The 115343-nt window shown below is 33.1% G+C and carries 74 protein-coding genes, 2 tRNA genes, 3 rRNA genes, 1 other RNA gene and 8 pseudogenes (1 of these 88 only partly in view); 53 read left to right on the top strand and 35 right to left on the bottom strand.

Annotated elements, in window-relative coordinates; genetic code table 11:
* The first annotated feature begins 139 nt into the window (after window positions 1-139).
* The 9 genes and pseudogenes from EAG11_RS10260 to EAG11_RS10230 all read left to right on the top strand — a co-directional run bounded on the left by EAG11_RS10260 (window position 140) and on the right by EAG11_RS10230 (window position 17371).
* Window positions 140-3172, top strand: a complete 3033-nt coding sequence (locus tag EAG11_RS10260; RefSeq protein ID WP_129539093.1) for a SusC/RagA family TonB-linked outer membrane protein — start codon at window positions 140-142, stop codon at window positions 3170-3172.
* Window positions 3173-3182: 10 nt separating this feature from the next.
* Window positions 3183-4750 (top strand): annotated as a pseudogene (locus tag EAG11_RS10255) (RagB/SusD family nutrient uptake outer membrane protein).
* Between the two features lie 110 nt (window positions 4751-4860).
* Window positions 4861-6798 (top strand): glucosamine-6-phosphate deaminase, encoded by a 1938-nt coding sequence (nagB, locus tag EAG11_RS10250; RefSeq protein ID WP_129539092.1) that lies wholly within the window; start codon window positions 4861-4863, stop codon window positions 6796-6798.
* A gap of 159 nt (window positions 6799-6957) precedes the next feature.
* Window positions 6958-9023 (top strand): annotated as a pseudogene (locus EAG11_RS10245) (beta-N-acetylhexosaminidase).
* A gap of 382 nt (window positions 9024-9405) precedes the next feature.
* A complete protein-coding gene (locus EAG11_RS10240) occupies window positions 9406-13230 on the top strand; it encodes a glycosyl hydrolase family 18 protein (RefSeq protein ID WP_305775266.1) in 3825 nt (1274 codons plus the stop codon).
* Window positions 13212-14222, top strand: coding sequence for a T9SS sorting signal type C domain-containing protein (locus tag EAG11_RS22685; protein ID WP_371414640.1), 1011 nt, complete (start codon window positions 13212-13214; stop codon window positions 14220-14222). Before EAG11_RS10240 ends, EAG11_RS22685 begins: the two co-directional genes overlap by 19 nt.
* A 264-nt stretch (window positions 14223-14486) precedes the next feature.
* A complete protein-coding gene (locus EAG11_RS10235) occupies window positions 14487-15083 on the top strand; it encodes a redoxin family protein (RefSeq protein ID WP_242499338.1) in 597 nt (198 codons plus the stop codon).
* A gap of 11 nt (window positions 15084-15094) precedes the next feature.
* Entirely contained in the window at window positions 15095-15259 is a 165-nt protein-coding gene (locus EAG11_RS22300) for a hypothetical protein (RefSeq protein WP_242499337.1), read from the top strand.
* A 495-nt stretch (window positions 15260-15754) separates the two neighbouring features.
* Entirely contained in the window at window positions 15755-17371 is a 1617-nt protein-coding gene (locus EAG11_RS10230) for an ABC-F family ATP-binding cassette domain-containing protein (RefSeq protein WP_129539091.1), read from the top strand.
* A gap of 60 nt (window positions 17372-17431) precedes the next feature.
* On the opposite strand, the gene EAG11_RS21710 is transcribed toward EAG11_RS10230, so the two are convergent.
* A complete protein-coding gene (locus tag EAG11_RS21710; protein ID WP_164998693.1) occupies window positions 17432-17605 on the bottom strand; it encodes a hypothetical protein in 174 nt (57 codons plus the stop codon).
* A gap of 257 nt (window positions 17606-17862) precedes the next feature.
* Between EAG11_RS21710 and EAG11_RS10225 the strand changes: the two genes are divergently transcribed.
* Together EAG11_RS10225 and EAG11_RS10220 are read left to right on the top strand one after the other, a co-directional pair.
* Window positions 17863-19068, top strand: coding sequence for a DUF418 domain-containing protein (locus EAG11_RS10225; RefSeq protein WP_129539090.1), 1206 nt, complete (start codon window positions 17863-17865; stop codon window positions 19066-19068).
* Window positions 19069-19358: 290 nt separating this feature from the next.
* Window positions 19359-22103 carry a fibronectin type III domain-containing protein gene (locus EAG11_RS10220; RefSeq protein ID WP_129539089.1) on the top strand — a complete coding sequence of 915 codons (2745 nt, stop codon included), beginning with the start codon at window positions 19359-19361 and terminating at the stop codon, window positions 22101-22103.
* A 251-nt stretch (window positions 22104-22354) separates the two neighbouring features.
* Here EAG11_RS10220 and EAG11_RS10215 read toward each other — a convergent pair whose 3' ends face one another.
* Together EAG11_RS10215 and EAG11_RS10210 are read right to left on the bottom strand one after the other, a co-directional pair.
* On the bottom strand, window positions 22355-22969 hold the full coding sequence (locus EAG11_RS10215; RefSeq protein WP_129539088.1) for a hypothetical protein: 615 nt from the start codon (window positions 22967-22969) through the stop codon (window positions 22355-22357).
* A 9-nt stretch (window positions 22970-22978) separates the two neighbouring features.
* Window positions 22979-23737, bottom strand: coding sequence for a hypothetical protein (locus EAG11_RS10210; protein ID WP_129539087.1), 759 nt, complete (start codon window positions 23735-23737; stop codon window positions 22979-22981).
* Between the two features lie 251 nt (window positions 23738-23988).
* Between EAG11_RS10210 and pyrR the strand changes: the two genes are divergently transcribed.
* From pyrR to EAG11_RS10180, 6 genes and pseudogenes are all read left to right on the top strand, one after another.
* Complete coding sequence (pyrR, locus tag EAG11_RS10205) at window positions 23989-24528, top strand: bifunctional pyr operon transcriptional regulator/uracil phosphoribosyltransferase PyrR (RefSeq protein WP_129539086.1); 540 nt, start codon at window positions 23989-23991, stop codon at window positions 24526-24528.
* A gap of 76 nt (window positions 24529-24604) precedes the next feature.
* Complete coding sequence (locus tag EAG11_RS10200) at window positions 24605-25531, top strand: aspartate carbamoyltransferase catalytic subunit (RefSeq protein WP_129539085.1); 927 nt, start codon at window positions 24605-24607, stop codon at window positions 25529-25531.
* Between the two features lie 73 nt (window positions 25532-25604).
* Window positions 25605-25936: pseudogene (locus EAG11_RS10195) on the top strand (ribonuclease Z).
* Window positions 25937-26032: 96 nt separating this feature from the next.
* On the top strand, window positions 26033-26938 hold the full coding sequence (locus tag EAG11_RS10190; protein ID WP_129539084.1) for a ribonuclease Z: 906 nt from the start codon (window positions 26033-26035) through the stop codon (window positions 26936-26938).
* A gap of 288 nt (window positions 26939-27226) precedes the next feature.
* The gene (gene pdxH / locus EAG11_RS10185) at window positions 27227-27871 is read left to right on the top strand and encodes a pyridoxamine 5'-phosphate oxidase (protein WP_129539083.1); all 645 of its coding nucleotides are present in this window, start codon (window positions 27227-27229) and stop codon (window positions 27869-27871) included.
* 173 nt (window positions 27872-28044) lie between these two features.
* Window positions 28045-28554, top strand: coding sequence for a CAP domain-containing protein (locus tag EAG11_RS10180; RefSeq protein ID WP_242499335.1), 510 nt, complete (start codon window positions 28045-28047; stop codon window positions 28552-28554).
* Between the two features lie 543 nt (window positions 28555-29097).
* Here EAG11_RS10180 and EAG11_RS10175 read toward each other — a convergent pair.
* The 4 genes from EAG11_RS10175 to EAG11_RS10160 form a co-directional block, all read right to left on the bottom strand.
* A complete protein-coding gene (locus EAG11_RS10175) occupies window positions 29098-31032 on the bottom strand; it encodes an OmpA family protein (protein WP_129539082.1) in 1935 nt (644 codons plus the stop codon).
* Between the two features lie 11 nt (window positions 31033-31043).
* Window positions 31044-31961, bottom strand: coding sequence for a type IX secretion system membrane protein PorP/SprF (locus EAG11_RS10170; RefSeq protein WP_129539081.1), 918 nt, complete (start codon window positions 31959-31961; stop codon window positions 31044-31046).
* Window positions 31962-32118: 157 nt separating this feature from the next.
* Window positions 32119-42330 (bottom strand): Ig-like domain-containing protein, encoded by a 10212-nt coding sequence (locus EAG11_RS10165; protein WP_129539080.1) that lies wholly within the window; start codon window positions 42328-42330, stop codon window positions 32119-32121.
* Window positions 42331-42367: 37 nt separating this feature from the next.
* Window positions 42368-42946, bottom strand: coding sequence for a hypothetical protein (locus EAG11_RS10160; protein WP_129539079.1), 579 nt, complete (start codon window positions 42944-42946; stop codon window positions 42368-42370).
* A 658-nt stretch (window positions 42947-43604) separates the two neighbouring features.
* Between EAG11_RS10160 and EAG11_RS10155 the strand changes: the two genes are divergently transcribed.
* The 7 genes from EAG11_RS10155 (at window position 43605) to EAG11_RS10125 (ending at window position 50138) form a co-directional block, all read left to right on the top strand.
* Window positions 43605-44090 (top strand): histidine phosphatase family protein, encoded by a 486-nt coding sequence (locus EAG11_RS10155; RefSeq protein ID WP_129539078.1) that lies wholly within the window; start codon window positions 43605-43607, stop codon window positions 44088-44090.
* Window positions 44087-46174 carry a polyphosphate kinase 1 gene (gene ppk1, locus EAG11_RS10150; protein ID WP_129539077.1) on the top strand — a complete coding sequence of 696 codons (2088 nt, stop codon included), beginning with the start codon at window positions 44087-44089 and terminating at the stop codon, window positions 46172-46174. Before EAG11_RS10155 ends, ppk1 begins: the two co-directional genes overlap by 4 nt.
* Window positions 46175-46217: 43 nt before the next feature.
* Complete coding sequence (locus EAG11_RS10145) at window positions 46218-47108, top strand: Ppx/GppA phosphatase family protein (protein WP_129539076.1); 891 nt, start codon at window positions 46218-46220, stop codon at window positions 47106-47108.
* A 162-nt stretch (window positions 47109-47270) separates the two neighbouring features.
* Entirely contained in the window at window positions 47271-47867 is a 597-nt protein-coding gene (locus EAG11_RS10140; RefSeq protein WP_129539075.1) for a TMEM175 family protein, read from the top strand.
* A gap of 34 nt (window positions 47868-47901) precedes the next feature.
* The gene (locus EAG11_RS10135) at window positions 47902-48462 is read left to right on the top strand and encodes a Crp/Fnr family transcriptional regulator (RefSeq protein WP_129539074.1); all 561 of its coding nucleotides are present in this window, start codon (window positions 47902-47904) and stop codon (window positions 48460-48462) included.
* 59 nt (window positions 48463-48521) lie between these two features.
* Window positions 48522-49553, top strand: a complete 1032-nt coding sequence (locus EAG11_RS10130) for a saccharopine dehydrogenase (protein WP_242499334.1) — start codon at window positions 48522-48524, stop codon at window positions 49551-49553.
* 6 nt (window positions 49554-49559) lie between these two features.
* Window positions 49560-50138: an NAD(P)H-dependent oxidoreductase gene (locus EAG11_RS10125; protein ID WP_129539073.1), complete on the top strand. Its 579-nt coding sequence runs from the start codon at window positions 49560-49562 to the stop codon at window positions 50136-50138.
* A gap of 88 nt (window positions 50139-50226) precedes the next feature.
* On the opposite strand, the gene EAG11_RS22295 is transcribed toward EAG11_RS10125, so the two are convergent.
* Window positions 50227-50898, bottom strand: coding sequence for a DNA polymerase III subunit gamma/tau (locus EAG11_RS22295; protein WP_242499333.1), 672 nt, complete (start codon window positions 50896-50898; stop codon window positions 50227-50229).
* The gene (dnaX, locus tag EAG11_RS10115) at window positions 50879-51952 is read right to left on the bottom strand and encodes a DNA polymerase III subunit gamma/tau (RefSeq protein WP_129539072.1); all 1074 of its coding nucleotides are present in this window, start codon (window positions 51950-51952) and stop codon (window positions 50879-50881) included. The genes EAG11_RS22295 and dnaX overlap by 20 nt, the downstream gene beginning before the upstream one ends.
* A 308-nt stretch (window positions 51953-52260) precedes the next feature.
* On the opposite strand from dnaX, the gene EAG11_RS10110 reads away from it, so the two are divergent.
* The gene (locus EAG11_RS10110; protein ID WP_129539071.1) at window positions 52261-52815 is read left to right on the top strand and encodes a DUF4256 domain-containing protein; all 555 of its coding nucleotides are present in this window, start codon (window positions 52261-52263) and stop codon (window positions 52813-52815) included.
* 271 nt (window positions 52816-53086) lie between these two features.
* Here the strand turns inward: EAG11_RS10110 and EAG11_RS10105 are convergent, their stop codons facing one another.
* Complete coding sequence (locus EAG11_RS10105) at window positions 53087-53746, bottom strand: hypothetical protein (protein WP_129539070.1); 660 nt, start codon at window positions 53744-53746, stop codon at window positions 53087-53089.
* Between the two features lie 408 nt (window positions 53747-54154).
* Here EAG11_RS10105 and EAG11_RS10100 point away from each other — a divergent pair, with 408 nt between their 5' ends.
* Window positions 54155-54775, top strand: coding sequence for a hypothetical protein (locus EAG11_RS10100; RefSeq protein WP_129539069.1), 621 nt, complete (start codon window positions 54155-54157; stop codon window positions 54773-54775).
* Between the two features lie 31 nt (window positions 54776-54806).
* Here the strand turns inward: EAG11_RS10100 and EAG11_RS10095 are convergent.
* Both EAG11_RS10095 and EAG11_RS10090 read right to left on the bottom strand, forming a co-directional pair.
* Window positions 54807-55646, bottom strand: a pseudogene (locus tag EAG11_RS10095) (IS3 family transposase); the annotation flags it as partial.
* Complete coding sequence (locus EAG11_RS10090) at window positions 55640-56170, bottom strand: helix-turn-helix domain-containing protein (protein ID WP_129538344.1); 531 nt, start codon at window positions 56168-56170, stop codon at window positions 55640-55642. The pseudogene EAG11_RS10095 and the gene EAG11_RS10090, both read right to left, overlap by 7 nt.
* Window positions 56171-56709: 539 nt before the next feature.
* On the opposite strand from EAG11_RS10090, the gene EAG11_RS22290 reads away from it, so the two are divergent.
* The 3 genes from EAG11_RS22290 (at window position 56710) to EAG11_RS10075 (ending at window position 58787) form a co-directional block, all read left to right on the top strand.
* Window positions 56710-57096 (top strand): hypothetical protein, encoded by a 387-nt coding sequence (locus EAG11_RS22290; RefSeq protein WP_242499332.1) that lies wholly within the window; start codon window positions 56710-56712, stop codon window positions 57094-57096.
* A 49-nt stretch (window positions 57097-57145) separates the two neighbouring features.
* Complete coding sequence (locus EAG11_RS10080) at window positions 57146-57616, top strand: hypothetical protein (RefSeq protein WP_129539067.1); 471 nt, start codon at window positions 57146-57148, stop codon at window positions 57614-57616.
* A 286-nt stretch (window positions 57617-57902) separates the two neighbouring features.
* Window positions 57903-58787, top strand: a complete 885-nt coding sequence (locus EAG11_RS10075) for a HEPN domain-containing protein (RefSeq protein ID WP_129539066.1) — start codon at window positions 57903-57905, stop codon at window positions 58785-58787.
* Window positions 58788-58993: 206 nt separating this feature from the next.
* Here EAG11_RS10075 and EAG11_RS10070 read toward each other — a convergent pair whose 3' ends face one another.
* Window positions 58994-59287 carry a hypothetical protein gene (locus EAG11_RS10070; protein ID WP_129539065.1) on the bottom strand — a complete coding sequence of 98 codons (294 nt, stop codon included), beginning with the start codon at window positions 59285-59287 and terminating at the stop codon, window positions 58994-58996.
* Window positions 59288-59409: 122 nt separating this feature from the next.
* Between EAG11_RS10070 and rnpB the strand changes: the two genes are divergently transcribed.
* Together rnpB and EAG11_RS10060 are read left to right on the top strand one after the other, a co-directional pair.
* An RNA gene (gene rnpB, locus EAG11_RS10065) (RNase P RNA component class A) lies at window positions 59410-59731 on the top strand.
* Window positions 59732-59962: 231 nt separating this feature from the next.
* Window positions 59963-60895 carry a ketopantoate reductase family protein gene (locus EAG11_RS10060; RefSeq protein ID WP_129539064.1) on the top strand — a complete coding sequence of 311 codons (933 nt, stop codon included), beginning with the start codon at window positions 59963-59965 and terminating at the stop codon, window positions 60893-60895.
* Here EAG11_RS10060 and EAG11_RS10055 read toward each other — a convergent pair.
* On the bottom strand, window positions 60892-61581 hold the full coding sequence (locus tag EAG11_RS10055; RefSeq protein WP_129539063.1) for a response regulator transcription factor: 690 nt from the start codon (window positions 61579-61581) through the stop codon (window positions 60892-60894). The two genes, EAG11_RS10060 and EAG11_RS10055, sit on opposite strands and share 4 nt — an antisense overlap.
* A gap of 65 nt (window positions 61582-61646) precedes the next feature.
* A complete protein-coding gene (locus EAG11_RS10050; protein ID WP_129539062.1) occupies window positions 61647-63008 on the bottom strand; it encodes a sensor histidine kinase KdpD in 1362 nt (453 codons plus the stop codon).
* 138 nt (window positions 63009-63146) lie between these two features.
* Here EAG11_RS10050 and EAG11_RS10045 point away from each other — a divergent pair, with 138 nt between their 5' ends.
* The 6 genes from EAG11_RS10045 to EAG11_RS10025 all read left to right on the top strand — a co-directional run bounded on the left by EAG11_RS10045 (window position 63147) and on the right by EAG11_RS10025 (window position 69650).
* Window positions 63147-64103 (top strand): hypothetical protein, encoded by a 957-nt coding sequence (locus tag EAG11_RS10045; protein WP_129539061.1) that lies wholly within the window; start codon window positions 63147-63149, stop codon window positions 64101-64103.
* The gene (locus tag EAG11_RS22285) at window positions 64100-64900 is read left to right on the top strand and encodes a hypothetical protein (protein ID WP_242499331.1); all 801 of its coding nucleotides are present in this window, start codon (window positions 64100-64102) and stop codon (window positions 64898-64900) included. The genes EAG11_RS10045 and EAG11_RS22285 overlap by 4 nt, the downstream gene beginning before the upstream one ends.
* Before the next feature lie 44 nt (window positions 64901-64944).
* On the top strand, window positions 64945-66195 hold the full coding sequence (locus EAG11_RS22280; protein ID WP_242499330.1) for an outer membrane beta-barrel family protein: 1251 nt from the start codon (window positions 64945-64947) through the stop codon (window positions 66193-66195).
* A 476-nt stretch (window positions 66196-66671) separates the two neighbouring features.
* Entirely contained in the window at window positions 66672-68312 is a 1641-nt protein-coding gene (locus EAG11_RS10035; protein WP_129539060.1) for a hypothetical protein, read from the top strand.
* A gap of 132 nt (window positions 68313-68444) precedes the next feature.
* Window positions 68445-68981 carry a DUF3575 domain-containing protein gene (locus tag EAG11_RS10030; protein WP_129539059.1) on the top strand — a complete coding sequence of 179 codons (537 nt, stop codon included), beginning with the start codon at window positions 68445-68447 and terminating at the stop codon, window positions 68979-68981.
* Window positions 68982-68987: 6 nt separating this feature from the next.
* On the top strand, window positions 68988-69650 hold the full coding sequence (locus EAG11_RS10025; RefSeq protein WP_129539058.1) for a hypothetical protein: 663 nt from the start codon (window positions 68988-68990) through the stop codon (window positions 69648-69650).
* A 66-nt stretch (window positions 69651-69716) separates the two neighbouring features.
* Here the strand turns inward: EAG11_RS10025 and EAG11_RS10020 are convergent, their stop codons facing one another.
* Window positions 69717-70319, bottom strand: coding sequence for an RsmD family RNA methyltransferase (locus EAG11_RS10020; RefSeq protein WP_129539057.1), 603 nt, complete (start codon window positions 70317-70319; stop codon window positions 69717-69719).
* Window positions 70316-71137 carry a DUF3822 family protein gene (locus tag EAG11_RS10015; RefSeq protein WP_129539056.1) on the bottom strand — a complete coding sequence of 274 codons (822 nt, stop codon included), beginning with the start codon at window positions 71135-71137 and terminating at the stop codon, window positions 70316-70318. The genes EAG11_RS10020 and EAG11_RS10015 overlap by 4 nt, the downstream gene beginning before the upstream one ends.
* Window positions 71138-71290: 153 nt before the next feature.
* Here EAG11_RS10015 and EAG11_RS10010 point away from each other — a divergent pair, with 153 nt between their 5' ends.
* Together EAG11_RS10010 and ygiD are read left to right on the top strand one after the other, a co-directional pair.
* Window positions 71291-72715 carry an ATP-dependent RecD-like DNA helicase gene (locus EAG11_RS10010; protein WP_129539055.1) on the top strand — a complete coding sequence of 475 codons (1425 nt, stop codon included), beginning with the start codon at window positions 71291-71293 and terminating at the stop codon, window positions 72713-72715.
* 192 nt (window positions 72716-72907) lie between these two features.
* Window positions 72908-73738: a 4,5-DOPA dioxygenase extradiol gene (gene ygiD / locus EAG11_RS10005; protein ID WP_129539054.1), complete on the top strand. Its 831-nt coding sequence runs from the start codon at window positions 72908-72910 to the stop codon at window positions 73736-73738.
* 149 nt (window positions 73739-73887) lie between these two features.
* On the opposite strand, the gene EAG11_RS10000 is transcribed toward ygiD, so the two are convergent.
* On the bottom strand, window positions 73888-75207 hold the full coding sequence (locus EAG11_RS10000; protein WP_129539053.1) for a PQQ-binding-like beta-propeller repeat protein: 1320 nt from the start codon (window positions 75205-75207) through the stop codon (window positions 73888-73890).
* 145 nt (window positions 75208-75352) lie between these two features.
* Here EAG11_RS10000 and kdsB point away from each other — a divergent pair.
* Window positions 75353-76086 (top strand): annotated as a pseudogene (gene kdsB, locus EAG11_RS09995) (3-deoxy-manno-octulosonate cytidylyltransferase).
* A gap of 413 nt (window positions 76087-76499) precedes the next feature.
* Here the strand turns inward: kdsB and EAG11_RS09990 are convergent.
* The 9 genes and pseudogenes from EAG11_RS09990 to EAG11_RS09955 form a co-directional block, all read right to left on the bottom strand.
* A pseudogene (locus tag EAG11_RS09990) lies at window positions 76500-78903 on the bottom strand (thiamine pyrophosphate-dependent enzyme).
* Between the two features lie 187 nt (window positions 78904-79090).
* A complete protein-coding gene (locus EAG11_RS22835) occupies window positions 79091-80314 on the bottom strand; it encodes a hypothetical protein (protein WP_371414637.1) in 1224 nt (407 codons plus the stop codon).
* Entirely contained in the window at window positions 80314-81804 is a 1491-nt protein-coding gene (locus tag EAG11_RS22830) for a hypothetical protein (RefSeq protein WP_371414636.1), read from the bottom strand. Before EAG11_RS22830 ends, EAG11_RS22835 begins: the two co-directional genes overlap by 1 nt.
* A 230-nt stretch (window positions 81805-82034) precedes the next feature.
* Window positions 82035-82763, bottom strand: coding sequence for a TIGR00730 family Rossman fold protein (locus tag EAG11_RS09980; protein WP_129539052.1), 729 nt, complete (start codon window positions 82761-82763; stop codon window positions 82035-82037).
* Window positions 82764-82915: 152 nt separating this feature from the next.
* Window positions 82916-85747, bottom strand: a complete 2832-nt coding sequence (gene uvrA / locus EAG11_RS09975; protein WP_129539051.1) for an excinuclease ABC subunit UvrA — start codon at window positions 85745-85747, stop codon at window positions 82916-82918.
* Window positions 85748-85932: 185 nt separating this feature from the next.
* On the bottom strand, window positions 85933-86886 hold the full coding sequence (locus tag EAG11_RS09970; protein ID WP_129539050.1) for a Fic family protein: 954 nt from the start codon (window positions 86884-86886) through the stop codon (window positions 85933-85935).
* A 60-nt stretch (window positions 86887-86946) separates the two neighbouring features.
* A complete protein-coding gene (locus EAG11_RS09965; RefSeq protein ID WP_129539049.1) occupies window positions 86947-88731 on the bottom strand; it encodes a chloride channel protein in 1785 nt (594 codons plus the stop codon).
* Between the two features lie 128 nt (window positions 88732-88859).
* Complete coding sequence (gene ggt / locus EAG11_RS09960) at window positions 88860-90545, bottom strand: gamma-glutamyltransferase (protein ID WP_129539048.1); 1686 nt, start codon at window positions 90543-90545, stop codon at window positions 88860-88862.
* Window positions 90542-91126 carry an ACP phosphodiesterase gene (locus EAG11_RS09955; RefSeq protein WP_129539047.1) on the bottom strand — a complete coding sequence of 195 codons (585 nt, stop codon included), beginning with the start codon at window positions 91124-91126 and terminating at the stop codon, window positions 90542-90544. The genes ggt and EAG11_RS09955 overlap by 4 nt, the downstream gene beginning before the upstream one ends.
* Before the next feature lie 191 nt (window positions 91127-91317).
* On the opposite strand from EAG11_RS09955, the gene glmM reads away from it, so the two are divergent.
* Window positions 91318-92706, top strand: coding sequence for a phosphoglucosamine mutase (gene glmM, locus EAG11_RS09950; protein ID WP_129539046.1), 1389 nt, complete (start codon window positions 91318-91320; stop codon window positions 92704-92706).
* Window positions 92707-92924: 218 nt separating this feature from the next.
* Window positions 92925-93683, top strand: coding sequence for a hypothetical protein (locus EAG11_RS09945; protein WP_129539045.1), 759 nt, complete (start codon window positions 92925-92927; stop codon window positions 93681-93683).
* A 60-nt stretch (window positions 93684-93743) separates the two neighbouring features.
* On the opposite strand, the pseudogene EAG11_RS09940 reads toward EAG11_RS09945, so the two are convergent.
* Window positions 93744-94612, bottom strand: a pseudogene (locus EAG11_RS09940) (lysophospholipid acyltransferase family protein).
* A gap of 113 nt (window positions 94613-94725) precedes the next feature.
* Here EAG11_RS09940 and EAG11_RS09935 point away from each other — a divergent pair.
* From EAG11_RS09935 to rrf, 8 genes and pseudogenes are all read left to right on the top strand, one after another.
* Window positions 94726-95364 carry a rhomboid family intramembrane serine protease gene (locus EAG11_RS09935; protein WP_129539044.1) on the top strand — a complete coding sequence of 213 codons (639 nt, stop codon included), beginning with the start codon at window positions 94726-94728 and terminating at the stop codon, window positions 95362-95364.
* A 48-nt stretch (window positions 95365-95412) separates the two neighbouring features.
* Window positions 95413-95750 (top strand): annotated as a pseudogene (locus EAG11_RS22825) (SIMPL domain-containing protein).
* On the top strand, window positions 95747-96103 hold the full coding sequence (locus EAG11_RS22820) for an SIMPL domain-containing protein (protein ID WP_371414635.1): 357 nt from the start codon (window positions 95747-95749) through the stop codon (window positions 96101-96103). Before EAG11_RS22825 ends, EAG11_RS22820 begins: the two are co-directional and overlap by 4 nt.
* Window positions 96104-97311: 1208 nt before the next feature.
* Window positions 97312-98825 (top strand): 16S ribosomal RNA (locus EAG11_RS09925).
* 123 nt (window positions 98826-98948) lie between these two features.
* Window positions 98949-99022: transfer RNA gene (locus EAG11_RS09920), tRNA-Ile, on the top strand.
* A gap of 87 nt (window positions 99023-99109) precedes the next feature.
* Window positions 99110-99183: transfer RNA gene (locus EAG11_RS09915), tRNA-Ala, on the top strand.
* Window positions 99184-99316: 133 nt separating this feature from the next.
* Window positions 99317-102200 (top strand): 23S ribosomal RNA (locus EAG11_RS09910).
* Window positions 102201-102359: 159 nt separating this feature from the next.
* Window positions 102360-102469 (top strand): 5S ribosomal RNA (gene rrf / locus EAG11_RS09905).
* Together the 16S, 23S and 5S rRNA genes with 2 tRNA genes alongside form the textbook arrangement of a ribosomal RNA operon.
* A 721-nt stretch (window positions 102470-103190) precedes the next feature.
* On the opposite strand, the gene EAG11_RS21705 is transcribed toward rrf, so the two are convergent.
* Together EAG11_RS21705 and mnmE are read right to left on the bottom strand one after the other, a co-directional pair.
* The gene (locus EAG11_RS21705; RefSeq protein ID WP_164998692.1) at window positions 103191-103340 is read right to left on the bottom strand and encodes a hypothetical protein; all 150 of its coding nucleotides are present in this window, start codon (window positions 103338-103340) and stop codon (window positions 103191-103193) included.
* A gap of 716 nt (window positions 103341-104056) precedes the next feature.
* A complete protein-coding gene (gene mnmE, locus EAG11_RS09885) occupies window positions 104057-105457 on the bottom strand; it encodes a tRNA uridine-5-carboxymethylaminomethyl(34) synthesis GTPase MnmE (RefSeq protein WP_129539043.1) in 1401 nt (466 codons plus the stop codon).
* A gap of 504 nt (window positions 105458-105961) precedes the next feature.
* On the opposite strand from mnmE, the gene EAG11_RS09880 reads away from it, so the two are divergent.
* Both EAG11_RS09880 and EAG11_RS09875 read left to right on the top strand, forming a co-directional pair.
* Window positions 105962-106795 (top strand): universal stress protein, encoded by an 834-nt coding sequence (locus tag EAG11_RS09880; protein ID WP_129539042.1) that lies wholly within the window; start codon window positions 105962-105964, stop codon window positions 106793-106795.
* A gap of 234 nt (window positions 106796-107029) precedes the next feature.
* Window positions 107030-108802: a DNA mismatch repair protein gene (locus tag EAG11_RS09875; RefSeq protein WP_129539041.1), complete on the top strand. Its 1773-nt coding sequence runs from the start codon at window positions 107030-107032 to the stop codon at window positions 108800-108802.
* A 644-nt stretch (window positions 108803-109446) separates the two neighbouring features.
* On the opposite strand, the gene dnaN is transcribed toward EAG11_RS09875, so the two are convergent.
* The 5 genes from dnaN to EAG11_RS09845 form a co-directional block, all read right to left on the bottom strand.
* Window positions 109447-110565: a DNA polymerase III subunit beta gene (dnaN, locus tag EAG11_RS09865; protein WP_129539040.1), complete on the bottom strand. Its 1119-nt coding sequence runs from the start codon at window positions 110563-110565 to the stop codon at window positions 109447-109449.
* Between the two features lie 108 nt (window positions 110566-110673).
* On the bottom strand, window positions 110674-112359 hold the full coding sequence (gldG, locus tag EAG11_RS09860; protein ID WP_129539039.1) for a gliding motility-associated ABC transporter substrate-binding protein GldG: 1686 nt from the start codon (window positions 112357-112359) through the stop codon (window positions 110674-110676).
* The gene (gene gldF, locus EAG11_RS09855) at window positions 112359-113084 is read right to left on the bottom strand and encodes a gliding motility-associated ABC transporter permease subunit GldF (protein ID WP_129539038.1); all 726 of its coding nucleotides are present in this window, start codon (window positions 113082-113084) and stop codon (window positions 112359-112361) included. Before gldF ends, gldG begins: the two co-directional genes overlap by 1 nt.
* A gap of 166 nt (window positions 113085-113250) precedes the next feature.
* Window positions 113251-113547 (bottom strand): putative quinol monooxygenase, encoded by a 297-nt coding sequence (locus EAG11_RS09850; protein WP_129539037.1) that lies wholly within the window; start codon window positions 113545-113547, stop codon window positions 113251-113253.
* Between the two features lie 197 nt (window positions 113548-113744).
* Window positions 113745-114572 carry an S-adenosyl-l-methionine hydroxide adenosyltransferase family protein gene (locus EAG11_RS09845; RefSeq protein WP_129541074.1) on the bottom strand — a complete coding sequence of 276 codons (828 nt, stop codon included), beginning with the start codon at window positions 114570-114572 and terminating at the stop codon, window positions 113745-113747.
* Window positions 114573-114945: 373 nt separating this feature from the next.
* Between EAG11_RS09845 and EAG11_RS09840 the strand changes: the two genes are divergently transcribed.
* Window positions 114946-115343 carry the start of a PhoH family protein gene (locus EAG11_RS09840; RefSeq protein ID WP_129539036.1) on the top strand. It continues 553 nt past the right edge of the window, so the window shows 398 of its 951 coding nt (coding positions 1-398); the start codon lies at window positions 114946-114948; its stop codon lies beyond the right edge, outside the window.

Raw genomic sequence — 115343 nt, 5'->3', positions numbered from 1 at the left:
GTATGAAAACGTTTTCGTATAGCGTATTATTGATTATTTTGTGTCGTTCGTTTAAAGTTTGTTGCTGTTGGTATAATTTATTTTTTTTAACAATCCCTTAAGAATAAATTTACACCATAACTAACAAAAATAAATAAACATGAAAAAAATTTTCTTAATCTTTATGATTGTTTTTACGGCGCAAGTTTCACTTGCTCAGGTAAAAAATATCAAAGGTGTGATTACAGATTCTGATGGAATGCCGTTGCCAGGGGCTTCTGTTGCAGTTCAAGGAGGGCAAAGAGGAGCTGTTACCGATTTTGACGGTGTGTTCTCTATTGAAGCTCAAAAAGGACAAACATTGGTTTTTACCTATGTAGGTTTAGAAACACAAAATATTGTAGTTGGAGATGCGACTACAATTAATGTTAAATTAAAATCAGCAGCTTCGAATATATTAAATGAAGTTGTTGTAACTTCACTAGGTATCAAAAAAGCAAAAAAAGCTTTATCATATTCAGCTCAAGAGCTTAAAGGAGAAGAGTTAACTCGAGTAAAAGATGCGAATCTTATTAATACGGTTGCTGGTAAAATTGCTGGTGTTGCTGTTACTAAAAGTTCTTCTGGTACTGGAGGTACTACTAAGGTAGTAATTAGAGGAAATTCTTCTTTTGTAAATAATCAACCTTTATATGTTATTGATGGTATTCCATTATTTAACTCAAGTGGGGTGCAACCAAATGGTACTTTTGGAGATTTAGCAGGAGGTAACAGAGATGGTGGAGATGTTGTGTCTTTGATAAATCCTGATGATTATGAAGGAATGACAGTTTTAAAAGGTGCCGCAGCTTCTGTATTATATGGTAGTCAAGGTGCAAATGGAGTAATATTGTTATCTTCAAAAAAAGTAAAAGAAGGTTCAGAAACTTTTAATGTTAACTCAGTAAGTACTTTTGAAAGTGTTGCTTATTTGCCTAAATTTCAATCTGATTACACTTCTAATGTAGGAGATCCAAGAACTTGGGGAGCAAAGCAAAAAGTAGAAGGAGATATAAAAGATTTTTTTGAAACAGGAAATACACAAATTACTTCAATGTCTTTTTCAAAAGCAACCGAAGGTAATTCTACTTCTTTAACTTATGCTAATACTACTGGTTCAGGAATAATGCCAGGTAATGGTTTGAAGAAAAACAACTTTGGAATTCGTCAAACAAGTAAATTTTTTAATGATAGATTGAATGTTGCTGTTACAGCAAATTATGTGTCTCAAAAAATTGATAACAGACCAGTAAATGGGATATATTTTAATCCAATTACAGGAGTTTATGGTCATCCAAGAGCTTTTTCTTTAAATGATTTAAAGAATTATGAAGTTTTTAATCCAGTTACAAATATGATGACGCAAAATTACCCAGGTTTTGCTGTAATTAATGAAAATAACGAAAATCCGTATTGGCAAATTAATAAGCAAAAGTCTGTAGATACTAACAATTTTTTTAATGGATCGATTGCTTTAGATTATAAGGTTTATGATTGGTTTCGTTTAACTTCAAGATATAGCTACAACAGAAACGAAAGTAATTTTGTAAAAGGAATGCATGCTGGTTCAGCTGTTTCTTTAGTTCATCCTACAGGAAGATATATTGATGTTACTACAGTTGGTATGCAAAATTATGCTGATTTTATTGCTTTAATTAATACAAAAATCAACGACGATTTTAGTTTTAATGGAACATTTGGAGCAAGTATTAATAATTCTAAATCTCGTGGTATTACTCTTGATTCAGGAATTGGTGGAGGACTTGCAAATGATAATATCTTTACTCTTGGAAACTTTATTAATAACAACGGAAATTTTCAATCAGGAGCTGAAAGAGAAGTTCAATCAGTATTTGCTGCTACAACTTTTAGTTACAAAGATTATTTGTTTTTAGATCTTGCAGGAAGAAACGACTGGTCTTCTACTTTGGTAAATACTGATAATCCTGATTATTTTTATCCTTCAGTTGGTTTAACAGGTATTATTAGTGAAATGTCAACAATGCCTGACTTCGTTAATTTTGCTAAAGTTCGTGCTACTTATGCAAAAGTTGGTAATGATATTGCCTCTACTATGACTAGTCCTACATCTAATGTTATCGCAGGTATTCCTTTAAACCCTACTGTAGGGCCTAAACGAGGAACATCTCTAAGAAATGAATTGAAATCCGAGCTTGAGCTTGGTACAGAGTGGAGAATGTTTAATAACAGATTAGGATTTGAACTTTCTTACTACAATTCGGATACTAAAAATCAATTTCTTCAAGTTCCAGCAGATCCTACTAATCCTGATGGTTTTGCAAACTATGCAATTAATGCTGGTAGTATTTCAAACAAAGGTTTTGAGGTTGTTTTATATGCTGATATTATTAGAGGTGCTAAATTTGGTTGGGATACTAGAATTAATTATTCACAAAATAAGAGTAAAGTGAATGATATTCCTTCTGAAACGAATAATGGAAGAATTGTACTTACTGATCCAGGATCAAATTCTTATAGATACTCATTAATTCAAGGAAGACCTTTTGGAGTAATTGAAGGAGTTAATTTCAAAAAAGATGCTCAAGGTAGAATATTGATTAATAATGATGGAACAATTCAAAGAACAAGTTGGGAAGAAGTAGGTAATGCAAATCCTGACTTTATGTTAAGTTGGTCAAATACATTTAAGTTTGGTTCATTTACAGCTAATATCTTACTTGATGGACGTTTTGGAGGTGATGTTCTAAGTTTAACCGAAGCAATGAATGATTTTAATGGTGTTTCAAAAGCTTCAGGAGATGCTAGAAATGCTGGAGGAAAGCAAATTAATGGTGTAAGAGCTAGTGATGGAACTCCTGTAACTTCAATGGATGCTTTTGCTTATTATACAAATACTGCAGGTAGAAATGGAGTAAGTGGAGAATATGTTTATAACGCTACAAATGTAAGTGTAAGAGAAATATCTGTTGGATATACTTTTAACAAAAAAACATTACCATTTGTTCAATCGGCTAGTATATCATTAATAGCAAGAAACTTGTTCTTTATTTACAAAGATGCCCCTTTTGATCCAAATGTAGCTTTAAGTACAGGAGAAGGTTTACAAGGTGTTGATGTTCTTGGAATGCCATCAACAAGAAGTATTGGTCTTAATTTAAACTTAACTTTCTAATCTTACAATCATGACATTAAATTTAATAAAAAAGTCAGCAATATGTTTCTCTTTACTTGCAGCTGTTAGTTGTACAGATAATTTTGAGGAATTAAATCAAAATCCAGTAGGTGCAACTACAGTGGATTTAGAACAAAACTTTAATAATATAAAAGGGTTAATTAAACCTGCATTTACTAGGCTATATATTTCTGATATTACATGGCAATATCAGTTACAACAAAGTTTAGAAGCAGATGGATGGTCTGGATATATGACTACTCCAAATGATTTTGATGGCAATAATAATCATAGTTATTCTTTGAGAGATTCATGGAATTCATATGCATGGGATGATGCTTATGTAAGCATTATTGCAAATCTTTATAAAGTAGAACAAAGAGCAAAAGGAAAATACGATCAGTTTTATGCTTGGTCACTTATTGTGAAAGTTGCTACTATGCAAAGAATAACAGACATGTATGGTCCTGCTGTTTATTCTAAATTTGGAGGTGATGGTGCAGCAATTTATGATTCTCAGCAAGATATCTATAAACAAATGTTTAAGGATTTAGATTTTGCAGTAAAAGAGTTGACAACAAGAGCTAATGCTAATGAGGTTTCAAAGTTTACTCAGACAGATTTGTCTTCATGTGGAGGGAGTTATTCTCAATGGGTTAAATATGCTAATTCATTGCGTTTAAGATTAGCGATGCGTATTTCTAAGGTAGATCCAATCTTAGGTAAGGCAGAAGCAGAAAAAGCAATTAATCATGCCACTGGTGTTTTTACGACGAATAAGGATGTAATGAAAATTAAATCTCCATTAGATCTTAATGTGATAGAACAAATGAGTCATGCTTGGGGAGGTTTGTTTATGGGTGCAGATATGGAGTCTATCTTAGGAGGATACGGAGATCCACGTATAGCTAAATATTGGGAAACATCTAAGGTTTCTCCTGGAGAATATAAAGGAGTTAGAACGGGGATTCTTTATCCAACTCCATCTACATATGCTAAATTTTCACAAACTGGTCCAAGAACCAGAACAGGTGAAGTTACTTGGATGTCAACTGCTGAAGTATATTTCTTAAGAGCCGAGGGTGCCTTGAGAGGATGGAATATGAATGGTAATGCAAAAGATTTATATGAGTCTGGTATAAAAGCTTCTTTGAGCAAAATGGAGCTGAAGGTGCTGCAACTTACATTACAGACAATGTTAAAGTTGCTAAAGATTATGTAGATCCACTTAATCCTGCAAATAATGCAGTTGCAGTAAGTAAAGTTACAGTTGCTTGGGGAGCTTCTAAAGAAATTAATCTTGAAAAAATTATCACTCAAAAATGGATTGCTACTTATCCTGATGGGCAAGAAGCTTGGTCTGAATTTAGAAGAACTGGATATCCTAAATTATTCAGAATTACAAATAACAGAAGTGGTGGTTTAATTAGCACTGAGTTAGGAGTTCGAAGATTACCTTTTTCTCAAGCAGAAGCTGCAACCAATCCTAAAGGTGTTGCATCTGGAGTTGCGGCACTTGGTGGTCCAGATAACGGAGCAACTAGACTTTGGTGGGATACTACAGGTCCTAATTTCTAATAAAAAAAACAAATTTTTAAGAAAGAATGTAAGTGGCATAAGTAATGTAAATTACTTATGCCTCTTTTAAACGCGCATGTCTTTATAATAAATATTATAATAAATAAAAAATGAGAAGTGCTATAGAAATTAAACCAGACATTAGCTATAAAAGTGCTGGTAAATTTGAAGAGACACGATTTGAAAAAATCCACAACGAAATCTTCAAGAATTCTACCGAAGCATCGATAATTGTTGCGCAGGAAATTGCTCAATTAATTAGATCAAAGCAAGAAAAGAACAAATCTTGTGTACTAGGTTTAGCCACAGGTTCTTCACCTATAAAGGTATATGAAGAATTAGTTAGAATGCACAATGAAGAAGGATTGAGTTTTAGCAATGTTATCACTTTTAATTTGGATGAATATTATCCGATGACTAAAGAAAATAATCAGAGCTACCACCATTTCATGCATCAACATTTGTTTAATCATATCGATATCAAACCAGAGAATGTAAATATTCCAGATGGTACTGTTTCGATTGATGAATTGAATCAATATTGTATTGATTATGAAATGAACATTAAGAATGCTGGAGGACTAGATTTTCAATTATTAGGAATTGGCCGTACAGGGCACGTAGGATTTAACGAGCCGGGATCGCATATAAATTCAGGAACACGTATTATTACTTTGGATCATATCACGAGAGTAGATGCTTCTTCCGATTTTAACGGGATTGATAATGTGCCAAAAAGGGCCATTACAATGGGAGTATCTACAATTCTCAGATCCAAAAGAATAGTACTTATGGCTTGGGGACAAAACAAAGCCGATATTATCAAGAGAACCATTCAAGGTGATATTAGCTCTGAAGTTCCAGCAACATTTTTGCAAAATCATGGTAATGCAACTTTTGTTTTAGACCAATCAGCTGCATCTGAACTAACTCGTTTTAAAACGCCATGGTTAGTTGGTGAGTGTATTTGGAATCAGGAATTAAAAAGTAAAGCGATTGTTTGGTTGTGTCAAAAAACAAAACAATCTATTTTAAAATTAACCGACAGAGATTACAATAATAACGGAATGTCCGATTTATTGGCTCAAGAAGGTTCTGCTTACGATTTGAACATTAATATGTTCAACGTATTACAACATACGATTACAGGATGGCCAGGAGGTAAGCCCAATACTGATGATTCACATCGTCCAGAGAGAGCTAATCCAGCTAAGAAAAGAATTATCCTTTTTAGTCCCCATCCAGATGATGATGTTATCTCAATGGGAGGAACATTCTCAAAATTAATAAAACAAGGGCATGATGTGCATGTTGTATATCAAACCTCTGGAAATATTGCCGTTACTGATGATGAGGCGTTAAAGTTTGCTGAGGTAAGTAATGATTTTTTTGCTGATTCAGACACAAAAATAAATTTCAAATCGGTGATTGATTTTCTAAATAACAAGTCAGAAAATCAAATTGATTCCTTGGAAGTAAGAAAGTTAAAAGGACTTATCCGCCGAAGAGAATCGTATGCCGCTACGAGATATATTGGGTTAAAAGATGAAAATACTCATTTCCTGGATCTACCGTTTTATGAGACAGGACAAATTAAGAAAAATCCGTTAGGTCTTGAAGATATTGCTATTGTAAAAGACATTATCGACCAAATAAAACCACATCAGGTATTTGCAGCAGGAGATTTAGCAGATCCGCATGGAACGCATGAGGTATGTTTGAATGCCATTTTTGCTGCAATGAAGGAACTAAAACCACAACCTTATATGGATGATTGCTGGCTATGGTTATACCGAGGTGCTTGGCACGAATGGGATATTCATGAAATAGACATGGCTGTACCGTTAAGTCCATCTGAAGTATTATTAAAACGTCATGCTATTTTATATCACCAATCTCAAAAAGACAGAGTGATGTTTCAAGGTAATGACTCAAGAGAATTTTGGGTTAGAGCTGAAGATCGTAACAAAAACACAGCGATTTTATACGATGATTTAGGTCTTGCAGAATACGAAGCAATCGAAGCTTTTAAACGTTTTGATTATTAATAAGCTTTAAAGAGTATTTAGAATAATTTAAGTTACAAAATTCAGATGATAATCTCAGCGATAAAGAGGTTCAAATTGGTTTTCTTCTGAGTTTTGTTTTTACCCGAGTTTTTAGGTCAATATTTATTGATTGCAAAAGGCTCTTTTACAACAAAAAGTATGAAATATATATTGATTTTATTATTTTCTGGGATAGTTGCAAATGCTCAAATAAAGAAAGAGCAATTAAACCTTATGCCATGGCCACAAACAATAAATTTAAACCAAGGTACATTTGCCGTTACTAAAGGGTTTAGAGTAAATATCACAGGAAATCCAAACCCAAGAATTTTTAGTGCAGCAACTCGTTTTTTAAGACGATTAGATGGAAGAACTGGATTGTTTTTTGAACAAGATTTTTTGACTAAGTTAAATTCGGCACCTACAGCACAATTACAAATAAATTGCACTAAGAGTGGTAAGATTGGTTTATATGAAGACGAGAGTTATCATCTTGATATAAAACAAAATCAAATTACAATTAATGCAACAAGTGATTTAGGAGCATTACATGGTCTTGAAACATTGTTACAAATGTTACAAAATAATAGTACTTCTTACTATTTTCCAGTTTCACAAATTTCAGATTTTCCAAGATTTACATGGAGAGGCTTAATGATGGATGTAGCAAGACATTTTCAGCCTGTAGATGTTGTTAAAAGAAATTTAGATGCCTTAGCAGCTGTGAAAATGAATGTTTTCACTGGCACTTGGTAGATGATCAAGGATGGAGAATTCAATTAAAAAAGCATCCTAAGCTTACTGAATTAGCGTCGGATGGATTTTTTTATACGCAAGAAGAAATTAAAGATATTGTGAAATATGCAGACGAACGTGGAATTCTAGTAGTGCCAGAAATAGATGTTCCGGGTCATGCATCTGCTATTTTAACAGCTTACCCAGAAATAGGAAGTAAAGTAATTAATATTTCTAATGGAAATTCAGAGGGCAGTGCAAAAGCGGCGGTAGTTTCTACATATAGTATAGAACGCAATGCAGGAGTTTTTAGCCCTACATTAGATCCAACAAATCCTAAAACATACCAATTGTTAAGTGAAATATTTGATGAGACTTGTCCATTATTTCCAGGCGCATACTTTCATATTGGAGGAGATGAAAACGAAGGTAAAGATTGGGATTCAAACCCTAAAATTCAAGAGTTTAAAAAGAAAAATAAGTTAGTAACGAATCATGACTTACAAACTTATTTTACAATGAAATTAGTACCAATGCTTAAAAAACATGGTAAACAGTTGATGGGATGGGAAGAGATCATGACAAAAGATATGTCTAAAGATGCTATTATTCATGCTTGGAGAGGTCCGAACGAAGGAGTGCCAGTTGGAAAATCATTAACTGAATCTGTGAAAAATGGTTACAAAACTGTTTTGTCTAATGGGTATTATATTGATTTGGTTCAAGGTGTAGAAGCTCATTACTTAAATGATCCATTGCCTAAAAGTGCCAATTTTACCCCTGAAGAAAAAGCAAGAGTATTAGGTGGCGAAGCTACAATGTGGACTGAACTTGTTACTCCTTTAACTATAGATTCAAGACTTTGGCCAAGAACAGCCGCTATTGCCGAAAGATTATGGTCTGCAGAAGATGTTAGAGATTTAAATAGCTTGCGCAAAAGATTAGCAGTTGTTTCATTTAGATTAGAAGAACTAGGAATCACCCATATTAGAAACAAGGATGTAATCTTAAGAAACATAGCAAATAATCAAAATATTACAGCATTAAGTGATTTCTCTAACGTATGTGAGCCATTAAAAGGATATAAGAGAAATAAAGGTGGAGTTGAGTATCAAACGTATTCTCCATTTACACTTTTTGCAGATGCTTGCACGCCAGATGCTTCAGATGCAATAGCTTTTGATGTAGTTGTAAAAGAATATTTAGCAGACAAATCGGTTGCTAATAAAGCCAAAGTTACTGCATTTTTAAATAAATGGATTGGATTAAAATCTAGTCTAGCAAGTTTAAGTGAAAATGCACCTTTGATTCAACCTATTTTGCCTTTAGCAAATAATCTTAGTGATTTATCTCAACAATTAGTAAATGTTTTGGATAATAAAGCAACAGTTGCACCAACAGTTTTAAATGAATTATTAGAGAAATGTAACTCTAAAGATTATGGAGATGTAGAATTGGCAGTTTACGAAAGTTTAAAAAAATTATTATAATATAAAGAAATATAAAGTAAAGTTTGAGTGATTAATAATTGAATTAGTTGAAGTTTAGTTGCCATAATTAATTAGTAATTATCTCTCCTATAGTTTTCTAGGAGAGATAGATTATGGTAAGGCGGTTAGATTAGGATTTTTTTTCGAATCAGAATCTATATTAAATTGACATTTAAGTTTATAGATATAATAAAGATTTATATTAAGATTGCTAAGCCCCAAGTTTATCTGTTTTAATTTAAAAGAGTTCAGTTGCATTTGATGTAATCTGGATTTGTGATTTACCATTTGTTTAAAATGATTATTGGTTTTTGTATTATCAATACAATCGTATGAAGCACTTGGTTTTTTAATTTTTTATTAACCAACCTATTTATTAATTATGAAACATTATTACAGATTACTGTTTTTATTTCTGTTTCCGATCGTATTATTTGCTCAACCAGCACATAATAAAAAAGTTGTCGGATACTATGCGCAATGGGCAATCTATGCTAGGGATTTTAATGTCCCTAAGATTGACGGAAGCAAAATAACTCATTTAAATTATTCTTTCTACGGAACAACTTTTGATCCAGCACGGCCAGAGAATACTAAATTAAAATGCTTAGACACCTATGCCGATTTTGAACACACCGAAGGTGGGATTCCATGGGATGCTCCTGTAAAAGGGAACTTTTATGATATGAAGAAACTTAAAGAAAAGTACCCTCATTTAAAAATTTTGATCTCTGTAGGAGGTTGGACAAAAGGTCAGGATCTTTCTCCAATTTCTGCAAGCCCTGTTGCTAGAGCAGCTTTGGCAGCAGATATGGCTAATTTTCTAGTGACTTATCCTTTTATAGATGGATTTGATATTGATTGGGAATACCCTCTTTCTGGAGGAACAGATGGTACTGAGATTGTTAATGGATCTCCAGTTCCTCCGCAAAAATACAGCCCAGATGATAATAAAAATTTAGTGTATTTATTAAAAGCAATGCGTCAGGCAATGCCAAATAAGCTAATCACTATTGCGGCAGGAAACAATGTTCGAAAAGTATCGTCACAATATTTAGGCCCAAACAATAGAGCACAATATGGAATGACAGAGGATCTTTCGACTTACTGCGATTATATTACTTATTTTGGATACGACCTTGGTGGAAACTGGTATGATAAAACGAGCTACAATGCACCTTTATATGCAAGTGGAAATCCAAATGATCCTTTATACAGCGCAACTCAATCAGAATCGCTTGATGAGTTAACAAGTCAATATTTGAATGTTATTGGAATTCCTGCTAATAAATTAATAATGGGAATACCTTTCTATGGAAAAAAATTCGATAATGTAGCTACTAATTCAACTAATGGATTATTTGTTGCTGCTCCTAGGTATGCTGTTTCTGGATGTGCGAATCCACAAAATCCAACGGGAACTTGGGATGGTGCTGGTGCATGCGAAAAATCTGGAAGTATAGAAATTTGTGATTTAGTAGGGAATCCAGTTACAAATTCGCATCCTTATTTAGATCCGAATACGATGATGGTGACACCAACTGCAACTGCAGCAGGGTGGGTAAGATACTGGGATAATACAACTAAAGTTCCTTACTTATATAATGCTTCTTTACGACAGTTTATTAGTTATGAAGATAAACAATCAATTGATTTAAAAGCACAATATATTAAAACTAAAAACCTTGGTGGAGGAATGATTTGGGAGTTATCTCAAGATACAAGAGGTGCGATTCCTAATTCATTATTGACTCAGGTAGATGATACATTCCGTGCCGCGGTAATAGGAACATTAATAGTAAGCGGTTCTGTTAAAAATGGAGCAAATCTAGTTCCCAATGTAACAGTTCAGTTAAAAGATGCAACTAATGCTATTGTACAAACAGTTACATCGCCAGATGGAAATTATACATTTAATAATGTGGTTTCTGGAGCAAATTATACAATAACAGCTTTAAAAAGTTCATATACTTTTACACCAGTTACATTAACAAATCTTATAGCAAATCAAGCTAATGTTGTTATAAACGGTACACAACCACTTTATACAATTAATGGGACTATTCTGGATGGAACTACAGCAGTTGCAGGAGCAACAGTTACAGCAACCGCAGGAAGTGTCGTTTTTTCAGCAGTTTCTAATGTGAGTGGTGCGTATAGTATTGGTAATATAACAGCAGGACTTGATTATACAGTTACGGCGTCAAAAACAGGTCAGACATTTTCGCCAGCAACTACAGTATATCCAGTTTTAAGTGATAATAAAGTTTTAAATTTTACTCAAACGGTATATTATTCCATTAGCGGAAGCGTGATGGATGGTACAAATCCAGTTGTGGGTGCTACGGTTACGGTAACTTCTAGTTTAGGAACTGTTACAGCAGTTTCTAGTACTACAGGAACATATAGCATTGCTAATTTAGCCTCTGGAGTAAATTATACTGTAACAATTGCAAAAGCAGGAGTAACATTTTCACCAGCATCTACAGTTTACAACAATCTTACAGCGAGTAAAGTTTTAAACTTTACACAAAATGCAGCTCCAGCTAGTAAAATTAGTGGAACAGTTAAGAATGGAGGAAATCCAGTAGCAGGTGCTAAAGTAGAGTTAATCTTTAATTGGACAGATAATGCTCATCCTTATGCTACTTTCCTGGCTACTACAGATGCACAAGGAAAATATAGTTTTGATAATGCAATATTCTCAGGATATACAATTATTGCTAGTTTAAAAATGAATTCATGGCAGAATAATGGTCTTAATTATTCTCCTTCTAATTTAACGAATCTTGCTATTCCAGCTACTTCACAAGTCTATGACTTTAATACAGGAACAGTAGCACCATTAAAAGTTGCAGGCGAAAGCGTACCAAGCGAAGTAGTTGCGGTATCAGAAACTAAAACTCCAGTTGATAATAGTTCAACTCAAAGCAAAGTTTTAAACGTTACTCAAGAGCTTGTTGCACCAGGTACTATAATTAGTGGAACAGTTAAGAATGGAGTAACTCCTGTATCAGGGGCTAAAGTAGAATTAGTTGTGCCTTGGACAGATAGCACGCACAACTGGAAAAGTGTTATTGCTACAACAGATGCACAAGGAGTTTTTAGCTACGATAATACAGTTACAGCAGGTTATACACAAGTATTAAGTTTAAAATTAAACGCTTGGGAAAATAATAATACTGCGTATTTTCCAAATAATCTGACCAACTTTGCTATGCCAACAACGCCTCAGGTTTATAACTTTAATACAAATACAGTTACACCACCTCAGGTTACTATTACGGCTCCTTCAGTTGCAACTGTAGCGATTGCTCCGGGAACAGCGATTCAGTTGAAAGCAACTGCAAGTGTAGACGCTAGCTTAACTATTTCTTCTGTTGTATTCAATATCAACGGACAAAATATTACTGCAGCACTTTCAGGATCAGAATATGTGGCAAATTGGACACCAGTTGCAGCAGATTTTAACAAAAACTATACGTTGAAAGCTACAGTAACGGCTTCAAGTGGTACAACTGCAGAAAATACAAAAACATTCTATTTACAATGTTCAGGAACAACTTGTCCTAATTCATTGCCAGTAATTACTTGGGTTTCACCAGCAACGACAACAATTAATCAGCCTTCAGGTTTCCAAGCAGTGCCAATAAGTGTTAATGTTACAGATGCCGATGGTACAATTTCAAGCGTTTCGGTAAGCATAAACGGAACCTATTTTCCTATGACAAAAGGCACAGGGAATGCATACAACTATACCTTTACTCCAAATGCTTATATAACATATCCATTAATAGTAAAAGCGATAGATAATGCAGGAGGTGAAAAATTATTAAATCAATCGATTACGATTACTAATTCGACACGAATATTCATTCCGCTTCCGTCTAAAGTTCTTTTAGGATATGCACATTCTTGGGAGAATACTGCTGCTCCATTTTTATATTTTTCTCAAATGGTGGGAAGTAAGTTTAACGTAGTCGATTATTCTTTCGTAGAAACAGTTAATCGTGATGGTTATACACCAGTGTTAACTACAAATGACGCTAGATATTTGACCAATGGTGTTTTCGATAAGCAATTGTTGAAAAATGATATAAAATCCTTAAGAGATAGCGGGGTTCCTGTTATTGTCTCTATTGGAGGTCAAAACGGTCATGTTGTTTTAGACAATGTAACTCAAAAAATATATTTGTTAATGGTCTAAAAGCAATTATTGATGAGTATCAATTTGATGGAGTTGATATTGATTTTGAAGGTGGATCGATGAATTTTAGTGCAGGAGGTTTAAGAGATATTTCTTATGCGGGTATTTCTGCTTATCCTAGATTAAAAAACGTAGTAGATGCTTTCAAAGAATTAAAAGCTTATTATGGCCCTGGATTTTTATTAACTGCGGCTCCAGAAACACAATATGTACAAGGAGGATATTCTACCTATAATGATACTTTTGGTTCTTTTCTGCCGATCATTCAAAATTTACGTAATGAATTAGATTTGTTAGCTGTACAATTGTATAATACAGGAGGAGAAAACGGATTAGATGGTCAATATTATGGTTCAGCTAAGAAAGCAAACATGGTAACAGGCCTAACTGATATGATAATAAAAGGCTATAACATTGGTACAACAGGAATGCGTTTTGATGGTTTACCAGCCTCAAAAGTTCTTATTGCATTACCAGCTTGTCCAAGTGCAGCAGGTAGTGGTTATTTAACGCCGACTGAAGGAATTAATGCTATGAATTATCTAAGAACTGGAACTACTTTTTCAGGAAGAACCTACACTATGCAACCAGGCGGACCATATCCTTCTTTAAGAGGTTTGATGACTTGGTCTGTAAACTGGGATGCATCTTCTTGTGGTAATTCCTCTGAATTATCTAAAGCATATGCGGCTTATTTTGCAACACAAAGTGCTAAATTAAAAGCAGAAGATAAGATAGAACTAACAAGTAATAAAACACTTGCATACTTTAAAGATAATGCATTAGCAATATCTAATGAAGCAAGTAGTATTGATCAAGTTGAGATATACAATATGCTCGGACAATCGATATTAAGTTACAAGAATATTCAAGATACTAATAGTTTATTACTTGAGAATAGAAGTTTCTCAACAAAACAATTGTTTATAGTAATTGTGACTGATAAACAAGGAACGAAAAAGACATTTAAAGTAATGAACTTTTTGAATTAATGATTATAAATTAAGATTTTAAGATTTCAAAAAAATGAAAAATTGGGGCAGTTAAAATTGAGTTTGGTTATTTATTTTTTAATTAGATTTTTCATATTTTGGACAAATGCATTGAATTTAGGTAATTTGTTATTTGGTTTTTACCTAAAGGAGATCATTATGAACCTGGCACTAAGTGCCAGGTTTTTTTTTGCTTTATAGTGATTGGGAAATTTACCTGTTTTTTTACCTATTTTTGAATCCCAATTATTGTATTAAAACTTCATGAAAAAATCAATTACCATTATACTAACATTTTTAATTTTTACGTATTGTTCAGGTCAAACAAAATATGGAAATCCAGAAGTTGACCCAATACAAATTCAAAAAGACTACAGCAGCTGGTGGGCATATCAAACTAAGAACATTATGCTTTCTAGAGATTTTGTAGCACTTGATTCTCTTTCGAAAGAAATACCTAAAGATTTTTTTTTAGATCAGTTAGCAAATGGCAGTAATATTCCCATTCGATTACAATCGGATGATAGTATTTATTATTATAAATTATTTAAAATCGAACCCAATTCAGATACAAGCATAAAAGCTACTATTAATCAGGAGGCTTTTGATGCGTATAAGAATTTTAAAATGGAAAATACTCCTTTCCCTAAATTCTCTTTTAAGGATTTAAAAGGAATTTTGGTTTCTAACGAAACGATGAAAGGAAAAATTGTAGTTATAAAATGTTGGTATATTCATTGTGCAGCATGTATCAAAGAATTTCCAGATGTGAATTATTTGGTTGAAAAATATAAAAATAGAGAAGATATCCTTTTTGTGAGTTTGGCGGAAGATACTCCCGAGCAATTAAAAATATTTTGAAAAGAAAACCATTGTCATATTCAGTGATCCCTAATATGAAGATATACATGAATGAAACGTTGCAGTTAAATGCTTTTCCTACGCACTTTATAATTAATAAAGATGGGCTTATCGCCAAAGTGGTAAATAATTATGAAAGCTTGGAAGTGGCTTTGGAAAAAGAAAGTAAATTGTAATTAGACCTAAAAAAAAGGTTATGAGGTTATAAGTTGCAAAGGTTCAAAGGTTTTAAATGTGGTTGTTGTGAAATTAACCATTATGTTCACAATCGCGAAGCGTAGGATGTGATGTGCAAAGCTCGCATAGTTTCCCTCAAATATTGTCATGCTGAGAGGAGTCGAAGAATCACAAGAAACTTTATAATCTTTGTCGAGCTACTAGCAGAGATCCTTCCTTCATCAGGATGACAATATTGGGGTTATTTTTGGGCTAAAAATTAAGCATATGCTGGTAGTAATATTAATGTAGTCTTTACTCTCAACAAAAGAATTCGTTCCATTCGGGTTAAAGCTTTTTTTTAAATCTATTTAATCTTTTTTATCCCGATAGCTATCGGGAGTGGCAAAACATTTTTAGCGGTTTTCATATTAAAAAAACTTAGCGACCTAGTTTCTTTGCTCCTCTGAACCTTTTTCACTACTTTTGCACAAAATTAATTAATATAGACATTCATGTTAACAGTCAATAATTTATCGGTACAATTTGGCAAACGAATTTTGTTTGACGAAGTAAATACAACTTTCACTCACGGAAATATTTATGGAGTTATCGGAGCCAATGGTGCTGGAAAATCAACTTTTCTTAAAATAATTTCAGGCGAAATGGATCCTACTTCAGGACATATCCATTTAGAGCCAGGAAAACGTATGTCGGTTTTAAACCAAAACCACAACATGTTTGACGAGCACACAGTTCTTGAAACCGTTATTATGGGGAACAAAGTATTGTACGCCGTTAAGAAAGAAATGGATGAACTTTATTTAGACTATAACGATAAAAATGCTGATAGAATAGGGGAGTTACAAGTTCAGTTTGAAGAAATGAACGGATGGAACGCTGATTCTGATGCTGCTTCGATGTTGTCTAACTTAGGTATTGCCGAAGAGCACCATTATACATTAATGGGAGATCTTGAAGGTAAAATTAAAGTTCGTGTCCTTTTGGCACAAGCCTTATTTGGTAATCCAGATTTACTTATCATGGATGAGCCTACCAACGATTTGGATTTTGAAACAATCGCTTGGTTAGAAACTTTCCTTGCAAATTATGAAAATACAGTAATTGTAGTATCGCATGACCGTCACTTTTTAGATTCGGTTTGTACACATATTTCAGATATCGATTTTAGTAAAATCAACCATTATTCAGGTAACTATACTTTTTGGTATGAGTCTAGTCAATTAGCGGCTAAACAACGTGCACAACAAAACAAAAAAGCCGAAGAGAAGAAACAAGAATTAGAAGAATTTATTCGTCGTTTTAGCGCCAACGTTGCCAAGTCTAAACAAGCAACTTCTCGTAAAAAAATGATTAGTAAGCTTAATATTTCTGAAATTAAACCTTCAAGCCGTCGTTATCCAGCAATTATCTTTGATCAGGATCGTGAAGCAGGAGATCAAATTTTGAATGTTGAGAACTTAAGTGCTTCAATTGATGGAGATCTTTTATTTAAAAACGTAGATTTGAATATGGCAAAAGGAGATAAAATTGTTTTATTCTCTAAAGATTCACGTGCAACTACTGCTTTCTACGAAATTTTAAACAACAATCAAAAAGCAGATGAAGGTACTTTTGATTGGGGGATTACAACAAATCAAGCTTATTTACCAGCAGAGAATCATTCTTTCTTCGAAAATGATTTGAGTTTAGTAGACTGGTTACGTCAATATGCAAAAACTGAAGAAGAACGTGATGAGGTTTTTATTAGAGGATTCTTAGGGAAAATGATTTTCTCTGGAGAAGAAGCTTTAAAAACAAGTAGAGTTTTATCAGGAGGAGAAAAAGTACGTTGTATGTTATCTCGAATGATGATGGAAAGAGCTAACGTATTAATGTTAGATGAGCCAACAAATCACTTAGATTTGGAGTCAATTACAGCATTTAATAACTCGTTAAAAAACTTTAAAGGGTCAGTGATTTTTACAACACATGATCATGAGTTTGCTCAAACTGTAGGTAATAGAGTAGTAGAGCTTACGCCAAATGGAGTTATCGACCGTTATATGACATTCGATGAATACCTAGATGATGAAAAAGTTCAAGAATTAAGAGTGAAAATGTATTCTTAATACTAAATAATATATTTTTTAAAAGTCCCATTTGCTGTTGCAGATGGGACTTTTTTTATGTTATTTCTTTCCTATGAGTTTGCTGATTATGTAAATTATTAAAACGATTATAATAATTACAGCAAAAGCACCGACGCCCATTCCTGCTTTAAAAATGCCTTCTACGACCTCACAACTGCTAAGAGATAATGATATAATTAAAGCGACTAGTATTGTAGATAATTTATTTTTCATGATTTTGTGTTTTTAAATTAATTAAAAATGACAATCATTATTTGTCTCTTTGTGAAATTAACGAATACCTCAAAAAGAACGTTATATAATTCCTATAAAATGTTTTATTATTTGATTTTTAATTTTATGAAAAATAGTTAAGAATAATTGAAAATTAGGCTGTTAGACTGTATTATAATTGAGGATTTCGATTGTGAATTTTTGCGAAATAAAATTATATTTGAGCTAATATACTATAAATTAATCCTTAAAATATTATGTCAGAAAATGCTTTTAGTTTAAAATCTCCTCGTATAGAAGTCATAGATGCATTACGTGGTTTAGCCATCATGGCGATTATGTTACTTCATAATTTAGAACACTTTGATTTTTATTATTTGCCGGAATATTTGCCTGAACCTATTAAAGTATTAGACAAGATAATTTGGGATACATTATTCTTTCTTTTTGCAGGAAAGTCGTATGCAATCTTTTCGCTTCTTTTTGGTTTTAGTTTTTTTATTCAATATGACAATCAGCGTAAAAAAGGAAATGATTTTAGATGGAGATATGTTTGGCGACTTGCTATATTATTTGTTTTTGGATTAGTAAATACACTATTTTTCTCAGGTGATATATTAATGATGTATGCCGTTTTAGGATTAATATTAATTCCAGTTTGTAATTTAAACACCAAATATGTATTGATAATAGCAACTTTCTTATTAATGCTTCCAATGGAATGGTTTAATTTTTTTAATATTCTTTTTAATCCTGATTATATACTTCCTGTTAATAGATCAAATGCTTATTATGGAGATATGTATAGCTATTTAAGCGGAAATTCATTTGTAGATCACACCGTGGGTAATATATCTATAGGGAGATGGGCTTCGGTATTTTGGTCATGGGAAAACGGAAGATTTTTTCAGGCACCAGCATTATTCATGTTTGGGATGATTGCAGGAAGAAAACAGCTTTTTGTTGCTTCGGCGGCTAGTATTGCATTTTGGAAAAAGGCATTGCTATTTGCAATTGTATTATTTATTCCGCTGTTTGCATTCAAAACGTACTTACCAGTACTTATTGCAAACAAAGATATTGTAAACAGTTTATTGATCATTTTTACTTCTTGGTCTAACGTTACTTTTATGGTTGTTTTGGTAAGCTCATTTGTATTGTTATACCAAAAAGAAGCAGTGAATAGAGTTTTAATAAAGTTAATTCCTTTTGGAAAAATGAGTTTAACAAGTTATTTTACTCAATCTATTTTAGGATCATTTATTTACTATCGCTATGGTTTAGGATTATACCAATATACAGGCGCAACATTTGGATTGCTTATAGGTATCGTTTTGTTTTTACTCCAATTGGGATTCTGTACATGGTGGCTTAAAACACATAAACAAGGACCATTAGAAGCGTTGTGGCATAAGCTAACTTGGATTTCTTTTGGGAAAGAAAAAAAGACAGTTGTAGCTTAGTATTTTGTATTAGAGAATAGAGAATAGAGAATAGAGAATAGAGAATAGAGAATAGAGAATAGAACGCGGATGACGCGGATTTGCTAAAGTAAAGAAGCTGATGAAATCCGTTTTTATCCGCGTTTTCGCCTTGGCAGATCTTTGTCATCCATGTTCCTATTATAGATAAATGGTGGATTATTAATTTTACAATAAAGAGAAGTAAAGATAAAAGAAGGGTAATGTTGTCTTAAAAGTATTTGCATTTTGGAAGAATACTTTTGCTTCGTCTAACAACGAAACAACAACTCATGAAACAACTCTATTTTTTACTATTACTTTTAGGAATAGGCTTTACTACACAAGCACAAAAACTATTTCCTTATTTACAAAACGCAACTCCCACCTCTGTTTATGTTAACTGGAAAACAGATAGTAATCCAGAAACTATTGTAGAATACGGAACAACTGAAGCTAATCTTAATGTTACAGTTACTGGTAATACCAATGTTTTTACAGATTCTGGCTATCCTGGGAATTATTTTTACCACAGCGCGAAACTGATTAACCTTTCGCCAAACACAAAATATTATTACCGCATAAAAACGGGTACAGACGTCTCAACGGTTTATTCCTTTAAAACATTGCCTAATCCAGGGCAAGCGGCTACTGCCGATGGACATATTCGCTTTTTGATTATGGGAGATAATCAGTTAAAAGCTGTACCTCGTTACGATTCATTAGTATCGGCAGCAAAAAGAAAAATAAAACAAAAATGGGGTTCAACATTATCTCCTGAAGATAATATTTCGATGACATTTATGGTGGGGGATCAAGTCGATGTAGGAACTTTAGATCATTACGAAAACGTACACTTTAAAAAGAATAGGGGGTTATCAGGTAATATTCCGATTCAGACCACAGTAGGAAACCATGAAACCTACGGAACACTTGGTATGAATTCGTATTACGATCATTTCTATATTAGTGAGCTTTCTTATAAAGGAATTTCATCAGGCACAGAAAATTATTATGCACAACAAGCGGGTAATGTTTTATTTATCAGTTTAAGCTCAGAGCATACAGGAGCTGCGCAGTTAACTTGGTTGCAACAGGTTCTTGCTGCCGCAAATACAGATAATACCGTAGAGTGGATTTTTTCACTTAGCCACAGACCATATCAGGCAGAGCAATATGTTGGAGATATCTCTACATGGGTTCGTAATACAGCTGTTCCTTTATTGGTAACATCTCCAAAATATTCTATACATATTGGGGCGCACCATCATTTGTATCACAGAGGACAATTAAAAAACACACCAACCTATAATATTATTTCGGGAGGAACAGCGTGGGATCAATATTGGGGATCATCTACAGAACAAGACTTTGAAGATGTACAGAAAACAATATGCAATTGGATTTACCAAATTGTAGATATTGATGTTACAAACGGAAAAATGGATATCGAAAGCTATTCAATCGGAAGCGTTGATAAATGGAAAAATAACCAATTAATGGACGAGTTTCATAGGTATAAAAACAAAGTTGCACCAGTAAAGCCAGCTATTACAAATACTTTTACAGCAAATGTTACTTTACCTTTAACGATATCAGGTTCAGCATATAGCACTACAACAAATGAGTTATTAAATACAAGTCAGTTTTTAATTTCGCAAACGCCAACATTTGATATAATTAAAAAAGAAGTATATCGCGATTTCGAAAATTTATACGGAAAATATAAGACTCAAAAAGATTCAACTGTTGATATAAATCTAGGTGTAGATATTACCAAGATGGATTTGGCTTCAAACTCGCTTCCTAATGGTAAGTATTATGTGAAGTTAAGATACAGAGATCGCAATCTTGAATGGTCTCCTTGGAGCGATGCTCAAGCATTTACTGTTACTGGAAGTAATAATGTGAATACTGAGATTGTTACCGATGCTTTAACTTATTTGCAAAGTGCACCTATTAAAGTTGATTTTACCGATGCACCAGCGAGTACAAAAACTTGGATAGGATTGTATAAAGAAGGGCAAACACCGGGATCATCGACACCATCTTTAACTTGGCAATATACAAATGGCAGTCCAAGCGGATTTATTAATTTCCCTAACGGATTGGCTAATAAAGGACGTTATTATGCCGTAATATTCTCTAATGGAGGGTATACAGAAATTGCACCACGTAAATATTTTTATGTTGGGCCAGTTCCTGTATTAACTACAGATAATACGGAATATTCTGTTGGAACACCAATAGTTGTTAATTATACTAATGGACCACAATTGACAAAAGATTGGATTGGTATATATAGAATGGGAGTAAATCCAGGATCTGGTGTTACGTCAACAAGTTGGCAATATGTTACCACAGTTGCAGACACTAAATCATTTAACAACTTACCAAAAGGATATTATTATGCCGAATATTATTTGCAGGATAGTTTTAATGCTATCGGAAATAAAGTATTCTTTAAAGTTGGAGCGGTAGTTACCGAATTATGGATTAATAAACCCGTATATGATCTTGGCGAACAAATTACAGCTTCATGGACAGATGCTCCCGGAATTGTAAAAGATTGGTTGGGAATTTATCATGAAGGAGATAATCCTAACGAAAAACCATTGGTGAGTTATACTTATTTTGAAGGACTTTCGGAAGGAACTAAAGCTATTGTTACCACAGATTTACCTACTGAAAAAGGAAATTACTTTTTGGTAATGTTTACTAATGATTCTTATGACGAAGTATCAAACAGGGTTTCTTTTGAAGTAATCGATAGTTCTCTAGGTAATGACGAGTTTAAAATTGATAATGGATTAAAAGTATATCCAAATCCTACTAGTAGTAATGCGGAAACTTTTATTCAGTCGGAATATCCTATTGATGAAATTGAGATTTATAATATGGAAGGAAAATTATTGTACGCTACAAAAAATGTAAACAACAATAAGTTCTCTCTAATAAACCAAGATTTACCAAAAGGAGTTTATATTCTAAAAATACATTCTCGTAAATTGTTTACAGCTAAATTAATTGTGAAATAGTAAACAAAGAATATTTAAATAGCAAAGAGGCTGTCCAAAAGTAATTTTTGGATAGCCTCTTTTTTTTATTAGTTTTAGAAAACATGATGGGAATTTGCTCCAGTGGAGCATCATATTTATAGCAAATATTCAGATTTTGAGATAAAGCTACAGTGTAGCGATATTTTGTAAGTATGAAAAGAATTTATTGTAAATCGCTTTACTTTAGGTAATTGCGATAAAGAACAAATGAATTAATCTAATTTTAAATTTCATAATTCCGCCATCATAGTGTTATCGTCGTGAAATTCTAATTTTTTTGATTTAGGATTTATTTTTACATAAATGATATAATAAACTTTTGGGGATAAATTTTTTATTTTATTAGATAGTTGGTCGTTAGGATAGTTTTGATGATGTTCTAAGATATAGTCAGAGAATTCGTCAACAGCATTTTCCCAGTCACTTAATTCTAAATTATTGTCAAATAAAAGCTTAATTTGCCGATTTGTTTTCATTTGAGCCAAAATTGATACAGAAAGTGATTGACTGTATTTTTTAGATAATTTTTGTGTTGATTTACTTGCTGAAATTAGCTGAACTTGAGTTGCGTTTCCCTTTGCTAACATTTTTTTGCAAGCATTTTTAAGAAGTTGATAGTGGTCTTTTCCTGCTTCTTGTAGGAAAGATTCAAAATAAGATTTAAGAATAAATGTAGCAAAGAAAGTTGGTATAATCCATTCCATTGCTGCATAAGTATCAGTTTCATGTTTTTCTAATTGTATCTTTAAATCTTTTACTTCCAATTTAGATATGTCGCTATCGATGATTTCTTGAGAGAAGCCTTCTGGATATGTAAGTATTAAGTGTGAATTTTGGTTTGTCATAGCTTTTAATTATTTGTTAATCAGTATTTTTAAGAATTCTATCTCTTTTCCTTTAGGTAGATGTAGGGTTACCATTTCTTCTTCTTTTAATGAAATCTGCTTGATTTCACGGGTTAATTTGTGTTCATGAGAATTTACGTAAATAATAAATTGGAGACTATCGATCAAAAAAATATAGCCATTTAGTCCTGATTTTGTTTTTATTCTTTTTGGTTGAGCTATTAGGTTTTCTAATGTATTTTCTGTTCTCATAAATGAAGTTATTACAATTGGATATTCATCTTCTGAGACTTTTTCATTATTAAATAGAATCTCCCTGATTCTTTCTTCGTGCTTTTTCCCTAGATTTACTTGATTAAAAAAAGATCTATCAGTTATGCTTGCCCTCCATAAGATTGACAAATAAAAATTCTTTATTTTTTGATAATCAAAATTTTTACATATACTATATTCTGCGCCATCATCTGAATTTTTGTAATTTTTGCATTCAGGGGAAACTTCAACGGGTAAACTTCCACCATATAATGCTTTTTGAGCATAAGATTCGTAAATTCCTCCTAAAATTTTGTTATCACAATTTTCACATAATATATTTCTATCATAATCTTCTATTTGTGTTTTTTTTGATTTAGATGTATTAGTGTCGGGGTCATAAATTATTTCATAAAAAACATTATCCTCATCTTTCATTTTCTTGAACATAAACTTGGGGATAATATGAGATTTTACAAGTTTTCCTTTGTTACCACATAATTTGCATTTGTTCATTGTAACTGATTTTTAGAGTGAAATAAACCAAATGTAAAAAAAAGATATTTGATTCTAATATGTGAAACCGTAAAAAACAACTTAATATGATTTGATTCTGGGTTAAATTTATAAGAAATAATGTTTGCTATAATTACTAATAAAACCTCCCAATTCACTCTTAAATCAAAAAAAAATATTTCCCGCTCGAACACCCCAACAAATAAAATCTGATTTTGTATATTTGCCCAACCAAACACTACACTTTTACTATGAGTCAAAAAGTATTACTTAATTCAAAAGAAGTTACTATCATATTACATCGTTTGGCCTGTCAATTGATAGAAAAGCATCTTGATTTTTCAGACACGATTTTGGTAGGAATTCAACCTAGAGGTGTTTACTTGGCAGAGCGACTGAAAGAATTATTAGAAAAAGAATATAAAACGCCTGAGATTACATTAGGTTATTTAGACATTACTTTTTTTAGAGATGATTTTCGAAGAACAGATAAACCACTAGAAGCTAATAAAACCCAAATCAATTTTATTGTAGAGGATAAAAAAGTCATTTTTATAGATGATGTATTATTCACAGGACGAAGTATTCGATCAGCATTAACTGCTATTCAATCTTTCGGACGACCTGCAGAAATTGAATTATTGGTGTTAATCGACAGGCGTTTTAGCCGACATTTACCAATACAGCCCGATTATCGTGGCAGACAGGTAGATGCTATCAATAATGAGAAAGTGATAGTGAGTTGGAAAGAGAAGGATGGCGAAGATGTCGTTTACTTGGTTACTAATTAAAAAGTTGAATCGTTACATTGTTTAATCGCAAAACGAAACGATTAGCAATTTTAACAAATAACAAATAAACAATACAATGAAAGAATTAAGCGTAAATCATTTATTAGGAATAAAATATATCAATGAGAATGATATTAACCTAATTTTTGAAACTGCCGACCATTTTAAAGAAGTCATTAACAGACCAATTAAAAAAGTTCCTTCGTTGAGAGATATTACTATTGCCAATATATTTTTTGAAAATAGTACCAGAACAAAACTTTCGTTCGAATTAGCACAAAAAAGATTATCAGCCGATGTTATTAGTTTTTCGGCAGCACAATCATCGGTTAAAAAAGGAGAAACACTTATCGATACGGTAAATAATATTCTTTCGATGAAAGTGGATATGGTCGTAATGCGCCATGCCAATCCTGGAGCAGCTTACTTTTTATCCAAGAATGTAAAAGCTAGTATTGTAAATGCTGGAGATGGTGCACATGAACATCCAACACAAGCCTTATTGGATAGTTATTCTATTAGAGAAAGACTAGGAGATGTTGCAGGAAAGAAAGTAGTAATTGTGGGAGATATTCTGCACTCTAGAGTGGCATTATCTAACATATATGCTTTGCAAATGCAAGGTGCTGAGGTTAAAGTTTGTGGGCCAAAAACATTAATTCCAAGATATATTGAATCCTTAGGAGTTACTGTAGAACCTAACTTGCGTAAAGCATTAGAATGGTGTGATGTTGCCAATATGTTACGTGTTCAGAATGAAAGAATGGATGTTAACTTTTTTCCTTCTACAAGAGAATATTCACAACAATATGGTGTAGATAAAGCATTATTAGATTCTTTGAATAAAGAGATTGTAATTATGCATCCCGGACCAATAAATAGGGGAGTAGAGATAACATCGGAAGTAGCAGATTCAGAACATTCGGTTATTCTAAATCAAGTCGAAAATGGAGTAGCTGTTCGTATGGCAGTTATTTATCTTTTGGCTTCAAAACTTCAATAATTTCCAAAAAGAAACTACCTTCGTTATTCCAAACGATTTATTTGGGATAAATGAATGTATAGCAATTGAAAAAATGAAAGTAGATCAAAAAGGACATACTACAATAATTAAAGACACCCAGGGAGATTTTATTTCTTTTCTGGAAAAAATAACGCAACAGTTTAAGACCTTCGGGAATCACAATATTATTATCGATTTGTTAGCTCATAAAGACTTAACTATAAACGATATCAAATTATTATTACCGCTATCTAAGCAACAAAAAAAGCTAAAAAATCTTTTGTTATTGTTGTTTCTGATATTGATTATAACGCAGTTCCAAGCACTTTAGTTGTTGTTCCTTCAGTTTTAGAGGCGCATGATATTATTGAAATGGATGAAATAGAAAGAGATTTAGGATTCTAAAATATGGGTTAATTGTTTATTTGTTTAACTGTTTAGTCGATTTATTTTGATGTTTTATTCATAAACGATTTACCCAATAAACAAATAAAAATAAAATTGAAATTAACAATATTAGGCTGTTATGCCGCTACTCCAAGAACTTTTACCAATCCAACTTCGCAGGTATTAGAAATAAAAAACAGATTGTTTCTTATTGATTGTGGAGAAGGAACCCAGGTACAATTGCGTAAAAACAAGGTCAAATTCTCTAAGATAAATCATGTTTTTATTTCGCATTTACATGGAGACCATTTCTTTGGACTCATCGGGTTAATATCTACATTTAGCCTTTTAGGACGTACTACCGATTTGCATATTCATGGTCCAAAAGGAATAAAAGAAATCATATTATTACAACTTAAATTATCGAGTTCATGGACAAACTATGGTTTGTACTTTCATGAATTAGAGTCAGATAAAAGTGAAGTCGTTTTTGAAGATCAAAAAGTAATTGTAACGACAATTCCTTTAAATCATCGTGTGTATACTAACGGGTTTTTATTTCAGGAAAAATTAGCTGAAAGGAAACTAGATGTCGATGCAGTTCAGCATTATAATATAGATACGTGTTATTATCAGAAAATTAAAAACGGAGGAGATATAAAGCTGGACGATGGTACTATTATCGCCAACGAAAAACTATCATTAGATCCTCTGCCTCCTAAGAGTTATGCATTTTGCTCAGATACAGTTTATCATGAAGCTGTAATTCCGATTATAAATAATGTAGATGTTTTGTATCATGAAAGTACCTTCTTGCAATCGGAAGAAGCACTGGCTTCAAAAACATTACATTCAACAGCCAAAGAAGCAGCTACAATAGCCTTAAAAGCCAATGCAAAACATTTGGTTCTTGGGCATTATTCAACTAGATATGAAAGTATCGAATTGTTTAAAGAAGAAGCAGAAACTATTTTTCCAAATGTATTATTAGGAGATGATGGAAAAAGCTTTGAATTTTAGCATTGTTTAATGTGAGATGTTAGATGTGAGAATGAGGAAATGAGAGAATAAGATAATAAATGTGTTGTAATTAATATAGTATATAGTCTATATATTATTTGCCTCTATTGAGTCTAACAATCTAAGCAGTCTAATATCTAAGTAGTCTAATATCTAAGTAGTCTAATATCTAAGTAGTCTAAATATCTAAGTAGTCTAAATATTCTAATTAATCTAAGATGTCTAAGTAAGTCTAATAATCTAAGTAGTCTAGCAATCCAACTAGTCTAAAAATAAAAAGTCAAAAATATGAATGATCTAAGTAATTATAGAAAATCCTACGAGAAAAGCGAATTACTGGAAACTACTATTCCAGAAGATCCGATTAACCTTTTTAACAGATGGTTTCATGAAGTAGAAGATTTTGGAGGTGTCGATGAGGTAAATGCAATGACTGTTTCGACAATAGGATTGGATGGTTTTCCTAAATCAAGAGTGGTTTTATTAAAGAAATTCTCTGAAGAAGGCTTTATTTTCTACACTAATTACAATTCTGAAAAAGGAAAGGCAATACAAAATAATCCACATGTTTGTTTGTCTTTTTTTTGGCCAAATTCAGAGCGTCAGGTAATTATAAAAGGTATTGCTACAAAAACGCCTGAGGCTGTCTCTGATGGCTATTTTGATTCTAGACCCGATGGCAGTAAGCTTGGTGCTATTGTCTCTAATCAGAGTGCTGTTATTCCATCGCGTACCTATCTTGAAGAAAATCTAAAAGAGCTGGAGAAAGAATTTGAAGGAAAAGAAATTCCAAGACCTAAACATTGGGGAGGTTTTCTTGTTACTCCAGTTGAGGTAGAGTTTTGGCAAGGGAGACCTAATCGCTTGCATGATAGAATTAGGTATACGGTTCAAGATGATTATTTATGGAAAATAGAACGTCTTTCGTCTTAAATGTAGGAAAATTACATTTTTAAACTAGTTTATGATGTAGTTCATCGGTTTTTTTTGGTATTTCAGCGATAAAAGATGTAGATTTAACTAATGATAAGAAACAAATTTTATAAAAAATACCATTTTTAAGGAGTTTGCCCCACAATCTACTTTAAACTTAAACTACTGATATTATGAGACTAAAAATTCATATTCTATCGCTTATGGTAATAGTGTTTACCATGAATTCTTGTGCATCTGATTCTGTTGATTCAGTTTCAGACAAAGAATCAAGTGTTTCTTCAGAAGTTGTTACTAACTATACCTATAATCAGTCGGAGCTGGAGACAATGAAACTGATTAATGATTATAGAGTTAGTATTGGGTTAAATGAATTAAAAGCAATAAATCATATCTCTTTTAAATCAGAGGAGCATAATATTTATATGATTGCTAATAAAGTGGTTAATCATGATGATTTTGTTGCACGTTCAGAAAATATTATTAAAGTTTTAGGTGCGAAAAAAGTTGCCGAGAATGTAGCTTATAATTATAATACGCCAGAAGCTGTATTAAAAGCTTGGCTTGCAAGTGATGGGCACAAACGTAATATCGAAGGAGATTATACGCATTTTGGTTTAGCAATAAAACTAGATACTGTAAATGGAAGAAAATATTATACCAATATTTTTGCAAAAATATAATTTGAATCTATTTTTTAGAATCTAAGAATAGATATAGAAGAACCCTTTTTATGTTACTGGTTTATTTAAGTTGAGGTTATAGCCGTTATTTTATTAATAACGGCTATTTAATTTGTAGTGTAAAAGCTGTCTTTATGGACAGCTTTTTTTATGTTCTAAAGTTTTGATTAGGTAAAAATAATTTACCGCAATAGGGCATGAATGTTCAGACAAAGGTTTGCAAAGTTCAATCTACAGCTTTACGCTCTTTGCGTTTTTTTCTTTGTGTGCTTTGCGTTAAAGCGAGAATTAAATAAAATAATTAACCGCAAAGATCGCAAAGTTTTGGAATCCATTTAATCCTTTAATCTGTGGCAGAAGAATTAACCGCAAAGAACGCAAAGACTTTCATTAAGGTTCGCAAAGTTTTTGTGCTCTTTGTATTTTTTTCCTTGTGCACTTTGAGTTTAAATAGAATTAGGATATTATCTAAAAATAAAAAACCAGTGAGGTTAATCTCACTGGTTTAAGAATTAATATAAAACTAGGAATTTATTTAATTATTTATAATGCTGTAATAATAAATTCGCTTCGTCTGTTCATTTGATGTTCAGCTTCAGTACATGGTACGCCATCAGAACAACCGTTTACAAGTTGTGTCTCTCCATAACCTTTACCGGTTAATCTGCTTGAAGAAATACCATTTTGAACAAGCCATTTTATGGTTGATTTTGCTCTTCTGTCGGATAAAGCTTCATTGTATTTATGAGTTTGACGACTATCAGTATGCGAACGAATGTCTAATTTCATAGTCGGATGTTCTTTTAAAACATCTAAAATTTTCTCTAAATCTAAGGCTGCTTCTCTACGAATGTTAGACTTATCCAAATCGAAATAAATCATTTTTATACCAAAACATTTACCTAGGTCATCTCCAATTGTTACCACGCATTCTGATTTTTCAAGTGCAATAGATAGTTGGGTTCTGCCGTTTTCTTTTAAGATAGTTACGTTTTGTTCCTTTGTCGTATATTTCTCTTTTTCAGCTCTTAGGTTATATATCAAGCCACATTCAACAGGGAAAGTATAATTTCCATTTTGATCAGAATAGCCTGTGTTTACGATTTTAAAATTGTTGTCGTACAATGTCAATTTTGTGTTTGGTAAAATTTCTCCTGTAGCCAAATCGGTTATCGTTCCATATAATTCCTGAACACAAGCCAATCTTCTTGTTTCTATAAATTTATAGATATCGTCAGATCCCTGACCACCTTCTTTGTTTGATGTAAAGAACCCTCTTCGAGATTTGGTGTCAATTACATAAGCAAAATCATCTTGAGGCGAATTGATATCTGACCCAACGTTTTGGATATTACTCACTCCTTTATCGCTTAGTTTTCCAACAAAAACATCTAATCCTCCAAGTCCAGGATGTCCATCAGAAGCAAAATAAATTTCGTTTTCATCAGTTACAAAAGGGAATGTTTCTTTTCCTTCAGTATTTATTCCAGGTCCTAAATTTTCTGGTGAACTAAATCCTCCATTGGTATTAATAGCTACTTTGTATATATCAGATTGCCCATATGTTCCAGGCATATCCGATGCAAAATATAGTGTTTTTTCATCAGGACTTAATGCCGGATGCCCTGTACTGTAATTATTACTATTAAATGGAACTTCCATTATATTAGTCCATTGGTCATTTTCGAGAGTGGCTTTGTATATTTTTATTAAAGTAATTTTGTTTTCATCTTTTCCTTTTTTACCATCAATATAATTGTTTCTTGTAAAATAAACGGTCTTTCCATCTTTTGTAAAAACAGGAGTAGATTCATGAAACTTAGAGTTTATTTTTGATTTAAATTTTTTCGGAGTATTTGGGTTAAAATCTTGATCAACACCAGATTCGTAAAGATTCGTAAAATATTCACCTGTCCATTTGTGTTTGCGTTGTCCTAAGCTACCTGTATCTCTTGCCGAAGCAAATACGATTTTGTTTTGATAAAAAGCAGTTCCATAATCAGAGTATTTACTATTGATACCAGCATTTTCAATTTTATAACGCCCAGAGTTTAATTTAATTTGTTCAAGATAATTCTTATCATCTTCATAAAGTTTACCTCTAGTGTCTTTTTTAGATTTTTGATTAAATAAATCTAATATCTGATTGGCTTTAGTAACGTCTCCTGTAGATTTTAATGATTGTGCATATCGATAATAATATTCAGGCTCAACTTCAGTATTCATTGCGAACAATTCGGCATACCATTTTGATGCTTTATCAAATTCGGAATTGAAATAATAAGAATTGCCTAGTTTTTTGAACATATCTTCTGATTTGTATCCTTTTTCGGCTACACGTTCATAGGTCTTAATAGCGTCTATATAGGCATAGTTGTCGTATTTCTTGTCTCCAGAAGCAATCTTGCCTTGTTGTGAATAACTGTTTAATGAAAAAACACTTATTATTGTTATGTAGAGGATTGTGAAATTTTTCATAATAAATATTTTTAGAAGAAACGTGGGGTTGTAATTTTTCCGTTGTTTTTGAATATTTCATAGCGCAAGAATATTTCATGCGAGCCAGAATTATAGTTGTTTAAGTTAGTGGTTTCACGATCATAGCCATATCCTATATATAGTCCATCGCTAACTTGAAACCCAACCATAGCACTTAATGCAGCGCTCCATCTGTAGGCTACTCCAACTACAAATTTGTTGATGAACATAAAATTAGCCGAAACATCAACTTGTAATGGAGCTCCCTCTACTATTTTGGTAAGTACAGCAGGTTTAAATTTGATATCTTCATATTTATCTAAATCAAATACATAACCAGCCATAACATAATAATTGATTTTATCTTTATAAATGGCATAATCATTATCGTTATAGCGATTGGTTTCGATAAAGTTTGGGACTGATAAACCTATGTATGCTTTATCAGAGTGATAATAAACCCCAGCTCCAATATTTGGTCTAAAGACACTATTAAAATTTTGAAATTGTGGATCACCTTGATCTGCTGGATTTAATTTATTGATATCTAGATTGAATAAATTACCTGTGGCTTTAATACCAAAGGACAGTTTGTAATTTACAGATGTTTGTATTGTATAAGAAAGGTCTACAGATAGATCATTCTCATTAGTGGGACCAATTTTGTCATTGACTAATGATATTCCTAAACCTAAATTACTGTTGTTAATTGGCGTATTTACCGAAAAACTACTTGTTTCAGGTGCACCATCAAGTCCAACCCATTGAGTACGGTATAAACCAAAAATACTTAGAGCTCCTCGCGACCCAGCATAAGCAGGGTTGATATTTATGGTGTTGTACATGTATTGTGTAAATTGTGCATCTTGTTGAGCGTAACTTACTATAGCTGTAAACATCAAAACGAAAGAAAATAATTTTGTTCTCATAGTAGATATTTATTATTTTATTATTGCAATTGTTTTTCTTGTTTATGATAAAAATGGGTCAATACATTTGTATATCAAAATTACAGATTTTTTTTTCTAAAAACACCTTACTGACAATGTAATCGATGTATTGTCAGTAAGTTGTGTTTTTATTTATTTATCTTGTTAGATATAAATATCCATCTTTTTTATTGGTTTGAATTGCACCGTTTCCATCAACAGAAGTATAAGTTAGAATATAAAAGTACGTTCCTGTTGGAAGTCCAGATGGTTCGCTTATAGTTGTTCTTCCTCTTGAGAATCCTTCAAAAGCATTTGTTGTGTTATTATAGTTTCTAGTTTCAAATACAAGTATTCCCCAACGGTTATATATTTCGACAGTATTATCAGGATAACAGGTTGTATTATCTATATTGTCGATAACAAATTTATCATTGAAGTTATCCCCATTTGGAGAGAATGCATTATGAACTAATATGTTTCCACATCCTAGTACTTTACATTCATCATTCACAGTAAGGTTTACAAATAAGCTTCTTGGGCAAACTTCATCTTGTATTTGATATTCGAATGAGTAAGTACCAACAGGAAGTCCGAATGTGGTAACAGTGCTACCTTGTAAAGCATTGGTGTTATCAGTATCTATCCATGTACCTACAGTAGTTGTGTTTCTTGGTAGTGGAACAAATAAATTAACAGTTGAGTCATCAGCATTACAAGCCTGATCAGGGAAGACCACTCTTGGTTGTATAACTTCACGTTTAATTGTTATTGTTTGTACCAATATGGTTTTATTACCAGCACAATCTGTTAAGGTGTATGTTCTTGTTAGGATATACGGAACGCCTGCACAACTAGTACCTCCATTATTAGAATCGCTTACTGTTATGTTTACAGTTTCGCTACAGTTATCAGCAGCGTCTGTTATAGCATTCGGATTCGCTACAGGAATATCTGATATGTTCACTAGGTTTGTAATATCAGCTGGTGCAGTTCCTGTAGGAGGAGTAGTGTCTTTTACTGTAATTATTTGAGTAAACGAAACGGTATTACCAGAACAATCACTAGCTGTCCATTTGCGAGTTAATATATAGTTTGTACTACATTCGTTTTCAATATTACTTTTTGTTTCTGTATAAACTACAGGAATATCAAGGTTACAATTATCTGATGCAGTTATATTAGCAGCTTGAGGAACGTTATCACACGATACAAGCATATCAGTAGGAAGCTCTCCATTAAATGTTGGTTTAGTAGTATCTTCAATTGTAATCACTTGCGTGAAAGTATCAGAAATATTACCACAATTATCAGTAGCAGTCCAAGTGTTAGTGTATGTTCCAGAGTTAGCACAAGATTCAGATGCTACAAACTGTCCGCTTACTTTTGTAATGTTTACTACATCAGTATCACAATTATCAGTTGCTGTTGGGAAAGTTGCCTGAGCAGTTGCCAATCCACTAGCATCACTACATTGTAATGTGATATTTAGATCAGTTGCATTAGTTGACCAAGTTGGTTTAGTAGTGTCTTCAATAGTAATCACTTGCGTGAAAGTATCAGAAACATTACCACAATTATCCGTAACAGTCCAAGTGTTAGTGTATGTTCCAGAGTTGGCACAAGATTCAGATGCTACAAACTGACCGCTTACTTTTGTAATGTTTGCTACATCAGTATCACAATTATCAGTTGCTGTTGGGAAAGTTGCTTGGGCAGTTGCTAATCCACTAGCATCGCTACATTGTAATGTGATATTTAGATCAGTTGCATTAGTTGACCAAGTTGGTTTAGTAGTATCTTCAATAGTAATCACTTGCGTGAAAGTATCAGAAAAATTACCACAATTATCTGTAACAGTCCAAGTGTTAGTGTATGTTCCAGAGTTAGCACAAGATTCAGATGCTACAAACTGTCCGCTTACTTTTGTAATGTTTGCTACATCAGTATCACAATTATCAGTTGCTGTTGGGAAAGTTGCTTGGGCAGTTGCTAATCCACTAGCATCGCTACATTGTAATGTGATATTTAGATCAGTTGCATTAGTTGACCAAGTTGGTTTAGTAGTATCTTCAATTGTAATCACTTGCGTGAAAGTATCAGAAATATTACCACAATTATCAGTAGCAGTCCAAGTGTTAGTGTATGTTCCAGAGTTGGCACAAGATTCAGATGCTACAAACTGTCCGCTTACTTTTGTAATGTTTGCTACATCAGTATCACAATTATCAGTTGCTGTTGGGAAAGTTGCTTGGGCAGTTGCCAATCCACTAGCATCGCTACATTGTAATGTGATATTTAGATCAGTTGCATTAGTTGACCAAGTTGGTTTAGTAGTATCTTCAATAGTAATCACTTGCGTGAAAGTATCAGAAATATTACCACAATTATCAGTAGCAGTCCAAGTGTTAGTGTATGTTCCAGAGTTGGCACAAGATTCAGATGCTACAAACTGTCCGCTTACTTTTGTAATGTTTGCTACATCAGTATCACAATTATCAGTTGCTGTTGGGAAAGTTGCTTGGGCAGTTGCCAATCCACTAGCATCGCTACATTGTAATGTGATATTTAGATCAGTTGCATTAGTTGACCAAGTTGGTTTAGTAGTATCTTCAATAGTAATCACTTGCGTGAAAGTATCAGAAACATTACCACAATTATCTGTAACAGTCCAAGTGTTGGTGTATGTTCCAGAGTTAGCACAAGATTCAGAAGCTACAAACTGACCGCTTACTTTTGTAATGTTTGCTACATCAGTATCACAATTATCAGTTGCTGTTGGGAAAGTTGCTTGGGCAGTTGCCAATCCACTAGCATCGCTACATTGTAATGTGATATTTAGATCAGTTGCATTAGTTGACCAAGTTGGTTTAGTAGTATCTTCAATAGTAATCACTTGCGTGAAAGTATCAGAAACATTACCACAATTATCTGTAACAGTCCAAGTGTTAGTGTATGTTCCAGAGTTAGCACAAGATTCAGATGCTACAAACTGTCCGCTTACTTTTGTAATGTTTGCTACATCAGTATCACAATTATCAGTTGCTGTTGGGAAAGTTGCCTGAGCAGTTGCCAATCCACTAGAATCGCTACATTGTAATGTGATATTTAGATCAGTTGCATTAGTTGACCAAGTTGGTTTAGTAGTGTCTTCAATAGTAATCACTTGCGTGAAAGTATCAGAAACATTACCACAATTATCTGTAACAGTCCAAGTGTTAGTATATGTTCCAGAGTTAGCACAAGATTCAGATGCTACAAACTGTCCGCTTACTTTTGTAATGTTTGCTACATCAGTATCACAATTATCAGTTGCTGTTGGGAAAGTTGCCTGAGCAGTTGCCAATCCACTAGCATCGCTACATTGTAATGTGATATTTAGATCAGTTGCATTAGTTGACCAAGTTGGTTTAGTAGTGTCTTCAATAGTAATCACTTGCGTGAAAGTATCAGAAACATTACCACAATTATCTGTAACAGTCCAAGTGTTAGTATATGTTCCAGAGTTAGCACAAGATTCAGATGCTACAAACTGTCCGCTTACTTTTGTAATGTTTGCTACATCAGTATCACAATTATCAGTTGCTGTTGGGAAAGTTGCCTGAGCAGTTGCCAATCCACTAGCATCGCTACATTGTAATGTGATATTTAGATCAGTTGCATTAGTTGACCAAGTTGGTTTAGTAGTGTCTTCAATAGTAATCACTTGCGTGAAAGCTGCAGTAATATTACCACAATCGTCTTTAGCAACCCATGTATTGGTGTAAGTTCCAGCATTAGCACATGATTGTGATGGTGAAAACTGACCACTTGTTTTGGTATAAGTTACTATTGAACAATTTGCTGTAGCGGTAGGTGCTTGATTTTGTGCATTGATTAATCCTTCATTATCACTACACTGTAATGTAATGTCTAATGTTCCAACTTGCGTAATCCAATTTGGAATAGCAGTATCTTCAACAGTGATTACTTGTGTAAATGTATCCGAAATATTACCACAACTGTCAGTTGCTGTCCATGTGTTAGTGTATGTTCCTGTACTTCCACAAACTCCTCTTTGGAAAACACCAGTAGTTTTTGTATAAGTCACCGTTCCTGCACAATTATCAGTAGCAACTGGAGCATTAGCTTGAGCAGTATTTAATCCTTCAGTATCACTGCATTGTAGCGTTACATCAAGCGCAGTTGGAGCCGTTGTCCATGCTGGCGCAGTTGTATCTTGAATAGTAATTACTTGTGTAAATACATTTGATATATTAGTACAAACATCAGTAGCTGTCCAGGTATTAGTATATGTTCCAGAGTTTACACAATTGCCTTGGGCAAAAGTTCCACTTACTTTAGTATACGTTACTGTTCCACCACAATTATCAGTAGCAACTGGGGCACTCGCTTGTGCAGTTGTTAATCCAGCAGTATCACTACACTCAAGAGTAACATCAAGCGCAGTAGGAGCGGTAGTCCAAGTAGGAGCTGTTGTATCTTGAATAGTGATTGTTTGAGTAAATACATTTGATATATTAGTACAAACATCAGTAGCTGTCCAAGTATTAGTATATGTTCCAGAGTTTACACAGTTGCCTTGAGCAAAAGTTCCACTTACTTTAGTATACGTTACTGTTCCACCACAATTATCAGTAGCAACTGGGGCACTCGCTTGTGCAGTTGTTAATCCAGCAGTATCGCTACACTCAAGAGTAACATCAAGCGCAGTTGGAGCGGTAGTCCAAGTAGGAGCTGTTGTATCTTGAATAGTGATTGTTTGAGTAAATACATTTGATATATTAGTACAAACATCAGTAGCTGTCCAAGTATTAGTATATGTTCCAGAGTTTACACAGTTGCCTTGAGCAAAAGTTCCACTTACTTTAGTATACGTTACTGTTCCACCACAATTATCAGTAGCAACTGGGGCACTCGCTTGTGCAGTTGTTAATCCAGTAGTATCGCTACATTCAAGAGTAACATCAAGCGCAGTTGGAGCCGTTGTCCATGCTGGCGCAGTAGTATCTTGAATAGTAATTACTTGTGTAAATACATTTGATATATTAGTACAAACATCAGTAGCTGTCCAAGTATTAGTATATGTTCCAGAGTTTACACAGTTGCCTTGGGCAAAAGTTCCACTTACTTTAGTATACGTTACTGTTCCACCACAATTATCAGTAGCAACTGGGGCACTCGCTTGTGCAGTTGTTAATCCAGTAGTATCGCTACATTCAAGAGTAACATCAAGCGCAGTTGGAGCCGTTGTCCATGCTGGCGCAGTAGTATCTTGAATAGTAATTACTTGTGTAAATACATTTGATATATTAGTACAAACATCAGTAGCTGTCCAAGTATTAGTATATGTTCCAGAGTTTACACAGTTGCCTTGGGCAAAAGTTCCACTTACTTTAGTATACGTTACTGTTCCACCACAATTATCAGTAGCAACTGGGGCACTCGCTTGTGCAGTTGTTAATCCAGCAGTATCGCTACATTCAAGAGTAACATCAAGCGCAGTTGGAGCCGTTGTCCATGCTGGCGCAGTAGTATCTTGAATAGTAATTACTTGTGTAAATACATTTGATATATTAGTACAAACATCAGTAGCTGTCCAGGTATTAGTATATGTTCCAGAGTTTATACAGTTGCCTTGGGCAAAAGTCCCACTTACTTTAGTATACGTTACTGTTCCACCACAATTATCAGTAGCAACTGGGGCACTCGCTTGTGCAGTTGTTAATCCAGCAGTATCACTACATTCAAGAGTTACATCAAGCGCAGTTGGAGCCGTTGTCCATGCTGGCGCTGTTGTATCTTGAATAGTAATTACTTGTGTAAATACATTTGATATATTAGTACAAACATCAGTAGCTGTCCAGGTATTAGTATATGTTCCAGAGTTTACACAGTTGCCTTGGGCAAAAGTTCCACTTACTTTAGTATACGTTACTGTTCCACCACAATTATCAGTAGCAACTGGGGCACTCGCTTGTGCAGTTGTTAATCCAGCAGTATCACTACATTCAAGAGTAACATCAAGCGCAGTAGGAGCGGTAGTCCAAGTAGGAGCTGTTGTATCTTGAATAGTAATTACTTGTGTAAATACATTTGATATATTAGTACAAACATCAGTAGCTGTCCAAGTATTAGTATATGTTCCAGAGTTTACACAGTTGCCTTGGGCAAAAGTTCCACTTACTTTAGTATACGTTACTGTTCCACCACAATTATCAGTAGCAACTGGGGCACTCGCTTGAGCAGTTGTTAATCCAGCAGTATCGCTACATTCAAGAGTAACATCAAGCGCAGTTGGAGCGGTAGTCCAAGTAGGAGCTGTTGTATCTTGAATAGTAATTACTTGTGTAAATACATTTGATATATTAGTACAAACATCAGTAGCTGTCCAAGTATTAGTATATGTTCCAGAGTTTATACAGTTGCCTTGGGCAAAAGTTCCACTTACTTTAGTATACGTTACTGTTCCACCACAATTATCAGTAGCAACTGGGGCACTCGCTTGAGCAGTTGTTAATCCAGCAGTATCGCTACATTCAAGAGTAACATCAAGCGCAGTTGGAGCGGTAGTCCAAGTAGGAGCTGTTGTATCTTGAATAGTAATTACTTGTGTAAATACATTTGATATATTAGTACAAACATCAGTAGCTGTCCAAGTATTAGTATATGTTCCAGAGTTTATACAGTTGCCTTGGGCAAAAGTTCCACTTACTTTAGTATACGTTACTGTTCCACCACAATTATCAGTAGCAACTGGGGCACTCGCTTGTGCAGTTGTTAATCCAGCAGTATCGCTACATTCAAGAGTAACATCAAGCGCAGTAGGAGCGGTAGTCCATGTTGGCGCAGTTGTATCTTGAATAGTAATTACTTGTGTAAACACATTTGATATATTAGTACAAACATCAGTAGCTGTCCAAGTATTAGTATATGTTCCAGAGTTTACACAGTTGCCTTGGGCAAAAGTTCCACTTACTTTAGTATACGTTACTGTTCCACCACAATTATCAGTAGCAACTGGGGCACTCGCTTGAGCAGTTGTTAATCCAGCAGTATCACTACATTCAAGAGTAACATCAAGCGCAGTTGGAGCCGTTGTCCATGCTGGCGCTGTTGTATCTTGAATAGTTATTGTTTGAGTAAAAGTATTAGAAGAGTTGTTACAAACATCTTTAGCAATCCAAGTATTAGTATACGTTCCAGCATTAGCACAAGTTGAAGAAACAGCGAAAGCTCCACTTACTTTAGTATAAGTCACCGTTCCACCGCAATTATCAGTTGCTACAGGAGCACTTGCTTGAGCAGTAGTTAAACCAGCAGTATCGCTACATTGAAGTGTTACATTAAGCGCAGTAGGAGCGGTAGTCCAAGTAGGAGCCGTCGTATCTTGAATAGTTATTGTTTGAGTAAAAGTATTAGAAGAGTTGTTACAAACATCTTTAGCAATCCAAGTATTAGTATACGTTCCAGCATTAGCACAAGTTGAAGAAACAGCGAAAGCTCCACTTACTTTAGTATATGTTACTGTTCCACCACAATTATCAGTTGCTACAGGAGCACTTGCTTGAGCAGTACTTAAACCAGCAGTATCGCTACATTGAAGCGTAACATTAAGCGCAGTAGGAGCGGTAGTCCAAGTAGGAGCCGTCGTATCTTGAATAGTTATTGTTTGAGTAAAAGTATTAGAAGAGTTGTTACAAACATCTTTAGCAATCCAAGTATTAGTATACGTTCCAGCATTAGCACAAGTTGAAGAAACAGCGAAAGCTCCACTTACTTTAGTATAAGTCACCGTTCCACCGCAATTATCAGTTGCTACAGGAGCACTTGCTTGAGCAGTAGTTAAACCAGCAGTATCGCTACATTGAAGTGTTACATTAAGCGCAGTAGGAGCGGTAGTCCAAGTAGGAGCCGTCGTATCTTGAATAGTTATTGTTTGAGTAAAAGTATTAGAAGAGTTGTTACAAACATCTTTAGCAATCCAAGTATTGGTGTATGTTCCAGCATTAGCACAAGTTGAAGAAACAGCGAAAGCTCCACTTACTTTAGTATAAGTCACCGTTCCACCGCAATTATCAGTTGCTACAGGAGCACTTGCTTGAGCAGTAGTTAAACCAGCAGTATCGCTACATTGAAGTGTTACATTAAGCGCAGTAGGAGCGGTAGTCCAAGTAGGAGCCGTCGTATCTTGAATAGTTATTGTTTGAGTAAAAGTATTAGAAGAGTTGTTACAAACATCTTTAGCAATCCAAGTATTAGTATACGTTCCAGCATTAGCACAAGTTGAAGAAACAGCGAAAGCTCCACTTACTTTAGTATATGTTACTGTTCCACCACAATTATCAGTTGCTACAGGAGCACTTGCTTGAGCAGTACTTAAACCAGCAGTATCGCTACATTGAAGCGTAACATTAAGCGCAGTAGGAGCGGTAGTCCAAGTAGGAGCCGTCGTATCTTGAATAGTTATTGTTTGAGTAAAAGTATTAGAAGAGTTGTTACAAACATCTTTAGCAATCCAAGTATTAGTATACGTTCCAGCATTAGCACAAGTTGAAGAAACAGCGAAAGCTCCACTTACTTTAGTATAAGTCACCGTTCCACCACAATTATCAGTTGCTACAGGAGCACTTGCTTGAGCAGTAGCCAAACCAGCAGTATCGCTACATTGAAGCGTTACATTCAGTGCAGTTGGAGCGGTAGTCCAAGTAGGAGCCGTCGTATCTTGAATAGTTATTGTTTGAGTGGCGGTTACATTACCACAACCTGCAGTAACTTTAAAAGTTCTCGTTACTATTATTGGGCAAGTACCAGTTGTAGTATCAGAATAGGATATCGTATAAGTACCAATGGAGCCACTATTAGCTAATGATCCTCCAGCAGTATTTAATTGCGCAAGGGTTATGGTTGCACTTGCCGAACTGAAAGGAAGTCCTGTAATTGCATTAGTTCCACAACCTGTGAGAGTTGCATTTACAGGTGCTACTAAAGCAGCTGCAGGGCTAATAGTTACCACTGATGCTGCAGAAGTTAATTCACAATTTGTACTACCATTTTTTACTTTTACTGTGTATGAACCACTTGCGGTTGCAACTAATGTAGCAGAAGTCTGTCCGTTTATAACGACATTATCTTTAAGCCAAATATAGGTTGGAGAAGTAGCGTTTGTAGTTGCGGTTAATGTTGTTGAACCGCAGGCACTTAAAACTCCAGTAATGACTGGGGCGCACGGAACAAAGTAAGTAGGTGATGTTATAGGGGTAGAACCACTGGCGCAGGCAGAATTTTGATAATTTAAAGTTGATGTACTAACTGTTTGAGTACCACATGCGGTTCCAGTTGGAGTTAATTGATAGTTTAATGTAATAGTTTCAGAATTTAAAAAATCGGCATTCCAGGTAATTACTTGACCAGATGTAGAGGTTGTTCCTTTTGTTGTTGTAATGGCTCCTATTGTAAAGCCAGCTATTACGGTTTCTTTTTCTACTAAACTTTGGGCAACCCAAGAAATTTGAGTTGCTATCTGATTGTATATTGCGGTTAAATTCGCTCCGCTTTGTGTAATATAAGCAGGGCTTCCTTGAATTTGATCTAGAGTGTATTTAGCTACGTATTGATCGCTTCCTACAGTATTTATATTACCAGAAATACCACCAAATAAACCAACCGAAAAGACTTGATTGTTATAGGTGATAGAAGATTTTATAGTAGTTTTTGCATTGGTAGCAGCAGTTATTGCACTGGTTACACAAGTAGAAGTTGTGCTAGTGTTACAACTTGTACTACCGGTAGGTCCCGTTAAGTTCGTTACACCATCAGTTAGCAAAATAATAGCTCTTGAAGTTTCACAATTAAATCTACCATTGGCTTCTAATTCTGTTTCAGCTTTTACTAGACCGTCTTGGATATTTGTCCCGTTTAGAGGCACCAATGCATCAATTTTTGCATTTATAGCAGTTACACCTGCTGGAGTCAAATTAGTTAAACCAATTTCTAGCTTACCAGTTGTTGTGTATGATACGATAGAAATTCGATTATTTGTATTTGAAGAAGCTTGAGTAACATAAGCTTTAGCAGCAGCTTTTGCATAATCCATAGATGTTTTTGTGTCATTATTAATGGCAAAACCCATACTACCAGATACATCAATAACCAGAATTACATCAGAGTTTCGAGTAGGAGGATTTGAACCAGTAATATCTACTTTTACATTAATAACACCACAATTAGTCGCGTTTGCAGTTACTGTTTTGTTTGTGTTTATTGTTTGAGCAAAACCAAATAAAGATGTCAGAAGAAATAATATTACAAAGTATATTTTTTTTATATCTCGTAAATAATTGCTAGAAGAGTGTAATAGTTTTTCCATTTTTAATTATTTTAAGGGAATACTTGATATATTTATTTTAATCATTAGCAGGATTAATGACGTAGGTATGTAAAACAGTAGAAATTGAATAATTTGTACAGTTTTTTGAAGTTGCAGTAATCTGGTTGCAAGACCATTTCTCTACAGGAGTTCCCATTGGTAAAGTAACGTGGATGTAAAAATTTACAGATTGTCCAGCACTTACAGTAATTTGGCTAATAGCATTTTTTTCCGAATCAATAAAATCAGTATTAATAATTACATTTTTAGCCGTAGAACTACCATCGGTATTGGTACAACTGGCATTAATGTTCTTAGCATCCAAAATGTAAGTGTCTGATGATGAACTATTGTTGGTAAGAATCATTGAGTAGTAAGTTCCGTTGGGAGGAGTACTTCTATTATTTCCATTATTTTCAACAACAAGGGTAGCTTTGCAGGAACCACTTTGTGCAAATGAAAATGTTGAAGTTAGTATGACAATTAATACCAAAATAAATTTTGAATTAATTCTTGAAACTGGATTTATATGAATTAAATCTTTTTTTGAATATAAATTTAGCTTACAGAATCCATTAGTTTTTGTTGTCGCTTTAAGAGTAGTTTTAGTTCCCATATTTTTAGCTTTATATTTTATTAAATTTTTAATTTTTTAACATAATCAAAGTTATATAGTCTATTTTTAATTGATTTTTTTTTCCTGCAAATGACTCAAATACTCGTTGAAATGTATTTTTTTGTTATAAAAAACAAAAAAAATAGCCCTTTTTTTTCTGAAATATATTTTTTTTCAAGCCCTTTTTTTTAAAAAAATAGCTCGAAATGAAAAAATAAAACAACACTTAAATGGTTGATAATCAGTCTATTAGTGTGTTTTGTTCGTGAGGTAAAAATCTCGACGAAATACATTTATCATAGATTAAATACATGTTTTATTGAAAATATTTTTGAGATGTTTTTGAAAATATTTCAAAAAGTTAAAATTTAATAGTATTCGTAGTTTGAGTAATTGAGGTCGAAACTGGAAGATTATTATTTAAGAATTTATTATGATGATTTACTATCATAAATTCTTTTAACTACAAAATCTGAAATATAAAAAATCAATAAAAGAGATGTCTTTATGAAATTCTTTTGTAAATTGTAGCTAAAATTTTAAGGCTATTTTTGAGATTTAATCATAAAGTATCTTTTTTTAGTAGTGATTCAAAAAAGGATATATAAGTCATAAAATTTATAAACACATTCCTTGTAAAACAAATAGTATCCGTAATATGAAAAATTTAATATTAATCAGACATGCAAAATCAAGTTGGGAAGCACCTTTGAAAGATTTTGATAGACCTTTGATGAAAAAAGGAATTCATGATGCGCATAACGTTTCAGCTAATATTTCAAATTTTCTGCCTAAGACCTTTTTGATGTGGAGTAGTACCGCTGCAAGGGCCGTAGAAACAGCACTTATTTTTGCACAAAATATTTCATATCCAATAGAAAGTATTATTTACAAAGACGATCTTTATACTTTTGATGAGAAACAATTAGAAAAGGTTATCAAATCGTGTAATAATACTTTCGAAAGTGTTATTCTTTTCGGACATAACGAGGCTATTACAAATTTTGTTAATAAATTTGGGGATGTTTTCATCGACAATGTGCCTACTTCAGGTTTTGTATCATTACAATTTGAAGCAGAAAGTTGGGACAAAATAGATAAAGGCAGAACTCAAAAAACCATTTTCCCTAAAGATTTAAAATGAATACAGTGTACGAACAAAAATATATAGATAGAGAAAAAAGTTGGCTGGCATTTAACGCAAGAGTATTACAAGAAGCAGCTGATATTACAGTACCACTTTTAGACAGATTACGTTTTTTAGGAATTTTTTCGAATAATTTAGATGAGTTTTTTAGAGTTCGTTTTGCCGCTATCCGAAGATTAAGTCTTTCAGGAATATCAGGCGAAAAATACTTAGGAGGAATATCTGCTCAACAATTAGTTAAGGATATTACTGAAATAGTGATTCAGCAACAATCAGAGAGTTTAAGGATATTAAGCAATATTGAAGCAGAACTTGAAACAGAGAATATTTTTATTATTACCGAAAATGAGATTACAAAAGATCAGGAAGAATATTTAAAGAATTTTTTCATTGAGAAATTAAGTCCAGAATTGGTTACAATCATATTAAATGACTTAGCTGAGTTTCCAGTTTTAAAAGATACCTTAGGTTATTTGGCAGTACGTTTAGAGATGAACAATACTGGAGAAGTTAGATATGCTGTAATCGAAATTCCTAAAACCATAAACAGATTTGTTGTTTTACCTTCTCATGATGATAAAAATTATATTATTCTGATAGATGATGTTATTAGGCATAATTTGAGTAGCATTTTCACCATTTTTGATTACAAGAGTGTCTCTGCACATATGATAAAAATTACTCGTGATGCACAGTTAGATATCGATAGTGATTTGAGTAAAAGTATGCTTGAAAAAATAGCTACATCAGTAAAAGATAGACGAATAGGTGAGCCAGTTCGTTTTATTTACGATCAATTAATTGAGCCAGATACATTACAGTTTTTTCTCGAGAAAATGAAAATCATTTCCACAGATAGTATAATCCCTGGGGGAAGATATCATAATCGACGTGATTATATGAATTTTCCTAATTTAGGAAGACATGATTTGTTATATAAAAGAAATTTACCATTGCCAATTCCAGGACTGAGTATGGAAGGAAGTATATTGGAAAAAATTGGAAAAAAAGATTATTTGCTAAATGCACCCTATCAGTCGTTTTCGTACGTAACTAAGTTTTTACGAGAAGCAGCTTTAGATCCAAAAGTTACATCAATTAAGATTACATTATACCGTTTGGCTAAGAATTCTCAAATAATTAGTTCGTTAATCAATGCCGCTAAAAACGGAAAAAAAGTAATAGTACAAATAGAGCTACAGGCTAGATTTGATGAAGCTTCGAATATTTCGTATGCAGAGCAAATGCAAATGGAAGGAATTGACCTTATTTTTGGAATTAAAGGGCTAAAAGTGCATAGTAAAATATGTGTGATTGAAAGAGTTGATGAAGGAAAAACCAAAAGATATGGATTTATTTCGACAGGTAATTTCAATGAATCAACGGCTAAGATTTATACCGATGTTACATTATTTACAAGTCATCAACAAATTCTAAAAGATATTTCTAAGATATTTGAATTCTTTGACATTAATTACAGAGTGCACCGTTACAAACATTTAATAGTATCGCCACATTACACAAGATCTAAATTTGTAAAATTAATCGACAGAGAGATTCTTCATGCGCTAGCAGGTCGTAAGACATATATAAAGCTTAAAATGAATAGTTTATCGGATTATAAAATGATAGATAAATTATACGAGGCGAGTAATGCAGGGGTGAAAATTCAACTACAAGTAAGAGGGATTTGTTCTTTAATTCCTGGAATTCCTGGAATGAGTGAAAATATAGAAGCAATAAGTATTGTTGATAATTATCTGGAGCATTCAAGAGTTTATATTTTTGGTAATGCAGGATTGAGCGAGGTGTATATATCATCAGCCGATTTTATGACAAGAAATCTAGACGGAAGAGTAGAAGTAACTTGTCCAATTTATGATCAAGCAATTAAAAATGAGTTAATAGATAATTTTAATATTGCTTGGAAAGGAAATGTAAAAGTCCGTTTTCATTCTTATAAATTAGATAATAAATACAAAGCTAGAAACCATCATGCCGTATTTAGAGCACAATTAGAAACATACAAATATTATCAAAACAAAGTAAATACTATAGAAGAAGTTGTTTTAAAACAATAATAGTCTTTATAGTAATATGCTAAATTTCAAATCATAAGCGAGAATGATTAAAATAAAAAAATATGGAGCAATCGATATTGGATCAAATGCCATGCGATTGTTAATTTCCAATGTTGTAGAACAAGAGGGGAAGGAACCTCAGTTTAATAAAAGCTCACTAGTACGTGTGCCAATTCGTTTAGGACAAGATGCCTTTACAGTTGGTGAAATATCTCAAGAAAATATTGAAAGAATGTGTGACGCAATGAAGGCATTCAATCTTTTAATGAAAGTACATAAAGTAGAACGTTATATGGCATTTGCAACATCAGCAATGAGAGAAGCCTATAATGGAAAAGAAGTGGTAGAAATAATCAAGAAGAAAGCAGATATAAAGATTGAAATTATCGATGGTAAAAAAGAAGCAGCTATTATTGCTTCAACAGATTTACATCATTTGTTAAAAACAGATCAAACGTATCTTTTTGTAGATGTTGGAGGTGGAAGTACAGAGTTTACACTCTTCTCAAACGGAAAATTGGTTACTTCAAGATCTTTTAAAGCAGGAACTGTGCGATTACTAAACGGAATGGTTTGCGATGTGGTATGGGATGAAATTGAAAAATGGATTAGAACTAATACAGAAGGATACGAAGAAGTTACACTTATAGGGTCAGGGGGGAATATTAATAAATTGTTCAAAATGTCGGGCAAACAGCAAGAAAAACCCTTATCGTATATTTATGTAAACTCACAATATGCTTTCTTAAATTCTCTAACATATGATCAAAGAATTGCTGAATTAGGGCTTAATCCCGATCGTGCCGATGTAATCATTCCAGCAACAAGAATATATCTTAATGCAATGAAATGGAGTGGAGCACGACAAATTTATGTTCCTAAAATTGGTCTTTCAGATGGTATTGTAAAGGCAATGTATTACGGAAAAATATAATTAATTATCTTCTCGCAAAGGCACAAAGAAAACGAAAAAGACTTTACTTCTTTGCGAGAGATTTATTTAGTATCAGTAAATTTAGGCTTAACAGTTCTGCAAGAATATATAGTTATAGTACTTTTATTAACTACAGCCAAGAGTTGTACTATTTAATACTTTATGAATAAAACGAGATTAGAGGCTTTTAGTGACGGTGTTTTGGCAATTATACTGACTATTATGGTTCTGGAGATTAAAGTTCCTCATGAAGAAAGCTTTAAGGATTTAATACCTCTTTTCCCTAAATTTATAAGTTATGTCTTGAGTTTTGTCTATATAGGTATTTACTGGAATAATCATCATTATTTATTACACGGAGTAACCAAAGTCAATGCTAAAATTCTTTGGGCTAATCTGCATTTACTTTTTTGGCTTTCGCTGGTTCCTGTTTCAACTGGTTGGATGGGAGAACATAATTTTGCTAAACCAGCAATGGCATTGTATGGTGCTATATTATTGTTGTCAGCAATTGCATATGTTATATTACAAGAGATTATTGTTTCTAGCGAAGGAAAAAATTCAGCATTAGCAAAAACATTAGGGAAAGATTTAAAAGGGAAAACTTCGGTAGTTTTATATGTAATAGGAATCATTAGCTCTTTCTTTAACGAATGGATTTCAGGAGCATGTTATTTTATAGTGGCATTATTATGGTTAATTCCGGATAAAAGAATTGAAAATATTTTCAGTTCAGCTGAAAAAGCTATCGATTCGTAAAATGCAATAATTTTGTCATTCATAATAAAACACAATGAAATCAATATTTCAATCTCTTCAAGTTTTACCTCTAAACGAATTAGATAAATTAGATGGTTTAATTACTAGAAAGAAATTAAAAAAAGGAGATTTTTTAATTCAAGAATCACAAATAGCTAAAGATATTGTTTTGATAAAATCGGGTGCCTTGCGCTCATTTTATATCAATTCTGAAGGAGAAGAAATCACAAACTGTATTACATTCGAGAATGAATTTATGGCAGCTTTTGCTAGTTTTATTACCCAGAAACCAACAGAAGAAAATATTCAGGCGTTATTTGATACAGAACTCGAAGTTATAAGCCATGCTAGTATTGAGCATCTTTATGAAAATAGTATTCATTGGCAAAAAACGGGACGAATAATAGCAGAAATGCAATATATAAATTTAGAACAACGCATTTTATCTTTTCAGAAACTGACAGGAAAAGAACGTTATGAAACCCTTTTTAAAAATCACCCCAATTATATTCAGTTGATTCCGTTACAGTATTTAGCTTCTTTTTTAGGAGTTACACCAAGACACTTAAGCCGAATTCGGAAAGCAATTTTATAGGACATTTGTCTGGTTACCGAGAGCAGTTTCGTCATTATGTTTGCTGAAAACAATATGTAATGATGAGAAAAAATATTTTAGTAATAGGAGGAACAGGATTAGTTGGTAAAGTTATATTGCGCATACTTAAAGGAAGAAATCCTAACTATAACTTATTTGTTGGGAGTCGACAATTAGGGAATACAATCAATGATTTGGTTATTGATGTAAACAATTCAAAAACTTTTGACTGTATTATTGATAATAAAATTGATCTAATTGTATTGTGTACAAAAGACAGTGATAATGAAATCTTAAAGTACGCAATACAAAATAAGCTAGATTATATAGATATTACAAAACCTACTCCAGATTTAACAGTTGCATATGATCTAGCAATAGCAAACAAACAAAATGTAAATAGTCACATTGTTTTTGGCTCCGGCTGGATGGGAGGGATAGTTGGTAATCTGGTTGATTTGGTAGAACCAGATAAGAGTAAAATTCAGGAAACAAATCTTTATATTTATTATTCTATAAAAGACTTAGCAGGGAAAAGTTCAGCAAATTTTTTGGCAGAAAATGTATGTAAACCATTTATTGTCTATAAAAATAATAAACCTCAAAATGTCAAGCATTTTTTAAACTCTGAAAAATACAACTTCTCATTCGGAATTGGAAAACGTCAGGTTTATAATCTAGATGTGCCAGATTTATTTATTTTAAATCAGATAGAAAAAATACCGACTGTTTCGGTAAAAATGACCTATAATTCTAAATTTGTCACCAGTTTAATGGGCTATTTTCAATCGCTTAAGATTTTTAATATAATGTCTTTAAGAGAAAGAAAACTATTGTTTGGAGGGAGCGGAAATGGAGATCAAACTATTTTTGAAATCGTTATTAAAGCACAGAATAAGACAAGAAAAATAAGCTTACAAAGCGTTAAAGGTCAGGCTGAGCTAACAGCATTTTCTACAGTTTTACATATCGAAAAGATGCTAAATGAAGATTTAGTAAACGGAATTTATTTCAGTCATCAAACACATTCAGCACAAGAAATCTTTGAAGCATTAAATAATTACAGCACAATTAATCTTAAAATAAGCTAATTGAACATGAAAAACATTCTCATTATCAATGGACATCCTAATCCAGCAAGTTTTAATTTTGCTTTAGCCGAAGCTTATAAAAAAGGAGCTTTGCAATCAGATGCAAAAGTAGAAACGATTACAATAGCCAATCTGAAGTTTAATCCCAATTTGCAATTCGGTTATCAAAGAAGAACCGAATTAGAGCCTGATTTATTAGAGTCGTGGGAAAAAATAAAACGAGCAGATCATTTAGTTTGGATTCATCCAGTTTGGTGGGGAGGATTGCCAGCAATTACAAAAGGATTTATTGATCGGCTTTTTTTGCCAGGAATGGCTTTCCAGTATCGTGAAAATTCGGTTTGGTGGGATAAACTCTTAAAAGACAAAACAGCTCATATTATTACTACTTTAGATCAGCCAGGTTGGTATTACAGGTTGTTTTTTGGAAGACCAAGCGTAAATCAATTAAAGAAATCTACTTTAGAATTTTGCGGTGTAAAACCAGTCAAAGTAAGTTATATTGGAGTTATAAAAACATCCAATAGTAATCAAAAAGAAAAATGGCTGACAAAAATTTATAATTTTGGACTAAAGAATAAGTAGTTTTTTAGCCATTCTAGCTATTGGGACTGGTAGTCTTTGCGTATAATCTTTGAACCTTAGTGTCTCAGAGTCTCAGAACTTAGCTTAATTAAGTATGTAAATCTAATCCAAATGTTGTTCTTAAAAGTTCGATGTTTGGATTTATTTCTAATAACCTATTATAGCGATCCTGATCGTTAAGACTTCTTTTGAATTCAAAACTCTCATTTACAATAATATTAATAGTAATATCGTGATTATGCAAATGTCCTCTTAAATGTCCTAATAAGCCATTAAGTTCTTTTTCAAAATCAAGCTTAGAGCCTTCATTAGGTAGTTCGATAGAAATAGAAGTGCCGTTTAAAACAGGATCGTTTATAAGTAATAATGATTCCATTATCTTAAAACCTTTCTCGCCTAAACGTTGTGCATACTTATTCCATTGTAGTAACATTTCTGTTTCGGTAAAATCCTCAGTAGGTAAATGAGTTGTTGGCTTTACATAAGATTTATTAGCAGCCTCTAATTCTTTTTTCTTACGAATACTTGATAAAGAAAATGCTGAAACACCTGGCTTTGTAATATTTGGTATTACTGGTTTAGCTTCAGCTACTTTTTCTGGAGCTTCAGTTTCAGGTTTTTGAGTATCTGGAGTTGAATTATGCGTTGCTAGAGGTGCTTCTTTCTTTTCGACAGGAGCTTTAACTTCTGTGATAGAGAAAGTAGGATTTCTATAATAAGTAGGCGGAATTATGTATTGCTCAACTTTTTTTTTCTCCATCAAAGTTGATAGAGGCCAATTGCATCAAACTAAGTTCAACCAAAAGTCGCTGATTCTGACTTAACTTATATTTTAAATCACAATCATTAGCAATTTCAATTCCTTTTAGTAAAAATTCCTGACTCGCTTTTTGAGACTGTATCCCATACATTTGTTGAGCCTGTTCACCAACTTCAAGAAGAGATAAAGTAGAAGGAGTTTTGCTAACCAATAAATCTCTAAAATGCGATGCTAAACCAGCAATAAAATGATGGCCATCAAAGCCTTTGGCAAGGATGTCATTGTAAGCGATTAATAATTCAGGGATTTTATTTTCAAGGATAAAATCAGTGATAGAAATGTAAGTTTCGTAATCTAAAACGTTTAAGTTTTCGGTAACAGCCTGACGTGTTAAATTGGTACCACAATAAGAAACAACTCGGTCAAAAATAGACAAAGCATCACGCATTGCACCATCCGCTTTTTGCGCAATGATATGTAACGCATCGTCTTCGTAAACAACACCTTGACTTGTTGCCACTTCAGCTAGGTGTTCTTTGGCATCTTTAACGGTAATTCTTTTGAAATCAAAAATTTGACAACGAGATAAAATCGTTGGAATGATTTTATGTTTCTCAGTTGTTGCCAATATAAAGATGGCATGTTTAGGCGGTTCTTCTAATGTTTTCAAAAAAGCATTAAAAGCGGCCGATGACAACATATGCACCTCGTCAATAATATATACTTTATACTGTCCTGTTTGTGGAGGGATTCGAACCTGATCAATCAAGTTACGAATATCATCTACAGAGTTGTTAGAAGCAGCATCAAGTTCAAAAACATTAAAAGCAAAATCTTCATTAGGATCATCATAACCGGGCTGGTTTATTTTTCGTGCAAGAATACGTGCACAAGTTGTTTTACCAACTCCACGAGGTCCTGTAAATAATAGTGCCGAAGCAAGGTGGTTACTTTCTATGGCATTTAGTAAAGTGTTGGTAATCGCTTTTTGTCCCACAACATCTTTAAATGTCTGCGGGCGATATTTACGAGCCGATACTACAAATTGTTCCATAGATTGTTTATTGGATAGCAAAGATAGATTATAATTTAAAGATTTAAAAATTTAAATATTGAAAGATTTTGCACGTTTAAGTAGTTACTGATTTTTAAATAATTACTATTAAATAATAGAGCCTAATTTTATTTGAAATGATAACATTCAGGTATTTAGTTATTCATTTTAGAATGTTAATTTGTAATCAAAAAATAATTATTTTAGCTAGAAATAAAGTCATTCGTTATTGTATAATTGAAATAAGATGAATTTATTGAATTATTTAGATGAATCTTTTAATAGTAATTTTTATAAAATTGAATAACATGAAAAAGTTATCAGCAGAACAAAATAGAACATTACTTGATATCTTAAAAACTCGTTTTGAGAAAAACAGCAATCGTCATCAAGCAATTGAATGGTCTAAAGTACAAACAAAATTAGAAGCAAATGCCGAAAAAATGTGGTCGCTAAATGAAATGGAAATAACCGAAGGCGAGCCAGACGTTGTTGGTTATGATAAAGCTACCGATGAATATATTTTTTATGATTGTTCTGCCGAAAGCCCTAAAGGACGGAGAAGCATTTGTTACGATCATGAAGCGCTGGAAAAAAGAAAAGAAAACAAACCTAAAGATAGCGCAGTTAATATAGCAACCCATATGGGGATTGATATCTTGACCGAAAAAGAATATCGAGAGCTACAGCAACTTGGCAAATTTGATACTAAAACATCAAGCTGGATAGTAACACCAGCTGATATCAGAAAACTAGGAGGAGCACTTTTTGCTGATTTTCGTTATAATACAGTTTTTGTATATCATAACGGGGCAGATTCATATTATGCTGCCAGAGGATTCCGCGGGGTGTTAAGAGTTTAGATCCAAGGCTAATTGTAGAAATTTGCGCTTAGGTTTATTTCTTGAAATGATAAACTTGGGGTTAAATTTTGCATGCACATTTACTTCGCCTGCTCGGCATTGTTCGAGTTTGAGAACTAATATTCTAATTTTTCTTTTGCAGGCGTTATGAAATTGAGAGATTTTGTAGTAACTGAATTCTTAGAAAGTTTTTTAAAGGTATAATGGTTGGATAGAATTCCGAGTACTATATTTAAAAAATAACTTACTGAAATTCGTAATGCCAATTTGTTTATTTAACGAAAGCTTTTTTCTTTAGAATTATAAATATCAAAATAGAAAATAATATTATGTTTATAAATAAAGAAAAAATAATATAACTACTGTAAGTTTCTATTTTTTGATCTGCTTTTTCTTTTTCAGAAATTATATTCTGTGAGGTTTTGTATGATCTAAGTCTTTCTAACTGTTGAATCCAATTTATAATATTTTGATTCCTATCCTCTAAAAGATATACTTTTTGGTATAATTCTCTAAGATCAATATCTTTTATCCCATTGTATCTTGGTAGAGGTGGAGTTGGATAAGCACCTAATAACGATTCTAGTCCCATACTAGGAGAACATATACTAATGGTAATTTTATTGTTGTTCTTATAGTTAGCATAAATAATCCAAAGTTCTTTCTTTATTGGGAAGAATGAGCAATTATTTCCAATTGCATTTCCGTGAATAAAAGTTGAATTGATTTTTCCTTTAAATAGTTCTAAAACTTTAAAAGTAAAATCTCCAGATATTGTGTCAGATTTTAATAATTCTCCATAAAAAACAATGTCATAATTTTTTAACCCTTCAGCAACCATTGTTTCTTTGTTGTGTGGCTCACATTTACAAGAATAAGAATAATTATAAAAGCAAAAGAATGTTAATAATAAAATGTACTTTAATTTCATGAAGTTGATTTTAATACAATAATAGTCTTTTTTATTGTGTTTTTAGTAGTTTATAAAGTGAGCTCTTTTTAGTATTCTTACTTTATAAAATCAGAAAACTTATTGAATTTTATCTTCTATTAAGGTTATTTAGATCACGATTAATAGCTTTGTTGATTGATTAGTACTGAGTTATTTAATTTTAAATTCGGGATTATCAAAGCAATTCAAAATAGTTAAAATGCTTTTGTATCTTATTCGAACGAAAGTGGAAAGTATTAACACGCTATCTTTTGAATATATCTGAGTAATCAGGTTAATTATTCATTTTAAAGGATGTATAATTGATGCTGAATGTTGTAAGTAGGGTAATTTTTATGTATTATTGCTGTAAAAGAAGTAATAACTTACAATAATACACTATTTGCTATGTTTGGAAATTTTGATGACCTTGACGACTTATGTACTTTTGACAGCTTTATAAATGATGAAGATCTTGGACAGTATTTTTCATATGCAGCCTATAATAACGATTTATTGCAATTGGCTGATATGCATGGGAGAACACCATTTGATTGGTACAGGAATAAAATAACAGGGGAGCTAATTTGGATAGACGGGCGCGCAAAAATTGACCACTATTCTAATTTAGGTCACACTTGGGGAAAGACATTTGTTAATGGTAACCGATTATTATTAGATGGAGATACTAAACTAATAACTTATAACGGAGAAGTTATTTATAATTTTAATAAAAAACCATTCCGTTTTGGAGGAATAGCATTTTCTGACGGAGGAAATAATCAAGATCCAAGCTCCTTACGCAGAGGTACAAGAGATGTTACATGGATTGATTTTGGAGGTGCATTTGAAGCTCTTATTATTGTATTGGGATTTGAAAGAAAAGGCAGTTCTAGTAAAGGAAAAGGCACTAACGGAGGAAGACCAACAAAAGAAAACAAAACCGATGATTTTGTGACAGCAACCGATCATGGGGCTAATGCAATAAAGGCAGGGAAATCTGTAAAAGAAGAGGCAAGTAAGAAATAGACTGCACCCAAAAGTTTAGACAAATTTATAATTAATTTTGATAATGATGAGCTCGATATTGTATCGGGCTCATTCCTTTTAAATTCAGTTTGATTCTTTCATTATTGTAATATTTTATATATTCTATAATTTCCTTTTTTAGATGATTTATGTCTTTAAATTTCATAATATAAAATAGTTCTGATTTTAATATGCCAAAGAAATTTTCTATAACTGCATTGTCTAAGCAGTTTCCTTTTCTTGACATACTCTGCACTAATCCTTTCTCCTTCAAAAGCTGATGATATCGCTTCATTTGATACTGCCAGCCTTGATCGGAGTGTAATATTAAATTAGTATCATTTGATATTCTTCGAAAAGACTTTTTAAGCATATTGGTGATTTGATTAAAATTTGGTCTTTCAGATAAATCATAACTTATTATTTCCCCATTGAAAAGATCAATTATAGGTGATAAGTACAATTTATTACCTGAGATATTAAACTCAGTTACATCGGTAGCCCATTTTTGATTGGGTTTATCAGCCTTAAAATTGCGCTGCAATATATTAGGAGCTATCTTTCCTTGTTCTCCTTTATATGATCTGTACTTCTTGATTCTGATTAAACTTTTTAATCCTAAAATTTTCATCAATCGCAACACTGTCTTGTGATTAATTAAAATTCCTTTTTGCTTGATTAATAAAGTAATACGCCTGTAACCTAATCTACCCTTATGATGATTGTAAATCTGTTTAATCAAATCTTTAACATCTTTGTATTTATCAATTACTTGACTTCTTTTTTCATAGTAATAATAAGTACTTCTAACCATGTTCGTACAATTTAGCAAGAGGTCTAAATCATATTTATGCCTTAGTTCCATTATGGTTTGAGCCTTTTGTTTTGATTGGCTTGTTCGGCTTGAACTAAGGCGTTGAACTTTTTTAAAATTTCGTTCTCAGCTCGTAAATACTCCAGTTCCTTTAAAAGTTCTTCTTCCCTAGTTAAGGGTTTGTCTGTTTTTCTCTGTTTTCTCTTAAAATTCATAGATCTGGGTCTTCCTTTAGGTTTAGATGATAATCCCTCTAAACCAAAGTTAGCAAAATCTCTTTTCCATCTGATAATAATTGAGTCTGAGGGAATGTTAAATTTTAAACGAGCTTCCCTTAGTGATAATAAATCCTTATCTATTGATAGTAATACTTTTTGTTTAAAATCAATGGAATAGACACGATTCTTCCGTGGTAACAATCCGATTGTTCCATATGCTCTGTAAAAGCTAACCCATCTACGAATATTTGACTCACTAATACTCTTTTCATTAGATACCGCTTCACTGGAGTATCCTTTCTCGATAACTAACCTTACACATTCAAGTTTGAATGCGTAATCATACTTGACTTTTCTTTCCATAAAAATGCCCCCAAATAGTGTCTAACTTTTTGGGGGCAGTCTAAAAAGAGATAATACAACTCCTGCCTCTTTTCAAAAACTGAATATATTCAAATAGTTAATAATCCTAGTGACCCAAATAAAAATGAATTTGTGAGAAGAGATATTTATGAATCACAACAAAAAAAATAAATGAAAAAAGAAATAAAAAAATACTAGTTGTAATTTCTGTTGCACTTTTTGCAATATTACTACTTCATTTTTATTTTAGAGATGAAAAAGTTTATACTTTAAAAGAATACAGTCCAGATGGAAAAATAACAGATATATCAGAATATATTATTAGAAATGGAGATACTATTTTCGAAGGTAAGTTCACACGATACAATAAAAAAGGAATAAAAATAGCAGAAGGTCAATTCATAGATAATGAGCCAAATGGGATTTGTTCTTACTATTATGATAATGGTAATCTAGAATCCTTTCACTATAGGGAAAACAGCAAAATCACTTTAGAAAGTACTTTTTATGACACAACTGGATTGATAAATAAATATGTTATGTATACTGATTCTGGAAAATCTTGCTTTATTATTAGCTATGATGAAAAAGGAGTAAGGGAATATTCAGGATATCCATTATTAGAAGTGTATCAAAATAATATTAAAACTAAACAGATGTTAAGAGTTGGAGATACCTTAAAATATCAATATTTATTAGCTAATTTACCAAATACCAAACGTAGTTTTAAAGTAAAAAATGTGAGTATCGATGATAGTGATATTAAAAGAATTATAAAACATCGCCCACCAACAAAGGTTAATGTAGAAGAAGTTCTTATTAAAAAAGGTATAAATAAAATTAGTGCAATAGTAGAGTATAAGTTTGAGGATAAAATCACTCCTGTCTTTAAAGATACAATTACTTTCGAAGTAAATGTGAACTAATCAATATCGATTAGGAAAAGCGCCTTATAAATCTCAACAAAAAGAAATAATGAAAAAGAAATATATAATAATAGTGTTCTCTCTGATACTAGGTTTCATCGCCTTGAGTTTTTATATTAATGATGATAAAGCTTATTTTGATGACAAACTAGTTCACAATAACGAGAAAGGAAATGAGCTCGTTGAAGAAAGGATTGATAATTTTCCATCAGGAAAAATTATGCGTTACACATTATACGCTGATTCTGGTAAGCAAGCTTTTACTATTCTTTTTGATGAAAAAGGAAATGTCGAAAATTTTAAAGGGCAAGCATTAATAGAAACCTATCAAAATAAAATAGCAAACAAAAGACGGCTTAAAGAAGGTGTTAATCAATATTTAAAAGTTGGAGACACCTTAAAATATCACTATTTAATAGCAAATATACCTAATGCTAAACGTGCTTTAAAGATTGAAAATGTAAGTAATACAAAAGCTAAACGAACATTAAAAAAACATCTCAGACAGGCATTGAAGTAAAAGAAGTATTAATTAAAAAGGGAATTAATACAATAGAAACAGTTGTTAATTATAAATTTAATGATAAAGAAAAAACTTCCATTACATATACAGAATCTTTTGAGGTAGAGGTTAATTAAGTAAAAATCATCCATAATTTAAGTAATGTAAATGTGCATTAATGCCAATTAATACCGAAATCATTTTGATATTTTATTCTGTTTTATCTAACATATAGCAAAGCAAATTTTTCATTTCTAATAGAATAAGAATATAATTATCTTTGTTTCATAATAACTACTTTATAATGAAGAAATCTATCGCCTATCTGCCACAAAAGAAACAAAGAGATCTTCTGCGTTTTGTAGAACAAATAACGGCAAGACTTCCAAAAACGCAAATGATTATTCTCTACGGAAGTTATGCAAGAAATGAATATGTAGATCGTGACGAAAGAGTAGAATTTGGTATTCCTACTTCTTATAGGAGCGATTATGATATACTCGTAGTAACAGATGGAGTAACCGACCAAAGAGCAACCCGAATGCTTGATACAGTTGATGATATGTATTATAGAGACCCAGATTTGCAAACTCCAGTTGAGTTTATTCATGAAAATATAAAACGATTAAATGAATATATCGACACAGGCAGATATTTTTATACACAGATAAAAGATGAAGGGGTTGTACTTTATGACAGTGAAAAGTTTACTCTTGCAGAACAGCGCCCACTTCGCTTTGATGAAATAAGACAACAGGCAGAAGAATATTTTGAAGATAAATTTGGTAGAGCAAATAGTTTTTTCAGAAGTGCTATGCATGGTTATGATGATAAAGACTATAGAATAGTTTCTTTTTACCTTCATCAAACTTGCGAAAATAGTTTTCAGACGATTCGATTGGTACATACGTTAACCAATCCAAAACAGCATAATTTGACTAAGTTGTTTTCTTTTACAAGGAAATATTCATCAGATTTACCGTCAGTTTTTCCCAATGATACCCCCGAAGAAAAACGATTATTCGAACTTTTAAAAAGTGCTTATATCGAAGCACGTTATAATCCAAAGTTTATAGTAACAAAAGAAGATATCGATGCATTGCTACCCAAAGTAAAGCGATTACTCGAAATTACAAAACAAATAAGCGAGGCTAAAATCGCCGAATATGCAAAGCTAATTAAGGCTTAAAGAAAAAATTATCTCTCTTGTGTAGGCATGAGCTAAATGTCATTAAGTTAAGCTTTTTGAACTATAATTTATCTCACAAAGACGCCAAGTTTTTACATGATTTTTTGCGACTTGGAGTCTTTGCGAGAGATTTATTCAGTTCAATATAAAAGATGTTTTAACTTAATTGCATTGTCCAATAGCAACTAAGATTGTTCCTAAATAAATCATCTTCCTTTGATGCTTAAATCACTTAAGATTTTTGCGGTTTCAGAATCAGAATTGGCTGAAAATCCTGCAACATAAACACCTTTTTTGCCTGAGGTAGATTTTATTCCATAAACCACAGCTTCATCTCCAGGATCGGAGTTGCCTTCGTATCGATACACATGCACGATTTCAAATTTTTCAGGATTTTTCTTAATTACATCTTCATTTAGATTAAAATCATAAGTAAATCCTTTTTCGTTTAATTGATCCAAAGCCTTGGATACAGTTGCGTAATGATACATTCTAATCATGATAAATGAAATTTTACAGGTTGACGACTAAAGATAACTATTTTAAAATTAAGTCTTTGTAAAAGAGTGTTAAAGTAAATTTTGTAATACTCGGAAGTAACCTATAAAAACGCTAAATTTGCCACGCAGACCGCCTTATCGTCGTTTTGAGAAATCAAAAGGGAGGAAAGTCCGGACACCACAGAGAAGCATAGCGGGTAACACCCGTCGGCGTTAGAAATAGCGTTAGGACAAGTGCAACAGAAAGTATGTACAGGTAATGCTGTAGTGAAACCAGGTAAACTCTATGCGGTGAAATATCAAGTATATCAGCATTTAAGAGCTTCTCGTTCGTTGCTGAAGGGTAGATAGCTTGAACTTATGAGTAATTGTAAGTCTAGATAAATGATAAGGTATTGTTAGTAATAACAAGAACAGAATCCGGCTTATAGGTCTGCATTTTTTTATATTTGTGAGAGTATCAAAGTTATTTTCATGAAACAATCTTCTTCAAATTATTTCTAAAAACTCAAAATAGGAATTTATTACTTTTGGTTTAACAATTTTATTTTTTAGTATTTATTATTGTAGAAGCTTATTTTAAAACTAGTTAATACTATTAAAAGACTATCGATTAAGCAGGTTTTAAGTTTTTAATTTATAGCGACCTTTTTAATTTGTATAAAAAATATCATAATGAAAACAAGAATCGGAATTTTAGGATTGGGTGGAGTAGGAGGTTATTTTGGTGGACTTTTGGCGAAAGCTTATGCCGAAAATGATGCTATAGATGTCGTTTTTATTGCTAGAGGAAAAGCAATGGAAGTTATTGCTCAATCGGGTTTGAAAATTAGTACAGATGAAGGAGAAACGACTGTTTTTCCAACTGTAGTATCTAATGATCCTGAAGTAATCGGTAAGCTAGATTGTCTTATTTGTGCTACTAAAACCTATGATATCGAAGAAAGTCTTGATGTCATAAAAAAATGCATTACCAAGAATACGGTTATTCTTCCTTTATATAATGGCGTTGATGCTCCAGAACGCATTAGTACTATTTTTCCAGATAACGAAGTCTTGCAAGGTTGTGTATATATCGTTTCGATGATTGTTGCGCCTGGTGAAATTAAAAAAATAGGTGTTTACGAAAAACTATTTTTTGGTTCCGATAGTGCTTCGGTTTATAAAATGAAGGCGTTACAAACTATTTTTGAGAATGCTAAAATCGAAAGTTATTTAGTAGATACTATCGAAGATACGGTTTGGGAAAAGTTTGTTTTTATTTCATCCCTAGCTTCGGCTACTTCTTATTTAAATCAGAATATTGGTGAAATTATGGAAAATGCTTCTAGCCGTAATTTATATGTTTCGTTATTAAATGAAATCACTATGATTGCAGCTGTAAAAGGACTGAATTTACCTAATGATATTGTAATGCAAACGATATTGAAATTAGAAAAAACGCCTCGTGATGCAACTTCGTCTATGCATCGTGATTTGTTGGCAGGAAAAAAAACAGAGCTTTCGTCGCTTACTGAATTTGTTGTAAATGAAGGTTTAAAATACGAAATCGAAACACCAACCTATCAGATGATTTTAGATAAATTAGCTAAATATGAGAGTAATTAATCTATTATTTTAAACTCCAGTCCGATATTACGAATACTATCGATGCTAATTCGGGAATCGTCTTTAAAGTATTTTCGAATTTTACTGATATAAACATCCATGCTTCTGCCAGAAAAAAAGTCGTCATTTTTCCAAATCGATGATAGGATTTGTTCTCTTTTTAGCATTTGATTTTTATGTGTGTAAAAGAAATGAATAAGAGCAGCTTCTTTTTCAGTAAGCTGTTGTGTTATATTGTCTTTTTTTAAACACAAACGTTTGGTGTCAAATAAATAAGCTCCAATCTGTAAATTGCTTGCTTGGGCAAAAATCGATAATTTTTGTTGGCTTCTTTTCAAGATATTGTTCAGCCGTAAGATAAGCTCTTCGGCTTCAAAAGGTTTTACGATATAATCGTCTGCTCCCAGTTTTAAACCAATGATTTTGTCTTCTTTAAGCTTTCTGGCTGTCAAAAAAATAAAAGGTATTTCGGGATTGATTTTAATGACCTTTTCGGCAAGTGTAAATCCATCAATAATAGGCATCATAACATCAAACACACAAATGTCAAATGTTGTAGTTTGAAATATAGCTAAAGCTTCTTGCCCATTTTCTGCCCATGTAACTTCATAATCATATAGTTCCAGATATTGTTTAAGCACGTTTGCAAAATCTGAATCATCCTCGGCTAAAAGTATTTTTTTCATTTTATTAATTGTAAGTATTGCAACTGATTCCGATAGTTATCAGGACTGAAACTGCGACTGAAAACTTAATTCAACGGAATGCTAATGTAAAACTTTGCTCCTTTTCCTAAATCGCTCATTACAGCAATTGTTCCTTGATGTGCTTTTATAATTTGGTTTACATAATACAGTCCTAATCCTAATCCTTTTGAATTGTGTAGATTGCCTTGTTCTACGCGGTAAAATTTATCAAATAATAATAGATGTTTGTTTTTAGAAATTCCAATTCCGTTATCCTGAATGCTCAAACCGAATTCGTTCTTGTTTAATATTGTTTTAATAGTAATTGTATTAGAACCATATTTTACAGCATTTTCGAGTACATTTAGGATGGCTGTTGTTAAATGAAATTTATCTAATACCAATATCGTATCGTTTGTGGTAAATCGAGTTTCAACGGTAACCTTTGGATACGTAATTCTAAAATCTTCTATAATAGCATTTAGGAAAGGCTCTGTAATGATTTTTTCTTTTTGCATTTCCATTTCATTCTCCTCTAAGGAGTTTGCCAGAACTTGGTCGATTAAACTCTGTAAACGGTTGTTTTGGCGAGAAATGGTATTAAGAATAGAATTAAAATGAATTTCGTTGTCACGAATGTCTTTTCGCTCTAGTATTTTGGTCGAAATGGCCAAAGTTGTCAGAGGAGTTTTGAGTTCGTGGGTGATATTATTAATAAAATCAGTTTTGATATCGCTTACCTTTTTTTGCTTGATTAATGCTTTTATGGCAATTACAAAAAGTGTTATCAGGGTTAAAATAGATAGTAAAGAAAGAAACAAAATCATGCTCATTCTTTTTAATATTATCATTTCCCAATCGATAACCGAAACATACATAGAGTCTTCGGTTAATAAATTATAATCTTGGGTTTGTGCAGTTACGCTTGCTGTATTTGCATAATTTCGAACTAAAAAAGCATTGTCAAGCGAAGCCAGATTGCCATATAATTTGTTTTTTATAAATGGCTTTTCAGAGAAAATAGTATCTGCTTTTTTAGAATTATTATAGATGATAAACTTGTTGAGTACAATGGCAAAATCAATCGAAAAATTTGGAATTTCTCTTTCAAATTTCAGTTGCAATTTTTGAGTTAGTTCGCTACGAAATTCATTTTGTAACAAAGCACTTTTAATATCTGCTTTTGTTTTTTTGTCATGAATATAATTCTCGGCTAATTGCTTGTAAAGAAGCTCTTTTTTGAAGACAATAGTTGAATCGATATCGCTATAATCATTTGTAATATTAGCTATTTCATTCTTTATTTCTGAATGGAATTGTGCGACTTTATAATCATAGGTTGTTTTTACTAAATAGCATTGTACAACAGATAAAACCACGAGGGCGATAGCCGAAAAAAAAATTAATAAATTGATTCTGTGTTTCATATTATCAAAAAATACATTTCAAAAATAAGTCTTTTATCTTTTAATTCTTGAATTAACTCCCGATTAACCTACGATTAACTTACAAAAGTATTTTTTAGGAGCATTTTTGCAATCGAAATATATAGAAAAACACAAATTATGAGAAAACGATTATCAATGCTGATTCTATTTGGAATTACATTTTGTTATGGGCAAAAAATGGAAAAAGTAACGGTAGATTATTTAGATACCAATGATTTATATGTCAATGACGAAGACTCTCAATCATTGCATTATTATAAAATGGTTCCGAAAACGGATATTATTGGTGCATTGGTAATTTTGCCTTCTGGAGGAGAAACTACAGAAGATTTATTAAAACAAATAACACTGCATGAGTTAGCTGTTAAGAAAGGAATGGTCGTAATTATTCCTTCTATAAATTGGGGAACAGATAGTAGAGAAGCTGATTTTGCTTTTTTAGACAAGATTTTTAATGAAATTGTAACAAAGCACAAAGTCTCTAAGGATAATTTTATTTTAGGAGGTTTATCAAATGGTGGTATTATTTCTTTGACTTATGCAGAAAATTCGGTTAAGAATCCGAGTAAATTCTTTTTAATTCCTAAAGGCATTTTTGCTCTAGATGCTCCGCTGGATCATGCTCGTTTTTATAAATATTGCGAAAGAGAAATTGAAAGAAATTTTTCTGAAGCAGGGACAAATGAAGCAAAATGGATAAAGGATAATTGGGATAGTTTGTATGGTGGTTCGCCTGATCAGTTTCCTGAAAAATATATCGAAGCTTCTATTTTTTCTTTTGGTGCAAAAGATGGAGGGAATGCAAGATACTTAAAAAACATGCCGATAAGAATGTATACTGATCTGGATATTAACTGGCTAATTAATGAACGTCACCGCGATTTGCAGGATTGGAATGGGATTGATATAGTTGGAATGATCAACCAATTAAGAATCATGGGCAATTACAATGCAAATGTAATTATAAGCCAAGGTAAAGGCGTGAAATTAAACGGGAGCAAAAATCCACATTCATGGTCGATAATGGATACAGAGGATTGTTTGAATTGGATTCTTAATTTACTTAAAAAATGATTAAAATAATAATAATTATAATCTGTCTTCTTGTTTCTGCATTTGGATATGCACAAAATGAAACTCCAAAAGATAGTATTCCGAATAAGTTAGAGGAAGTTGTTATTGATGCTAAGTCAAAAACATTTATCAATAAAAACGGAAACTTAAAAATAGATGTACCCAATTCTATTTATAATTCTATTCCTAATACGATGGATTTATTGTCTAAACTGCCTAAAATTATTATAAGTTCAGACAAAGAGAATATTTCTATTGTTGGCAAAGGAACTCCTCTTATTTATATCGATAATCAAAAGGTAGGAATAAACGATTTGAATGCTCTAGCTGTTGACGATATAAAGAATATCGAAATTATCCAGAATCCATCTGCTAAATACGAAGCCGAAGGTAGAGCAGTAATTTTAGTTACAAGAAAGTTTAGTAAAAAAGATGGGTTTAGGACCATTTTATCTGAAACAGCTTCTTTTAAGAAAGACTTTAATAATTATATTGGATTTAATTCTAGTTTTAAGAAAGGTAAACTAGAGTGGAAGGCTAATTTTAATTATAACCAATTGCAACCTTGGGAATACCAGAGTGTCGATTATGCAATCCCGAATGCTAGTATTGTTTCGAATTATAACGTTGAGGCTTTTACAAAAAGGAAACAGTTTGTTTTTGGTGGTAGTTTATTTTATAAAATAAATGAGGATGATTATCTGTCGTTTACTGTTAGTAGTAAATTGCAAAGTGATACTTTTGACATAAATGCAAATACTTATAATAAAAAGAGGATGTTACAAATAACGTTCTAACTTTTACTGATAATGCTAGTAATAAGGATTTTTCGAACTCATTTTTGAATTATTTAAAAAAGATTAAGTCTATTGAAACACAGGTTTTTGCAGGTATTCAATATTCTAATTTTGATCAGGGAGTGTTTAGTGAAGTTCAAAATAACTATAACGATACTGAGTTTGGATTGACACAAATTCGTGATCAAAAATTTAAAGTTGGTGTTTTTTTAGGAAGAATTGATATAGAGAAAAAGTTTAAAAATGAAATGATTTTTGAAGTGGGAGGGCTTTATTCTTCTGCAAATTCAAAGTCAGATTTTGATATTTTCGACTATGAAACAAATCAAAATATACTGAGTCATTATGATTTTAAAGAGCAAAATCTAGCAGGATATAGTCAGTTATCAGGTAAAATAAATAAAATTGATTTTACGGTTGGACTTAGGGTTGAGAATACTAATGCAAATGGAAGATATAAAACGGATGTAACACCTTTAATTGAGAAAAACTACACCGATTTTTTCCCAAAAGCAGAATTTACATTTCCGATAGATAGCACAAAAAGTATTAGTTTAAATTACTCTAAAAGTATTTCTAGACCTAATTATTCCTCTTTAAGTCAAGGAACAACTTATATTAATCCTTATTTTGTATATGCGCGAAATATCAATCTTGACCCGACTATTAGCAACGAAATTTCTTCCGTTTTTCAGTATAATGATAAATCGCTTAAACTAAGTTTTTATCAAAATACAAATCCTGTTTATAGTAGTTTTACTTATGATAAAGAGCAAAATATATTAACTTTTAAAGATGAAAATTTCGATAGAGAGTCAGGTTTTTCAGCCGACTTTACGCTACCCTTTAGTTATGAATTTTGGACAATGACAAATTCTTTAGTTTTCATTTTAGAAAAAATAGAAGATGATTCGGCTCTGTTTTTATCCTCAAAACCCTATTTGTATTATTACTCAAGTAACGAATTTAAACTACCAAAAGGATATACTTTATCTGTTTCTTGCTGGGGATTAACCAAACAACATATAGGAGCATTTGAGAAAAATGAAAGATTTGTTATTGATATGGCACTTTCTAAAACCTTTTTCAAAAACTGGAATTGTACTTTGAGTTTTAATAACGTTTTTAATAATAATGTTATTGAAGAGCAGTTTGTTGTTAATAATGTAAACTCACAAGCAAGATATTTGATAGATTCTCATGAGATTTCAATTGCCATAAAATATTCCTTTGGTAAAATGAAAGACACTGAATTTAAAGGCAAGAATATAAATGATTCAGATAGAATTCGGTAATGTCTATTTAGATATGAATATATAAAAACAAGCCTCCTTGAATAATCAAGGAGGCTTTATGCTTATGTGAATCAGATTTTAGTTATCCTTCGTCGTCTTCGGTATTTTTTGTAGATGTTTCGTTGTTTTCCTCTTCCTCTTCAGATGAATCAAATTCGAAGAAACTAAAAAACGAACCTCCATAACTTTTCTTGAATGAAAATTATTTAATGTGTTTTTATTAGGCTTGTTATATTTTGTTTAGCATTAATATAAGTTTATTTTTATTTATTGTGTAATAATTGTATTTAAAATCTTATATATTGTAAAATAAAAACTATTTTTGGCATGATCCACATAATTAATTCTTAGAATTCAAAACATGAATAAAGGTAAACTGCATTTAATTTTCGAGGAGGTTGGAGTGTTTTTTAACCAAAAAAGATGCTCGTTAAAATAGAAGTTTTTTAAAATTTAAATAATAAAATAATTTCAAGATGAAACATATAAAATTATCAATGAACACATATAAAATATCTGTATTAGCAATGATTAGCTCTCTTATTTTCTTTAGTTGCGACAATAATTTTGAAGATAAACAAGAAATAAAAAATCAAAATGATATTGCTGAAAAATTACAATTAGTAGATGGTACTATTAAAATTGAGAGTATAACTACTTTGAGGAATATCTTTAAATCCTATAAAGAAAACAGTCAAGGGCAAAATGATTTTAATAAAGAAATTCGATATGTACAAAATAGAGGGTTCAAACCATTAACTCCCATTTTTGACGAGAATGATTCAGAAAAAGTGGAAAAGTTCTTACTGAATAAGAAACAAAAAATTCAAAATAGGAACCTTGAATTTGGTATCACTTCAAAGTTTTTAAGTAATGAAGAAGAAATTGATTTTGATGATGAATTAATTGCTGATCCTGCATTAGCTGCGCTTTTAAATGAAGATAGAGAGATTTATGTGGCAGATAGCTTATATAAGTATACTGAAACAGGGCTTTACTTTTGCCATGCAAAGGATAAGCAAAAATTATATAATTATTTAAAAAATACAGCTCCTTTGAAAAAACTGCAAACTGCTAGAAAAGTTAGTTTGATGACATCAAAAGCGAATAGCAAATTCGTAAGTGAACTTGAGCAGGTTGATGATGGAATAATGCGCTTTATTCCTAATCCTATAGATGACTGGGGTGGAGTAGGAATGTATGTTCCGCTTCCAAACGTACCTAATCTTAATCCATCATTTACGACAGATAATCCTAGATTAATAAAACAAAATTTGCCTATTAGTATAATTAAGAAGCAAGGTTGGTTAGAGAAAATATTTGGAGAGTCTGAAGTAGATACAGAACTATTTGATGGTGGGAAAAGAATAAAAGTAAAATTTTGGAATCAAAATTATTTCTTACTTTCTTCTATTGGTTGTAGTACAAGATTCCAGAAGAGAGTTAAAATTTTAGGCATTTCAGGATGGCAGAAATCATATGCAGAGCAAATTGAATTAGGAATTAATAGTATTGAGTTTGATTATAAGTTTAATGTACCAATGTATGATGTTGCCCGATATAATTATGAATCATTTTTTATTGAATATAATGGTGTGAAATATGCTGGTTCTGGCAAGCAAATGCTAGAATTTCCAACTGATAAGCCTAGTTTTCCATACAGAACTCAAAGTAGTCAAGAAGCTCTAACAATATTTATTTTTGATAATAAGTATGAAATTAATTATAGATGGTCTGAACTAAATAATAAAGCAGTAGATGCTGCACTTAAAGCATTAGTAAGTAATATTCCAAATAGTACGACAAAAAATGAATTAAATAGATTAATTGAAGATGGTGATTTAAAGTATGATATAGTTAAAGCTATACCATTTAATAATAAAGTGACTCTTACTACTATGGGTGTAAAATGGACTAATAACGATGATAATGCAATCACTCAATATTTTGATTTTAATTTCCTCTTTACTTGGAATAATAAATATAAAGGATCAGGTGATTATTTAAAAGGATTAGCGGGAGGCACTACATATACTAAACTAGGTGTAGATATTTATGGAGCTGCGTTACACAAGGGACAATGGAAAGGTAGACGTTTAATTCTGGACAAGAAATAATTTAAACAAATTTAATAGCTTTAACTTGTTGTTGTAATTAGCTTTTTTAGATTATTTTAAATAAAATATTTTTAATAATTATATCAACAGGTTAGTCTTTAGATTAAATTTATAAAAAAAAAGAAAATTATTATGAGTAAATATTTTATCATGGCCTTGAGCATTTTTGGAATGTATAGTCTGTTTGGGCAATCTAGAGTAGCTGTTGTTGAAAATCAATTTAAAGTTAATGTATTGTTGCCAGGATTAGTATATGAACATGGTTTCAATGATAAAAACACTCTATACTCAGAAGTAAGTTTAGGTTTTGCTTATCGTAGTAATTATTATGCAGGTTCTTCTTGGCAACTTTATCCCAATATAAATGAGCAGTTTCGGCATTATTACAATTTAGATAAAAGAGCTTTAAAAGGGAGAAGAGTAACTCATAATTCAGGGAATTTTGTGGCATTAAATGCAATTTATAATTTCAAGTCAATTTCTACAAATAATAATTTTTCTGAAGATACTTCCTCGTTTACAATTGCACCAGTTTGGGGATTACAGCGGACTTATAATCGAAATTTTAATTTAGGTTTAAACATAGGTGTTGGGTATAATTTTGATAAATATGATAATGAATTTGTTCCAGTGATTAATTTTACTTTAGGCTGGGTAATAGGAAAATAATATAGGATGAAATACATTGTTTATATTTTTGTTTTTATGTTTTCGGTGAGCATATTTGCACAAAAACTACGTCCTTTTGTCGGAGGGGCTGCTTATTTGCACACCGATTTTGAAAGATCTGCTTTTGGAAACTTTTCATTAGGATCCGAAATTAAGGTGGTTAAGTTTTTTAGATTTGAAATTGAAGTAGGCTATATGCTTGGAAATCTTCAAGATGTTATAATTAGGAATGATAAAGGACTTACAATGAGTGCTTCAGAAAAATCAGTATCGGCTATGAATTATAGTTTTTGTCCAAAAATAATTATTGGAGATTATGAAGAGGATTCTGGATATATACAAATACTTCCGAGATATACGTTTTCTAGTATTGATGCTAAAAGGGAATTAACATCCAGAAACCCTATTGATCTTTCAAATCCTATTAGAGAAAGAAAAAAGGTATCAGATGTACAGCATTCATTAGGGATTGGGGTTGGTTATATCTTTAATTTTCCAGGTGAAAATCAGAATTCTTTAGCATTAAATTTGTATTATAACGGAATTGATTTGGGGAAGGCTCTTAATAAATTAAATACAAATTCAGATAGTTACAATTATAGTACTCAGGATGCTATGGGGTTAGGGATTAATTTTTATTTAGGTTTGAAAAAGAAAAAGAATAGATAGTTGTTGTAAAAACAAGCCTCCTTGAATAATCAAGGAGGCTTTATACTTATGTGAATCAGATTTTAATTATCCTTCGTCGTCTTCGGTATTTTTTGTAGATGTTTCGTTGTTTTCCTCTTCCTCTTCAGATGAATCAAATTCGAAGAAACTAAAAAATGAACCTCCATAACTTTTCTTGAATGAAAAATTACTCAAATGATCGAGTTTAGTATATTTAGAATGTTCGATAATCATCATTCCGTCTTCTTGCAATAGGTCTCTTTCAAAAACTAGCATGACAATTTTTTCAAATGTAGCTTGATCCATTGCATACGGAGGATCGGCAAAAATGATATCGTAAGAAGTTTTACTGCTTTCTAAGAATTTAAAAACATCACTTTTTGTAGCAGCAATATTAAAGTCATATTCTGCAGCGATTTGTTTGATGAATTTTACACAACCAAAATCACCATCTACAGATGTAATTGGTGTGCATCCGCGAGAAGCAAATTCATAGCTTATGTTTCCGGTTCCGGCGAATAAATCTAATATCTTTAAACCTTCGAAACTAAAATGGTTGTTCAAAACATTAAATAATGCTTCTTTAGACATGTCAGTTGTAGGTCTTACGGGAAGGTTTTTTGGTGGAAAAATGCGTCTTCCTTTGTGTTTTCCTGAAATGATTCTCATGATTGAAAAAGTATAAAATGTTGTTGATTTTGAGCTATTGAAAAAGAATTTTTTCTTTTTAAGTTAGATACGTCAAACAAGGATACATTTCGGATATACTTATAAGCGATTTCAAAGAAATTATCATCTTCAGAAATCGTTCCTAATAATTCAAGTTTAAAAATCTCTGGGTTCATATTAAGTTGTTCTGCTGTAAACAGTAAGTAATAAATAAAATCCTCAGGAGTTTGATATTCAAAAGAATTAAATAATAATAGTTTTTTGTTTTGCAGTACAATGATTTCAAAATGGCCAAAATTAAAATTGACTACCATTGTCTTTTCGTCATTGTTTTTGGATTGATCCAAAAGCTTTTCGACAAGAATACTATTGGCATGTTTGTATTCAAATGAACCAAACTGGTCAATAAAAAAGTTATTGATATTTACATATGGAATGTAAACAGCATTCATTTGGTAATTAGAAATTACATCGAAAGCAAAAAAATCGGTTTCAAAAACCTTGGTATTATATTGTAAATAACTCCCTAGGAAGTTTTCATCAAAAAGGGCAGTAGGAACAAATGTTGATAAATTGTTGTTGTGAACAACTGTTATTTCATCATAAGTATCTTTAAGCTCCGGATGTTTACTAAAAGCATCAGCAAATAAATCTTCAATTTTTGTAGTTTTATGAAACGTGTCAAAAGTAACTTCGTTTAAAGATAGAATTGTATTGTTTAAAGTATCAAAACAACAAAATGAAAGTCCAGTCAGTGAAACCTGAATAGAAAGTTTTTTGTATTTTTTTGATGTTATATTTGTATTTTGTGATTGCATAAATGGTTTTAGAATTCAATTCTTGTTAAGAATCAAAATAGAATTATACGTGATGACAAACTTACAATTTTTTTTTATTCATTTGGGAATTTATGTGGTTCCCTCGCGTTTGATACCTATATTTGATGATAATTTTACATTAAAATAATCGTTATGAGTTCTTCCCTGTTTTATAGTCTTTTACAAAAAAAGTTTCCTTTTTCTCCTACATATAAACAGGACATTTTTTTCCAAAAGATTGCTATATTTTTAACCGATACAGCTAATGAGACAATTTTTGTGCTTAAAGGGTATGCAGGAACAGGAAAAACCACAGTAATTTCGACTATTGTAAATAATTTAATTGACATTGATAAGAAATATGTCTTGCTTGCACCAACTGGTCGTGCAGCCAAAGTAATTGCGAATTATTCGAGCAAACCAGCTTTTACGATTCATAAAAAAATATATTTTCCAAAGAAATCCTCAGGAGGAGGCGTTTCGTTTACTATTCAGCAAAACAAGCATAAAAACACCATCTTTATTGTCGATGAGGCTTCGATGATTTCTGATAGTAATTCAGACTCTAAATTATATGAAAATGGCTCTCTATTAGACGACTTAATTTCATATGTTTATTCAGGAACCAATTGCAAAATGATTCTTTTAGGAGATACAGCTCAGTTGCCTCCGGTGAATCTAGATATTAGTCCAGCGCTAGATATTCATACTTTAAGCGTAAATTATAACAAAGAAATTGAGCATATCGAACTTGATGAGGTAATGCGTCAGGAAGAAAATTCAGGGATTTTATTTAATGCTACTGAGTTACGTGAATTGTTAAAAGAGAGTTTTATTACTGAGTTTAGATTTGATGTTAAGAAGTTTAAAGATATCGTGCGATTAACGGATGGTTATGATATTCAGGACGCTATCAATTCGGCTTACAGTAATTATAGTATTGAAGATACAGCATTTATAGTACGTTCTAATAAAAGAGCCAATCAGTACAATGAACAAATTAGAACCAAGATTTTGTTTAAAGAAAGTGATCTTTCTACAGGAGATTTCTTGATGGTTGTTAAGAATAATTATTTCTGGTTAAAAGATTCAGATGAAGCTGGTTTTATTGCAAATGGTGATATTATCGAGATTTTAGAAATCTTTAGTATTCAGGAATTGTATGGATTTAAATTTGCTAAAGTAAAAATTAGAATGGTCGATTATCCAAATCAAAAGCCTTTTGAAACAGTTTTGCTATTGGATACCATTAAAAGTGAATCTCCATCATTAACCTACGAAGAATCAAACCGATTGTATGAAGAGGTAATGAAAGATTATGAAAATGAAACGACAAAGTATAAGAAATTCCAGAAAGTAAAAGCCAATGAATATTTTAATGGCTTGCAAGTAAAATTCTCTTATGCGATAACCTGTCATAAATCGCAAGGTGGGCAGTGGGATACAGTATTTATTGAGCAGCCTTATTTACCAAACGGAATCGACAGAGATTATATTCGATGGCTGTACACTGCTATGACAAGAGCAAAAAATAAATTATATTTGATAGGTTTTAAAGACGAGTATTTTGTTGAATAATTTAAAGTTTTAAATACGAACTTGATTTGTTAGAAAATTTAATCGCTTTTCTCTCAGATATTGCCGAGGTTAAACACTGCAGGGTTTAAAAACTTGTTGGTTTTGCTTCGAAAAGAAAATATATTTAAAATAATTTGTGCTAATTCGTGCCATTCGTGTTAGCTTTTTTAGAACACTAATCTCTTTATGATTATGAATACGCTAAACGACTTACATACTATTTCACAAACTTTTTCGAATACCGATAAAATGCCAGTTTTGTTTCTTGGGCATGGAAGTCCGATGAATGCTATTGAAGAAAATGAGTTTGTAGCTGGATTTAGAAACTTAGCTAAAACTTTGCCTCAGCCGAATGCTATTTTATGTATTTCGGCACATTGGTACACCAAAGGAACAAAAGTTACAGCTATGGAAATGCCAAAAACGATTCATGATTTTGGAGGTTTTCCGCAAGCTTTGTTTGATGTACAATATCCTGCCAAGGGTAGCCCCGAATTAGCCGTTGAAACGAAAAGGATACTTAGTCCTGTTGAAATAGAATTAGATGAAACTTGGGGTTTAGATCATGGGGCTTGGAGTGTGATAAAACATTTGTATCCAGAGGCAAATGTGCCAGTGATTCAGTTAAGTATTGATTACACAAAACCTGGACAATATCATTTTGAATTGGCTCAAAAACTACAATCGCTACGCCATAAAGGCGTTTTGATTATTGGTAGTGGTAACATTGTTCATAATTTGAGGCTGATTGATTTTCATAATTATAATAAGGATAATTATGGTTATGATTGGGCGATTGAAGCACGACAGACAATTAATGACTATTTGTTAGACGGGAATTTCCAACCGCTTATCAATTTTGAGAAAATGGATCGAGCGATGCAATTAGCAATCCCAACACCCGATCATTATTTACCACTGCTTTACACTTTAGGATTAAAAGAAAAATCAGAAGAACTAAGTTTGTTTAACGATAAATTGATGGCAGGGTCGCTGAGTATGACATCAGTTAAGATTATGTGATTTTTAATTTCAGGTTTCAAGTTTCAAGTTTCAAGTTTCAAGTTTCAAGTTTCAAGTTTCAAGTTTCAAGTTTCAAGTTTCAAGTTTGGCAACTTTGCGCCTTTGTGCTCTTTGCGGTTAATTTTAGTTTCTAAGTAGGTATAATAGTTTTAATAGCCTGTTGTTAGTCCAATTGCATAAAAATACCCATCTGCACTCCCGAAATAAACAGTATTGTTGCTAATAAACGGTGATGAAACGATTGCGCCAAGTTTGTAGAATTCATCCATAACCTTTTTGCTCTCTTTGTATTGAGATAAATCTGAGCCTTTGGCCGCGTAAACAAAATCTAAATTGTCGTTGTTTAGTATTTCGCCAGCATGTTTTTTTCTTGCATCTGTACTTATAAGCTTTGATATTTTGCCCGACGAAAGCATGTCTAGAGAAAAGAAGTTACCTGTAAAGTCTCCAAAATAAATAGTGCTTCCTGCAATTGCTGGTGATGAATATACGTATCCACTAGTTCTAAAGCGATAGAGTTCTCTGCCTGTTTTAGAATCTAATGCAAGTAATGCATAGGTATCTGAGGTTCCTACATATAGAATGTTGTCTAATACTATTGCTGAGCTGAGAATCCATGAGTTTTCGGCATCATATCTCCAAATTTCTTTTCCTGTTTCTGAGTTTAAAGCAAAAAGATAAGGGTCTCTAGCTCCAAAATATACCATTCCATCGGCAACAGTTACAGACGATTGAATTCCTTTGAATCCCGTTTTGGTTCCTGTAGAAAACTTCCATTTTTCTTTTCCTGTTGTACAATTGATAGCATACAAATTAGCATCCCATCCGCCAATATATAATATGTTTTTATCTATAACTGGTGTGCTATGAATTGGACCGTTAGTTTTAAATTTCCAATTAAGACTTCCTTTTTTTGCATCGAGTGAGTATACATTTCCGTCACTACTTCCAAAAAGAACCGAAGCTTGTTTGTCGTCTTTGTAAATAACAGGCGATGATAAAAAATAATCCCATAAATTATCCATAGCTCCCTCAATGCCAGTTTCTCTATACCAGTTCTCGCCTCCAGTTCTGAATTTCCAAATCTGATTACCTGTTTTGGTATTTACAGCATAATAATAACCATCAAAGCTACCAAAATAGATAGTATTTTCATAAATACTTGGCGAACTATGAACTGCACCGTTTGTTTTAAATTTCCATTTTAAATTTCCAGAATTTTCTTCGATTGCATAAAGATATCCATCTTCGCTACCAATAAAAACGATTCCATCTTTTGCAATTGGAGAAGAAAAGATTTTACCATCGGTTTTAAATTTCCATTTTACATCTCCTAATGGTAAATATCCTTTACCTGGAAATACTCGATCAGAGAATGAGTTTATGATTGATGTTTCAGTTTTTTGTGCAAATGCGCTATGCATAACTAAAAAGAAATAGAGTGGGAGAAGTGCTAATGATCTTTTCATATTTTTATTTTTCGTATAAAAATAAAAATTTTATAATATATTAAACTTTAGTTATTTAAGAAATATGTTATAAATAAATTTTTTAAACCTGATAGTGAATAAGTATATTTGTTTTCAGGATTGAACATTAATAATACTATCAAAAATGAAAACAATAGCAGTTATTCCCGCACGTTACGCTTCTACACGATTTCCAGCGAAACTGATGCAAGATTTGGGAGGTAAAACAGTAATTTTAAGAACCTATCAAGCTGCAATGCAAACCAACTTGTTTGATGATGTATTTGTTGTGACCGATTCGGATATTATATTCGATGAAATCGTCTCGAATGGAGGTAAAGCCATAATGAGTATTAAAGAACATGAGTCGGGAAGTGATAGGATTGCTGAAGCAATCCAAGATTTAGACGTAGATATTGTTGTAAATGTTCAAGGTGATGAGCCTTTTATTGATGCAGAACCCTTAGCAAAGGTTATTGAAGTTTTTAGAAATGATTTCGATAAAAAAGTAGATTTGGCTTCTTTAATGCGTGAAATAAAAGACGAATCTGAAATAAATAATCCTAATAATGTAAAAGTAGTGGTAGATCAAAGTGGATTTGCTTTGTATTTTCTCGCTCTGTAATTCCATATCCAAGAGACAAAGATGTTGGAGTACGTTATTTTCAGCATATTGGAATTTATGCTTTTAGGAAGCAGGCATTATTGGATTTTTATAGTCTTCCGATGAAAACTCTTGAAGCTTCAGAGAAGCTAGAGCAATTACGTTATTTAGAGTTCGGAAAACGTATTAAAATGGTCGAAACTACTCATGTAGGTATAGGAATTGATACACCAGAGGATTTAGAAAAAGCAAGATTATTGTTGTTATCGAAATAAAGTTACTGTATAGTCTTGTCTTTCTGAGTGTTTTGGGATTTCGGGAGGAGATCAGTAGCGCCCTTCGACTCTGCTCAGGGTGGCAGTATAATGTATAAGTGATGTAATGAGTATTTGCTTGTTGTAGTATATTCATTATGTTGTCAGGCTGAGCGGAGTCGAAGCCCTATGTAGCGGTAATCTTTGCTTAGTCTGACATACTTTAATAAATACGCAAGTCTTAGCCCTGTCCCGATAACTATCGGGAGTAGCGGCATCCTTTTTCTGACTTTTTTGCCAGTAAAAGATATAGCAGACAGCAGGAAATAGCTCCTTATAATAAAATAAAAAAGATTTATTTAAACAGTCTATAAAAAAAGCTCCAAAACGTGAAGATTTGGAGCTTTTTTATATTTGATGATTAAACTAATTTCTTAGTATAAATTAGGATATTTAGAAGGATTTACTTCATTCATCATGCTGTATACTTTTCATAAATATCTTCGGCAGAAGGTTTTGAAAAGTAATCTCCATCAGTCCCGTAAGCAGGACGGTGGGCTTTTGCAGTTAATGTTTGTGGTTTGCTATCTAGATGTACGTATGCGTCTTGTTGTTCGACAATTTGTTGTAAGATGAAAGCCGAAGCACCACCTGGTAAATCTTCATCGATTACTAGCAAGCGATTTGTTTTAGCGATACTTTTTACGATATCCTGATTGATATCAAACGGAAGTAATGATTGTAAATCGATAACCTCGCAGTCAATACCAGCTTGCAATAATTCAGTGGCAGCTTGTTCAACTAATCGCAAAGTCGATCCGTATGAAACTAGGGTGATGTCTTTGCCTTCTCTTAAAGTTTCAACAACTCCAATAGGGGTTTTAAATTCTCCGTAGTTGCTAGGAGCTTTTTCTTTTAATCGATATCCGTTTAAACATTCGATTACAAGAGCAGGTTCGTCACATTCTAATAAAGAGTTATAAAATCCTGCAGCTTGAGTCATGTTTCTAGGAACTAGTACATGTATTCCGCGTATAGCATTGATGATCATTCCCATTGGAGAACCTGAATGCCAGATGCCTTCTAAGCGGTGACCTCGCGTTCTAATGATTAATGGAGCTTTTTGTTTACCTACAGTTCTGTATTGTAAAGTAGCCAAATCATCACTCATAATTTGGATTGCATATAGTAGATAATCTAAATATTGAATTTCAGCAATAGGACGTAAGCCTCTTAAAGCCATTCCGATTCCTTGACCAATTATGGTAGCTTCACGAATACCTACATCGGCAACACGAAGTTCTCCATATTTTTCTTGCATTCCTTCTAATCCTTGGTTAACGTCGCCAATGTTTCCTACGTCTTCACCAAAAATTAAGGTTTCAGGGTATTTAGTAAAGATAGCATCAAAGTTATCTCTAACAATCATTCTACCATCTACATCTAAGCTATTAGCTTCATATTTTGGTAAAACTTTCTCTACAGAGAAAACATTTAAATCAGAGTCTGAGAATAAATTACTGCTAAATCTCTCTTGAGTTGTAGCTATATAAGATGTGATCCAATTTGCTAATTCAGTTTTGCAGTCTTCGTTTACAATTAAGCGCAATACTTTACGAGCAACAACTAGCATTTCCTTTTTTAGAGGAGATTTTACAGTACTTAATTCAGAAGTAAGTTTTATTATTTGGTCTTTATTTGCGCTTTTTGGAGCAATGTTTTCTAATAAAGAAAGTAATTCTTTTTGATCGTGTATAATTGGATCTATAAAAGAATTCCATGCTTCTTTTTAGCGTCAAAAACTTCTTTTTTAAGTTCAAGTTCCATCTCAGACAGTTCTTCAGGAGAAGCAATATTGATGGCAATCATCCATAATCTCATTTGACGAATACAGTCAAAATCTTTTTCCCAAGCCAAACGAGTTGCATTCTTATAACGTTCGTGAGAACCAGAAGTAGAGTGTCCTTGCGGTTGTGTTAATTCGTTTACATGAATTAATACAGGAATATGTTTTTCGCGGGCAATAGCAGCCGCTTCTTCGTAAGTTGCTATTAATTCGGCATAATCCCAACCTTTAACTCTAAAGATTTCATATCCGTTTGAGTTTTCATCACGTTGGTATCCTTTTAATATTTCAGAGATATTTTCTTTAGTGGTTTGATGTCTTGCATGAACCGAAATTCCGTACTCATCATCCCAAACACTCATTACCATTGGTACTTGTAATACTCCAGCGGCATTTATAGTTTCAAAAAATAAACCTTCAGAAGTACTGGCATTTCCAATAGTTCCCCATGCGATTTCGTTACCATTAACAGAAAAATTATCTTTGATTTTTATACCATCAACATTTCTGTATATTTTAGATGCCTGAGCAAGTCCTAATAATCTTGGCATTTGTCCAGCAGTAGGAGAGATATCAGCACTAGAATTTTTTTGTTTGGTTAGGTTTTTCCATGAACCATCTTCATTTAAACTATGAGTAACAAAGTGTCCACCCATTTGCCTTCCTGCAGACATAGGGTCAAAATCTAAATCTGTATGTCCGTACAAACCAGCAAAAAATTGTTTAGGAGTTAATTCTCCAATAGCCATCATAAAAGTTTGATCACGGTAGTATCCTGATCGGAAGTCACCATTCTTGAAAGCTTTAGCCATTGCCAATTGAGGAACTTCTTTTCCGTCGCCAAAAATTCCAAATTTGGCTTTTCCTGTCAATACCTCCTTACGGCCTAATAGGCTACATTCCCTGCTGATTATAGCGATTCTGTAGTCGTTCAAAACTTCAGTTTTGAAATCTTCGAAAGTAAGTGTAGTATTGTTTTTTTCTTTTATCATAATCTGGAAAGGGTCATGTTAGATCACAAAATTACTTAAAAACTAGCAATTATCATAATTCGTTAAAAAAAATATAATTTAATTATCTGTATTTAAATGGGTATAACGGGATGCTTTTTTTATTGTATTTTTATTGTTTTGTGTAATTTTGTGATAATAATTTATGTTTTATTTAATTTTTATTTGATTAAAACCACTTTCTTGTAAAAAGATTGGTTAATGTTTTAGGAGATAAAGTAACTACAAATCGTATTTTTTCGCCATAATTATCTTGAGAAATTTCCCATCCATTATTAGAATACACAGGAAAATACAATTCAAAGTAATCTGGGACAAAATTTAATCGAATGCCACTATCGTATATGAGTTTTTCAGAAAGGCCTTTGCTTTTAATAATACCAATGTCACCATAAGCTTCAATCCAGTTCCATAGCGAATAACTTGCATTTAAAGTTCCTATCCATTGATTAGCAAATTGAGGAATTAGTTTTGATTTAAAACCTCCTTCGGCCATTATAAATTGCTGACTAAAAATACCAGTGCTTTCAGATCTGCCATAATAATTATAGTCAAATAAATAATCAGTAGGGCGATCAATACCGAAACTAAAATAATCAGAATTACTGTTGTTATATAAAAAGGCACCAGCATACATCCTTAGATTAATTTGGCGATTGTTCTCAAAAAGTTTTCTGAATTCTATTTCGCTGGCAAGTTTTCCAAATTGGCTAGCAAATTGGACTTCCGACATAAAATTAAAATGATTCGTAATCTCTGTTTTTGTATTATAATAACGAGCATTGAAAACTGAATAATTGGGACTAGAATTATCAGTTATATAATTACTTTTTTCTCTATTTACAATAACCTGGCGCATTGTGATAAGTTGTTTTCTGTTGTCACGAAAATTTTCTTCTCTTATACGTAACTGTACCATTGGGTTTAATTTTAGATACGTTGCGTCTGGAGCGTAGTGAAAATAAGCCTCAGAAAAGGAATATCTTATATTGTATAAGGTACTATTTCTAAAATTCTGAACATAAGAGAAGCCAGACGAACCAGATATAGTCTTTGCTTTTATAGAGTAAGCAGGATTTACATCAAATGTAAATGGTTTGTCTAATATTGTTTTGTTATGAAAACGTATTCCAGGAGCAATCCCATCATAATAATTATAATTAAGAGTCGGAATGTAGATTATCTGATTGTAATAGGGATCTTCTAAATCTTTTACAAAATTAAATTTTATAGGACGATTGGTTGGTGAAAAACCTTTTAAGGATTTCCAGTTGTTTCTCAAATTATATTCAGGAACTTCATTTTGATAATTTATAACAATTTTATCTGCATTTTTTCTTTCTACAGTAAATGTAGTGTCGGTGCTTTTAGTGTCTATCCATTGTTTAAACATTATATCTTTTTCTTCACTCCATATATTGGAATCGGAAGATAATTATCTGTTTTGTTTCTTATAGAAAACGTAACGCTGTCTTTTGTTTTAGAAACATTATGAAATTTGTAATCAATTATTTTTCTAGAGTTAATTATAATATCAAAGAACCAATCAATGTTCTTTTTGGCATTATAATTCATTAAACTTTCAAAGTTTGTACGGCTTACTTGCTCTATTTTATTAAGTTCATAAAAATCCTGAATGCTCGTTTGTACACTATTGTTACCCAAATAATCGTCTAGATAGCTAAGGCTTAGTCCAGCTCGGTATTTGCTGGCAATTTGTTCATTAAATTTTATTAGCGTGTTCTTAGGATCGCCTAGTGGCTGGTCGAGGTTCTTGCGAGCCATAAGCATATAAAAATAGCTGTATTGCTCATTAAAACTCAAATTTGTTAGTTTGTAGCTTTTTAAGATCTTTAGTTTCGAAAGACTTCCCATCATTTTCTGATCAGGGTAGTTTTCTTCGATATATTTCATCATGACATATATTTGAATGCCATCATAAATCCAGTTGTCTTTTCTGGGGTCAAGGCGTAAGCTGTTTTTTAAATAAGTGTTTAAATACGTTTTTAAGAACTTAATTTCAAACATAAATGCATCAGGAAACGGATTTATAAATGAAGGCAACTGGTTTAAACCATAAAACGGATTTCTTTCATAATCTATTTGCGAAACAGTAATTTTATTATGCGGATATGTACCAATGTAAGCATTTGTGTAATCTACAATTTTGCTTATAGCAAGAGCTTTCTGTATTTCGTCTAAATTGTTATTCCTTAAATTAGTGGAAACTTCTAGGGAGCCAATTTTATAATTTTTGAAACTATTCTTCGGTTCAATAAACATACTGAAATCAGTTCTCTTATTACCAGAATAGCTAGTGTTGCTGTAAGTTTCAAATTGATCTTGAGAAACCTTATCTAAGTCAGTTGTGATAGTGTAATTGTTCGGAATTTTTATTTCAACGTCATAATCAGTAGTAGCATTTGCAATGTCATCTAGATTGTAATTGTTGTATTTTATAAAACGATGATTTTCAAATCGGGCAGGCGTTAAGAACCAGTTTTTTAGGTTTAAACTTCCGTTTTGTGAAAATCCATATCTTGTAAATTTATCACTAGGAATCTTAACAATATAGGTCAGGTGTAAAACAATAGTTTCGTTAGGAGCTAGTTTCTGGTTTAGCTTAACGACAATAAAATCGGGGTTCTTAACAGATCTTTCCCAAGCAAGTGCTCCGTCTTGAGTATCGGCTAAGCTTATAATTGTTGTATTTCCACGTTCTTCTGGTTTTGCAAGATGGAATCCTCTATAAAATTCATCCGAAAAACGTTTGGCAAGTGGGGTGTTTTTATCTGAAAAAGAATTGTTCCAATCATTAAGAACAACAGAAATTAAGGTGTCGTTTGATACATTGTTAAAAGTAATTTCTTGTCTAATGTTCAATGTTTTTAGCTCGAGATTTACCGCAACCGCCATTTTAGAATGATGCTGTGCGTATTGTTTTATCGAACTAAATAAAACAAAAATACAAATAGTAAATTTAGAAAGTAACTTCAATGATTATCCTTAAAGATTTAATAACGAAATAAATATACTATTAATTGTGGATTTATGAAACTTAATAGACAGAAAAAAGCATAAAAAAAGCTGTTGTTACACAGCTTTTTTAAATTTTAGAAATTAGGACTTAAATCATATTTTTTATAGAATTTATCCAGAGCTTCAACTACTTCATCTTCAGAATCAACGATTTTGAATAAATCTAAATCCTCAGGACTTACAGTATGTTCTTTCTCTACCAAAGTAGTTTTTACCCAATCAATTAATCCTGACCAAAATTCGGTTCCAACTAAAATAATAGGAAATTTTCCAATTTTCTTAGTCTGAATTAAAGTGATAGCTTCAAACATTTCGTCAAGAGTTCCAAAACCACCTGGCATAACCACAAAGCCTTGAGAATATTTTACAAACATTACTTTACGAACAAAAAAGTAATCGAAATTTAAGTTTTTATCGTGGTCGATATAAGGGTTAAAATGTTGCTCAAAAGGCAATTCAATGTTCAATCCAACTGAAGTTCCACCTCCTAAATGAGCACCCTTATTACCAGCTTCCATGATCCCGGGACCACCACCAGTAATTACACCATAGCCAGCTTTACTGATTTTATAGGCAATTTTCTCAGCCAATAAATAATATTTATTATCTGATTTTGTTCTTGCTGATCCAAAAATAGACACACACGGACCAATGCGTCCCATGTTTTCATATCCATTTACAAATTCAGCCATGATTTTAAAAATCGCCCAACTATCATTGGTTCTAATTTCGTTCCATGTTTTTTGTTTTAATCTATCTTGGATTACTTTATCCTCGTCATTGTCAAAATCTTCTAATCTCATTTTATTTTGTATTAATTTATTTTTCAGGAGCATTTACCAGCTATTCGCTTTATCTTTTGGTTTTTAAAGAAAAAACCAAAAGGATGCCGCTACTATCTGGGCTAGGGCTTCCGTCTTAAAAGTGTATTTGTTTTAAAGCGGGGCGCAATATACTAAGATAATTCTTTTTTCAAAAACTGCGCTGTATAACTTTTCTTATTTTTTATTATTTCTTCAGGAGTTCCTTTTGCAATAAGCTGTCCGCCACCTTTTCCGCCTTCGGGACCAATATCAATAATATAATCAGCAAGTTTAATTACATCCATATTATGCTCGATAATTAAGATCGTATTTCCTTTATCGACCAATTTATTAATCACATCCATAAGAACCCGAATGTCTTCAAAATGCAATCCAGTTGTAGGTTCGTCAAGAATATAGAATGTATTTCCAGTATCTTTTTTAGATAATTCACCAGCAAGTTTAATACGTTGCGCTTCACCACCAGAAAGTGTTGTGCTTTGCTGACCAAGTGTGATATAACCTAAACCAACATCCTGAATAGTTTTTACTTTTCTGTAAATTTTAGGGATGTTCTCAAAAAACGGAACCGCTTCATCTACAGTCATATTTAAAACATCCGAAATGGATTTTCCTTTATAGCGTATTTCAAGCGTTTCTCTGTTAAAACGTTTTCCTTGACAAGTCTCGCATTCAACATAAACATCAGGTAAAAAATTCATTTCGATAGTTCTCACACCGGAACCTTCACAAGTTTCGCAACGGCCACCTTTTACATTAAAACTAAAACGACCTGCTTTATAACCACGAATCATACTTTCAGAAGTCATCGTAAATAGATTTCTTATCTCAGTAAAAACTTCAGTATATGTTGCCGGATTCGAACGAGGAGTTCTACCAATCGGACTTTGGTCAATATCGATAACTTTATCTATATGTTCCAAGCCTTCAATTTTTTTATAAGGCTGTGGTTTCTTTACACCATTAAAATAATAAGCATTAAGAATAGGGTAGAGTGTTTCATTTATCAATGTTGATTTCCCGCTTCCAGAAACACCAGTAACGCAAATCATTTTTCCTAAAGGCAATTCAATAGAAACATTTTTCAGGTTATTTCCTGTTGCCCCAGTCAGTTTTAAAAACTTTCCATTTCCTTCACGACGTTTTGCAGGAATTTCGATTTTCATTTCTCCATTCATGTACATGGCCGTTATGGTATGATGCTGCAGAATTTCCTCTGGAGTTCCTTTACTTATAATTTCACCACCATATTTTCCTGCTTTAGGGCCAATATCAATAACATAATCGGCACGTTCAATCATGTCCTTGTCGTGTTCTACTACAATAACAGAATTCCCGATATCACGCAATTGTTCCAAAGAATGAATTAGTTTTTCATTGTCTCTTTGATGCAAACCAATGCTTGGTTCATCTAGAATATATAATACCCCAACTAATTGCGAACCAATCTGGGTTGCTAATCGAATACGTTGCGCTTCACCACCAGAAAGAGATTTAGAACTTCGGCTTAATGCCAAATAATTTAAACCAACATTCATTAAGAAGTTCAGGCGGTCTTTTATTTCTTTAACAACTTCAGAAGCAATCAAAAGTTGTTTGTCAGTTAAATGACTGTTCAGATTTAAGAACCATGCAGTCAAATCAGATATATCCATATCACACAATTCGGTGATATTTTTTTCATTTATTTTGAAAAATAAAGCTTCTTTTTTTAATCTAGAGCCATGACATTCTGGACATTTTATTTCGTCCATAAAATCTTTTGCCCAACGTTTTATTGTAGTCGAAGCACTTTCGTCGTGTTGACTTTTGATGAAATTAGATATTCCTTCAAAATCTATTTTATAATCACGAGCTACACCCAAATCTTTTGAGTTAACGGTAAATTTATCTTTTCCACCATGTAAAATCATATGCATGGCTTCAGCAGAAATTTTTTCGATAGGATCGGTAATTTTAAAACCAAACTTCTCTCCAATAACTTCCAGCTGTTTGAAAATCCAAGACGATTTATATTCGCCAAGCGGAACAAATCCACCGGCTTTAATAGATAATTTAGGATTCGGAATTATTTTTTTTATGTTGATTTCATGTACGGTTCCTAATCCGTTACAATGAGGGCAAGCTCCTTTTGGAGAGTTAAAAGAAAATAAATTCGGCTCAGGATTTTGATAAGATATTCCAGTAGAGGGACACATTAAATTACGACTAAAATAGCGCACCTCATTAGTATCTTGATCTAAAATCATCAATACATTTTCACCATGATGCATAGCAGTATTAATGCTTTCGGATAATCGCTTTTGATTGTCAGGAGTATCTTCAATAACCATTCTGTCAACAACAATCTCAATATCATGTGTTTTGTAACGGTCTAGTTTCATGCCGGTAACTAAATCCTGAACTTCACCATTAACACGAACTTTTATGAAACCTTGTTTGGTTATTTGCTGAAAAAGCTCGGCATAATGACCTTTACGTGCTTTAATTACAGGAGCAAGAATATTAATGCGTTTGCCATTAAAATCATGAATAATCAAATCTTTAATTTGTTCATCGCTATAGCTCACCATTTTTTCGCCTGTATTATAACTATAGGCATCAGCGCCTCTCGCATATAATAAACGGAGGAAATCATATATTTCGGTAATCGTACCTACGGTAGAACGAGGACTTTTACTAGTTGTTTTTTGTTCAATAGCAATAACAGGCGAAAGCCCATCGATTTTATCAACATCAGGACGTTCTAAGCCACCAAGAAACTGTCTGGCATAGGCTGAAAAAGTTTCTACATAACGACGTTGACCCTCGGCATAGATAGTATCAAATGCCAAAGAAGATTTCCCTGAGCCTGATAAACCAGTAATTACGACCAGTTTTTCACGAGGAATAGAAATATCGATGTTTTTTAGGTTGTGAACTCTTGCGCCAAGAACTTCAATAGTATTATTTGTATCCGACATAATTTTTGCAAAAAAGCAAAGTTACCATTTTGATTTGTTCTTTCGATATAACAGTATAGAAGTTTGTGTTAAAATAGAATATGGATGAAACTGATTTAATATATGTTGCGTTAAAAAGAACACGAATAAAACAGATTTCATCCGCGTCCCATTACACACACAGAAAAAAACGCCAACTTAAAAAGTTAGCGTTTTCTTTTGCGAGTTAAAATATAATTATCAATGGCTTCTTTGGTTGTGTACCAATTGCGTCCTTCTTTATAAGCATCTATTTTACCTGTTCTAGCTAATAAGCTCACATATTCCTGACCATAAGGAGCACTTGGTTCACTTACAATATTAGATATCGTTTGGTATTCGGTTTCGTTACCAGGCATTGCATTTAAATAAATAGTAAGGGTTCTTTCTAGAGCTTGACACATTAAAAGAACTAGTTTTTGATAATTACCATTGTTTGCTTGATTGAGTGCTTCGTAATATTTTTTTCTATCATTTTTAAGGATAATGGCAGGTGGAAAACCACAACGCATCAATAGTAAATTCATACTCAAGCGAACTGTGCGACCATTACCATCAAAAAACGGATGTATCCAAACAAATTTATGATGAAAAATAGCTGCTAGCTCGATATCATTTAAACCTAATGGATTTGTATTTATAAAATCGATTAATTCATCTAGATAATCGGAGACTTTGTTAGCATTTGGAGGCATAAAATTAGCACCCGAAATACGAACACCACCATTTCTGATACGTCCTGCAAAATCCTCTTCGATAGAACGTAAGACTAAACTATGAAGAGAAAGTATATCTATACTTCGAAGTTTGTAATCATCAGTTACTATTGAGTATAAATAATCAATGGCTTTATCATGGTTGTGAGTTTCAAAATGTTCTCGAAGTGATTTACCTTTTATAGTTATCCCTTCTTGAATCACCATTTGAGTTTCTCTTAAGCTCATTGTATTGCCTTCGATGCTATTAGAATTGTATGTCCATTCTATCGATAAGCTTTCACGGATTTTATTCAAAGCAATAGTAGGCAATGGTCTGCTGGCTTGCAAATCTTGTCTTTTTTGGTAGAGTCTTTTAAATGTTGATTCAAACTCGTTTCTATATGTTAAGTCTATATTCCACATTCCACAAAGATACGTCTTAATATCGGATATTTTTAATTTATACACTATCCGATAATAAGCTTATTCTATTGTCATAGACTTTAACTTGGTTCTGTAGGCTTCTAGTGCTATAGATTTGGAAATGAACCCGTAATATTTTCCATTTTTTATTACAGGCAAGAAAGCCACTTTAGATGCTTCAAATTTATTCATCACTGTTTCCATGCTATCTATAGAGGAAATAGTTGCCGGAGGAGTTTTCATAACATCTTTTATCAAGGTATATTTTACTCTGTAAACATTAAAGATAATTTCTCGGATATCATTAAAATGTACTATTCCTACTAGTTCTGAATCTGAATTTATTACAGCAAAAACAACTTGATTAGAGTGCGAAATATAATCAACTAATTTACTAAGATGCTCATCAGGAGAAACTGTTAAATAATCAGTCTGAATGATAGAATCGATTTCTAGAGTCGACAAAATATTAGAATCTTTATTGCTTGTAAAAGCATGCCCTTTCTGCGCTAATCCTTTTACATCTAGAGAATATTTTTCGAAACGTTTAGAAATAGCAAAACTAATTGAGGAAACAATCATAAGCGGAATCATTAAGCTATAACCACCCGTAATTTCGGCAATAAGGAAAATAGCTGTAAGAGGCGCATGAAATAAACCGCTTAAGATTCCAGCCATTCCTACCATTGTAAAATTACTAATTGGTAGTTGCGTAAGACCTGTTAGGCTAATCAATTTAGAAAAGAAATAACCTATGTAAGAACCTAAAAATAAAGAAGGAGCAAAGTTACCACCATTACCACCACTACCAATTGTTAAACCAGAAGCAAAAACTTTTACCATCATAGTACATCCAACAAAAAGTAATAAAACCCACTGGTTATTTCTGAAGCCTTCAAATAGAGTATTATCTAATAATTTTCCAGGGTCACTTTCTGATAAGGTCTTAATGCTTTCATATCCTTCACCAAAAAGGGTTGGGAATATGAATATAAGAATTGCTAACATCGAAGAGCCAAATAGCGCTTTTTTATAAGCACTCATTTTTAATTTAGAAAAATAGTGTTCTACTCTTTGAAAGTTTCTAGCATAATATACCGCTATAAAGCCGGTTAATACTCCTAAAAGTACATAGAAAGGGATATTGTGATAATCAAAAGTTTGTTGCTGTTTAAAATTTAATAAGATGTTTTCATCTAGAACAATCGCCGAAACCAAAGCGCCAGTAGCAGCCGAAATCATAATTGGAGTAAATGCCGAAATGCTTACATCAACTAATAAAACTTCGATAGCAAAAAGAACACCAGCAATTGGGGCATTAAACGCAGCTGCAATTCCAGCTGCAACACCACAACCAATAAGTAATGTTCGGTCTTTATAAGGTAATTTGTAATTTTGGGCATAATTAGATCCAAAAGCAGCTCCAGTAACCACAATTGGGCTTTCTAAACCTGCAGAACCACCAAGACCAACAGTAAGGGAGCTGGTGATAATTTGCGCATACATTTGCTTTTTAGGGATAATACTAGCCTTTTTAGCAACAGTATATAAAATCTGAGAAGTGCCTTTTTCAATAGTTCCACCTAAGACTCTCTTTACCACAAAAACGGTAAGTAAGATACCAATGATAGGTAAGATACTATTAATGAAACTTAGTTTTAGAATACCATTAATGTAAGTGGCAAACGAGAACACACTATGCGCAAAGGTTTTTAAGACAATTACAGCAAAGGCGCAGGAAATACCAACCAAAACACTGGACATGAATATAAATTGCTTTTGCGTCAATATAGATTGCAGCATAGCAATAATTGATTCGAATCTCCTGAAGTATTTTTTTAACATTATGTTTTAAAAAAGTTATATGATAGTGCAAATTTAGCCTTTAGAACCCGAATTAAACAATTTTAAAGCTGTTAATCTCTTTAAAGAAATTAACAGCTTTAAAAAAAGTATTCTAAAATGTTATTTAATTAAAATCCAACGGCAGCATCGTCACCACGATAATCAGCACCACCTTCAAGTTTTTTGTTTGGTAAAACCAAAATAGCATCTACTTTACCAATTACAGGAGCATTTTTTTCGTTGACGATATAATTTTTTGATTTTAAATATTCAAGTGTTTTCGAATCAAAAGCTTTTGGTTCAAAACTTATATTGTCAGGTAGCCATTGGTGATGAAAACGAGGAGCATTTACTGCTTCCTGCATACTAAGATGATATTCATGTACATTTAAAATAGTTTGTAAAACCGATGTAATAATTGTAGAACCACCAGGAGTACCAACAACCATATATAGGCTGCCATTTTTTTCAACAATTGTAGGAGTCATAGAACTTAACATTCTTTTTTGAGGCGCAATACTATTAGCTTCGTTTCCTACTAATCCAAACATATTAGGCTCACCAGGTTTAACACTAAAATCATCCATTTCGTTGTTTAGGAAAAAACCTAATTCGTCACAATAATATTTAGAACCGTATGCATCGTTAATTGTTGTTGTAGCAGCAACAGCATTCCCAAACTGATCTACGATAGAATAATGGGTTGTTTCGGTACTTTCGCTATATTTTACTTCACCATGCTTAACATCCGAAGATAAAGTGGCTTTGTCAAAACTAAAATTTGACATTCTTTGTTTTAAATAATCATCAGAAAGTAAACCTTTTAATGGGATTTTTACAAAATCTGGATCGCCTAAAAAGTAGCTTCTATCAGCATAAGCTCTTCTTTCGGCTTCTACAATTACTTGTATTGCTTCAGCTGAATTATGGCCCATTTTTTCTAAATCGTAAGGCTCAATCATTTTTAAAATTTGTGCCAAACAAATTCCACCACTACTAGGAGGAGACATTGAAGTAATTTTTAAATCTTTGTAATTAAAAGTCAATGGTTTTCTCCATTTAACTTCATAAGTTGCTAAATCTTTCATGGAGATAATTCCTCCTTTTTTGTTAAGATAATCAACTAATATTTTAGCCGTTTTTCCTTTGTAAAATTCATCGCGGCCATTTTTCTGAATTCTTTTTAATGTTTCAGCAAGAGCAGAATATTTAATCGTATCATTTTCTTTGTATACGGTTGCAAGCAAAGTATTTTTGCCATTTCTTTCTATAATTACATCACGATATTCGTTTAATCGTTTTTCTTGTTTCTGGGTTACAATTACACCTTTTTCAGCAAGAGCAATAACAGGTTCCAGAATTGTTTTCATTGGTAAAGAACCAAATTTTTTGTGAACTGCAAAAACACCAGCAACAGTTCCGGGTATTCCAATGGCTAGTGCAGTTTCGGTACTTTTTCCTTTAATAACGTTTCCGTTTTTGTCTAGAAACATATCTTTAGTAGCTTTTAAAGGAGCTCTTTCTCTATAATCAAGAGAACCAACTTCGCCATTTGCTTTTCGGTATACCATAAATCCACCGCCGCCAATGTTTCCAGCATAAGGAAAGGCAACAGCCAATGCTAATTCGGTAGCAACCATGGCATCAAATGCGTTTCCTCCTTTTTTCATGATGTCGGCACCGATTTTCGAAGCTTCTTCACGTGCCGAGACAACCATTGCTTTATTGGTAACTAATCCTGTTGGTTGATTGGTTGCGTTCTGGGCAAAAGAGGTAAGAGAGATAAAGTAGCATAAAAAGGCAATCTTTTTCATAATGAAAGTAATTTGTGATTAACATGTTGTTTTAATTCTTCAAAAAAGGCAGTGAATTCAGTTTCAAATTCAGAATAGAATTCTTTTAATTCCGCTGTTGCGAATTGCATTTTTGAAGTGTTTTTTGTTCTGCGATCCATCTGAGTCAGGATATGATTAATCCCTTCGATGGTTTGGTAGCTTACCAGCCAATTTTCCCGAAACATAATAGGCATTATACGTTGTGTTTTTTCAGATAAGAGATCATGATTTTCAGTCAGAGAATCGTAAAATTTCTTAACAAAACCATCAAGATTTTCATCAGAGTAAGCTTTCCAGTTTTTTGCCAAAAAGTGATCATAAAAGATATCAATAATAACGCCAGCATAATGGTGATACTTCTCATGAAGCTTTTTGGTACTTTGCCTAAAAATAGGATGAGCATCGGTATAGGTGTCTATTGCGCGATGCAAAATTATGCCTTTTTGAATTTCAATAGGAAAACTTTCAAATTGCTTTCCTCGAATTCCATCAGCCATAAAATTGCCAATTTTGATTAAATCATTATCGCCAGAAAGATATATATGAGCTAGGAAATTCATTTTTTTTAGGAGTTACTAACGCTATAAAAAGACGTAGCGTTAAGTTTACTCATGTAAATGTAATAAAAACTTTTTAACTCATTTGCTTAAAAATACAGCAGTTTAGATACTTTTTTTAAATCTTGGCATCTTATTCACTTAGTTACTCCGCAACTTTTTTATATTTGTAGCAATAACCATAACTCATTAAAATGACTTTAATAAAATCGATATCAGGGATAAGAGGAACAATTGGTGGTAAAGTAGGTGATAATCTAACACCAGTTGATGCAGTAAAATTTGCTTCGGCCTATGGAACATTCCTTAAAAATAATATTAAAAAAGAAAAACTAACAGTTGTAATTGGTCGTGATGCGAGAATTTCAGGACCAATGATTCACAACTTGGTTGTAAATACATTAATTGGTTTAGGAATAAATGTTATAGATTTAGGTCTTTCAACAACACCAACAGTAGAAGTTGCTGTTCCTTTAGAGAAAGCAGATGGAGGAATAATACTTACAGCATCACATAATCCAAAACAATGGAATGCATTAAAATTATTGAATGAAAAAGGTGAATTCCTAAATGGAGCAGAAGGAGCAAAAATTTTAGAAATTGCAGAAGCAGAAGCTTTCGATTTTTCGGATGTAGATAGTTTAGGAGAAATCACAATTAATGATGCTTATATGGATATCCATATCGATGAAGTTTTAAATTTACCTTTGGTAGATATAGAAGCGGTAAAAGCAGCAAAATTTAAAGTTGTAGTTGATGGAGTAAATTCTTCTGGAGGAATAATTATTCCAAAATTATTAGAATTAATGGGAGTTGAAGTAGTAAAATTATACTGCGAGCCTAACGGACATTTTCCTCATAACCCCGAACCATTAAAAGAACATCTTACAGATATATCAGAGTTGGTAGTGAAAGAAAAAGCACATTTAGGAGTTGTAGTAGATCCAGATGTAGATCGCTTAGCTTTTATTTGTGAAGACGGAGAAATGTTTGGAGAAGAATATACTTTAGTAGCTTGTGCAGATTACGTTTTGAGTAAAACACCAGGTAATACAGTTTCAAATATGTCATCATCTCGCGCATTAAGAGATGTTACAGTTGCACACGGAGGAAAATATGAAGCAAGTGCAGTAGGAGAGGTGAATGTAGTAGAATTAATGAAAAAAAATAATGCTATTATCGGTGGAGAAGGAAATGGAGGAATCATTTATCCAGAATCTCATTACGGAAGAGATAGCTTGGTAGGAATAGCATTATTTTTAACACATTTGGCAAATAAGAAAATGACCGTTTCAGCTTTGCGTGCTTCATATCCGGAATACTATATGAGCAAAAATAAAATTGAATTAACGCCTCAGATTGATGTTGATGCAATTTTGGTTGCAATGACAGAAAAATATAAAAATGAAGATATCACAACTATTGATGGAGTGAAAATTGATTTTGCTACAGAATGGGTTCATTTAAGAAAATCGAATACAGAACCAATAATTCGTATTTATACCGAAGCACCGTCTCAGGAAAAAGCAGATGTTTTAGCTTTAAGAATTATAGATGAAATAAAAGCAATCGCAGGAATTTAATTTTTGAGATAGAATCGAATAAAAAATGCCCGAAATTTAATTTCGGGCATTTTTTATCATGAAATTAACATGATGTTTATTAGTTAATAAATTTGTTGAGATTTATATGTTTTGAACTCTGTCATCGTTAATATTTAAAATGTATTTTATTCATAAACTTTAACGAAAATAACATTCTAAATTAAAAAAAAATAATATAAAAAATAATATAAAAAATAATGAAAAAAACATTTTATATATTCTTAGTTTCTGTATTAATACTTTCTTCTTGCTCTAAAGATGATGATTATGAAAATGATTCTGCGAATGTTTTATTAAGAAAAGAGATTGGTAAAGAAAATAATAAAGTGACATACTCTTCTGAATATGTATATAATGGAAATAGAATAGTTAGTATTGGTGATGTTAGTTTTACGTATACAGGAAACTATATTACTAAGCAGGCTTCAGCTTATATTACATATGAGTTTGGGTATGATAATGGAAAGTTAGTTAGTTATACAGAAAAATTTACAGGAGATATTAGTTTCTATAAAACTGTTTATATACATAACGTAGACGGAACTGTTTCGTTTAAAGAGTACTATGTTTTTAATTCGATGGAAACAGAAAGATCGAGGGGTAATCTTCAGTTTGTAGATGGTAATCTTGTAAAAAAAGAGTATGTAATGAAAGACAATAACGAAGTTGTGACTCAAACGATAATAAAAGAATATGATACTAAGAACAACCCGTATAAAAATATTTTGGGTTGTGATTTATTGTTTGATGATGACCGATTTCTTAGTATATTAAATGGCAATAAAAATAACCTAGTTAAAACTACATCAACAGCTTCAAACATAAAAGAGTTTTTCTCAGATTCGCTTCAAAAATCGATAAGTATATTTGAATATTCATACAATTCAAAAGGATTTCCAACTTTAAGAACTAGTATTGATAATAATGAAATCTCCACAAAAGAATACTTCTATTAATGTTTAAAATACAGTCTATTTCTTTTCTTTGATGATAAAATAGATTGTATTTTTTATGAGTTATCTTCTGTGTTTCCATCTTTTATGAGTCCATAAATAATACTCGGGAGCTTCAAGAATTTGCTTTTCAACTTCTCGCAGATAAGCATGAGTAATCTCAAAACCATCAGCTTTTTTAGGCGTATCGCAAATAGGAATAAAAGTAGCTTCGTAATAGCCGCGTTTTACTTTTTTTACTTTCACAAACAAAACACTTAAATTGTATTTTCTGGCAAGCATTTCGGCACCAGTATGAACAGGAACTTCAATTCCCATAAACGAATCCCAATGAAAAGCTCTGTCAAGTTTAGGAGATTGGTCGCTAGCTAAACCATACATGCTCAAAATACCATCTCTTTGGTTTTGTGCCATGAGTGGAATTATTTTTTAGTTTCTACTAATTCAGCATCATATTTAGAACGGATTTTTCGAACTAACTTGTCGAAATAAGGATTCACAATTTTTTTGTAAACACCAATACCTCTAAATTTAATTTGCGAATTTATAGTTAATAGCCATTCCCAGCTGGCATAGTGAGAAGCAACCAAAACTACGCTTTGACCTTTTTCTTCGTATTCTTTTATAAGATCGATATTGGTAATAATAAAACGTCTGTGCATTTCTTCAGGAGAAATAGTCATTGTTTTTATCATTTCCAAAAACATGTCACACATGTGTTGGTAAAACTTTTTTTCGATTACTTTTCTTTCTGTGTCATTAAGATGTGGTAATGCAAGAGCTAAATTTTCTTTAACCGTTTTTCTTCGGTATCTTATAAGATAATAAACAATGAAGTAAACGACATCAGAAAATAGATAAAAAACCGGAAAGGGAAGTATGGATATAATCCAAAGTAATGGATATGAAAGTATGTAAACAAGGAATTGCATGCAGTTTAATTTTTTACAAATATAACTCAAAAATGAATAACGTATATATTTTAATCGGTAACTGTGGAGTCTATGAGAATTACTATATTTACAATTCATAATAAATATAGAATATGAATACTATTTTGATAGGAATAATTGTTGCCAATGTTTTAGTTAGTTATAAGGGATTTAATGATCTTTCTTTTTTTAGAAAATATGAATTTCATGTCGGGAGCATTCGCTCAGGTGAGCAAATAAGAATGTTAACATCTGGTTTCTTGCATGTTGATATGATGCATTTGCTTTTTAATATGCTAACGCTATATTTTTTCGCACCAGTAGTTATTAATCATTTAGGGAGTTTTTCGTTCATATTGATTTATATAGGAAGTTTAGTTTTTGGAAGTTTACTAACGATGGTATTTCATAAAAACGACTACAGTTATCGCGCAGTAGGAGCCTCTGGAGCTGTAACAGGAGTTTTGTATTCTGCAATTTTATTACAACCGAACATGATGTTGGGTATATTTTTTATAATTCCGATGCCAGCATATCTCTTCGGGATCCTGTATTTATTGTATTCGATATATGGAATGCGAGCTAAAAATGATAATATCGGGCATACGGCGCATTTTGGAGGAGCTATTGGTGGTTACATGATTACTTTGATAAAAGAGCCAACATTAGTTGTTGATCATTCATTGATGGTTATTCTCTTGGCTATCCCAATTGCTGTACTTTTTATAATGGCTAAGCTTGGAAAACTTTAATGGCATAACTTTTGAAAAGGATTAATCAAACAATTAAATGATACAAATATGAAAAGAATAGCTTTATTTTTAACTCTTATGTTTATGACTATGACTCACGCTCAAGAAGCTAAACAAATCCCTCAAATTAGTGTGTCTGGAGAGGGTAAAGTAAAAGTAGCTCCAGACCAAGCAACAATTTTAGCAACTATTGAAACCAAAGGAAGTAATGCTAAAGATGTAAAAAACAAAACGATCAAAAAATGGATGCAGTTTTAAAATTCATTAAAAAAATGAATATTCCAACTGCAGATTTTAAAACTAAACAAGTTTCATTAAATCCTCAATATGATTATGAAAAAAGAAACATAATTATAATGCTACGCAAACAGTTGAAATCTTATTGAAAGATTTAACTAAGTATGATGAGTTAATGGAAGGATTGGTAGATCAAGGAATCAATCGTATAGATAATGTAACATTCGAGTCTTCTAAATTGGCACAATACGAGTCGGAAGCTAGAAAACTAGCAATAAAAGACGCAAAGTCTAAAGCGGAGGATTATGTATCAGTCTTAGGGCAAAAAGTAGGTAAAGCAATTGTTATTTCGGATAACTCTCAAGGATACCGTCCGCAACCGATCTATGCAGCAATGAAATCTATGGCAATGGATAGCGCAGGAGCGGCTTCGAATGAAACGCTAGCAATAGGGGAAATTGAAATCGTGTCAAACGTAAGTGTGAGTTTTATTTTAGAATAATAAAAACACTTTAATATATAGAAAATCCCGTCATTTATAAAATGGCGGGATTTTTTTATAGAGTAAAATTAGCGGATTTATATAAGTTTGTAGAACAACTGCCATAGTTTGTTGATGTCAGTATTATTAAATGGTGAAGTTTGTGTCATAAAGATGATAAGTTGGAGAGGCTTAAGAGTAGGGTTGGGTATTTTATATGCAATGATTCCAGTAAATTTGAGTTGGAGGGAGGGGGTAGACTGTTAGTTTTAGTTTATCCAATTTATAAGAATCAATAAAGGTATTACTAGATTAGAAGAAGAAGGTGTTTTAAAGTAATACCTAGTTATAATAGATTTCGTTTTTTGGGATACTGTATATAGTAGTCGCTTTTTTTGTATCCTATATATAGGAGTAATATTCTGTTATTAATATATAAGAGAAGTTTTTTCGGGAGCGCTTTCCTGCTATCCGCTCCAATCTTAGCCTTTTTAAAGGAAAAAGGCTAAGGATTTCCTCTTTTATCAGGGCTAGGGAGTTCGAAATCTGCTGAATCAGCCAAATCTGCGAGAAACAAGAACCCGAAATCCCAGCAAAACCGAGCAAAAACAAGAGAAGAAGAGTTTAGTAAGTAGAAAAATCTTAGAAAACCCAAAAACACCGAAGCAGTAAGGTATGAGTTATCAATGCATTAAGAAATAAACGCAAAATAAGCGCAAAAATGCGATCGAAAAGTATTGTTTATCTATAAAAAGGTGGTAGTTTTGCACCCGCAACAAACAAGACGTTCACTGACACACTGGTAAGCAAAACAATCGGATTTGGAAGCGAAAGTTTCTAAAAAAAAGATTAAAAAAAGCTTGTGAGTTTGGAAAACGAAAGTTACATTTGCACCCCGCAAACGAAGTTCATCGAACACTTCTTTAGATAAGAGTTAAGTGAGATAAAACAACGGAAGTTCCTTGAAATACTGCTAAGAAAAACGAAGAAAACGAGAAATAAAATTTCTTAAAAAAAACTTCAAAAAATCTTGCCAGTTAAAAAGGAGTTCATTACTTTTGCACCCGCTTTGAGAAACAAGCGATACAAAATAAGTAGACAAGTTCTTAGACATATTGAATTGACAGCCGTTTCGAAAGAGATTTCGAAACAAAGAATAAAGAGTAATAGAATCGCAAGATTTGAATATAACCGATAGAATCTTAGTCGCAATATAATATAAAAAATATACGATGAAGAGTTTGATCCTGGCTCAGGATGAACGCTAGCGGCAGGCTTAACACATGCAAGTCGAGGGGTATGCTTCTTCGGAAGTAGAGACCGGCGCACGGGTGCGTAACGCGTATGCAATCTACCTTTTACAGAGGGATAGCCCAGAGAAATTTGGATTAATACCTCATAGTATTATAGAATGGCATCATTTTATAATTAAAGTCACAACGGTAAAAGATGAGCATGCGTCCCATTAGCTAGTTGGTAAGGTAACGGCTTACCAAGGCTACGATGGGTAGGGGTCCTGAGAGGGAGATCCCCCACACTGGTACTGAGACACGGACCAGACTCCTACGGGAGGCAGCAGTGAGGAATATTGGACAATGGGCGCAAGCCTGATCCAGCCATGCCGCGTGCAGGATGACGGTCCTATGGATTGTAAACTGCTTTTATACAGGAAGAAACCCTGGTTCGTGAACCAGCTTGACGGTACTGTAAGAATAAGGATCGGCTAACTCCGTGCCAGCAGCCGCGGTAATACGGAGGATCCAAGCGTTATCCGGAATCATTGGGTTTAAAGGGTCCGTAGGCGGTTTAATAAGTCAGTGGTGAAAGCCCATCGCTCAACGGTGGAACGGCCATTGATACTGTTAAACTTGAATTATTAGGAAGTAACTAGAATATGTAGTGTAGCGGTGAAATGCTTAGAGATTACATGGAATACCAATTGCGAAGGCAGGTTACTACTAATTGATTGACGCTGATGGACGAAAGCGTGGGTAGCGAACAGGATTAGATACCCTGGTAGTCCACGCCGTAAACGATGGATACTAGCTGTTGGGAGCAATCTCAGTGGCTAAGCGAAAGTGATAAGTATCCCACCTGGGGAGTACGTTCGCAAGAATGAAACTCAAAGGAATTGACGGGGGCCCGCACAAGCGGTGGAGCATGTGGTTTAATTCGATGATACGCGAGGAACCTTACCAAGGCTTAAATGTAGTTTGACCGATTTGGAAACAGATTTTTCGCAAGACAAATTACAAGGTGCTGCATGGTTGTCGTCAGCTCGTGCCGTGAGGTGTCAGGTTAAGTCCTATAACGAGCGCAACCCCTGTTGTTAGTTGCCAGCGAGTCATGTCGGGAACTCTAACAAGACTGCCAGTGCAAACTGTGAGGAAGGTGGGGATGACGTCAAATCATCACGGCCCTTACGCCTTGGGCTACACACGTGCTACAATGGCCGGTACAGAGAGCAGCCACTGGGCGACCAGGAGCGAATCTATAAAACCGGTCACAGTTCGGATCGGAGTCTGCAACTCGACTCCGTGAAGCTGGAATCGCTAGTAATCGGATATCAGCCATGATCCGGTGAATACGTTCCCGGGCCTTGTACACACCGCCCGTCAAGCCATGGAAGCTGGGGGTGCCTGAAGTCGGTGACCGCAAGGAGCTGCCTAGGGTAAAACTGGTAACTAGGGCTAAGTCGTAACAAGGTAGCCGTACCGGAAGGTGCGGCTGGAACACCTCCTTTCTAGAGCCCTATATGTTAGCAGTAATGCACGTTAGGGAAAGAAGACGAAAGAATTTAAAGGTTCATCTCTAAAGATTATATTACTCTGCTGTTAGTTCAAATAATAAATTTAAGTAAAAACAGAGTCTCGTAGCTCAGCTGGTTAGAGTACTACACTGATAATGTAGGGGTCGGCAGTTCGAGTCTGCCCGGGACTACTATTTAAACTTAAATAAAAGGAAATTTTAGAAGTTGAGCATTTATGAGCGAATTCATAACTCATAATTCATCATCATTTTAAAAATGGGGGATTAGCTCAGCTGGCTAGAGCGCCTGCCTTGCACGCAGGAGGTCAACGGTTCGACTCCGTTATTCTCCACAGATCAATCCCTTAGTTGGGAGCGATAAAAGTTCATTGACATATTGAGATAAGAAAATAATAAAAGTAGAAAGCGTTTTTATTAGCGATAATAAAAACAAAAAAAAACGGTCATATTAATTTATGATTGGTACAATAAGCAAAATAAGGGCGTATGGGGGATGCCTTGGCTCTCAGAGGCGATGAAAGGCGTGATAAGCTGCGAAAAGTTACGGGGATCGGCACACACGAATTGATCCGTAAATACCTGAATGGGGCAACCCACTATGTTGAAGACATAGTACACCGATAGGTGGGCAAACCCGCTGAACTGAAACATCTAAGTAGGCGGAGGAGAAGAAAACAAAAGTGATTCCGTAAGTAGTGGCGAGCGAACGCGGATTAGCCCAAACCAATGTTGTTACGGCAATGTTGGGGTTGTAGGACCACGATATTTGTTGCACAAAGAATTAGAATCTACTGGAAAGTAGAACCACAGAGGGTGATAGTCCCGTATAGGTAATGAGTGTAAATGATAGTGGTATCCTGAGTAGGGCGGGGCACGTGAAACCCTGTCTGAATTTGGCGGGACCATCCGCTAAGGCTAAATACTCCTGAGAGACCGATAGTGAACCAGTACCGTGAGGGAAAGGTGAAAAGAACCGTGAATAACGGAGTGAAATAGATCCTGAAACCATACGCTTACAAGCGGTCGGAGCCCTTTCGTGGGGTGACGGCGTGCCTTTTGCATAATGAGCCTACGAGTTAACGTTGCTGGCAAGGATAAGTGGTTAAGCCACGGATCCGTAGCGAAAGCGAGTCTGAATAGGGCGCTTTAGTCAGTAGTGTTAGACGCGAAACCGTGTGATCTACCCATGGGCAGGTTGAAGCTGTGGTAACACACAGTGGAGGACCGAACCGGTTGACGTTGAAAAGTCTTCGGATGACCTGTGGGTAGGGGTGAAAGGCCAATCAAACTCGGAAATAGCTCGTACTCCCCGAAATGCATTTAGGTGCAGCGTTGTGCATAAAGTTATATAGAGGTAGAGCTACTGATTGGATGCGGGGGCTTCACCGCCTACCAATTCCTGACAAACTCCGAATGCTATATAATGTTTCACAACAGTGAGGGCTTGGGTGCTAAGGTCCAAGTCCGAGAGGGAAAGAACCCAGACCATCAGCTAAGGTCCCCAAATATATGTTAAGTTGAAAGAACGAGGTTTGTCTGCCCAGACAGCTAGGATGTTGGCTTGGAAGCAGCCATTCATTTAAAGAGTGCGTAACAGCTCACTAGTCGAGCGGACGAGCATGGATAATAATCGGGCATAAACATATTACCGAAGCTATGGATTTAGAGTTTACTCTAAGTGGTAGGGGAGCATTCTAACAGGGTTGAAGGTGTGTCGTAAGGCATGCTGGACTGGTTAGAAAAGAAAATGTAGGCATAAGTAACGATAATGCGGGCGAGAAACCCGCACACCGAAAAACTAAGGTTTCCACAGCTATGCTAATCAGCTGTGGGTTAGTCTGGTCCTAAGGCGAACCCGAAAGGGACAGTCGATGGCTAACGGGTTAATATTCCCGTACTACTAATTACTGTGATGGGGTGACGGAGTGATGAAAGCGCCGCGAACTGACGGAATAGTTCGTTGAAGTACCTACCTATAAGATCTGCAGGCAAATCCACAGATTTTGGGGAAATACGATAGTACTCGGAGACTTCGGTTGAAGAGATAGTGCGCCTAAGGGCTTCCAAGAAAAACCTCTAAACTTCAGGTAATTAGTACCAGTACCGTAAACCGACACAGGTAGTTGAGGAGAGAATCCTAAGGTGCTCGAGAGATTCATGGCTAAGGAATTAGGCAAAATAGACCTGTAACTTCGGGAGAAAGGTCGCCAGCAGCAATGCTGGCCGCAGTGAAGAGGTCCAGGCGACTGTTTATCAAAAACACAGGGCTCTGCAAAATCGTAAGATGAAGTATAGGGCCTGACACCTGCCCGGTGCTGGAAGGTTAAGAGGAGATGTTATCTTCGGAGAAGCATTGAATTGAAGCCCCAGTAAACGGCGGCCGTAACTATAACGGTCCTAAGGTAGCGAAATTCCTTGTCGGGTAAGTTCCGACCTGCACGAATGGTGTAACGATCTGGACACTGTCTCAGCCATGAGCTCGGTGAAATTGTAGTAGCGGTGAAGATGCCGCTTACCCGCAGTGGGACGAAAAGACCCTGTGCACCTTTACTATAGCTTAGTATTGACCTTGGATAAATGATGTGTAGGATAGGTTGGAGACTGTGAAGTGGCGTCGCTAGGCGTTGTGGAGTCATTGTTGAAATACAACCCTTTGTTTATCTGAGGCCTAACCCCGTTATTGCGGGGGACATTGCTTGGTGGGTAGTTTGACTGGGGTGGTCGCCTCCAAAAGAGTAACGGAGGCTTCTAAAGGTTCCCTCAGTACGCTTGGTAACCGTGCGTAGAGTGCAATGGCATAAGGGAGCTTGACTGAGAGACATACAGGTCGATCAGGTACGAAAGTAGAGCATAGTGATCCGGTGGTTCCGCATGGAAGGGCCATCGCTCAAAGGATAAAAGGTACGCCGGGGATAACAGGCTGATCTCCCCCAAGAGCTCATATCGACGGGGGGTTTGGCACCTCGATGTCGGCTCGTCACATCCTGGGGCTGGAGAAGGTCCCAAGGGTTGGGCTGTTCGCCCATTAAAGTGGCACGCGAGCTGGGTTCAGAACGTCGTGAGACAGTTCGGTCTCTATCTACTGTGGGCGCAAGAAATTTGAGTGGATCTGATTCTAGTACGAGAGGACCGAATTGGACAAACCTCTAGTGTATCTGTTGTTCCGCCAGGAGCACCGCAGAGTAGCTACGTTTGGAAGGGATAAGCGCTGAAAGCATATAAGCGCGAAACCCACCACAAGATGAGATTTCTTTTAAGGATCGTGGGAGATGACCACGTTGATAGGCTATAGATGTAAAGGCAGTAATGTCATAGTCGAGTAGTACTAATAATCCGTAAGCTTATGTACGCCTTTTCCCCCGACGCAAGTCGGGGGGAGAAACTTTCTAAAAAATTATTTTTTCTTTATCTCAGTGTGTTAAGATATTATTGTAATTATTAATTATTAATTATCAATTGTTAATTTTTAATTTTTATTACAAAAGTTGCCTAAAGCAACTAACGACCTTAAGGTGGTTATTGCGGCGGGGCTCACCTCTTCCCATCCCGAACAGAGTAGTTAAGCCCGCCTGCGCAGATGGTACTGCAGTTATGTGGGAGAGTATGTCGTCGCCTTTCTTTAGAATCCTCATCATGAATTTGATGAGGATTTTTTTTTGTTTGAAACTTTTTGGTTGACAAAAAAAATACCGCAAAGAGCACAGTCCCGATAGCTATCGGGATACGCAAAGCTTCGCAAAGTTTAATGGGATCAAGTGCAAATGTTGGGGATTATCCAAAAAAGATGCCGCTGAACATTAGTCATTAGTACTTCTATTATCAAAATAGTTTAAGATTGACTAGTAATTAAATGTTATGGTATTAAGTAGGATATTAAAGTTCTTAAAACCTGGTTCTTCTACATTCCTATATTAATGTGCTAGTTTGGTCATAGCAATGAGTTTGTTGTTATAAATCCCACGAAGGTACTGTAACTAGTCTATGAGTTGTTTTTATATCAGGATATAGGCTAAATAAGATCTAAGCTCTTTTATTTTGTCTCTCAATCCATTTTTACTAGATTTATAAAGAATACATCTACTTCTGGCTAACAACTGCTTTACAGAGTCTGCATTAGACAAAAGTTCTGGGATATAGGTTTTGCCCTCTCTTTTCGATCCTCAGCATCCATGGTTTTTCAACGATATTTGATTCTAAGCTCCTGTAATGCTTCTAGAGCTAATTTTTGAACATGAAATTGCACGGCTTTTGGAAAACATCTTTTGGGGATCAATTTCAAGGAATTGGCTATGTCAAGTGTTATCTCTTGGACACAATTTCTTTTTTCGTAATCAATTTATCAGATATGTTCAATAACCTGATCAGCCTTTGTTCTGACAAGAATAGCAACTAAGTAACCATTTTTGTCTCTGGCTTCCTTATTAGTAACAATAGTAAGAAGTTCTCCTTGAGACAAAGGTGCTTCATCAATTGATAAATGAGTACCCATATTTTCAGGGTACAAATTCCACTGATGTTCATATTAACGTTGAGCCTATATATTAAAAGGGCTTAGTTTTTTTATATTGCCTCTGTGGTTTCTTCCTATTGACTCCAAGCAAGCTTCCGATGGTTCGACAATCAATAGCAGTCTTATTTATTAAATAACACACAAACTCTTGAGGCATTTGGCTTCTCTTAGTAACTAAATCCCAATCTCTTTTAACGATCTCACCTGTGTCTTTATTAGTCCAGGGACGTCTTTTGATGTGTAGATACACAAGCTTATCTCTTAGAGCAAAGTCCTGAATAGTAATCTCATCTTGGAAGTACTTTGATACTAACTGAAGGCCATTAAACTCCGCTAGAGGTTTGGAATCCTCTTCAAAGTATAGGTGTAATATTTCTTCTGTATTAGTAGACGAAACAACTTTAAAGTGTTCTACTAAAAAAATCAGGAAGCATAAATTTCAAAAGCTCTTAGGGAGTATGATAAATTATTAGATTGCAAATCTCTTATTTTATTTTGACACTTCCTCCTCAAGATTTGTTTTTGATTCGTTTTAACGCAAAATACGGATCAACACGTAAACATGTGGAGAGATAAAATTTAAGCAAAATAATACAAAACAATTAAAAGAAAGAATAAATAAAAACGAGTTAATGCATTGATTGATAAAATTTTAACTCGTTTATTGTTGTTTTGTTATGTTGTGTTTTGCCCTGTTATTTACCGATGCAGAAATTAGCAAAGATATTACCAAGTAATTCGTCATTAGAAACCTGACCAGTAATCAGCCCAAATTGGTATAAAGCTTCGCGAATATCTAGAGCCATTAAATCACTTGAGAGATTGGTTTCGAGGCCGTATTTTACTTTTTGAATTTCATCTAGCGCTTTAAGTAAAGAGTCGTAATGACGTGTGTTTGTTACGATAGTCTCATTATTCCGTAAAGCTCCAGTGTTTACAAAAGAAAGCAATTGATTTTTTAATTCATCAACGCCAATATTCTCTTTAGCACTTAAAAATAGCTGTTTGAGGTTTAAAGTTTCAAGTTGTTTGCGAATATCTTGAAGTTCTTCTTCCGTAAGTTGGTCTATTTTATTACAAACAATTAAAATTTGTTTTAAAGGATATTTGTTTTTTATTTTCTCAATTTCAACTATAAACGAGTTACTTGAAGCTTTAAACTTCAAGCTATCCATTAAATAAATAACGAGTTGCGCTTGTTCAATTTTCTCGAAGGTTTTCTTGATTCCGATGCTTTCTACATAATCAACAGTTTCGCGAATCCCAGCAGTATCTATAAATCTAAAGCCGATTCCGCCAATAACCAATTCATCCTCGATAGTATCACGAGTCGTTCCAGCAATCTCCGAAACAATGGCACGTTCCTCGTTTAATAAAGAGTTCAATAAAGTTGATTTCCCAACATTAGGTTCTCCAACAATAGCAACAGGAATACCGTTCTTGATTACATTTCCAACAGCAAAAGAGTCGATCAAACGTTTCAATACAAATTCAATGCGATTCAGTAATTCATGAAACTGACTTCTGTCAGCAAATTCGACATCCTCTTCGGCAAAGTCCAATTCAAGTTCGATAAGCGAAGCAAAATTTAATAACTCCTCACGTAGTTTAGCAATTTCGTTGCTAAAGCCACCACGCATTTGTTGCATGGCAATTTGATGCGAAGCTTCATTATCAGACGAGATTAAGTCGGCTACTGCTTCGGCTTGGGATAAATCTAGTTTTCCATTTAAGAAAGCACGAAGGGTAAATTCACCAGGATCAGCCATTCGACATCCTTTGCGAAGCAATAATTGTATGATTTGTTGTTGGATATACGTAGAACCGTGGCATGATATTTCGATAGTATTTTCGCCAGTATAGGAGTTTGGACCTTTAAATACAGAAACCAAAACTTCATCAAGGGTTTTAGAATCATCTACAATATGACCTAGATGTAACGTATGAGTTTTCTGCTTAGTTAAATCCTTGTTTTTAATAGATTGAAAAACACCGTTACCAATTGTAATGGCATCGCTACCCGAAATTCGGATTATGGCTATTGCTCCAGCTCCCGAAGGTGTTGCTAGTGCTACTATAGAATCTTGATTTATCATGGTGCAAAGGTATAAAAAAAGGCTAGAAGTTCCGAAAGCAGTATTTGTATAAAAGGATATACTTTTTTATAGATAATTAGGCTTGTTCTTATTTTAAATAGTGATGCTAGGTATCTCACGAAAAGACACAAAGCCTTGAAAGTTAGACTTATTTTCTTTGCGGCTTTGCGAGAAAATAATGTTCCCAGCTTGGTTAAAAAAAGATTGACTTAATGATATTGCTCAGCGCTTCGGGATTGCTATCGGAATGTGCTAGTCTCAAAAAGCGATGAAAGATGAATTCTAAGAATTGAGATAACATTGTAATTGAAAACTGAGACTGACTACTGAAATGTCCTTCGGCTCCGCTCAGGATGACACTGTAAACCGAGAGCGTAAACTGAATACTAGAATTGAGTACTAACTTTAAGAAATTGTAAAATGTTAAATAACTGATAATTGTCATGTCGAAGAGATCGTTTTATGGTTAAATTTGAGAAACTAACATTTAATCTAAATAATGCGATGAAAAGAATATTATTCCCCACCGATTTCTCTGAAGTAGCTACAAATGCATTTGTACATGCTTTAGAATTTGCAAAACAGGTTAAAGGCGAACTCATTTTACTACATACATTTGAGATTCCAGTTTATGATAGCCAGTTTTTTCCAGAGAATTTTGCCATTATATATAATTCATTAGAGTTGGCTAAATTCGAAATGTTTAAAGATGAAATTCCTAAGCTACGACAAATAGCTGCAGACCGCAAGCTCGATAATATTGTGATGAACCACCGTTTGATGGATGGTGATTTGGTTTACAATATGAAGAAAGCCATTAAAGAAGATCAAATAGATTTTGTAGTAATGGGAACTTCAGGTATAGCAGGATGGAATACTTTTTTCTTAGGAACCAATACCGATGCAGTGATATCAGGTGTTGAAGTACCAATTTTATGCGTACCTGTAGAATCTAAATTTAATAAAGTAAAAACCATCGGATTCACAACGCGCTATCGTGAAAAAGATAAAAAAGAGCTTCGTAAAGTTTTGGCTATAGCCAAAAAAATGAATGCTAAAATTAAATGTCTGTATGTAAAAACGCAGAACTCTGATGTTACCGATGCAACAATTAAAGAATGGGAAAAAGATTTTAAAGAAGAGCCAGTTCAGTTTTTGGTGCTGCCATGTGAAGAAGTAAAAGAAACAATTCTAGATTTTGTTTTGTATAAAGACATCGATATACTAGCAATGATTGCTTATAAACGAAGCTTCTTCGAAAGCTTGTTTAGTCCTAGTTTTACTAAAAAACTAACAAAGGATATTGCAATTCCGGTTTTGATTATGCACGAACAATAGATTTCTGTGGTATTATAAATTTTCTTTCAAAGGTGCAGAGCAGTAAAGATTAAGTTTAAAGTTGTTTTCTTTGCGTTTTTGTGACTTTGCGAGAATAAATAAGTGCAAACTTTTAATTGAGGAAGAGAATGTAGTAGTGAGTAATATTCCTAGTATTTAAAGTAGTTATTTCGTTGCTGTAAACTTATATTTGTATTTAATATAATTTCTAAAAGGAATAATTACTTTAAATCAATGGAACAATATCAAAAAAACAGCAATAGTTATTCAGAGGCTTTAAATACAATCAACAAAAAATACAATAGCATTAGTTTATTACGACTTTTGAGTATTGTTTTGTGTTTTGTTTTAGGGTATTATTATATCAAGACAGATGCTTCAATATATCTTATTGTTGCAGTCTTGTCATTCCTGGGGTTTGTTGTTTTAATGCGTATTCATTCTGCTTTGTCTTTTCAAAAGAAATTTACCGAGGCACTTTTAAAAATAAATAAAAACGAGATTACTTTTCTAAAAAGAGAAAAACTACCTTTTGAAAATGGACAAGAGTTTATTGACTTCCATCACCCTTACGCATACGATTTAGATATTTTTGGAGACCATTCATTGTTTCAAAGTCTTAATAGAACAGGGACTTTTGTTGGGAAAAAGACATTGGCAAATCAGTTGTTATATAATTTACCAAATAACGAAATTGCTCAAAATCAAGAAGCAATACAAGAACTGAAATCAAAGTTAGATTGGCGTCAGGAATTTTTAGCACTTGCAATAATAGGACAAGATACTAAAGAAGCCTATCAGGCATTATTAAAATGGAAGGACAGCAAGAGTGCTCCATTTTCAAAAGTAATGTCAATATTGATGTATGTTTTGCCTGCTGTTTTTGGAGCATTAGTAATTGCGTATTTCGTAACATCGAATGTGGTATTTATATCCTATCTGTCTTTTGCTTTTGTTTTAAATACAACAGTTTTTGGTATGTTTTTTAAAAGAATTCAAACAGAAATTGCCAAAGCTGAAAATATTGATAAAATTATTAAGCAGTATGGTTTATTGGTTAAGGAAATTGAAAACGAAACGTTTAAGTCAGATAAATTAGTTGCTCTGCAAAAGAAATTGGTTTATAAAAATGCGAAAGCCAGTGTTCATTTAAAACAATTATCGGAGTTGTTTTCAAATATGGATACAATCAATAATTTTGTAACCGCATTATTATTTAATGGAATTTTCTTGTTCAATATTCATGTTTTTAAAAATCTTTTAAATTGGAAAACGAATCACGCAGCTGTTTTAGAAGAATGGCTGGAAGTAATGGGCGAGTTTGAAATGCTGAACAGCTTAGCGAACTTTTCATATAATAATGAAGATTTTGTATTCCCAGAGCTAAATACTGATTTTAAAATTGGTTTCTCTAATCTTAGTCACCCATTGCTAAATCCTGAAACTAGAGTAGGAAATGAGGTGAAATTTTTTCCAGAATCGTTTATGATATTAACGGGATCAAATATGTCCGGGAAAAGTACTTTTTTACGCAGCTTAGGAATCAATATGGTTTTAGGAGGAATAGGTTCTGTGGTGTGCGCTAATAAGGCTACGATGCATCCGTTACCAGTTTTGGTATCTATGCGACTATCAGATTCTTTGTCAGATAGTGAATCGTACTTTTTTGCCGAAATAAAGCGTTTAAAACAAATTATGGATGCGTTAGAGGATAAGCCCGCTTTTGTGCTCTTAGATGAGATTTTAAGAGGTACTAACTCAGATGACAAACGCAATGGGACTATTGAAGTAGTAAAAAAGATCATTGCAAAAAAAGCAATCGGAGCTATTGCAACTCACGATATCGAAGTATGTTTAACAACTAATGATTATCCAGATGTTTTAACAAACCAATGTTTTGAGGTTGAAATCAAGAATAACGAACTGCATTTTGATTTTACGCTTCGTGAAGGTATCTGTAAAAATAAAAGTGCTACTTTCCTAATGCAAAAAATGGGCGTGATTTAGTGGTGTGAGAGAATAGAGTATAGAGAATAGAGTATAGAGAATAGAGTATAGAGTATAGAGTATAGAGTATAGAGTATAGAGTATAGAGTATAGAGTATAGAGTATAGAGTATAGAGTATAGAGTATAGAGTATAGAGTATAGAGTATAGAGTATAGAGTATAGAGTATAGAGTATAGAGTATAGAGTATAGAGTATAGAGTATAGGAAGACTATAGGTTTAGAGTAAATACTATATAGAGTAAAAGCTAAATATTTTTATGAGTAGTTAGTGGTGATATTTTAGTTGGAGTTGTAGGTCACTAAACTTAGTCTTAATTTACTCTTGTTGTTCTTTGTACAATCTTTCCTCAAACTTGTCATCTCGAAGTAACGAGGGAACTTCACGAGAAATTCCATTAACTTTGTCGAGTCGCTCGTGAAGATTCTTCGACTCCGCCTCAGAATGATAATATTGAGGAAACTTAGTACCTCCTTGTGAAGCTTTGCGAAAGAGCTCTCTAAACAAAATAAAAAAACCGCAGTTTCAAAAGAAGCGGCGGTTTTTTAAGTATAAAAATGGTTGGTTAATAGCGTAATTGTTATGCAATAATAAGTATTATATTTGAATATCAAAAATCTAATACAACAAAAACATAATTAAATGTTAACTATTTAGCATTACTGGCATCACCAACATGGTCACAGTTTCTCCATCTTCTAAACCATCTACAGGAGTCAGGATTCCTGCTCTGTTTGGTAAAGACATTTCAAGCATTATCATATCCGACTGTAAGTTGGTCAACATTTCAGTAAGGAAACGGGAGTTAAACCCAATTTGCAAGTCATCACCTTGGTAATCACAAGTCAATCTTTCCTCGGCTTTGTTTGAGTAATCAATATCCTCGGCAGAAACATTTAATTCTGCACCAGCGATTTTCAAACGAATTTGGTGTGTAGTTTTGTTAGAGAAAATCGCCACACGACGTACTGAACTTAAAAATAAAGAACGGTCAATCATTAATTTGTTTGGATTCTCTTTTGGAATTACAGCTTCATAATTTGGATATTTCCCATCAATTAAACGACACATCAAGATGTAGTTGTCGAATGAGAAAGTAGCATTAGAGTCGTTGTATTCAATTTTTACTTCAGCATCAGAAGTTCCTAAGATACTTTTTAAAATATTCAAAGGTTTCTTTGGCATAATAAAATCAGCAACTTGAGATGCTTTTACATCTGTACGAGCATATTTTACTAATTTATGAGCATCTGTAGCAACGAATATTAATCCTTCTGGCGAAAACTGGAAGAATACTCCTGACATAACAGGACGTAGATCGTCGTTACCAGCAGCAAATATCGTTTTGCTAATAGCAGTTGCCAAAACATCCGAAGGTACAAGAGTAACAGAAGGATCTTCTAAGTTTACAGATTTTGGGAATTCTTCTCCAGCCGCATATGCTAAGGCATATTTACCTGAGTTAGAACTAATTTCTACAGTGTTATTGTCTTCAATTGTAAAAGTTAAAGGTTGTTCTGGAAATGTTTTAAGGATTTCGAGTAATAATTTTGCAGGTATTGCAACACTTCCTTTGCTTGTAGAATCAATCGCTAAAGTTGCAGACATCGTCGTTTCAAGATCCGATGAAGAAACTGTTAATTCATTATTGTCTAATTCAAATAGAAAGTTGTCTAAAATAGGTAACGTATTGTTACTATTGATTACACTACCTAAAACTTGTAATTGCTTTAATAAGTACGAACTCGATACTATAAATTTCATCTCTTTTGTTTTATTTTTTGGTATATATTTTAGCTTGATTAATGACTAGAATACATTTTTACAAATATATCGTAAACAATTCTAGTATCCCAAATTTTTTATTAACATCTACTTGCTGTATTTTCTTTTGCGAAGGAAAGTAAATGCAAGTCCAAAGACCAATAAAATTAGAATTGGTAGTCCGATAGTTATGAATTGCGTAATGCTGTACTCTTGATAAACTTTTTCCTTGTCCAATAAAGGTAAGTTCAGATCCTTACTTCTAATGTTAATAAGTCCTGTGTCATCCAGCAAATAATTAACGCAATTCATTAAGAAATCTTTGTTGTCATACAAATTTCCTGAACGCTGATCGTAACCTAATTCTACAGGAGTTAAATTTTTGTCCAATTGATTGCGAACTAAATCACCATCAGAAATCACGATCATTTTGGTCGCTTTACCTTTAGCCTGAAAAGTTTTTTGTTCAAAAGGGAGAACACGATTTTCATACATCGAATGGAAATCTCCTTCTAGTAAAACTGATAAAGGAATATTTCCTTTGTTTAAATAATCATTAGGAGAAGTCTCTTCAGTAACAATATTCAGGTTGATTTCGGCAGGAGTACCAATTTTTTTAGAATAAGGTGATGATTGCAAAAGCACCGTTTTTTTAATGCCATTTTTTAAGGTATCGATTGGGTTTGCAAAGTCAAATTTGATTCCTCCTAAATTTTTTACAATTGGATGTTTGCTTTCCGGATAAACCTGAGGCGCATATTTCCAATTAAATTGTTGGTATTGAGTAGCGCTTCCTTGTTCTCCAGAAGCTAGTTTAATTGGGCTTCCACGTTCGTCTTTTACCAAATCAGGAGTAATTCTGAAGCCGTATTTAAAGAACATATCATTAAGATTCAAATCTCTTGGAAAAGCCAGCGTTGCACCAGATTGATTGTATAAACTGTCCATTTCGGCATTTACCTGATCGACAAGCCACAATGTTTTTCCACCATTAATGATAAACTGATCCAAAACTTGTTTTTCACTATCTGTAAAAGCTTCGGTAGGTTTAGCAATAATAGCCAAATCATATTTTTTTAAGGCATCTAAAGTACCAATAGGATTTTTAGCAACAGAGTCTAAGGTAAACGGTCCAATATGATAGCTTTCGCGAATTTGCATCAGGAATTTAGCCATGAAAATCTCTTTCATTTCGCCATTCCCTTTTATGATTGCAACCTTTTTTTGTTTTTCTTTCGTGATTTTATTTAATGCATCAGCAATCGAATATTCTAAATGCTGCACGGAGCCAATTACTTTTTGAGTGGTCGAAGCACCCATTTGGTTTTTTAATAAAGGAATATTAACTTCTCTATTGTCGTATGTTGCAATTGCCCACGGAAAAACCATAGCTTGCGATTGTTTTCCTTTGTCATCAACAGTTATATTTATAGGAGTAAGCCCTTTTCGATATAATTCTTTAATCATATCCATACTTTCGTCTTCGTTCTCCATAGGATTTACAAATTCAAAATATATGTTTTTGTTATAGGCTTGAAACTCTTCTAGTAATTGTTGCGTTTCTTGTTGTAAACGTTTAAACTCAGGAGGTAAATCACCTTGCATATAAATTTTTACAGACAGCGGATTGTGAACCTGTTTTACGATATTTAATGAAGTTGGCGATAAAGTATATCGTTTGTCATTGGTTAAATCAAAGCGATGAAAGATAAAAGTGCCAGCAATATTCAACGCAATTAAAATCGCAATTGTAATCAGTAACGTTTTTATGTTTTTTTGAGAAGAGGTTTTCATTACGATTTAAAAGATTTTAGTTGATATACAGTAAACGAAAGAAAAAGTACCGTTATACTTGAAAAATAAATTACATCGCGTGTATCAATTACACCTCGGCTCATGCTTTTAAAATGATTTTGCATTCCTAATGACGAAATAAAACTCATAGAACTAGGAACAATAGAAGATAAACCTTCGAAACCAAAATAGAAAAGGAAGCATAAAAAGACTGCTATAATAAAAGCTACGATTTGATTCTCGGATAAAGTAGAAGTAAAAACTCCAATAGCAGTATAGGCTGCAATCAGGAATAATAATCCAAAATAAGAACCAATTGTGCTTCCCATGTCGATATTGCCTTCAGGTAATCCTAAATTTGAAATTACTTTTATGTATATGAAAGTTGGAATAATTGCCATTATGATTAAAAGCAACGAACCAATAAATTTTCCGTTTACAATTTGCCAAATACTTAATGGTTTTGTCAGCAACAATTCGATTGTACCTTGTTTCTTTTCATCAGAGAAACTACGCATGGTAACTGCAGGAATTAAAAAAGTTAAAATCCATGGTGCCAATGTAAAAAACGGAGTAAGATCTGCAAAACCTGTATTCAGGATGTTGTATTCTCCTTGAAAAACCCACAGAAATAAGCCATTGCTAATCAGGAAAATGGCAATGACTAAATAGCCAATGGGAGACCCGAAAAAAGATTTTATTTCTCTTAAAACAATTGATTTCATTTATTTTTTGTTTAATCGTTGATTTTTTTAGTTTAAAGTTTTAAATTCTATTTTTTAGTTTCAAGTTTCAAGTTGTAAACTGAGACTACAAACTAAGGTCTTCAACTGTAACTACCCTTTGACTTCACTCAGGATGACACTGAAAACTGCGACTGCAAACTGAAAACTAATTCAGGCTTACTAGTTTATCAACACTCCACGCTTCTGGTTTAGCATTGAATAAGGTTTTAGTAAATGTCCAAACGGTATTAAAGAGTTCAGATTGTCGATAGTTTTCCAAGTCAGCTTCGGTTTCCCAATAGCTATAAGTAAAAAATATATTTTTATTGTCTTTATCTTGGTACAATTCTAAAAAACGATTTCCGGGAGCATTTCGTATTTTGTCTTTCACACCATCAAAATTTTCCATGAAAGCAGGGATTTTATCTTCGTGGAAACTCATTTTTACTATTCGAACAAACATTTTTATAATTTTAGATTTTAGTCCCGAAAGCTGTCAGGGTAAATTTTATATTGAGAAATGGCTTATGTGCGCGCAAAAATACCAAATTAGATTGTTCTTTTTATTATAAAAAAAATAATGCTTTCTTAAATTTTATCATTTTGAAGAAGTAGGTATCCTACTTGTAGTCACAATACTTAAATATTAGATGTGATTTATTAATGGAATTTTATAGTGATCACATCTCTATAATTTAATCCTAAAAGACTATTTGCAGAACCTACTTTTGAAGGATTGCTCCTAAAAATAGCAATTTCTAGAAACCCCGCTTCATTAAAAATAGCGAGTTTCTCACCTTCATAGGTTTTTATGGGGTATTTTTCAGAACTGGCTATTGCCGAATAATTAGGCAAAATGGTTTTGATGCTTTTTGGTTTCATCACAATCTCATACGGACGGCCTCTTGCTATTTTTAAAAAATGATTTTTAGAAATGTTTGTTACAACGTTTCCAAAATGGTCAATATAAATTACATATCCTTTAATCGAATTTCCATCACTGGCAACTACCGCTTGTAGATCAGTAACTTCTTTAATTGCTGGGATTTCTTTACCAATTACATTCAGTAAACCACCTTTGGCAATATGGCAAGCCACTTGTATAAAAATATCTAAATCGGTTGATTCCACAGGAAAACGATCGTGAATATTAATGGCGACAATTTTTTGAGGAACAATTTTTTGCGTAAGCATACTTAATATACCATTGTCGGCACAAATGAAATAGTGATCGTTCCATTGCATTGCGATATGCTGGTTCTCTTTATTACGTTCAATATCGACACCAATAAGATGTACTGTTCCTTTTGGAAAGCTAAAATACGATGAGCCAATTATATAACTTGCTTCAGTAGTATTAAACGGATCGATGTCATGCGAAATGTCTACAATTGTAGCTTCGGAATATTCGGATAAAATTTTCCCTTTCAGCGCGCCTACAAAGTGGTCTTTTAAGCCGTAATCGGTAGTAAGGGTAATTATTGACATCATTTTGTTTATAACTATTGATAGTATTTAAATCTAATTTTCATTAAATTTGAGATATGCAAAGCTAATAATAGTAAACGCAAAAAAGAAAGAAGAAAAGATAAAATATATTTTTAAATAATTAAAAGTTATCATAGTCTTGGTTTTTAGTTTGTAAAGCGAAAATAAGAATAGTTTCAGTGTTTAGTCGTAACATTCAGTTTGTAAAATTGAGTATTTTAGATTATGAAAATAAATTAAGATTTCGCAGAAATCATAAACACCCACTGAAGCTAAGTATTGGAACTGAACACTGTGACTGAATACTAAAAAGAAGCACCCGACAGCCAATTGATTTATAAAAAGAATTAATTTTAATTTAAAACTACCTCATTTGAACGAAAGAATAATCGAGCTCATAGACATCGCTCCAAAAGACTTTTGGGGCGCTCAAGACACTCATCTTGAAATAATCAAAAAGTATTACCCAAAGCTTAAAATAGTAGCAAGAGGGACTACTTTAAAAGCGTTCGGCGAAAAAGAAGTCTTAGATGAATTCGAAAAAAGATTTCAAAGATTAATGGTCCATTTTACCCGATACAATAATATTGACGATAATGTAATTGAACGCGTGATCATGAGTGATGGTCATGATGAAAAAAAAGCATACGATCATGATAAAATATTAGTTCATGGAGTTGCTGGTAAAATCATCAAAGCCATGACTCCCAATCAGCAACTATTAGTCGATACCATTAAAAAGAATGATATGGTATTTGCTGTAGGTCCAGC

The sequence above is a fragment of the Flavobacterium sp. 140616W15 genome (assembly GCF_003668995.1).
In the GTDB taxonomy this organism is placed as follows: Bacteria; Bacteroidota; Bacteroidia; order Flavobacteriales; family Flavobacteriaceae; genus Flavobacterium.
Note: the sequence above shows the minus strand (reverse complement) of the source record. Positions and strands in the feature narration are given on the sequence as shown.

Bases quoted from the DNA above. Each gene is read 5' to 3' on its own strand.
- EAG11_RS10260 (WP_129539093.1), top strand. From the start codon at position 140: ATGAAAAAAATTTTCTTAATCTTTATGATTGTTTTTACGGCGCAAGTT.
- nagB (WP_129539092.1), top strand. From the start codon at position 4,861: ATGAGAAGTGCTATAGAAATTAAACCAGACATTAGCTATAAAAGTGCT.
- EAG11_RS10240 (WP_305775266.1), top strand. From the start codon at position 9,406: ATGAAACATTATTACAGATTACTGTTTTTATTTCTGTTTCCGATCGTA.
- EAG11_RS10235 (WP_242499338.1), top strand. From the start codon at position 14,487: ATGAAAAAATCAATTACCATTATACTAACATTTTTAATTTTTACGTAT.
- EAG11_RS10230 (WP_129539091.1), top strand. From the start codon at position 15,755: ATGTTAACAGTCAATAATTTATCGGTACAATTTGGCAAACGAATTTTG.
- EAG11_RS21710 (WP_164998693.1), bottom strand. From the start codon at position 17,605: ATGAAAAATAAATTATCTACAATACTAGTCGCTTTAATTATATCATTA.
- EAG11_RS10225 (WP_129539090.1), top strand. From the start codon at position 17,863: ATGTCAGAAAATGCTTTTAGTTTAAAATCTCCTCGTATAGAAGTCATA.
- EAG11_RS10220 (WP_129539089.1), top strand. From the start codon at position 19,359: ATGAAACAACTCTATTTTTTACTATTACTTTTAGGAATAGGCTTTACT.
- EAG11_RS10215 (WP_129539088.1), bottom strand. From the start codon at position 22,969: ATGACAAACCAAAATTCACACTTAATACTTACATATCCAGAAGGCTTC.
- EAG11_RS10210 (WP_129539087.1), bottom strand. From the start codon at position 23,737: ATGAACAAATGCAAATTATGTGGTAACAAAGGAAAACTTGTAAAATCT.
- pyrR (WP_129539086.1), top strand. From the start codon at position 23,989: ATGAGTCAAAAAGTATTACTTAATTCAAAAGAAGTTACTATCATATTA.
- EAG11_RS10200 (WP_129539085.1), top strand. From the start codon at position 24,605: ATGAAAGAATTAAGCGTAAATCATTTATTAGGAATAAAATATATCAAT.
- pdxH (WP_129539083.1), top strand. From the start codon at position 27,227: ATGAATGATCTAAGTAATTATAGAAAATCCTACGAGAAAAGCGAATTA.
- EAG11_RS10180 (WP_242499335.1), top strand. From the start codon at position 28,045: ATGAGACTAAAAATTCATATTCTATCGCTTATGGTAATAGTGTTTACC.
- EAG11_RS10175 (WP_129539082.1), bottom strand. From the start codon at position 31,032: ATGAAAAATTTCACAATCCTCTACATAACAATAATAAGTGTTTTTTCA.
- EAG11_RS10170 (WP_129539081.1), bottom strand. From the start codon at position 31,961: ATGAGAACAAAATTATTTTCTTTCGTTTTGATGTTTACAGCTATAGTA.
- EAG11_RS10165 (WP_129539080.1), bottom strand. From the start codon at position 42,330: ATGGAAAAACTATTACACTCTTCTAGCAATTATTTACGAGATATAAAA.
- EAG11_RS10160 (WP_129539079.1), bottom strand. From the start codon at position 42,946: ATGGGAACTAAAACTACTCTTAAAGCGACAACAAAAACTAATGGATTC.
- EAG11_RS10155 (WP_129539078.1), top strand. From the start codon at position 43,605: ATGAAAAATTTAATATTAATCAGACATGCAAAATCAAGTTGGGAAGCA.
- ppk1 (WP_129539077.1), top strand. From the start codon at position 44,087: ATGAATACAGTGTACGAACAAAAATATATAGATAGAGAAAAAAGTTGG.
- EAG11_RS10145 (WP_129539076.1), top strand. From the start codon at position 46,218: ATGATTAAAATAAAAAAATATGGAGCAATCGATATTGGATCAAATGCC.
- EAG11_RS10140 (WP_129539075.1), top strand. From the start codon at position 47,271: ATGAATAAAACGAGATTAGAGGCTTTTAGTGACGGTGTTTTGGCAATT.
- EAG11_RS10135 (WP_129539074.1), top strand. From the start codon at position 47,902: ATGAAATCAATATTTCAATCTCTTCAAGTTTTACCTCTAAACGAATTA.
- EAG11_RS10130 (WP_242499334.1), top strand. From the start codon at position 48,522: ATGATGAGAAAAAATATTTTAGTAATAGGAGGAACAGGATTAGTTGGT.
- EAG11_RS10125 (WP_129539073.1), top strand. From the start codon at position 49,560: ATGAAAAACATTCTCATTATCAATGGACATCCTAATCCAGCAAGTTTT.
- EAG11_RS22295 (WP_242499333.1), bottom strand. From the start codon at position 50,898: ATGGAGAAAAAAAAAGTTGAGCAATACATAATTCCGCCTACTTATTAT.
- dnaX (WP_129539072.1), bottom strand. From the start codon at position 51,952: ATGGAACAATTTGTAGTATCGGCTCGTAAATATCGCCCGCAGACATTT.
- EAG11_RS10110 (WP_129539071.1), top strand. From the start codon at position 52,261: ATGAAAAAGTTATCAGCAGAACAAAATAGAACATTACTTGATATCTTA.
- EAG11_RS10105 (WP_129539070.1), bottom strand. From the start codon at position 53,746: ATGAAATTAAAGTACATTTTATTATTAACATTCTTTTGCTTTTATAAT.
- EAG11_RS10100 (WP_129539069.1), top strand. From the start codon at position 54,155: ATGTTTGGAAATTTTGATGACCTTGACGACTTATGTACTTTTGACAGC.
- EAG11_RS10090 (WP_129538344.1), bottom strand. From the start codon at position 56,170: ATGGAAAGAAAAGTCAAGTATGATTACGCATTCAAACTTGAATGTGTA.
- EAG11_RS22290 (WP_242499332.1), top strand. From the start codon at position 56,710: ATGTATACTGATTCTGGAAAATCTTGCTTTATTATTAGCTATGATGAA.
- EAG11_RS10080 (WP_129539067.1), top strand. From the start codon at position 57,146: ATGAAAAAGAAATATATAATAATAGTGTTCTCTCTGATACTAGGTTTC.
- EAG11_RS10075 (WP_129539066.1), top strand. From the start codon at position 57,903: ATGAAGAAATCTATCGCCTATCTGCCACAAAAGAAACAAAGAGATCTT.
- EAG11_RS10070 (WP_129539065.1), bottom strand. From the start codon at position 59,287: ATGATTAGAATGTATCATTACGCAACTGTATCCAAGGCTTTGGATCAA.
- EAG11_RS10060 (WP_129539064.1), top strand. From the start codon at position 59,963: ATGAAAACAAGAATCGGAATTTTAGGATTGGGTGGAGTAGGAGGTTAT.
- EAG11_RS10055 (WP_129539063.1), bottom strand. From the start codon at position 61,581: ATGAAAAAAATACTTTTAGCCGAGGATGATTCAGATTTTGCAAACGTG.
- EAG11_RS10050 (WP_129539062.1), bottom strand. From the start codon at position 63,008: ATGAAACACAGAATCAATTTATTAATTTTTTTTTCGGCTATCGCCCTC.
- EAG11_RS10045 (WP_129539061.1), top strand. From the start codon at position 63,147: ATGAGAAAACGATTATCAATGCTGATTCTATTTGGAATTACATTTTGT.
- EAG11_RS22285 (WP_242499331.1), top strand. From the start codon at position 64,100: ATGATTAAAATAATAATAATTATAATCTGTCTTCTTGTTTCTGCATTT.
- EAG11_RS10035 (WP_129539060.1), top strand. From the start codon at position 66,672: ATGAAACATATAAAATTATCAATGAACACATATAAAATATCTGTATTA.
- EAG11_RS10030 (WP_129539059.1), top strand. From the start codon at position 68,445: ATGAGTAAATATTTTATCATGGCCTTGAGCATTTTTGGAATGTATAGT.
- EAG11_RS10025 (WP_129539058.1), top strand. From the start codon at position 68,988: ATGAAATACATTGTTTATATTTTTGTTTTTATGTTTTCGGTGAGCATA.
- EAG11_RS10020 (WP_129539057.1), bottom strand. From the start codon at position 70,319: ATGAGAATCATTTCAGGAAAACACAAAGGAAGACGCATTTTTCCACCA.
- EAG11_RS10015 (WP_129539056.1), bottom strand. From the start codon at position 71,137: ATGCAATCACAAAATACAAATATAACATCAAAAAAATACAAAAAACTT.
- EAG11_RS10010 (WP_129539055.1), top strand. From the start codon at position 71,291: ATGAGTTCTTCCCTGTTTTATAGTCTTTTACAAAAAAAGTTTCCTTTT.
- ygiD (WP_129539054.1), top strand. From the start codon at position 72,908: ATGAATACGCTAAACGACTTACATACTATTTCACAAACTTTTTCGAAT.
- EAG11_RS10000 (WP_129539053.1), bottom strand. From the start codon at position 75,207: ATGAAAAGATCATTAGCACTTCTCCCACTCTATTTCTTTTTAGTTATG.
- EAG11_RS22835 (WP_371414637.1), bottom strand. From the start codon at position 80,314: ATGTTTAAACAATGGATAGACACTAAAAGCACCGACACTACATTTACT.
- EAG11_RS09980 (WP_129539052.1), bottom strand. From the start codon at position 82,763: ATGAGATTAGAAGATTTTGACAATGACGAGGATAAAGTAATCCAAGAT.
- uvrA (WP_129539051.1), bottom strand. From the start codon at position 85,747: ATGTCGGATACAAATAATACTATTGAAGTTCTTGGCGCAAGAGTTCAC.
- EAG11_RS09970 (WP_129539050.1), bottom strand. From the start codon at position 86,886: ATGTGGAATATAGACTTAACATATAGAAACGAGTTTGAATCAACATTT.
- EAG11_RS09965 (WP_129539049.1), bottom strand. From the start codon at position 88,731: ATGTTAAAAAAATACTTCAGGAGATTCGAATCAATTATTGCTATGCTG.
- ggt (WP_129539048.1), bottom strand. From the start codon at position 90,545: ATGAAAAAGATTGCCTTTTTATGCTACTTTATCTCTCTTACCTCTTTT.
- EAG11_RS09955 (WP_129539047.1), bottom strand. From the start codon at position 91,126: ATGAATTTCCTAGCTCATATATATCTTTCTGGCGATAATGATTTAATC.
- glmM (WP_129539046.1), top strand. From the start codon at position 91,318: ATGACTTTAATAAAATCGATATCAGGGATAAGAGGAACAATTGGTGGT.
- EAG11_RS09945 (WP_129539045.1), top strand. From the start codon at position 92,925: ATGAAAAAAACATTTTATATATTCTTAGTTTCTGTATTAATACTTTCT.
- EAG11_RS09935 (WP_129539044.1), top strand. From the start codon at position 94,726: ATGAATACTATTTTGATAGGAATAATTGTTGCCAATGTTTTAGTTAGT.
- EAG11_RS21705 (WP_164998692.1), bottom strand. From the start codon at position 103,340: ATGGGTACTCATTTATCAATTGATGAAGCACCTTTGTCTCAAGGAGAA.
- mnmE (WP_129539043.1), bottom strand. From the start codon at position 105,457: ATGATAAATCAAGATTCTATAGTAGCACTAGCAACACCTTCGGGAGCT.
- EAG11_RS09880 (WP_129539042.1), top strand. From the start codon at position 105,962: ATGAAAAGAATATTATTCCCCACCGATTTCTCTGAAGTAGCTACAAAT.
- EAG11_RS09875 (WP_129539041.1), top strand. From the start codon at position 107,030: ATGGAACAATATCAAAAAAACAGCAATAGTTATTCAGAGGCTTTAAAT.
- dnaN (WP_129539040.1), bottom strand. From the start codon at position 110,565: ATGAAATTTATAGTATCGAGTTCGTACTTATTAAAGCAATTACAAGTT.
- gldG (WP_129539039.1), bottom strand. From the start codon at position 112,359: ATGAAAACCTCTTCTCAAAAAAACATAAAAACGTTACTGATTACAATT.
- gldF (WP_129539038.1), bottom strand. From the start codon at position 113,084: ATGAAATCAATTGTTTTAAGAGAAATAAAATCTTTTTTCGGGTCTCCC.
- EAG11_RS09850 (WP_129539037.1), bottom strand. From the start codon at position 113,547: ATGTTTGTTCGAATAGTAAAAATGAGTTTCCACGAAGATAAAATCCCT.
- EAG11_RS09845 (WP_129541074.1), bottom strand. From the start codon at position 114,572: ATGTCAATAATTACCCTTACTACCGATTACGGCTTAAAAGACCACTTT.